The sequence below is a fragment of the Aeromonas sp. 62-46 genome, assembly GCF_001898585.1.
Classification (GTDB): domain Bacteria; phylum Pseudomonadota; class Gammaproteobacteria; order Enterobacterales; family Aeromonadaceae; genus Aeromonas; species Aeromonas caviae.
This window is the reverse complement of the sequence record NZ_MKUI01000022.1, coordinates 56,375-141,263: the sequence shown is the minus strand read 5'-3', so window position 1 is coordinate 141,263 and position 84,889 is coordinate 56,375. Positions and strand designations below refer to the sequence as shown.

General features: G+C 62.5%; 79 protein-coding genes and 1 tRNA gene. 39 read left to right on the top strand and 41 right to left on the bottom strand.

What is annotated here, in order from left to right; translation table 11 throughout:
• The first annotated feature begins 78 nt into the window (after nt 1–78).
• Nucleotides 79–162: transfer RNA gene (locus BGO64_RS08235), tRNA-Leu, on the top strand.
• Nucleotides 163–406: 244 nt separating this feature from the next.
• Here the strand turns inward: BGO64_RS08235 and BGO64_RS08230 are convergent.
• On the bottom strand, nt 407–2,239 hold the full coding sequence (locus tag BGO64_RS08230) for an SLC13 family permease (protein WP_286700444.1): 1,833 nt from the start codon (nt 2,237–2,239) through the stop codon (nt 407–409).
• Nucleotides 2,240–2,509: 270 nt separating this feature from the next.
• On the opposite strand from BGO64_RS08230, the gene yqfB reads away from it, so the two are divergent.
• The 3 genes from yqfB to BGO64_RS08215 all read left to right on the top strand — a co-directional run bounded on the left by yqfB (nt 2,510) and on the right by BGO64_RS08215 (nt 4,298).
• Complete coding sequence (gene yqfB, locus BGO64_RS08225) at nt 2,510–2,842, top strand: N(4)-acetylcytidine aminohydrolase (RefSeq protein ID WP_041215617.1); 333 nt, start codon at nt 2,510–2,512, stop codon at nt 2,840–2,842.
• 87 nt (nt 2,843–2,929) lie between these two features.
• Nucleotides 2,930–3,850 carry an alpha/beta hydrolase gene (locus BGO64_RS08220; RefSeq protein WP_286700443.1) on the top strand — a complete coding sequence of 307 codons (921 nt, stop codon included), beginning with the start codon at nt 2,930–2,932 and terminating at the stop codon, nt 3,848–3,850.
• Nucleotides 3,851–3,911: 61 nt separating this feature from the next.
• Nucleotides 3,912–4,298, top strand: a complete 387-nt coding sequence (locus tag BGO64_RS08215) for a DUF1622 domain-containing protein (RefSeq protein ID WP_010673839.1) — start codon at nt 3,912–3,914, stop codon at nt 4,296–4,298.
• A 104-nt stretch (nt 4,299–4,402) separates the two neighbouring features.
• Here the strand turns inward: BGO64_RS08215 and BGO64_RS08210 are convergent, their stop codons facing one another.
• Nucleotides 4,403–5,767 (bottom strand): MDR family MFS transporter, encoded by a 1,365-nt coding sequence (locus tag BGO64_RS08210; RefSeq protein ID WP_286700442.1) that lies wholly within the window; start codon nt 5,765–5,767, stop codon nt 4,403–4,405.
• Between the two features lie 163 nt (nt 5,768–5,930).
• On the opposite strand from BGO64_RS08210, the gene BGO64_RS08205 reads away from it, so the two are divergent.
• Complete coding sequence (locus BGO64_RS08205) at nt 5,931–6,557, top strand: HAD family hydrolase (protein ID WP_201932359.1); 627 nt, start codon at nt 5,931–5,933, stop codon at nt 6,555–6,557.
• A gap of 39 nt (nt 6,558–6,596) precedes the next feature.
• Here BGO64_RS08205 and BGO64_RS08200 read toward each other — a convergent pair whose 3' ends face one another.
• The 19 genes from BGO64_RS08200 to tapM all read right to left on the bottom strand — a co-directional run bounded on the left by BGO64_RS08200 (nt 6,597) and on the right by tapM (nt 25,104).
• The gene (locus BGO64_RS08200) at nt 6,597–6,848 is read right to left on the bottom strand and encodes a hypothetical protein (RefSeq protein WP_048207156.1); all 252 of its coding nucleotides are present in this window, start codon (nt 6,846–6,848) and stop codon (nt 6,597–6,599) included.
• Between the two features lie 180 nt (nt 6,849–7,028).
• Nucleotides 7,029–7,826: a DUF1338 domain-containing protein gene (locus BGO64_RS08195; RefSeq protein WP_039039589.1), complete on the bottom strand. Its 798-nt coding sequence runs from the start codon at nt 7,824–7,826 to the stop codon at nt 7,029–7,031.
• A 69-nt stretch (nt 7,827–7,895) separates the two neighbouring features.
• Complete coding sequence (astD, locus tag BGO64_RS08190) at nt 7,896–9,365, bottom strand: succinylglutamate-semialdehyde dehydrogenase (RefSeq protein WP_286700441.1); 1,470 nt, start codon at nt 9,363–9,365, stop codon at nt 7,896–7,898.
• 67 nt (nt 9,366–9,432) lie between these two features.
• The gene (gene astA, locus BGO64_RS08185; protein ID WP_128344357.1) at nt 9,433–10,452 is read right to left on the bottom strand and encodes an arginine N-succinyltransferase; all 1,020 of its coding nucleotides are present in this window, start codon (nt 10,450–10,452) and stop codon (nt 9,433–9,435) included.
• A gap of 75 nt (nt 10,453–10,527) precedes the next feature.
• A complete protein-coding gene (locus tag BGO64_RS08180) occupies nt 10,528–11,745 on the bottom strand; it encodes an aspartate aminotransferase family protein (RefSeq protein WP_039039586.1) in 1,218 nt (405 codons plus the stop codon).
• Nucleotides 11,746–12,023: 278 nt separating this feature from the next.
• Nucleotides 12,024–12,605, bottom strand: a complete 582-nt coding sequence (locus BGO64_RS08175; RefSeq protein WP_041215622.1) for an aminodeoxychorismate synthase component II — start codon at nt 12,603–12,605, stop codon at nt 12,024–12,026.
• Nucleotides 12,606–12,928: 323 nt separating this feature from the next.
• The gene (locus BGO64_RS08170) at nt 12,929–13,144 is read right to left on the bottom strand and encodes a hypothetical protein (protein WP_010673831.1); all 216 of its coding nucleotides are present in this window, start codon (nt 13,142–13,144) and stop codon (nt 12,929–12,931) included.
• A gap of 119 nt (nt 13,145–13,263) precedes the next feature.
• Entirely contained in the window at nt 13,264–14,268 is a 1,005-nt protein-coding gene (gene trpS, locus BGO64_RS08165; RefSeq protein ID WP_010673830.1) for a tryptophan--tRNA ligase, read from the bottom strand.
• Nucleotides 14,269–14,307: 39 nt separating this feature from the next.
• Nucleotides 14,308–14,973 (bottom strand): phosphoglycolate phosphatase, encoded by a 666-nt coding sequence (locus BGO64_RS08160; RefSeq protein ID WP_049636543.1) that lies wholly within the window; start codon nt 14,971–14,973, stop codon nt 14,308–14,310.
• The gene (rpe, locus tag BGO64_RS08155) at nt 14,960–15,634 is read right to left on the bottom strand and encodes a ribulose-phosphate 3-epimerase (RefSeq protein ID WP_041212569.1); all 675 of its coding nucleotides are present in this window, start codon (nt 15,632–15,634) and stop codon (nt 14,960–14,962) included. Before rpe ends, BGO64_RS08160 begins: the two co-directional genes overlap by 14 nt.
• 190 nt (nt 15,635–15,824) lie before the next feature.
• Complete coding sequence (locus BGO64_RS08150; RefSeq protein ID WP_029314124.1) at nt 15,825–16,697, bottom strand: Dam family site-specific DNA-(adenine-N6)-methyltransferase; 873 nt, start codon at nt 16,695–16,697, stop codon at nt 15,825–15,827.
• A gap of 70 nt (nt 16,698–16,767) precedes the next feature.
• Nucleotides 16,768–18,321: an SPOR domain-containing protein gene (locus BGO64_RS08145; RefSeq protein ID WP_286700440.1), complete on the bottom strand. Its 1,554-nt coding sequence runs from the start codon at nt 18,319–18,321 to the stop codon at nt 16,768–16,770.
• On the bottom strand, nt 18,311–19,393 hold the full coding sequence (gene aroB / locus BGO64_RS08140; protein WP_286700439.1) for a 3-dehydroquinate synthase: 1,083 nt from the start codon (nt 19,391–19,393) through the stop codon (nt 18,311–18,313). Before aroB ends, BGO64_RS08145 begins: the two co-directional genes overlap by 11 nt.
• Before the next feature lie 17 nt (nt 19,394–19,410).
• Nucleotides 19,411–19,929: a shikimate kinase AroK gene (aroK, locus tag BGO64_RS08135; RefSeq protein WP_010673824.1), complete on the bottom strand. Its 519-nt coding sequence runs from the start codon at nt 19,927–19,929 to the stop codon at nt 19,411–19,413.
• 191 nt (nt 19,930–20,120) lie between these two features.
• A complete protein-coding gene (locus BGO64_RS08130) occupies nt 20,121–22,346 on the bottom strand; it encodes a type IV pilus secretin PilQ (protein WP_286700438.1) in 2,226 nt (741 codons plus the stop codon).
• 16 nt (nt 22,347–22,362) lie between these two features.
• The gene (locus BGO64_RS08125) at nt 22,363–22,890 is read right to left on the bottom strand and encodes a pilus assembly protein PilP (RefSeq protein ID WP_039039609.1); all 528 of its coding nucleotides are present in this window, start codon (nt 22,888–22,890) and stop codon (nt 22,363–22,365) included.
• 2 nt (nt 22,891–22,892) lie between these two features.
• Nucleotides 22,893–23,489 (bottom strand): PilO family type IV pilus biogenesis protein TapO, encoded by a 597-nt coding sequence (gene tapO, locus BGO64_RS08120; RefSeq protein WP_183148804.1) that lies wholly within the window; start codon nt 23,487–23,489, stop codon nt 22,893–22,895.
• The gene (tapN, locus tag BGO64_RS08115) at nt 23,486–24,055 is read right to left on the bottom strand and encodes a PilN family type IV pilus biogenesis protein TapN (protein ID WP_039039579.1); all 570 of its coding nucleotides are present in this window, start codon (nt 24,053–24,055) and stop codon (nt 23,486–23,488) included. The genes tapO and tapN overlap by 4 nt, the downstream gene beginning before the upstream one ends.
• Nucleotides 24,043–25,104: a PilM family type IVa pilus assembly protein TapM gene (gene tapM, locus BGO64_RS08110; protein WP_041212565.1), complete on the bottom strand. Its 1,062-nt coding sequence runs from the start codon at nt 25,102–25,104 to the stop codon at nt 24,043–24,045. The genes tapN and tapM overlap by 13 nt, the downstream gene beginning before the upstream one ends.
• A 298-nt stretch (nt 25,105–25,402) precedes the next feature.
• Between tapM and BGO64_RS08105 the strand changes: the two genes are divergently transcribed.
• Nucleotides 25,403–27,892 (top strand): penicillin-binding protein 1A, encoded by a 2,490-nt coding sequence (locus tag BGO64_RS08105; RefSeq protein ID WP_286700437.1) that lies wholly within the window; start codon nt 25,403–25,405, stop codon nt 27,890–27,892.
• 70 nt (nt 27,893–27,962) lie between these two features.
• Here the strand turns inward: BGO64_RS08105 and oxyR are convergent, their stop codons facing one another.
• From oxyR to BGO64_RS08090, 3 genes are all read right to left on the bottom strand, one after another.
• Nucleotides 27,963–28,859, bottom strand: coding sequence for a DNA-binding transcriptional regulator OxyR (gene oxyR, locus BGO64_RS08100; RefSeq protein ID WP_286700436.1), 897 nt, complete (start codon nt 28,857–28,859; stop codon nt 27,963–27,965).
• A 129-nt stretch (nt 28,860–28,988) separates the two neighbouring features.
• The gene (locus BGO64_RS08095) at nt 28,989–29,633 is read right to left on the bottom strand and encodes a DsbA family protein (RefSeq protein ID WP_286700435.1); all 645 of its coding nucleotides are present in this window, start codon (nt 29,631–29,633) and stop codon (nt 28,989–28,991) included.
• A gap of 75 nt (nt 29,634–29,708) precedes the next feature.
• Entirely contained in the window at nt 29,709–30,566 is an 858-nt protein-coding gene (locus BGO64_RS08090; RefSeq protein ID WP_124244328.1) for a Vmh family MBL fold metallo-hydrolase, read from the bottom strand.
• Nucleotides 30,567–30,686: 120 nt separating this feature from the next.
• Between BGO64_RS08090 and BGO64_RS08085 the strand changes: the two genes are divergently transcribed.
• The gene (locus tag BGO64_RS08085) at nt 30,687–31,601 is read left to right on the top strand and encodes a LysR family transcriptional regulator (protein WP_041215629.1); all 915 of its coding nucleotides are present in this window, start codon (nt 30,687–30,689) and stop codon (nt 31,599–31,601) included.
• Nucleotides 31,602–31,661: 60 nt separating this feature from the next.
• Here BGO64_RS08085 and BGO64_RS08080 read toward each other — a convergent pair whose 3' ends face one another.
• Nucleotides 31,662–32,444, bottom strand: a complete 783-nt coding sequence (locus BGO64_RS08080; RefSeq protein WP_183148807.1) for a BPSS1780 family membrane protein — start codon at nt 32,442–32,444, stop codon at nt 31,662–31,664.
• A 484-nt stretch (nt 32,445–32,928) separates the two neighbouring features.
• Between BGO64_RS08080 and BGO64_RS08075 the strand changes: the two genes are divergently transcribed.
• Nucleotides 32,929–33,756, top strand: coding sequence for a M23 family metallopeptidase (locus tag BGO64_RS08075; protein ID WP_010673811.1), 828 nt, complete (start codon nt 32,929–32,931; stop codon nt 33,754–33,756).
• 87 nt (nt 33,757–33,843) lie between these two features.
• Here BGO64_RS08075 and BGO64_RS08070 read toward each other — a convergent pair whose 3' ends face one another.
• Nucleotides 33,844–35,178 carry an MATE family efflux transporter gene (locus BGO64_RS08070; RefSeq protein ID WP_104452468.1) on the bottom strand — a complete coding sequence of 445 codons (1,335 nt, stop codon included), beginning with the start codon at nt 35,176–35,178 and terminating at the stop codon, nt 33,844–33,846.
• A gap of 153 nt (nt 35,179–35,331) precedes the next feature.
• Here BGO64_RS08070 and mscM point away from each other — a divergent pair, with 153 nt between their 5' ends.
• The 7 genes from mscM to frdD all read left to right on the top strand — a co-directional run bounded on the left by mscM (nt 35,332) and on the right by frdD (nt 45,259).
• Entirely contained in the window at nt 35,332–38,607 is a 3,276-nt protein-coding gene (gene mscM / locus BGO64_RS08065) for a miniconductance mechanosensitive channel MscM (RefSeq protein WP_043156368.1), read from the top strand.
• A 29-nt stretch (nt 38,608–38,636) separates the two neighbouring features.
• Nucleotides 38,637–39,314 carry a glycerophosphodiester phosphodiesterase gene (locus BGO64_RS08060; protein WP_043156366.1) on the top strand — a complete coding sequence of 226 codons (678 nt, stop codon included), beginning with the start codon at nt 38,637–38,639 and terminating at the stop codon, nt 39,312–39,314.
• A 156-nt stretch (nt 39,315–39,470) separates the two neighbouring features.
• Nucleotides 39,471–41,348: a methyl-accepting chemotaxis protein gene (locus BGO64_RS08055; RefSeq protein WP_010673807.1), complete on the top strand. Its 1,878-nt coding sequence runs from the start codon at nt 39,471–39,473 to the stop codon at nt 41,346–41,348.
• A 515-nt stretch (nt 41,349–41,863) separates the two neighbouring features.
• The gene (gene frdA / locus BGO64_RS08050) at nt 41,864–43,648 is read left to right on the top strand and encodes a fumarate reductase (quinol) flavoprotein subunit (RefSeq protein ID WP_010673806.1); all 1,785 of its coding nucleotides are present in this window, start codon (nt 41,864–41,866) and stop codon (nt 43,646–43,648) included.
• Nucleotides 43,641–44,375, top strand: coding sequence for a succinate dehydrogenase/fumarate reductase iron-sulfur subunit (locus BGO64_RS08045; RefSeq protein WP_042065016.1), 735 nt, complete (start codon nt 43,641–43,643; stop codon nt 44,373–44,375). The genes frdA and BGO64_RS08045 overlap by 8 nt, the downstream gene beginning before the upstream one ends.
• Nucleotides 44,376–44,391: 16 nt before the next feature.
• Complete coding sequence (locus BGO64_RS08040; RefSeq protein ID WP_010673804.1) at nt 44,392–44,790, top strand: fumarate reductase subunit C; 399 nt, start codon at nt 44,392–44,394, stop codon at nt 44,788–44,790.
• 112 nt (nt 44,791–44,902) lie between these two features.
• Complete coding sequence (gene frdD / locus BGO64_RS08035; protein WP_010673803.1) at nt 44,903–45,259, top strand: fumarate reductase subunit FrdD; 357 nt, start codon at nt 44,903–44,905, stop codon at nt 45,257–45,259.
• Nucleotides 45,260–45,328: 69 nt separating this feature from the next.
• On the opposite strand, the gene BGO64_RS08030 is transcribed toward frdD, so the two are convergent.
• From BGO64_RS08030 to BGO64_RS08020, 3 genes are all read right to left on the bottom strand, one after another.
• Nucleotides 45,329–46,291, bottom strand: a complete 963-nt coding sequence (locus BGO64_RS08030; RefSeq protein WP_201955593.1) for a hypothetical protein — start codon at nt 46,289–46,291, stop codon at nt 45,329–45,331.
• A 94-nt stretch (nt 46,292–46,385) separates the two neighbouring features.
• Nucleotides 46,386–47,612 carry a winged helix-turn-helix domain-containing protein gene (locus tag BGO64_RS08025; RefSeq protein WP_286700434.1) on the bottom strand — a complete coding sequence of 409 codons (1,227 nt, stop codon included), beginning with the start codon at nt 47,610–47,612 and terminating at the stop codon, nt 46,386–46,388.
• 74 nt (nt 47,613–47,686) lie between these two features.
• Nucleotides 47,687–48,328, bottom strand: a complete 642-nt coding sequence (locus tag BGO64_RS08020; protein WP_103243584.1) for a class I SAM-dependent methyltransferase — start codon at nt 48,326–48,328, stop codon at nt 47,687–47,689.
• 187 nt (nt 48,329–48,515) lie between these two features.
• On the opposite strand from BGO64_RS08020, the gene BGO64_RS08015 reads away from it, so the two are divergent.
• The 7 genes from BGO64_RS08015 to BGO64_RS07985 all read left to right on the top strand — a co-directional run bounded on the left by BGO64_RS08015 (nt 48,516) and on the right by BGO64_RS07985 (nt 55,016).
• The gene (locus BGO64_RS08015; RefSeq protein WP_042014526.1) at nt 48,516–49,181 is read left to right on the top strand and encodes a thermostable hemolysin; all 666 of its coding nucleotides are present in this window, start codon (nt 48,516–48,518) and stop codon (nt 49,179–49,181) included.
• The gene (locus BGO64_RS08010) at nt 49,178–50,659 is read left to right on the top strand and encodes an AMP-binding protein (RefSeq protein WP_286700433.1); all 1,482 of its coding nucleotides are present in this window, start codon (nt 49,178–49,180) and stop codon (nt 50,657–50,659) included. The genes BGO64_RS08015 and BGO64_RS08010 overlap by 4 nt, the downstream gene beginning before the upstream one ends.
• Entirely contained in the window at nt 50,656–51,312 is a 657-nt protein-coding gene (locus BGO64_RS08005) for an iron-containing redox enzyme family protein (protein WP_039039563.1), read from the top strand. The genes BGO64_RS08010 and BGO64_RS08005 overlap by 4 nt, the downstream gene beginning before the upstream one ends.
• Nucleotides 51,309–52,157, top strand: coding sequence for an SDR family oxidoreductase (locus BGO64_RS08000; RefSeq protein WP_039039562.1), 849 nt, complete (start codon nt 51,309–51,311; stop codon nt 52,155–52,157). Before BGO64_RS08005 ends, BGO64_RS08000 begins: the two co-directional genes overlap by 4 nt.
• A 1-nt stretch (nt 52,158) precedes the next feature.
• The gene (locus BGO64_RS07995) at nt 52,159–52,806 is read left to right on the top strand and encodes a tetratricopeptide repeat protein (RefSeq protein WP_286700432.1); all 648 of its coding nucleotides are present in this window, start codon (nt 52,159–52,161) and stop codon (nt 52,804–52,806) included.
• An 81-nt stretch (nt 52,807–52,887) separates the two neighbouring features.
• Nucleotides 52,888–53,580, top strand: a complete 693-nt coding sequence (locus BGO64_RS07990) for a response regulator (protein WP_041215642.1) — start codon at nt 52,888–52,890, stop codon at nt 53,578–53,580.
• A complete protein-coding gene (locus tag BGO64_RS07985; protein ID WP_286700431.1) occupies nt 53,577–55,016 on the top strand; it encodes an ATP-binding protein in 1,440 nt (479 codons plus the stop codon). Before BGO64_RS07990 ends, BGO64_RS07985 begins: the two co-directional genes overlap by 4 nt.
• A gap of 67 nt (nt 55,017–55,083) precedes the next feature.
• Here the strand turns inward: BGO64_RS07985 and rloA3 are convergent, their stop codons facing one another.
• Nucleotides 55,084–55,563: a retropepsin-like aspartic peptidase RloA3 gene (gene rloA3, locus BGO64_RS07980; protein WP_041201491.1), complete on the bottom strand. Its 480-nt coding sequence runs from the start codon at nt 55,561–55,563 to the stop codon at nt 55,084–55,086.
• 391 nt (nt 55,564–55,954) lie between these two features.
• Here rloA3 and BGO64_RS07975 point away from each other — a divergent pair, with 391 nt between their 5' ends.
• The 3 genes from BGO64_RS07975 to efp all read left to right on the top strand — a co-directional run bounded on the left by BGO64_RS07975 (nt 55,955) and on the right by efp (nt 58,902).
• Nucleotides 55,955–56,998 carry a GMP reductase gene (locus BGO64_RS07975; RefSeq protein ID WP_202042865.1) on the top strand — a complete coding sequence of 348 codons (1,044 nt, stop codon included), beginning with the start codon at nt 55,955–55,957 and terminating at the stop codon, nt 56,996–56,998.
• A gap of 95 nt (nt 56,999–57,093) precedes the next feature.
• A complete protein-coding gene (gene earP / locus BGO64_RS07970) occupies nt 57,094–58,290 on the top strand; it encodes an elongation factor P maturation arginine rhamnosyltransferase EarP (RefSeq protein ID WP_286700430.1) in 1,197 nt (398 codons plus the stop codon).
• Between the two features lie 45 nt (nt 58,291–58,335).
• Nucleotides 58,336–58,902, top strand: coding sequence for an elongation factor P (efp, locus tag BGO64_RS07965; RefSeq protein WP_010673788.1), 567 nt, complete (start codon nt 58,336–58,338; stop codon nt 58,900–58,902).
• 94 nt (nt 58,903–58,996) lie between these two features.
• Here efp and BGO64_RS07960 read toward each other — a convergent pair whose 3' ends face one another.
• The 4 genes from BGO64_RS07960 to BGO64_RS07945 are packed head-to-tail and all read right to left on the bottom strand — an operon-like array spanning nt 58,997 to nt 62,318.
• Nucleotides 58,997–59,668, bottom strand: a complete 672-nt coding sequence (locus tag BGO64_RS07960) for a methionine ABC transporter permease (protein WP_353743872.1) — start codon at nt 59,666–59,668, stop codon at nt 58,997–58,999.
• Complete coding sequence (locus BGO64_RS07955; protein ID WP_010673786.1) at nt 59,653–60,447, bottom strand: methionine ABC transporter ATP-binding protein; 795 nt, start codon at nt 60,445–60,447, stop codon at nt 59,653–59,655. Before BGO64_RS07955 ends, BGO64_RS07960 begins: the two co-directional genes overlap by 16 nt.
• Nucleotides 60,444–61,256: a MetQ/NlpA family ABC transporter substrate-binding protein gene (locus tag BGO64_RS07950; protein WP_286700429.1), complete on the bottom strand. Its 813-nt coding sequence runs from the start codon at nt 61,254–61,256 to the stop codon at nt 60,444–60,446. Before BGO64_RS07950 ends, BGO64_RS07955 begins: the two co-directional genes overlap by 4 nt.
• 21 nt (nt 61,257–61,277) lie before the next feature.
• Nucleotides 61,278–62,318 (bottom strand): isopenicillin N synthase family dioxygenase, encoded by a 1,041-nt coding sequence (locus BGO64_RS07945; protein WP_039041093.1) that lies wholly within the window; start codon nt 62,316–62,318, stop codon nt 61,278–61,280.
• A 310-nt stretch (nt 62,319–62,628) separates the two neighbouring features.
• On the opposite strand from BGO64_RS07945, the gene BGO64_RS07940 reads away from it, so the two are divergent.
• Both BGO64_RS07940 and BGO64_RS07935 read left to right on the top strand, forming a co-directional pair.
• Nucleotides 62,629–63,399, top strand: a complete 771-nt coding sequence (locus BGO64_RS07940) for a DUF3530 family protein (protein WP_039041094.1) — start codon at nt 62,629–62,631, stop codon at nt 63,397–63,399.
• A 121-nt stretch (nt 63,400–63,520) separates the two neighbouring features.
• A complete protein-coding gene (locus tag BGO64_RS07935) occupies nt 63,521–64,477 on the top strand; it encodes a D-2-hydroxyacid dehydrogenase (protein ID WP_139737755.1) in 957 nt (318 codons plus the stop codon).
• 85 nt (nt 64,478–64,562) lie between these two features.
• Here the strand turns inward: BGO64_RS07935 and BGO64_RS07930 are convergent, their stop codons facing one another.
• Both BGO64_RS07930 and BGO64_RS07925 read right to left on the bottom strand, forming a co-directional pair.
• On the bottom strand, nt 64,563–65,036 hold the full coding sequence (locus tag BGO64_RS07930; protein ID WP_039041096.1) for a YMGG-like glycine zipper-containing protein: 474 nt from the start codon (nt 65,034–65,036) through the stop codon (nt 64,563–64,565).
• A gap of 241 nt (nt 65,037–65,277) precedes the next feature.
• Nucleotides 65,278–66,822 carry a sensor domain-containing diguanylate cyclase gene (locus BGO64_RS07925; protein WP_286700428.1) on the bottom strand — a complete coding sequence of 515 codons (1,545 nt, stop codon included), beginning with the start codon at nt 66,820–66,822 and terminating at the stop codon, nt 65,278–65,280.
• Nucleotides 66,823–67,112: 290 nt separating this feature from the next.
• Between BGO64_RS07925 and BGO64_RS07920 the strand changes: the two genes are divergently transcribed.
• Nucleotides 67,113–67,715 (top strand): nitroreductase family protein, encoded by a 603-nt coding sequence (locus tag BGO64_RS07920; protein WP_010673779.1) that lies wholly within the window; start codon nt 67,113–67,115, stop codon nt 67,713–67,715.
• A 107-nt stretch (nt 67,716–67,822) separates the two neighbouring features.
• The gene (locus tag BGO64_RS07915) at nt 67,823–69,283 is read left to right on the top strand and encodes a sensor domain-containing diguanylate cyclase (protein WP_286700427.1); all 1,461 of its coding nucleotides are present in this window, start codon (nt 67,823–67,825) and stop codon (nt 69,281–69,283) included.
• A 21-nt stretch (nt 69,284–69,304) separates the two neighbouring features.
• On the opposite strand, the gene BGO64_RS07910 is transcribed toward BGO64_RS07915, so the two are convergent.
• Nucleotides 69,305–69,976, bottom strand: a complete 672-nt coding sequence (locus tag BGO64_RS07910; RefSeq protein ID WP_042014508.1) for an HAD-IA family hydrolase — start codon at nt 69,974–69,976, stop codon at nt 69,305–69,307.
• The gene (locus BGO64_RS07905) at nt 69,973–70,197 is read right to left on the bottom strand and encodes a hypothetical protein (protein WP_010673776.1); all 225 of its coding nucleotides are present in this window, start codon (nt 70,195–70,197) and stop codon (nt 69,973–69,975) included. The genes BGO64_RS07910 and BGO64_RS07905 overlap by 4 nt, the downstream gene beginning before the upstream one ends.
• A 114-nt stretch (nt 70,198–70,311) precedes the next feature.
• Between BGO64_RS07905 and BGO64_RS07900 the strand changes: the two genes are divergently transcribed.
• Nucleotides 70,312–71,193 carry a LysR family transcriptional regulator gene (locus BGO64_RS07900; protein ID WP_286700426.1) on the top strand — a complete coding sequence of 294 codons (882 nt, stop codon included), beginning with the start codon at nt 70,312–70,314 and terminating at the stop codon, nt 71,191–71,193.
• A gap of 36 nt (nt 71,194–71,229) precedes the next feature.
• Here BGO64_RS07900 and BGO64_RS07895 read toward each other — a convergent pair whose 3' ends face one another.
• Nucleotides 71,230–71,805 carry a cysteine hydrolase family protein gene (locus BGO64_RS07895; protein ID WP_286700425.1) on the bottom strand — a complete coding sequence of 192 codons (576 nt, stop codon included), beginning with the start codon at nt 71,803–71,805 and terminating at the stop codon, nt 71,230–71,232.
• A 140-nt stretch (nt 71,806–71,945) separates the two neighbouring features.
• A complete protein-coding gene (locus BGO64_RS07890; RefSeq protein WP_286700424.1) occupies nt 71,946–73,109 on the bottom strand; it encodes an FAD-dependent monooxygenase in 1,164 nt (387 codons plus the stop codon).
• A gap of 224 nt (nt 73,110–73,333) precedes the next feature.
• Here BGO64_RS07890 and miaB point away from each other — a divergent pair, with 224 nt between their 5' ends.
• From miaB to lnt, 5 genes are all read left to right on the top strand, one after another.
• A complete protein-coding gene (miaB, locus tag BGO64_RS07885; RefSeq protein WP_010673772.1) occupies nt 73,334–74,767 on the top strand; it encodes a tRNA (N6-isopentenyl adenosine(37)-C2)-methylthiotransferase MiaB in 1,434 nt (477 codons plus the stop codon).
• Between the two features lie 50 nt (nt 74,768–74,817).
• Nucleotides 74,818–75,876, top strand: coding sequence for a PhoH family protein (locus BGO64_RS07880; RefSeq protein WP_010673771.1), 1,059 nt, complete (start codon nt 74,818–74,820; stop codon nt 75,874–75,876).
• Nucleotides 75,873–76,337 (top strand): rRNA maturation RNase YbeY, encoded by a 465-nt coding sequence (gene ybeY / locus BGO64_RS07875; RefSeq protein WP_039041101.1) that lies wholly within the window; start codon nt 75,873–75,875, stop codon nt 76,335–76,337. Before BGO64_RS07880 ends, ybeY begins: the two co-directional genes overlap by 4 nt.
• Before the next feature lie 95 nt (nt 76,338–76,432).
• Complete coding sequence (corC, locus tag BGO64_RS07870; protein ID WP_010673769.1) at nt 76,433–77,314, top strand: CNNM family magnesium/cobalt transport protein CorC; 882 nt, start codon at nt 76,433–76,435, stop codon at nt 77,312–77,314.
• Nucleotides 77,315–77,494: 180 nt separating this feature from the next.
• The gene (gene lnt, locus BGO64_RS07865; protein WP_160837071.1) at nt 77,495–79,024 is read left to right on the top strand and encodes an apolipoprotein N-acyltransferase; all 1,530 of its coding nucleotides are present in this window, start codon (nt 77,495–77,497) and stop codon (nt 79,022–79,024) included.
• An 85-nt stretch (nt 79,025–79,109) separates the two neighbouring features.
• On the opposite strand, the gene BGO64_RS07860 is transcribed toward lnt, so the two are convergent.
• On the bottom strand, nt 79,110–79,598 hold the full coding sequence (locus BGO64_RS07860; protein ID WP_286700423.1) for a zinc ribbon-containing protein: 489 nt from the start codon (nt 79,596–79,598) through the stop codon (nt 79,110–79,112).
• 251 nt (nt 79,599–79,849) lie between these two features.
• On the opposite strand from BGO64_RS07860, the gene leuS reads away from it, so the two are divergent.
• The 4 genes from leuS to nadD all read left to right on the top strand — a co-directional run bounded on the left by leuS (nt 79,850) and on the right by nadD (nt 84,732).
• On the top strand, nt 79,850–82,426 hold the full coding sequence (leuS, locus tag BGO64_RS07855) for a leucine--tRNA ligase (RefSeq protein ID WP_286700422.1): 2,577 nt from the start codon (nt 79,850–79,852) through the stop codon (nt 82,424–82,426).
• Between the two features lie 114 nt (nt 82,427–82,540).
• Nucleotides 82,541–83,023 (top strand): LPS-assembly lipoprotein LptE, encoded by a 483-nt coding sequence (locus BGO64_RS07850; protein ID WP_286700421.1) that lies wholly within the window; start codon nt 82,541–82,543, stop codon nt 83,021–83,023.
• A 27-nt stretch (nt 83,024–83,050) separates the two neighbouring features.
• Nucleotides 83,051–84,085 carry a DNA polymerase III subunit delta gene (holA, locus tag BGO64_RS07845; RefSeq protein ID WP_286700420.1) on the top strand — a complete coding sequence of 345 codons (1,035 nt, stop codon included), beginning with the start codon at nt 83,051–83,053 and terminating at the stop codon, nt 84,083–84,085.
• Nucleotides 84,079–84,732 (top strand): nicotinate-nucleotide adenylyltransferase, encoded by a 654-nt coding sequence (gene nadD, locus BGO64_RS07840; protein ID WP_286700419.1) that lies wholly within the window; start codon nt 84,079–84,081, stop codon nt 84,730–84,732. The genes holA and nadD overlap by 7 nt, the downstream gene beginning before the upstream one ends.
• Nucleotides 84,733–84,889 lie beyond the last annotated feature (157 nt).

Here is an 84,889-nt window from a genome sequence, read left to right as displayed (position 1 = left end):
TAGCTCAGTTGGTTAGAGCATCGCACTCATAATGCGGGGGTCACAGGTTCGAATCCCGTCATAGCCACCATTATTCTTGCGGAAGTGGCGAAATTGGTAGACGCACCAGATTTAGGTTCTGGCGCCCTAGGCGTGAGAGTTCGAGTCTCTCCTTCCGCACCATCGAAAGCAGTACCAAACAGACCAGCTCAGGCTGGTTTTTTTGTATCCGGCGTTTGCCGCTCTTCTTCCCCTCTCCACGCCATCGCACGCCTGCAACGCCACCTCATGTATCAACGGCTGAGCCTTGTGCTCTCCTCTGCGACGGCGCTATGTCCTGCTCCGGCGTGATGCCGCCCTTTTCATCTCGCAGAGCGCTGCGGGCAATAAAAAGGCGGCCCGCAGGCCGCCATATCGTTTGCTGTCGTCAGAACGGGAAGAACCAGGGGATGGCGATGACGCTGACCACCATCACCAGCAAGGTGAAGGGCACGCCGATGCGCACGAAATCCATGAACTTGTAGTTGCCCGGGCCCAGCACCAGGGTGTTGACCGGCGACGAGACCGGCGTCATGAAGGCTGCCGAGGCGGCGATGGCGATGGTCATGGCAAAGGGATAAGGCGAGACCCCCATCTGATGGGCCGTCCCCAGCGCGATGGGCGCCATCAGCACCGCCGTCGCCGTGTTGGAGATGAAGAGCCCGATGACGGCACAGAGCGCGAAGAGGCTGGCCAGCATCACCCTGGGGCCCATCTCCCCCACTGCCGAGATGAGCGCGCCGACGATGAGATCCACCCCGCCGGTCTGCTGCAATGCAAGGGCAAAGGGCAACATGCCCACGATGAGGATCAGGGTCGGCCAGTGGATGGACTTGTAGGCACTCTCCAGATCGATGCAGCGGAACTTGCCCATCAGCAGGCAGGCGATGAGCGCCGCGATGACGTTGGGCACGGGATCCGTCACCATCAGCACTATCATGACCCCGAGGGCAATCAGGGCGTGGATGGCCTGGCTGCGGGCCGGCGCCATCTCGTCCACTTCCGCAGGCAGGCCCAGCAGCAGAAAATCGCGATGATGGGTCTGCAACTGACGAATGAGGCTCCAGTTCCCCACCACCAGCAGGGTATCCCCCATCTGCAGCGCCTCGTCCACCAGCTTGCCGGTCAGCGCCTCTCCATCCCGGCGGATCCCCACCACGCTCAGACCGTAACGGGAACGGAAGGTCACCTCGCGGATGCTCTTGCCGAGCAGCCGGGAGCCAGGGATGAGGGAGACCTCCGCCATGCCCACCTCCCGCGCCTGGTCGGAGAAATACTCTCCGCGCAATATCATGGGCTCGAGCCGCGCCTCGCTGCAAAACTCCCGCACATCCACCTCGGGATCCGACATGTCGATGAGCAGCACGTCCTTGGCCTGGAACTCGGTCACCCCGGTGACACTGACCATCACCCGCCTGAACTTGCGCCAGCGCTCCATCCCGATGACGTTGGCCCCGAAGCGGGCACGCAATTGCAGCTCGTCGAGGGTCTGGCCGATCAGGGGGGAATCGGGCCGGATCGCCAGTCGGCGTGCCCGCCCGGCCAGCCGGTAGTCACGGATGAGATCCCGCATGGTGCTGCGTCCCATCTGCTTGCTCTTGCCCTCTTCCCCTTCACGCACCAGACGGTTGCGCATCAGCAGCATGTAGAGGATCCCCATCCCCAGAATGATGACCCCCATGGGAGTGAAGCCGAAGAAGCCGAACCCCTGGATGTCGTGCCGCATCAGCTCACTGTTCACCACCATGTTGGGAGGGGTTGCCACCAGCGTCATCATGCCGCTGATAAGGCCGGCAAAGCCGAGCGGCATCATCAGTCTGCCCGCCGGGATCCCCATCCGGTTCGCCACGCTCAGCACCACGGGGATGAAGATGGCCACCACCCCGGTCGAACTCATCACGGCCCCCAGGGTCGCCACCGCCACCATCAGCAGCACCAGCATGCGGGTTTCGCTGCTGCCGGCCACCTTCACCAGGGTATCTCCCACCTGATAGGCGATGCCGGTACGCACCAGCCCCTCCCCCACCACGAACAGGGCGGCAATCAGAATGACGTTGGGATCGCTGAATCCTGCCAGCGCCTGCGGCAGGGTCAGGGTGCCGCTCAACACGAACAGGATGATGATCAACAAGGCGACCACGTCCATGCGCACCTTGTTGGTAATAAACAGGAGAATGGCACCCACCAGCATGCTGAGCACCCAGATCAACTCGGAATTCACACTTGCTCCTTTTGTTCAACGTCAACCACGGCCGGCCTCGGACGCCATCAGACCACAGAGCCCGTCCCCCTGATTTGTTACATATCAAGAAAGAGGAGGCCGCATCATCTCACATTCAGGTTCAGTTGCGGCCATTTTACCGGTCCGTGAACGCAGTCGGTCGCCCTTCACATGTCGGGGTAAAAAGTGCTGCACGCTCCTCCCGCCCCTCCTAAAATGGGCCCGCCGCGGCCTGAGCCGCCCTCTCACCCCTTGCCCTTCGGAGACGACATGACCCAGCACACCCCGGCCTACCCGGCATTCACCTTCTTCAGCCGCTTTGTCGCCGACATCCAGGCTGGCCGAAAGACCATCACCATCCGCGACGAGAGCGAGGCAAACTGGCAGCCCGGCCAGCGCCTGGCCCTGTTCACCAACCCGGAACACCAGCCTTTTGGCACCATTGAGGTCATCTCGGTCAAGGCGGTCGCCTTCGAGGCGCTGAGCGACGAGCACGCCCGTCAGGAGAACATGACCCTCCCCGAGCTTAAAGATGTGATCCGCGATATCTACCCCGCACTGCCGCCCCTCTATGTGATTGAATTCGTGCTGATTGAAGCCTGATTTTGTGAGCTGCCTCAGCTAACGCCGGTTGCGCTCACGGGCCAAAAGCGCACAATGACTGTTTTTATATACAGTCATTGGTGTCTTATGGAAAAACAACTCGAACCGGCCATCGCAGCCATGGTGGCAGACTTCATCGCCGCAGGTCGTCCCAAGGCGAGCCAGCTGAGCTGGCAGGCGCGCCGTGACGGCTACCTAGCCTCTGCCCTGTTGGGCGGTGAGCGGGAAGAGGTGGGCGCCATCGAGGAGTGGCAGGCCGATCACCACGCCATCCGCTGCTATCGGCCCGCAGACAAACCGGACCCCGCGTATCCGGTGTTGATCTATTTTCACGGCGGCTGTTTTGTCAGCGGGGATTTCGAGACCCACGATCGCCAGATGCGGATGCTGTGCAACCGGGCCAGCGCCCTGATCTTCGCCGTACACACCCGCCTCGCCCCGGAACACACCTATCCTGCGGCTCACGACGATGCGCTGGCCGCCACACGGGCCATCATGGCCGAGGTGGAGAAATGGCATGGGGCTCCGGTACGTCTCGCCATTGCCGGCGACAGCGCAGGGGGTCATCTCGCCCTGATCACCACCTTGCGGCTCAAGGCTGCCAACGCCCCCTTGCCCAAGGCCCTGCTGCTTCTCTATCCCATGCTGGATGCCCTCTGCGAGAGCCAAAGCTACCGCGATCTCGGTGACGACTACCTCATTACCCGGGACATGCTCGCAAGCGGTTTTCACGCCTACCTGGGCAGCCTGCCCCCCAGCCATCCCGAAGCCAGCCCGCTCCACCATCCCGCCCTGTCAGGATTGCCGCCGACCCATATCGTCACGGCGGAATATGATCCGCTGCGCGACGAAGGGGAAGCCCTGTATGGCAAGCTGGTGCAGGCTGGCGTCGATGCCACTTGCCAGCGGCAGCATGGCGTCATCCACGGCTACTTCCAACTGGCGGCCATCAGCCCTGCCGCTCGTCAGCTCATCGACCAGATAGCCATGATGCTCAGAAGACTCTGAGTTGGAACCGGCCCCCAAGCCGTGTTAAAAGTGTCTCTTTTGAATCAGGGAGGTAACCCGAGTGTTCGAGATAGCGAGCCTGAAAGAGGGCATGATGCACGGGGTGGAGCTGTTCCAGCTGCTGCTGGAGATCATCTCCATCGCCTGCGTGGTCATCGGCCTTGGCAAGACCCTCTGGCTGGCGGCCAGAGTGCGGGATCACGAGCCCGGCTTTCCCCGTATCCGCCTCTGCTTCGGCAGCTGGCTCATCCTGGCGCTGGAGTTCCAGCTCGCCGCCGACATCCTTGCCACCACGGTGGCCCCGAGCAAGGAGGAGCTGGTGCGCCTCGCCATCATCGCGGTCATCCGCACCTTCCTGAACTACTTCCTCGGCAAGGAACTCGATGCCCAGGCCGAGCGCCAGCAACCCGAGCCTGTCAGGTCACCTTCCCGCCCCGACGCCCGATGAGCGGGCTGAGTGGCACAAGGCCACGACACGGAAGGAAAGGCACCAGCCTGATCCCATGAAGAGGGCTCCCCGCGGGGAGCCCTCTTTGTATCCGATAGCAACCATCAGACGTGCTTGCTGGCCAGCTCGTGGCGCTTCAATGCCAGCAAGGTGACCAGCAGGGCGGCGGTGGCGATCAGCGCCATGCCGATATAGGTGGCGCTGAAACCGGGTGCCAGTTCGGCCGGGCTCAGGCTGGCCAGATTGGGGCTGCTGCCTGCCGGCAGGGCGGCATGGAACAACACGGCGCAGATGGCGACACCGACCGCCCCACCCAGCTCCCGGCCGAAGTTGAACAGGGACATGCCGATGCCGCGATCTTCCCGCGGCAGGGCATTTTGCACCACCACCGACAGCGCCGGCAGCACCAGACCCAGCCCCAATCCGGCAAACCCCAGTCCTACTCTGGCCCAGACGTCGAAGTGGATCTGCCACAGGGCCAGCGCCGACAGGGCGAACCCCACCACCACGAAGCGCCGGTAGTAACCGGTGCGGCCGATCAGCTTGCCGCCGACGAAGGCCCCCGCCGTGATGCAGACCATGAAGATCACCATGATCCCGCCACTGTCACTGGCACTCATCCCCTTTTGCCACTGCATCTGCAACGGCAGGTAGACCAGCACGGCAAACATCAGCAGCTGCGAGGCCAGCGCCAGCAGTACGCTCACCAGATAACCCGGCAGGCGCACCAGGTGGGCCGGCAGTATGGGGTCGTGGGCCCGCCGCTCCACCAGGATCAGCAGCAACAAGGCCGCCCCCAGCGCAGCCGCGAGCCAGACGGCGGGCAAGGCCGCCTCCGGCGAGAGCAGCAACAGGGTGAGGGGGGTGACCGTGATGAGCAGTGCCGCTCCCTTCCAGTCGAAGCGGCTGTAGCGGCGCACATTGAGGTGACCCAGATTGCGGTTCACCAGCCAGAGGGCGATAGCGCCGAGCGGCAGATTGATCCAGAAGATCCAGCGCCAGCTGAGCTGCTCGGTAAAATAGCCACCGAGCAGCGGGCCTGCGATGCTGGAGACCGCATAGACCACCGAGATATACCCCTGATACTTGCCCACCTCCCGTGGCGGAATACAGTCGGCGATCACGGTAAAGGCGAGTGCGATCAGCCCCCCGCCCCCCAACCCTTGCAGCACGCGGGCGGCCAGCAGGGTTGGCAGATCCTGGGCCAGGGCGCAGGCCACGGATCCCGCCAGAAACAGGCCGATACCGATGTTGAGCATGCGTACCCGGCCGAACATGTCGCTCAACTTGCCATAGATGGGCAGGGCCGCAGTGGCCGCCAGTAGATAGGCGGTCACGACCCAGGTGAGGGCGGCACCGGCGTTCAGCTCAACCCCTATGATGGGCAAGGGCGTGGTGACGATGCTCTTTTCCAGTGAGCCCAGGGCGATCACCAGGGCCACGCTCGAGAAGACGGTTTTGGGGGACATAGGCAGGCTCGCTCATGTGAGATATCGGCACAGGGGTGCAAGGCACATTATTGTCTCATAAATCATTAGCCGATGGTCAAAACCACTGCCAACCATGATGAAGGTCGCGACATCTGCGAGCCGGATCTGCTAGGGTGAATCTTTGCCGAAGAGGACGCCCCCCATGCCCCAGTCATCCCCCTGCGATCATCACCAGAGTGAACAGCCCCGATTCGACGAGTACGACGCCCTGATCTTCGACATGGATGGCACCCTGGTGGACTCCATGCCTCTGCACCTGGATGCCTGGGAAATCACCAGTGCCGAGTTCGGCCTGCCGTTTGATCGGGCACAGCTCAACGAGTACGGCGGCATCCCCACCCGCAAGATAGTGACCATGCTGGCAGAGCAGCACGGGATGACCATCGACGTGGAAGCCTTTGCCCGGCGCAAGGTGGCCCTCTACCTGGCACGGATCGACGACGTCCGGGTGTTTCCCGCCATGTGGGAGCTGGTCAGGCAGTACCACGGCAAGGTGCCCATGGGCATAGGCACCGGCTCAACCCGGGAACATGCGGCGCACATCCTGCGTCAGACCGGGCTCGATGCCTTCATCTCCGTGCTGGTGAGTGCCGATGATGTGGTCAATCACAAGCCCCACCCGGACACCTTCCTGAAAGTGGCCGAGCAGCTCGGCGCCAACCCGGCCAACTGCCTGGTGTTTGAAGACACCCGGATAGGCATTCAGGCGGGCAAGGCCGCCGGCATGACCACCTTGCTGGCCACCGAAGGGGCACTGCAACGGGTGTGAGCGGTGCGGGCCCATCCTAACCGACTGGCCCGCACCAGTTTACTCGGCCTCATTCTCCCCCTGCTTCCCACCTGCCGGTGCCGGGCCGTCCGGCCGCTCAAATCCCAGATCTGACATGCAGTTGTCAAATTCCGACTCCCCCGGTTTGCCATGCTCCTTGCAGCTCTCAAACGCCGCTTTCATCTCGGCCGACAGCTCGCGCGGAGGCTTGGGCGGGGTACGGCTGCCCTGATCGCCCGCTGCGGCGGTCAGAGTAGTGAGGGAAAACAGCAAAGGCAGAACAATCTTCATGGCATGACTCCAAAACGGGTGGCATACACCGGCATGGTGCGGCGATGGCCCACGGCAGCGGGCGGCATCATGCTAGCGAATCGCCGCGAACTGATGGGTCAAGGGGAGGTAAAGAGGGTGTCAGGTCGGCGTAAATCCATAAAAAACGCCCCAGGCGGGGCGTTGTTTTCATGGCGGCCATTACATGGCGTTGGTGGATTCGAAGATCTTGTCGGCCGACGCTTCGACGAAGCCAGGGTAGAGCACGCCGTCGGCCTGCGGGTAGCGCAGGGCAAACTCGTAAAAGCAGCTCGGGATGGTGCGCACGCCGTCGCTGAAGGGCACCTCGGCCTTGTCTGCCATGGTGGAGGATTGCTCCAGCATCACCTCGGGATCGCCCTTCACCTCGCCGCCAACGGTGTTGAGCACGAAGCCTGCCGCCTTGAGCGCCGCATTCACCTGCTGGATGGTGTCGAAGTCCTTCAGGCGGTTGATGTTGACGGTGAAGTGGTTGGCACGATAACCCCAGGCGGCCATCCAGGCGGCGTACTCGCTCTCTGCCAGCAGGGTCTGGTAGTCGGTGTGGGAGACCTGCCAGGGCGCGCCGGCGTAGAGGAAAGCCGGGGTGTCGGTGAGGTGATCGGGTACCTGATCCACCAGCTTGTGGATGATGGCCTGGGCACCTTCGGAGAGCTCTTCCACCTTCAGCTCGCTGATGAACACCTTGGGCGCATCAGGATCTTTATGCTCGAAGTGTTTGGCATAGAGCTTCTTGGCCTTGAACACATACTCGCCCTTCTCTTCGTACCCCAGGGCACGGAAGTGGGCCGCCAGTTTCTCGAGACCGAGCTTGGGCAGGTTGTAGGTCCGAAACGCCACGTGATCGTTGATGATGGGGGCACCGCCGCCCAGCAGTTGATGAACCTTGTGAGCACTGGGGGTGACCTGAATGTAGTTGTCCCACAGATGGCCAAACAGGGTGTCGATATCCTTTTGCATCTCTCTTTCCTTTGATTGCGGGTACAGACAGGGGCACCTGTTCAGTGCCCCTCTTTTATTTTCTTGTTATCAGAAGGTCAGACCGGGAGACAGCTGATCCGGCATAGCAGCCTTGCTGTCTTCGACGGAGGCGACCGGGTAAGCACAGTAGTCGGCGGCGTAGTAGGCGCTCGCTCTGTGGTTGCCGGAGGCACCGATGCCGCCGAAGGGGGCGGCACTGGAAGCACCGGTAATGGGCTTGTTCCAGTTGACGATACCGGCACGGATGCGCTTGAAGAAGTGGTTCCAGTCCGCTTCGTTGTCACCGAGCAGGCCGGCCGAGAGACCGAAACTGGTGGCGTTCGCCTTCTCGATGGCCGCATCGAAGTCGTCGTAGCGAATGAGCTGCAGCAGCGGGCCGAAGTACTCTTCATCCGGCAGCGCACTGACCGCGGTCACGTCGATGATGCCCGGGGAGACAAAGCCGGTGCCCGCTTCCAGGTGCTTGAGGGCAAGCAGGCTTTCACCACCGAGGCGCTGCAGGTTTGCTTGCGCCTCGACCATACCCAGTGCGGCCTTCTCGCTGATCATGGCGCCCATGAACGGCTGCTCGGCGGCGTCATAGAGGCCGACCTTGATCTTGCCGACCACCTCCACCAGGCGCTTGACCAGGGCATCGCCCCGCTCGCCGCGCTCGACAAACAGACGGCGCGAGCAGGTGCAGCGCTGGCCGGAGGTAATGAAGGCGGACTGCACGATGGCATGGACGGCGCCGTCGACGTCGCTCACATCTTTCACTATCAGCGGGTTGTTGCCCCCCATCTCCAGTGCCAGGATCTTGCCCGGCTGGCCGGCAAACTGCTGATGCAGGAAGTGGCCGGTACGGGAGGAGCCGGTGAAGAAGAGGCCGTCGATGTCCGGGTTGCCGGCCAGCGCCTTGCCGGTGTCGACCTCCCCCTGCACCAGGTTGAGCACCCCCTTGGGCAGCCCCGCCTCCTGCCACACCTTGACCATGGCTTCAGCCACCATGGGAGTCAGCTCGGAAGGCTTGAACACGACCGCATTGCCGGCGATGAGCGCCGGCACAATGTGGCCGTTGGGCAGGTGGCCCGGGAAGTTGTAGGGGCCGAACACGGCCACGACGCCATGGGGCTTGTGGCGCACGAACGCCTTGGCGCCCGGCATGGGGTTTTCCACCGTGCCGGTACGCTCGTCATGGGCACGGATGGAGATGGCAATCTTGCCCTGCATGGCCGCCACTTCAGTGCGGGTCTCCCACAGGGGCTTGCCGGTTTCACGGGCGATGGTCAGGGCCAGCGCCTCCTTGTGCTCGCCGAGCAGGTCGGCATAGCGGCGCACGATGGCAAGGCGCTCTTCAAGGGCCAGATCGGACCAATGGTAGAAGGCCGTGCGGGCCGCCTTGACGGCCGCATCCACCTGGGACTGGCTTGCCGCCTCACCACGCCAGATCACCTCGTTTTTGGCCGGGTCGATGGATTCGAACGGCTTGCCTTCACCGGCCAGCCACTGGCCATCGATACACTGGACTAAAGACATCATCAATTCACTCCCTGTGGGTACGCAGGCCACCTCGGCAGCCTGTCTCAATGCTGTGCTGCGGGGCGGGTCAATCCAGATCGACGACGCGCACCATGTCGCCATTTTCCACCTTGAGGGCGGCCGCCATCTTGGGCGGAATGATGGCTTCGTGCTTGTCCAGATCGACCCGGATGTTGCCGTAGCAGGCGCGGTATTGCTCGAACCTGGTGTTGCAGATGAGGTAGGTATGGCCGCCGATGGGCTCACCCACCAGCACCGCCAGCTTCTGGCTGCGGCGCACGCTGCGAATGTTCTTCACCTCGCATTCGACGGTGGGGCCGGCGTCGAAGATGTCGACATAACCGCGATTCACGAACCCCTCATCCTGCAGCATCTTGAGGGCAGGCCGGGTCTTTTCGTGGGTCTTGCCGATGACGGCGCGCGCCTCGTTGCTCAGCAGATTGACGTAGATGGGGTACTTGGGCATCAGCTCGGCGATGAAGCGCTTCTTGCCGATGCCGGTGAGATAGTCGACGGTGGGAAAATCCATCGAGAAGAAATGTTTTTGCAGCCACTCGTAGAAGGGGCTGTGGCCGTTGCCATCGGAGACACCACGCATCTCGGCAAAGACGGTACTGTCAAACAGCTCGGGGTGTTCGGCCATGAACAGGAAACGGTGCTTGGAGAGCAGACGGCCGTTGAGCCCATCGCGGGCGCATTCACGCAGAAACAGGGTGCAGAGCTCGGAATTGCCGGTGTAGTCGTTGGAGAGGGTGAGGGTTTCCACGACATTGTAGATGCCGAGCTTGGGGGAGGAGTGCACCACCTTGCCGATGTGATAGTTGTAGAACGCCTGGGACAGGCCGACCGCCGCGTCGATGGCGCAGGTACCGACCATCTCCCCGGTCTCCAGATCCTCGGCCACGAAGAAATAGAGGCACTCGCCCTTGCCGGCGGGCTTGTCCAGGAAGGTCTGGGTCGAGGCATCGATCTTGCGTTGCAGCAGCTCGTCGTTGACCGGCAAGGATGTCATGCCGGTGCCGGATTCGATGGCACAGGTCTTGAGGCCGGCGAAGTCGCGCTGCTCGATAGGACGGATAACCAACATAAATGACAACTCCCTTTCATTGACGACAGGTGGGGTCCCGGCTCCTGCCGGGAGGGCTCCCCACCTCAATTTGGATCAGGCGTTGACCACCTGAGCGACCGCTTTCTCGAACCGTGCCAGCCCTTCCTTGATGTCTGCTTCCGGGATCACCAGGGAGGGGGCAAAACGCACCACGTTGGTACCGGCAACCAGCGCCATCAGGCCCTGATCGATGGAGGCGAGCAGGAAGTCGCGAGAGCGGCCCTTGAAGTCATCGTTGAGCACGGCGCCCAGCAGCAGGCCCTTGCCGCGCACTTCGCTGAAGCAGTGGTACTTGGCGTTGATGGCTTCCAGCCCTTCGCGGAACAGCTGCTCGCGCTGCTTGATGCCGCTCAGCACTGCCGGGGTGTTGACCACGTCGATCACCGCCTCGGCCACGGCACACGCCAGCGGGTTGCCGCCGTAGGTGGAGCCGTGAGTGCCCACTTTCAGGTGGGAGGCGATCTCGGTGGTGGTCAGCATGGCCCCGATGGGGAAGCCGCCGCCCAGCGCCTTGGCGCTGGTGAGGATGTCCGGGGTGATGCCCAGACCCATGTAGGCAAACAGCTCGCCGGTACGACCGACACCGGATTGCACCTCGTCATAAACCAGCAGGGCGTTGTGCTTGTCGCACAGCTCGCGCACCCCCTTGGCAAACTCGTCGGTGGGGCTGATGATGCCACCCTCGCCCTGCAGCGGCTCCATCACCACGGCGCAGGTGTTGTCGGAGATGACGGCAGCCAGCTCCTCCAGGTTGTTGTAGGCGACGTGGGTGATGTCGGCAGGCTTGGGACCGAAGCCATCGGAGTAGGCAGCCTGGCCGCCGACGCTGACGGTAAAGAAGGTACGGCCGTGGAAGCCCTGGTGGAAGGCGATGATCTGGGTCTTGTGGGCCCCGAACTTCTCGATGGCGTAGCGGCGGGCCAGCTTGAGGGCCGCTTCGTTCGCTTCGGCGCCGGAGTTGCAGAAATAGACCTTCTCGGCGAAGGTGGCGGCGACCAGTTTCTTGGCCAGGCGCAGGGCTGGCTCGTTGGTCATCACGTTGGAGAGGTGCCACAGCTTCTCACCCTGGGATTTCAGGGCCTCGACCAGTTTGGGATGGCAATGGCCCAGGCCATTGACCGCGATCCCGCCCGCGAAATCCACATACTCGCGACCTTCCTGATCCCAGACACGTGACCCCTCGCCGCGCACCGGGATGATTTTGGCCGGCGCATAGTTGGGAACCATCACTTCATCAAACACTTCACGTGTCACTGCCAACAACTCTGACATATTGCTCTCCTGCTATCTCGCGGCAGAATAATCCACCGCCCAAAAGTTAAATCCGTGTAAACGTGGCGGAATTATCACAGAAAAAAAGTAAAAAGTCTGTAACTTAACCGCCTATAAGGAACAATGTTCGATTGCCTTTGAGATTTTAGGCAACCGCATTGCATAACGGCTCAGGGGGTGTTGGCAAGAGATAATTTGGACAGGGAGGAGGGTGAATAAAGTCTCAGGGAAATTTTTTTTTGCCTCATGACGGTTTTGAGACAGACATCGCAATTTTTTCAGGAAACGGCCAAAAAGTTGGCCAGCAACTGGTGCCCCTGTTCGCTCAGAATACTCTCCGGATGGAACTGCACTCCCTCCAGCGCCAGCGTTTTATGCCGCAGCCCCATGATCTCGTCCTGGCTGCCGTCGGCATGTTCGCTCCAGGCGGTGACCTCGAAACAGTCGGGCAGCGACGCCGCCTCCACCACCAGTGAATGATAGCGGGTCACCCGTAGCGGGTTGTTGAGCCCCTTGAACACCCCCTCCCCTTTGTGACGGATGAGAGATGTCTTGCCGTGCATCACCTGACGGGCACGCACCACCCGGGCACCAAAGGCCTGTGCCAGCGACTGATGGCCGAGACAGACGCCGAGGATGGGGATCTCGCCGGCAAAACGGGAGATGGCGGCCAAAGAGATGCCCGCCTCGTTTGGCGTGCAGGGGCCGGGAGAGATCACCAGATGGCGGGGGGCAAGCCGGGCTATCTCCTCCAGGCTCAGCTCATCGTTGCGCCTGACCACCACCTCTTGCCCCAGAGCGCCGAAGTATTGCACCAGGTTCCAGGTAAAGGAGTCGTAGTTGTCGATGAGTAGCAGCATGCAAAAAAACCCTGGGAATAAGACAGAGACGGTGATCGGACAGCCCGTTGCGAGCGCGGGCAGACAAACGCCGCGCATTCTGGCATGTCTCATTGCGTTAATAAACCGGCGATCACCTCACCTGCTGTGCAGTCTGTCCGCTCTTCAATGGCGATCCAGGCCTGTCGACCCCACCCGGCGGTGGGCCTGTCCCCGACCGGGCAGCATCAGCCGCTCCATGTCAGGATGGCAAGGTAAAAGAGACGGGAGGCGACCGGGAAAAGGGCACAGGTCGTGACAGGCAGATGGGAAGGAGTCACCTTGGCAAGGGCAGGCAACGGACCTCAGCGGTCCAGATAGCGGCCCTGTTCCAGTTCCCGTTCCCGCTGGCACTCGGCCAGATAGATGGCAGCCGCGATGGCCGGGGTCTTGTGGTGCTTGTCGATGGCGTTGGAGACCATCAACTGCAAGGTATTGAGGCTCTTGGCCTTGCGAAACTTGCGCAGCCAGTGACCCTTGTCACCCAACTCTTCACTCAGGGTTTGTGATTCGACAGACATGCTTTCTCTTGGGGCAAAGCCCGTGTTTGACATTGGGGAGGTTGCGACAAACCGGAAGGTGTAAAACAAAGAAAGCCAGGCATCCACCCAGCTCTCTTCTACTACACCTTCCCAGTATGTCAGGCTCGAGGAACGAAGCCGACGACATCATATACGCTGATCAGGGTTTTTTCAGCCCTTTCACGCGCCTTTTGTGCGCCAGCCGCCAAAATGGCCTGCAGATGGGCCTCATCCTGACGCAGCTCGCGGAAGCGCGCCTGGATGGGTTCCAGCAAGGCGACCACGGCATCGGCCGTTTCACTCTTGAGGTGGCCGTACATCTTGCCTTCGAAGTGCTGCTCCAGCTCCGGGATGGAGCGGCCGGTCACACCGGACATCAGGGTCAGCAGATTGGAGACCCCCGGCTTGTTTTCGGGATCAAAACGCACCACGGCCGGCTCGTCGGAGTCGGTCATCGCCCGCTTGATCTTCTTGACGATCTGCTTGGGATCTTCCAGCAAGCCGATGAAGTTGGCCTCGTTGTCGTCGGACTTGGACATCTTCTTGGTCGGGTCCTGCAGGCTCATCACCCGGGCCCCTTCGGTCGGAATGAAGGGTTCCGGCAGGGTGAAGACTTCGCCATAGAGGTTGTTGAAGCGGGTGCAGATGTCGCGGGTCAGCTCCAGATGCTGCTTCTGGTCATTGCCAACCGGCACCTGATTGGCCTGATAAAGCAGAATGTCGGCCGCCATCAGCACCGGATAACCGAACAGGCCGACGTTGACGTTGTTCTCGAAACGAGCGGACTTGTCCTTGAACTGGGTCATGCGCGACAGCTCGCCCATCTGGGTGTAGCAGTTCAGGATCCAGCCGAGCTCGGCGTGCTGGGGCACGTGGGACTGGATGAAGACGGTGCTCTTGGCCGGGTCGATGCCCACCGCCAGATAGAGGGCGGCTGCGTCGAGGCACGCCTTGCGCAAGGCGGCCGGATCCTGGCGGGTGGTGATGGCGTGCAGATCGACGATGCAATAGAGGCAGTCGAAGTCATCCTGCATGCTGACCCACTGACGCAGGGCTCCCATGTAGTTGCCGATGGTCAGCTGGCCCGAGGGTTGGGCACCGCTCAATACGATTGGTTTAGTCATCAGAGTAGTAATCCTTGTTATCCGCCAGCCCGGTCTGGATCAGACCAGCAGGGCGTCGAGTTCGGCAAACTGCTCGCAAACCCAGTCGGGGCGGGAGTCTGCGATAGGGCGGCCATAGTTGTAGCCATAGGTGAGCCCCACCACCTTCATGCCGGCGGCCTGGGCGGCCAGCACGTCATTTTCGGAATCCCCCACCATCAGGGTGCGGGACGGGCTGACACCCAGCTCGTGGCAGGCGTGCAACAGCGGCTCCGGGCTCGGTTTCTTGACGGGTACGCAGTTGCCCCCGAGCCAGAGTGCGAAACAGTCGCTGATGCCGAGGGCCTCCAGAATGGGTTGCACGAAGTGACTCGGTTTGTTGGTCACCACGGCCTGCTGGTAACCCAGCCCCTGCAGACGGCGCAGGCTACGGGCCACTCCGTCATACATGGCCAGGCCTTCCAGCAGACAGGCCTGATAGTGACGGTCGAACAGGGGGCGGGCCTTGGCAAACTGCTCCGGGGCGTCGCGGTAATCGAGAGCCCGCTGGATCAGCTTGTCGGCGCCGTTGCCGACCCAGGTACGCACCACGGCCTCATCGGCCTCGGCCAACCCCAGCTCCGCCAGGGTACGGTTGACCGCCAGCGCCAGTTGCGGGGCGCTGTCAATCAGCGTGCCATCCAGATCGAACAGCACCAGGTCAAAGGGGCGATCAGCGACGGACATGGGCAAGCTCCGCGCGCATCTGGTCGATCACCGCCTTGTAATCCGGCTTGCCGAAGATGGCAGAGCCCGCCACGAACATGTCGGCACCCGCCTCGGCAATCTCGCGAATGTTGTCGACCTTGACCCCGCCATCGATTTCCAGGCGAATGTCGCGGCCGCTCTCGTCGATCAGGCGGCGCACCTGGCGCAGCTTGTCGAGGGTGCCGGGGATGAAGCTCTGACCGCCAAAGCCCGGGTTGACCGACATCAGCAGGATCACGTCCAGCTTGTCCATCACGTACTCCAGGCAGCTGAGCGGGGTCGCGGGGTTCAGCACCAGACCAGCCTGGCAACCCTGCTCCTTGATGAGGCCCAGGGTGCGATCCACGTGATCGGAGGCTTCCGGGTGGAAGGTGATCAGGCTGGCACCGGCCTTGGCAAAATCAGGCACGATGCGATCCACCGGCTTGACCATCAGGTGCACGTCGATGAGCGCTTCGATGCCGTAATCGCGCAGCGCCTGACAGACCATGGGGCCTATGGTCAGGTTGGGGACATAATGGTTGTCCATCACATCGAAATGGACCACGTCGGCCCCGGCGGCCAGCACCTTGGCCACATCCTCACCCAGACGGGCAAAGTCGGCGGAGAGGATAGAGGGGGCAATCAGAAAGTCTTTCATCAGCGTCATCCATTGGCAGCGTGGCAGAAAAAACGGCGCAATTTTATCGCAAAAGGGCGATGAAAACGACCCGCATCTACAGAACACGCCGCTCCGGCACCATGGCTGGCAAACGATGCCAGGCGCGGCTCACGGAATACCAGCGGCAGCATCAGAAATGACAACGGCCCCCTCAGGGACCGTTGTTCACTCAGCCGACGGCAACCAGCTCCGCCTCACCGGGATAATAGCCCTGTTCGGGCTCGATGCCGGGCGGATAGAGCGCCAGCAGCTCGGCCACCTTGTTGCGACCACCGCCGTTGCGGCTGATGGTGCGCTTGACCAGGATCTCGTCGAGCCGGGCGCCACGATAGAGCTCGCGGGTCAACTCGATGTCATGGTTGCTGATGAGCACGGGCACCCCTTTATGGGCGGCGGTGTGGCGAGCCAGCCTGGCCAGCAGCGCCTGATCGTCCAGGGTGAAACCGCCTGCCGAATAGGTGGTGAAACTCGCCGTGGTGGAGAGGGGGGCATAGGGCGGATCGCAGTAGATCACCCAGTCTTCCTCTGCACGGGCCATGGCGTCGGCATAGCTTTCGCAGATGAACGTCGCCTTCTGCGCCTTCTCGGCAAACGCCCACAGCTCTTTCTCCGGGAAGTAGGGTTTCTTGTAGGAACCGAAGGGAACGTTGAACCCCCCCTTCTTGTTGTAACGGCACAAGCCGTTGAAACCATGGCGATTCAAAAACAGGAACAACTGAGCCCGTTCAAACCCGGCAGCGGTCTGGTTGAACTGGGTACGCAGCCGATAATAGGCGGTCTTGTGGTTGTGCTCGGCCACGAACAGCTTGCGGGCCTCGCTGATGAAGCTGTCCGGCTGCTGCTTGAGGTGGTTGTAGAGGCCAATGAGATCCGGATTGATGTCGTTGAGCACATAAGCGTCGTAATCCGTGTTGAGAAACACGGATCCCGCCCCGACGAAGGGCTCCAGCAACACACGCCCAGCCGGCAAACGCTCGGCGATCTCTTCGACCAGGGAGTATTTTCCCCCGGCCCATTTTAAAAACGCGCGTGTTTTTTTCATGGAAGTCCGGTGTTGACAAGGCTATGCCCAAAAAAGGGGGGTGATTCTACCCCCTTCTTCGGGTGGCTGGCTATTGCTTCAATTCTTTTTGTATCTGGGCGAATGACTTGGGCCAGGGTTGTCCCTTGAGCAAGGCAGGCGACAGCTTGCGAATGGCCGCCTTGGCCTGGGCACTGCTGGCGTAGTCCCCCTGCACCACCACATACCAGGGGCTGCCACGGAAGCGGGTCTTGTAAACCCACACCTTGCCCGCCAAGCCATGCTCGGCCACAAAGCTGTCTACCGCCTTGGTGTTGCTCGCCCCCATCAACTGGATGCTGTAGTGATTCTTCGGCTTCTTGTTGAGAGTCGCCACCGGCGTCAACGCCACCTTGGCCGCCGGGGCCGCGACCGGCGCTGTCTGCGCGCCACTGGCCGGTTGAGCCTCTGTTCGCGGGGCACTGTTCGGAGCCGGATTCTTGACCTGGGCCGTCGTTCCGGTCGGGACCGCACGGGAACTGCCCCCTACCAGCTCATCCACCACGGCCGTGGGCAAGGCGCCGCTGACGTTCGGCTGGTTCATCAATTTCTCGACCACTTCGTCGGAGATGACGACCCGGCGCCCCTCATAGTTGGTTGACTCCGTGGTGACCGTCTCGCTCTCGACCTTCTTGGGCAAGGGCTTGGCATCGGACTGCCAATCGCGGGCAACCTGATTCCCTGACGGGATGGCAGTGGCGCCACTGCTCGTCTGAGTACTCAAGGCCCCGCTCGCCGCACCGACGTTCACAGGATCGCTTGAGACGGGATCGGGCAACGCCGTCCCCTGGGACGGTGCCTGGGCGGGGTCCTGGCCTGCATTGTCGAACAGGGGCAGATAGCTCAGGGCCAGCAACCCGCCCGCCACCAGGGCAAGCACGATCGCTATCTTCTTGACGGGCAACTCGGCCTGACGTTTCTTGGGCCTTCTGTCGGTCATGGTATCCTCCAGTAACTGCATGATGGCTGACGGATGTCCGCCCGCCCCATTCAGGATCTCTTCCACTTTCGGCTTGGGCAAGAGGGCAGTCGGGATCTTGAGCTCTTTGGCCTTCTCATACAAGAAGATACGTTGCTCAGGAGCACTCAGTGGCGCGACCTCCAGCTCGAGGGCTGGCATGGCTCGTCCCTTGAGGAGCGCCTTCTGGTTGCGACACCAGGCGTCATCACCCGAGAGCAGGATGGCCAGTTTATGAGGAGATGCCAGGGTATCGTTGTGACGACAGAGCGCCCACAACTCCCCCACCAGCTCGGCAGGCAAGGTATCGGCACGTTCGATGATGAGCAGCAGTCTGGCAGGCTTGTCACCTACCATGCGAAAGAAGCTGTCCGCCAGGGCATCCTGCGCGTTGAACAGGGGACGTGCCACCACCTGCTGCAACAGCAACTGGCGCACATCCGCCATCTTCATGGACGGGCTGCCGATGAGGCTGGCCACCCGCACCGCATCGGGCAGTTGGGCAAGCAGCGACTCGCACAGTGTGCCACGGCCACTGCCTGGCTTGCCGGAGAGAAAAACAAAGGGGTGGTTGAACTCGATCAGGTGCAGCAGCCGGTCAACCAACTGCCGCTGAGAAGGCAGTTTGAGCAATTTATTAGTGGTCACGACCAGACTCGATCACCGCCATCAATTGCGCATCCGTCACATCGGCCACGACCTGGGCCTGTCCGATCCCGATCGGCAGCACCAGCCTCAGTTTGCCTTCCAGCACCTTCTTGTCACGGCGCATATGGCGAATGAAGGCGGCAAAATCCATATCGGACGGTGCCTTGACCGGCAAATCGGCGGCCAACAGCAGATCGCGAACTCGTGCCACCTCTTGCGCCGTCATGTCGCCACGGGCCAGGGCCGTCTCGGCCGCCAGCATGGTTCCCGCCGCCACGGCTTCACCGTGCAGCCAGTTGCCATAACCCTTCTCCGCCTCGATGGCATGGCCGAAGGTATGTCCCAGGTTCAGCAAGGCGCGCACGCCGTGCTCGGTCTCGTCCTGACCGACCACATCGGCCTTGATCTCGCAGCAGCGGCGAATGGCATAGGAGAGTGCATCACCGTCGAGGCGCTGCAGGCGAGTCATGTTGGTTTCGAGCCAGGAGAAGAAGGCGGCATCCCAGATGATGCCGTATTTGATCACCTCGGCCATGCCGGCGGCAAATTCCCGGGCAGGCAGGGTCTTGAGGCAGTCGGTATCGATGATCACATGCTTGGGCTGATAGAAGGCACCCACCATGTTCTTGCCGAGGGGATGGTTGACGGCGGTCTTGCCGCCGACGGAAGAGTCAACCTGGGAGAGCAGCGTGGTAGGCACCTGAATAAACGGAATGCCTCGTTGGTAGCTTGCCGCAGCAAAGCCGACAACATCACCTATCACACCGCCCCCCAGAGCGATCAGAGTGGTATCACGACCATGACTGGTTTCCAGCAGAGCAGACATGATCCGCTCGAAGGTCGCCAGGGTTTTGTAGGCCTCGCCATCGGGCAGGATCAGGTGTTCCACCTGAAAACCGGACAGCAACTGAATGATCTGTTCAAGATACAGGGGCGCGACCACGGTATTGGTCACTATCATGACCCGCTTGCCCTTGATCGTCTGCGCCAGTACCTCGGGGCGTTGCAGCAGACCGGCAGCTATCTCTATCGGGTAGCTGCGTTCACCCAGTTCGACCTTCAACCTTTCCATGGACGTCCTCTAATGAATTACATACCAATCAACTTGACGATTTGATTAGCGACAACTTTGGCACTCTGGTCATCCGTCTGGATGACAAAATCGGCAACCTCTTCGTACAGGGCGTTGCGCTCTTGCGCAAGACGCTCAAGCACTTCACGGGGCGGCTCTTCGGTTTGCAGCAAGGGACGACGCTTGTCTCTCTGGGTTCGCGCCAATTGCTTTTCAATGGTGGTTTCGAGGTAGACCACGATGCCGCGTGCGGAGAGTTTGTTGCGGGTTTCACGGCTCTTGATGGCACCGCCACCCGTTGCCAGCACGATACCCTGCTGTTCGGCGAGCTCACCGATCACCTTCTCTTCGCGGATCCGGAAGCCTTCTTCGCCTTCAACATCGAACACCCAGCCGATATCGGCACCACTGCGGCGCTCAATCTCATGATCTGAGTCGAAAAACTCCATGTGCAGTTGTTCTGCCAGATGTCTACCTATGGTGCTCTTGCCCGCACCCATGGGACCTATCAGGAAAATATTGCGTTTCTCAGCCATGTCTTTTCGTTAGTAATTACAAACTGTATGGCCCCGGTAAACACTCGACCGGGGTACCTATGAACCTTATCTTGCGTTGGATCAGGAGGGGGATTATCTCAGTAGAAACCAGGACTGGCAACCGCAGCCCTTACGCCCCAGCCTCATCGGGGCGTAAGGTTATATGTGTTTTACTCTCACAAGTAAAGTTTTCAGAGGGCGTCGGTCACTATCCTCGGGGTCACGAAGATCAGCAGTTCACGCTTCTTGTTTTCACTGGTGGTTTTCTTGAACAGATAGCCCAACCCGGGGATATCCCCCAGCAGCGGCACCTTACTGACATCGCTCTTGATGGTCTGTTGATAGATGCCGCCAAGCACCAGAGTTTCACCGTTGTTGACCAACACCTGGGTGGTGATGGACTGAGCGTTGATGGACACCGCATCCCCGGTTCCGGTCGGCACGGTTTCCCCCTTGGTATCCTGAGTCACGGTCAAGTCCAGAATCACCCTGTTGTCCGGGGTGATCTGCGGTGTGACCTTGAGGCTCAGCACCGCCTTCTTGAAGGTGACCGAGGTCGCCCCGCTCGAAGAGGACTCCACATAGGGGATCTCGGTCCCCTGCTCGATCAGGGCCGGCTTCTGGTTGGCCGTGGTGACACGCGGACTGGCGATGATCTCGGCCTTGCTCTCCTTTTCCAGAGCTGAGAGCTCAAGATCCAGAAGAGTACCATTGGCAAGACGGGCGACCTGGAACGCCAGCGTGCCGGCCGCGTTGGTCACCGGCAGGTTAACGTTGAGTCTGTCTTCTACGTTGGGGCGAGTGATGGTGGAACTGCCATCATTGTTTCCGGCGCCATCATTACCCTCTATGGTGCCTGAGGTGCCGTTGCCATGACCGTCTGTCTTGGTCACCCCCCAGCGCACCCCCAGAGCCTCATCGAAGCCATCATCAATGGTCACCATGCGCGCCTCGATCACCACCTGCTTGACCGGGATATCGAGGATATCCAGCATCCGCTTGACGTTGCTGATGACATCCGCCGTGTCCTTGACCACCAGCACGTTGGTACGTTCATCCACGCTGACCGCCCCTCTGGGGGAGAGCAGCTTGGTACTCTCGGAGGAGAGCAGGGCCGCCACTTCCGATGCCTTGGCATAGTTGATCTGCAGATACTCGGTGTAGAGGGGAGCGAGATCCGCCACCTGGTTGCGGCTCTCCATCTGCTGTTTCTCGCGAGCGGCAATCTCGTCCGCCGGCGCCACCAGCAGGATGTTGTTGTCCAGCCGTTTGTCCAGCCCTCTGACCTTGAGGATGATGTCCAGCGCCTGCTCCCAGGGCACGCCATCGAGACGCAGCGTGATGTTGCCGGAGACCGAGTCCGTGGTCACCAGGTTCAGATTGTTGAAATCGGCGATGATCTGCAACACGGTACGAACAGGAATATCCTGGAAGTTCAATGAGATGGGCTTGCCTTGGTACTGCTTCGCCGCCGTGGTGGCCACCCGTTTTTTCACCTCGATGATGAACATCTTGTTGGCCTGATCGTAACGGTAGTCAAACTGGCCGTTCACCGAGAGCTCGAACAGGGTGTCATTGCCCTGGCGGAACACCTCCACCTGGGAGACCGGGGTAGCAAAGTCCTGCACATTGATGAGGTTGAGCTGATCATCAGGTACCCGGGTACCGTGGAACTTGGCCAGCACTTTCTGACCACGGCTGCTGACATCCACCGCCGCCGAACTGTTGTCCAGCGTCACGAGGAACTCCCCCTGCCCTTCCTTGCCACGGCGAAAATCCACGCCCTTGACCGAGTTGAAGTAGGCCCCCCCCATGTTTGCCTGAGACACGGACAACACCGGCTTGCCGGGGGCAACGGGCGAAGGAGCCACAGTAGGTGTGGAAGCCATGGCCGGCTGAGCCTGATATTGGGACTGGTTCTGGGCAACTCGCTGGGTGTCAATCAGCGCAGATTGGGTCACCGGCTGGCTTCTGACGAGCGCAGACTGGCTGGCTGCAACAGGCGCCGCCGAGGAAGCGACCGGCTGCCCTGCCTTGTCTCCCAGCGCCACCAGCAATTTATTGCCCTGCTGATGGACCTGATAGGGGGTGAGCTGATCGAGGGCGATCTTGATGTCGAGCCCCTGCCCCTTCCCCTCCACCAGGAGGTTGTTCACCCCTTGCTGCTTGATGGGCAGGGGATTGACCGTCAGGGCACCGATGGCCCCGGGTACGTGCAGCAGAAGCTGATTGGGTTCATAGGTCAACCTGTCCGTAAAACCGCTGACCGGTTCGCTGAAGCTGAGCTCCAGCAGGAGTTGATCGGCCAGCAGGGGATTCACCTTGACCTCCTGCAACGCGGGTACTGCCCACACCTGAGTGCATCCGCCCAGCCACAGCAGCGCCACACCGGTCATCCTTCTTATTGTTGTTCTCATCTCTGCTCATCCCTGATCATAGTTTTGCGTCGAGATTGGCCATGGCCAGCTGGGTTTCTCGGGTGACCCAGCATCCTTTGCCATCCGGTACCGTCTCCATCAAGTCAACATGCGTGTTCGTTATCTTGATGACCCTGCCCTGATCCAGCCCCATGTGCTGGTTGAGCCCGACGCGCACGGCTTGCCCGTCCGGGGTTTTGATCAATGCCCACAACTGCCCCTGCTTGCCGATGGAGCCTTTCATGCTCAGGCTGGCAAGCGAGTAGCGTTCCAGCACCTCCTTTTCCCGATTGGCCACTATCTGGGCACAGTCCGGCTTGGCCTTGGCGTCCAGCCTGGAACTGGTTTCCGGCTGGGGTGCAATGAACGGGCTGCGCTGATCGCTGCGTTGATAGACCATGGGAGAGAAGGGCTTTATCTCCGGCAAAGGTTCGATCGGTACCGGCTTTCTGGCCTTGGTCTGTTTGACATATTCATCCATGTCCTCCTGTCCCCCACAGGCCGTCAACAGCAGCGCCGACAAGAGAAGTACGCCCGCTCTCATGCTCATGGCTTTTTCTCCACGGTTTTGCCGTTGTACTTGTAGGTCTTGGCCTGCATGGACATACCGATCAGCTCCCCCCCCTTCCCCTGGCTGAGCTGGAAAGAATCCAGGATCACGATGCGCGGCAAAGCAGCCATGTCCGCCGTGAACTTGCCAAGTTCGTGATAGGTGCCCACGACCTCGATGCGCATGGGCAGCTCGGTGGAGAACTCGTGTTTCACCTCTGGCTCCCAGTTGATCCTGTTCAATGTCAAACCGTTGTCGGTGGCAATGAAGCTGATGTCATCCAGCAAACCGGCGACTTCGTGGGTGTTGGGCAGCTGTTTGAGCTGGGTGTCGACCAGATGTTCCAGCTGGACCATCTGCTTTCTGTATGCTTCCAGGTTCGCGGCCAGCATGGCCTTGCTCTCGAATTGTCCCTTGAGCTCGGTCTCTTTTGCGGCTTCACGACCCAGAGCCGCCAGGGAATTGGCAATCACGTAGTAATAGAGTGCCCCGCCAAGCAGAGCACTGCAGAAGAAGACAAAGATGCCCTTGGCGATCGGCGGCCAGCGGGCAATGTCATTGAGATCCAGGTCGTTGAGTTGTTGCAGGTTCATTTTTGCCCCTTAGCCACGTTGGGTAGCGCCGTGGCAATCTGGAACATCATGGAGAACTGGCTCAGGGCGATGGGGGCCACCTCGGCCGTGAAAATGGTGCTGAGCTGGGATTGTGTCAGCCAGCCGGAACCGTCGATTCGGCGCATCATGCTGGCTACCCTGCCATAGGCTTCAGTCTTTCCCTTCACGTCTATCTTGTTGTTTTGCAGAGCAAGGCTATCAAGATACACCCCGTTGGGGACCAGCACCGGCAGCTGATTGAACAGACGCACAGGGATGTTGCGGCGCATCTGCAACTGCTCGATGAGTTGCATGCGGTCAATCAACTCCTTGCGCCGTTCCTTGAGAAGCCTGATCTCCCCAAGCTGGGTGTCCAGGGTTGCCATCTCCTGCTGCAACCGCTGATTGCGCTGCTGCTGGTAACCGATCTGCTGCTGCACCAGCCAGTCTGCGGCAAAGGCGATGGCTGCCGTCCCCGCCAGGAACAGACCGAACAGGATGCCGAATTGTTTCTTCTGACGCTGCGCCCGAGCCTGCCGCCAGGGCAGAAGGTTTATATTTGACATGGTGTGAAGCTCCTCAGTGCCAGCCCGAGCGCCGTCATGTACTTGGCCCCATGAGTCAGCCCCCCCTCTCCCTGCGGCTTGCCAAAGAGTGCAAAGGGATCGGGATGCAGCACCTCGCAGTTGAGCTCGCTGCCGATTTGTCCGGCCAGCCCCGGCAGCAGGCTACCCCCTCCGGTCAGCACCAGCCTGGAGAGCTCCTTGTTCCCCGAAGAGCTGCAAAACAGCTGCACGTTGCGCCGTATCTGCAACACCAGGGTGCTGAGGTGAGGCAACAGGACATCCACCTCATGATCCGCAGGCAAGGAGCCCTGGAGCTTGGCCAGTTCCGCCTCTTCCATACTCATGCTGTAAAAAGAGGCTAATGCCTGGCTGTATTGATCACCACCAAAATTCTGCAACCGGGAATAGATGACCTGGCCCCGTAGCAGGGCGGCGAAAGTCAGGGCGCTGGCACCGATGTCGACGATGCCAACCGGTTTCTCCGAGGTTTGCAGGTCGGGCAGGCAGGCCAGCACGGCGCGTCCGAGCGCATGGGCCCCCACATCCACCACCATGGTCGTCATGCCTGCCTCCGTCAGGGCACTGACCCGGCCACTGACGCTCTCGGTCCGCGCGGCACTGAGCAGGACCTCCTGACGCCCGTTGTCGCCCGCCATGCCGAGGATTTCAAAATCCAGGCTCACTTCATCGAGGGGAAAGGGGATGAGCTGCTCAGCCTCCAGGTGAACCTGGTTCTCCAGCTCGCTCTCGTTGATGTTGGTATCGACCTGAATGATCTTGGTGATGACGTTGGAACCGGTCACGGCCGTGGCCACGTTCTGGCAATCCCCTTGCACGAGCCGCTTGAGCGACTTGAGAGACTGACTGACCCGTTCAATGTCCTGAAGTTGATAGTCGACCAGCGTTCCTCTTGGCATGGGGATCTCGGCAACCGAGCCGAGGTGCACCTTGCCGGGACGTCCGCTGATGGTGACGGCCTTGATGGTTTGACTGCCAAAATCAATGCCCGCCATGGAGACGAGGGATCCCTTACTTAATAGCCCAAACATATACACATCCATGCGTTATTGGGTTTTCGGACTTATTGTAGGACAGCGCGTCATGATGTGACGGCTTAACTCAATATAATGCTCTATCTATCAATGTCATAAAGTTTGTGTCAAAAGTTGACGCTCCTCTCCTTTCGGCCTTGATTGCGGCCCCCTTGGTAATTGTGCCCTGGAGTGCTACCCTCCCGCCTCTTCTCGGGGTCGCCTGTTTGCGGACAGGAAAACCTCGAATCCGCGAGGGTAAAAAGGCTATACTCTGCGCCCGTTGGCTAATTTTAAGACGATTGGTAGTTCTTCCATGCTGAAATGGCTCGTTCGCCTGTTTATTGTCATGATGCTGGGTGCTGTGCTGGGCGTTGCCAGCCTCATCGGCATCTACTTCTACATCAAGCCCCAGTTGCCGGACGTCAGCGCCTTGCGCGATGTCAAACTGGCTACCCCCATGAAGGTCTACAGCCGGGATGGGGAATTGATCTCCCAGTTTGGCGAAATTCGTCGCATCCCCCTGCGGCTGGACGAAATTCCCCATTCCATGATCGATGCCGTACTCGCCACCGAAGATGCCCGCTTCTATGAGCACCCGGGCATTGACCCCATCGGCATCATCCGTGCCGCCACCGTCTGGGCCGTCTCCGGCCAGGCGCGTCAGGGCGCCAGTACCATTACCCAGCAGGTGGCCCGCAACTTCTTCCTGAGCAACGAGAAGACTCTTGTACGCAAGATCAAGGAAGTATTCCTCGCCTGGCGTATCGAGCAGAACCTCTCCAAGGACGAGATCCTCACCCTCTATCTCAACAAGATCCCCCTCGGCTACCGGGCATTCGGGGTCGGCGCGGCCGCCCAGGTCTACTTCGGCAAGGAGGTCAAGGATCTGACCCTGGACGAGATCGCCATCATCGCGGGTCTCCCCAAGGCCCCCTCCATGCTGAACCCGATCCGCTCCCCGGAGCGCGCCTTCGCTCGCCGCAACGTGGTACTGGGTCGCATGCTGGAAACCGGCAAGATCACCCAGGCCCAGTATGACGAAGCCTCCAAGATGCCGGTCAAGGCCCGTTTTCACGGTGCCGAAACTACGCTGAACGCCCCCTATCTGAGCGAGATGGTACGCCAGAAGATGGTGGAGCAGTTTGGTGAAGATGCCTACACCATGGGGCTGCACGTCTACACCACCGTCACCGCCAAGCGTCAGCGCGCCGCCCATCAGGCGCTGCTGGATGGTGTCTTCGACTACGACACCCGCCACGGCTACCGTGGCCCGACCGCCTTGCTGTGGAAAGCCGGTGAAACGGCCTGGGACTACGAGCAGATCATGGCCCATCTGGCCAAGCAGCCGACCTATCAGCCCCTGATGGCCGCCGTGGTCACCCAGCTCGGCGACAAGAGCGCCACCCTGGTGCTCAAGAATGGCAAACAGGCCGAACTGGGCTGGAATGGCATCAAGTGGGCGCGCGCCTTCATCACCGACGATCGCCAGGGTTTTGCCCCGAAATCGGCGCGGGATGTACTCAAAGTCGGCGCCCAGATCTGGGTCAGGGAGAAAGGGGAAGAGTTGCTGCTCTCCCAGATCCCCGACGTCAACGCCGCCCTGGTGGCCATGAACCCTCAAGACGGCGCCATCGAGGCCCTGGTCGGCGGCTTCAGCTTCGAGCTCTCCAAGTTCAACCGGGTCGATCAGGCCCGTCGTCAGGTCGGCTCCAACATCAAGCCTTTCCTCTATGCCACCGCGCTGGAGCAGGGCTATACCCTGGCGTCCCTCATCAACGATGCACCGATCAACCAGTGGGATCCTGCCAAGGGCCCCATGTGGCAGCCCAAGAACTCGCCCGCCATCTATGAAGGGCCGACTACCTTGCGCCTCGGCCTTGCCAAGTCCAAGAACGTGATGTCGGTCCGCCTGATGCGCGCCATCGGGCTGGATACCTATATCGACGGCCTGACCCGCTTCGGCTTCGCCCGTGATCACATTTCCGCCAATGAATCCCTGGCGCTGGGTGCGGCGGAGTTTACCCCGCTGGAAGTGGTGCGCGGCTACTCGGTGCTGGCCAATGGCGGCTTCCAGGTCACCCCCTACTTCATCACCGAAGTGACCGACAGCTTCGGCACTCCCCTGTTCGAGGCCAACCCGGCCGCTGCCTGCCGCGACTGCGGCGTGCTGGCCGCCGCCGGTCTCGACAGCGCGGATGCCTATGCCAATACCACGGCAGACTGGAAGGCCCAGTGCCCCATCGATCCTGTCGTGCCCAACAACATGGCACCGCAGACCATCAGTGCCCAGAGCGCCTTCCTCATCACCGACACCCTGACCACCGCCATCTGGGGTGGCAATGGCTGGCGTGGTACCGGCTGGCGGGCAGCCCGTGACCTCAAGCGTCACGACATCTCGGGCAAGACGGGGACCACCAACGAATCCCGGGATGCCTGGTTCTCCGGCTATACCCCGAATCTGGTGGCCACCTCCTGGATCGGTTTTGACAATCACCAGCGCGGTCTGGGCCGGGCCGAGTTTGGCGGCGGCGCCGCCCAGCCCATCTGGATTGACTTCATGAAGACGGCTCTGCACCAGGTGCCCGAACGCAAGATGCCGGTCCCCGAAGGGATCATGCAGGTCCGCATCGATCGTGAAACCGGTCTGCTGACCAATCGCGCCGATGGCAGTACCACGGAGGAGTTCTTCAAAGAGGGCACAGAGCCCACCCGCTACGCGAGCCAGATCTCCGATGGCAACCAGGTGTATGGCGGTGACGATGCGACCACAGACGGTCCCGTCTCCACCGACGACATCTTCTAGGTCCCCCTGGAAACAACAAAAACCGGCGCCCAGGCGTCGGTTTTTGTTTCGGGATGACGAGCGGGCTGCGTCAGCCCAGCAGGGCTTTCATCAGACTCGAAATGCGGGCCGCCAGCTCATTGAAGCAGGGACGGCGCACCGAGTAGTGACGATAGAGCAGGGAGATGGTGCGCCCTGGCACGGGGTTGATCACCGGGCGATAGCTGACGCCCCCCTCCTCCGGGTTGGCGGGCACGGCGAGCCTGGGCACCAGCGTCATGCCGCTGCCAGCAGCGACCATGTTGCGCAGGGTCTCCAGGCTGGTGCCCTTGAAGCGCTGATCCTCACCGATGCCCGCGGCAAAACAGAAACCCATCGCCTGATCCCGCAGGCAGTGACCGTCGGCCAGCATCAGCAATTTCTTTCCCTTGAGATTGTGCAGGGGCACCGCCTTGGCGCTCGCCTCCGGGTGATGCTGGGGCACGGCCAGCCACATGGGCTCCTGATAGAGGGGGATGGCGCCAAACCCCTCCATCCCTTCCAGCTCCGCCAGCACAAGGCAATCCAGCTCCCCCTCCTCCAGCCGCTTGAGCAGCACCTGGGTCTGATCTTCGTAGAGGTAGAACTCCAGCTTGGGGAAGTGTTCACGCAGATCCTGGATGATGTGGGGCAGCAGGTAGGGGCCCACGGTGGGAATGAAACCGATGTGGATCTCGCCGGACATGGGCTCGGCGAAGTGCTGGCCTATGTTCTTGAGCTCTCGCGCCTCTTTGAGCACCTTGCGCGCCTGACGGGCCATGGCATCGCCGGCGGGCGTGAACAGCACCTTGCGGGAAGTGCGCTCGATGAGGATCACCCCCAGTTCATCTTCCAGCTTGCGCAGCTGCCCACTCAGGGTCGGCTGGCTGACAAAGCAGCGCTCCGCTGCCTTGCGAAAGTGTTTCTCCTCTTCCAGCGCTACCAGATATTCGAGATCGCGAAGGTTCATAGGTACTGCATCCTGCCGTTCAATGAGGCCGATAGCATGCACAAGAACGGTGCGGGGGACAAGGGAGGCGCGCAGACGGGCCTGCCCTCTCCCTCTCCTTTGACAAGCCGCAGGCGATGGGCGAGAGACTCACCCCATCAGGGAGGCGATGTGATCCGCGAATGCCGATGGCTCTCCCAGATAGGAGGAGACAGGCAGCGCAACGACGCGCTCCCCTTGTATCAATCCCAGGGTCGGGAACCCCTGCCCGCCGAGCCGACGCAGCCACGCCTGGCTTGTGGCCAGATGGCCCACAAGATCGACCCGACCAAAGGCCAGGGCGAATGCCTCCGGTGTCAGCCCCTGCTCCAGCGCGAGCGCCGCCAACCGTGTCGGGGAACCGACCCATTCCCCATCCCGGTAGTGGGTCTCCTGAATGCGGTGCAACAAGGCAAGGCCGTCGCCGCCAAGCTCGCTCACCGCCAGAACGGCGCGAATGGGCGGCTCGGAGTCAAGGAGCAGCGACTCGTTGAGCAGGAGCTCGTTGAAGTAGCGCTCACCAAAGCGCTGTCCGGTGAGGGCGTGGATGCGCTCGTCATGGGGGCGCACATAGTCCCGCAGGGGCTGGCCCATGGCCTGGCGCCTGGCGCCCATCCAGAGGCCCCCCCCATGCAGTTCGATGCGAAGACCCGGGATCTCGGCAGCGGCTTTCAGCAGGGGGGCGGCGCCATAGCACCAGCCACAGAGGGGGTCATAGACATAATGGAGGGTTGTTTGCGCTTCGTTCATCATCATTCTCGCTTCAATGCTGGATAAAAAACCGGGCCCTCGGGCCCGGTAAAAAAACACAGGGAAGTAGGCGTCAGGGAGTTACCACTTCATCTCGCCGGTATTGACCTTGGCACCGATGGCCAGGCCATCGTCGACCGGCAGGGAGGGGTAAGCCTTCTTCAGCGCTTCAATCAGCTGGCCGGAGTGCTTGGCTTTGGCCAGCTCCTGCTCAAAGCGCTGCACGTAGTCACGGGTGAAGGTCACGGCTTCGGTACCCTTGGGCGCAGTCCCCAGGAAGTGACCCGGCACCACACGCTCGGGTTTCAGGGCCAGCAGGTTGTTCAGCGCTTTGACCCAGTTGCTGCGAGCAGCCTTGGACTGGCTGTCCGCCATCCAGACGTGCACGCCGCTGTAGACCGGCACACCGCCAAAGGCCGTCTTGATGGAAGGGGCCCAGAGGTAGGCATTCGGGGTGTTCATCTCTTTGATTTCAATCTTCTCGCCATCCAGGGTCAGGTGGCTGGCCGTCATCACTTGCGGCACGGTCAGGCTCTTGGGTGCATCCTTGCCCAGGATCGGACCCCAGTAGCTCAGCTTGGCATCCTTGGTCTGCTTGATATGGTCGACCACATGCTGGTCGGCCAACACCTTGACATCCGGGAACGCAGCCATGACGGGTTCCAGACCGAAGTAGAAGTCGGGGTCACCGGCACTGATATAGACAGTGGTCAGCTTCTTGCCGCTCTTCTTGATCATGTCCACCAGCGCCTGGCCATGTTGCACGTCGAACTGGGCATCGATCAGGATGGCCTCTTTGTCACCGGTTACCAGTGAGGAGGAGACGGGGAAGATCGCCTTCTCGCCGGGGTTGTAGACGGTCACGGTCAGGGGGGCCGCCAGGGCGGATCCCGTCATCAGGAGGCTGGTCAGGGTCAGGGTACGCAGTGTGTTGTTCATCAGATAACGCTCATCGGTGTGGATTAATGGAATGAGCGCAGTTTATTGCATCACCATCGATACAAATACCGCATAATAAGCGCATCACTGTTGCACAAATCGAGCATATAGGGGCACAAGATGGATAGGCTGACCGCATTGCGGGTCTTCGTCTGCGTCGTGGAACAGGGCAGCCTGAGCGGCGCCGGGGAGAAACTGGAGATGTCCCGCGCTATGGTGTCGCGCTACCTGGCCGAGCTGGAACGCTGGATGGGGGCCAGATTGCTGCACCGCACCACCCGCCGGCTGAGCCTGACCGGGCCGGGAGAAGAGGCGCTGAACCGGGCCAGAGCCATGCTGGCCCTGGGGGAAGAGATGGAACACCTGGCCATCCGCCATGACGAGGCCCCCAAGGGGCAACTGCGCATCACCAGCAGCTACTCTCTCTCCGAAGCCCTGCTGGTCGGGGCGGCGAACGACTACCTGGCCCGTTACCCCGGCACGGCGATCGACATCCTGCTGCTGGACCGGACGGTCAATCTGGTGGAGGAGCGAATCGATCTCGCCCTGCGCATCACCAACGACCTCGATCCCAACCTGGTGGCCCGCAGGCTCGGCACCTGCCACTCGGTGGTGTGCGCCAGCCCCGCCTACCTGGCCCGCCATGCTCCGCCACAGCAGGTGCAGGATCTGGCACTGCACAACTGCCTCACCTACACCTATTTCGGCAAGAGCCTGTGGGAGTTTCTGGGGCCCGATGGTCCCGAATCCGTCCCGGTGAGCGGCAACCTCAGCGCCAACATATCCAACCTGCTGCTGGCCGCCACCCTGGACGGGGCGGGGATCAGCCTGCAACCCGCCTACTCTGTTCACCCCCATCTGGCAAGCGGCGCCCTGGTCCCCCTGCTCACCCCGTGGCAGCCCAAGCGCCTCGGCGTCTATGCCGTTTATGGCACCCGCAAACAGATGTCCCCCCTGCTGCGCAGCTTCCTCGACTTTCTCGTGGAGCGGATGGCGGACGATCCCCTGTGGCAGGAAGCCCCTCCCTCTCTCTGATCCCTGCGAGCCGCACAAAAGAGGGGCCTCGCGGCCCCTCTTTGCTCCATCCTGTGCCGGTCAGGCTTCGAAACCGAATGCCTTGACCGGGGTCTCTCCCTCCTCGGCCTCCTGATCCTCCAGATAGATGTCGTGATAGGCGGCATAAATGGAGTAGTTGATGGCAGGCAGCACCACCAGCAGGCCCACCAGCATCAGGAGTGCGCCAAAGAAGATCAGCACGGCCCCGAGCAGCCCCCACCAGAGGAAGGGCCACATGTTGCGCAGACATCCCTTGAAGCTGAGCCTGGCTGCCTGCCAGACCCCGACCTGATGGAAGAGGATAAGGGCGGGGGCGAAGGTGATGGCCATCAGCACGGGAACGAACAGTGCCAATCCCACCAGGGCGCAGACGAGGAAGCCCTGTGCCTGCTCCTGGGTCAGCGCCAGGGAGCCCGGATCCGCGGACAACAGGCCGGTGAGTCCCCACTGGTGCAGCAGGAACACGCAGATCATCAGGATCCCCATGATGAGGCCGAGCACCATCAGGCCCCCCAGCATCAAGGGGGTCAACCGATGGCGGAAACCGGCAAAGAAGTCGCCAAACTGCAGCGCCTCCCCATGGTGCCCCCGCCGCGCCACCGCCACCCAGCCAGCCCCCCACACCATGTAGAGCAACTGGGAGATCAAGCCCCCCGCCGGCAGCTGATCCAGCACGATGCCTACCACAAACCAGAGCACTATCATGGCCACGCTGGCACCCATCCCCTTGTTGAAGATGTCGAATCCGGTGCGGATCCAGATCCAGCCCTGTCCTATGCCATGGCGTTTGGGTTCGTGGCGCAGGGCCCTGTCACTGTTCATCATTGACCTCGTCGAAAAATAGGGGCGAAGCGGCGTCTCCCCAGGGCACGCTCACCGTGACCATGATGGGGCCGGTGCGTACTACCTGGCCAGGCCGCCGGGTCGGGGAGAGCCTCACCTTGTAGTCGGTGGCCTGGGTCGCCGCCGAGTAGGGTACCGCGATGGCGGTATCGAATGGAATAGGGGTCAGGGCCCCTGTCCGGCCATGCCCACCGCGACCCGGCCTGGCTGGTGGTGATGAAGCGGTTGTCGCTCGCGAGCGCCCCCAAGATGCGGTAGCGCAGCGGCCCCCTGCTCAGGCTGGCAAGGTCGAAGGGAAGGCTGGCACCCGCAACCAGAGCATTCACCTCGCTGCAATGGCGTGTCCGTTGCGTCCTTCTGGGCCGCAGCCGATGAGTTTATCGGCCACGGTTGACGGACAGCACCGCCAGAATGTGGCATCATCTCCCCCCTCTTGCTTTCCCCCTGATCCGATGGAGCCATCATGCGCCGCCTCTTCTTTCTTCTCCTGCTGCTCGGCAGCCCTGCGCTTCACGCCGAACCGGGGTTTATCAGCCGCCTGCTCAACCACCCGGTGCCGGGGGGCGTGGCCGTGGTACCACTGGGAAGCGGGGCCAAGGCGCCCGCAGTGCGCTATCAGGACAAGCCTGTGCTGGTGGTACAGGAAGACGGGAAGACGTGGATCGCCATCGTCGGCATCCCGCTCAAGAGCGCGCCCGGCCCCCATCAGGTGACCACCAGCGATGGCCGCACCTTGAGTTTCAAGGTCGGCACCAAGCACTACCGTGAGCAGCACATCAAGCTCAAGAACAGCCGCCAGGTCAATCCGCTGGCCGAAGACATGACCCGCATCAACCGGGAGCTTGCCGAACAGACCCGCGCCTACCAGACCTTCAGCCCGGCTCAGCCGAGCAACCTGCTGTTTGACAAGCCGGTCCAGGGCCCGCTCTCCAGCCCCTTCGGGCTGCGCCGCTTCTTCAACGGCGAGGAGCGCAACCCCCACTCCGGCCTCGACTTCGCGGTCGGAGCCGGCACTCCCATCAAGGCACCAGCCGCTGGCAAGGTCATCCTCATCGGCAACTACTTCTTCAACGGCAATACGGTGTTCGTCGACCACGGCCAGGGCCTCATCAGCATGTTCTGTCACATGTCGAAGGTGGACGTGAAGCTGGGCCAGAGCCTGCCCCGCGGCGGCATCGTCGGCCGGGTCGGCGCCACCGGCCGCGCCACCGGTCCCCACATGCACTGGAACGTCAGCCTCAACGACGCCCGCGTCGACCCCGCCATCTTTATCGGCGCCTTCAAGCCCTGAGGCCGGCGACCTGCCGCCCACAGGCAGGGGCACTCAAAATGAAAAAGGCAGCCAAGGCTGCCTTTTTCATGGACGCATGACCACATCTCAGGCAGCGCTGTGCTGGCGCCCCTCCCTGTTCATCGCCCGCCACATCACCAGGACCAGCAGAGTGCTGCAAGTGGGCAGCGCCAGCCAGACACCGGCCACTCCCCACAGGGAGGAGAAGCCCCACAGGAAACCGCCGATCAGCACCAGCTTGCCGCCGGTGAGCAGGGAAGCGATGCGGGCCCGGTTGATGGCCTGGAAATAGGTGGCCCCCACCAGCAGCAAGCCTTCCATGGGCAGTCCCCAGAAGTAGAGCCAGATACCGAGGCTGGCCACCGGCAACAGGGCAGCATTGTCCCCCGCAAACAGATAAACCACTGCCTCCGGCCACAGATACAGCGGGATCATCCCGCACAGTGCCACCGCCATGGTCACTCCCAATGCCAGGTTACGCACCCGCAGCACCCGTGCCCAGTTGCCCGCCCCGGCATTGAAGCTGGCGATGGGTTGGATGCCCATGGCGATCCCCTCGAAGATGAGATAGAAGAAGGCCTCGCTGTAGCTGATGACCCCATAGGCGGCCACGTGCAGCGAAGTGCCCACCGAGAGCAGCGCCTTGTTGTGCAGCGCCAGCACCACCGAGAGGTAGAGGTACATCAGAAAACTCGACACCCCGAGTCGCAATGTCTCCCCCATCAGCCGCCAGTCGGGCACCAGGGTATCCCAGCGAATGCGCAACTGGCTGCGGGGGGTGAAGAAGTGCCACAGGCACAGGCCCCCGGTGACCGCCTGGGAGAGCATGGTCGCGATGGCGGCCCCCGCCAGCCCCCAGGGGATCACCGCCATCAGCAGGTAGTCGAGCAGCACGTTGAGCACGCCGCCCCCCACCAGGATCCAGGTGGTGAGGCCGGGTCGCCCGTCGTTGCGCAGCAGGGCGGTAAAGGCCATGGAGAGCACCGCGAACACCCCGAGCCAGGCGTACCACTGCAGATAGGCGAAGCCTGCGTCGAAGATGACCCCCTGCGCCCCCATCCAGACAAGCATGGCCTTGCCGTAACGAATGCCAATGAAGGCGAGCAGCGCGGAAGCGATGAGCACCATCACCAGGGCATTGCCGACGATGTGGCGCGCCCTGGCCTGCTCCCCCTTGCCCAGATAGAAGGAGGCCAGCGACGAAGATCCCATGCCGATCAGGGCACCCACCGCGTAGAGCACTGCGCAGATGGGGTACGCCAGCATCATGCCGGCCAGCCCGTCCTGGCCCAGGATATGGCCGACGAAGATGCCGTCTATGGTGACATAGATGCCGGTGACCAGCATGGCGGCCACCGTGGGGGTGACGTAACGCAAGAAGAGGCGGGAAAGGGGGGCCGTGCCCAGATCGACGGAGGACATAAATTGCTCAATGAAGGGGAACGGCCAGAATAATAGCCAAACAAGACCCGGATCACCCGTTATTTGTGCCGTGGATCATTCATCTTGAGGGCTTTACCCGCCCCGGCCCCTGCTTTAGGCTAGGGCGACTTCTCCTGAACGGAAACGTGCGCCATGTTGCAACGCCTGCTCTGTCTGATGCTCTGTCTCAGCCTGTTCCCCTTCTCCGCTGTCCAGGCCGATGATGCCATCACTCAGGTAGAGGAGCTGCTGCAAAGCGTCCCCAAGACGGATACCCCGGAAAACCAGCAACTGCGGGAGAGCTACCAGCAGGCGCTGCAATATGCTCGGGATGCCCAGCGCTACCGGGAACAGGGCAAGGCCTACCAACAGATCCTCATCGACTACCCCAAGGAGTCCGCCCGTCTCAAGGAGGGGCTGCACAACTATCAGCCCCAGTCCCGCCCGTCCCTCTCCTCCCTCAAGGAGGATGCCCTGCGCCAGGCCATCAGCCTGAGCAGCAACCGCCAGCTCAACCTGCGCAAGGAGCGTCAGGCGGTGACCGACAGCCTCAACCAGCTGGAGAGCACGGGCCAGGAGTATCACCTGCGGGTCGACGAGTTGCGCAAGCAGTTGCTCCAGACCCGCTCCCTGCTCGATCGCCTGAGCTTCAGCAACGAGTCGGACAGGTTGCAGGAGGCCCAGCAACTGGCCACCCGACTCAAAGAGCAGAGCCTCTCCGACCGGATCCAGATGCTGGAGCTGGAGCAGCTCTCCGCCCAGCAGCGCAACGATCTGGGCAAGCTCAAGCTGCAGGAGCTCAACCTCGCCATCACCGACGAGGATGAGTGGCAGACCAGTCTGCTTGCCCAGCAGAACCAGCTGCGCCGGGACAAGACCGAGCAGGCCCTGGCCGAGAGTGAACGCCTGCGCCGCCAGCTCACCTCTGACCTCCCCCTCTTGCAGGAGCAACAGCAGCAAAACCAGGCCCTCTCCCTCCAACTGGGGGCCCTCGAGGACCAGATTGAACGGGTGCAGGACGAGCAGCGGGGGGTGGACACCTCCCTCTCCGGGCTCAACGAGCTGGTCAATTCGGTGCGCGAACAGCTGGAGTGGTTGCAGATAAGCAACGCCTACGGCGAGAACCTGCGCAGCAAGCTGGCCGATCTGCCCGCCTACTTCCCGCTGGAGCGGCTGGAGTCCGCCATCGTCAAGGCGCGTATGGCCAAATACCAGTACGAGACCGAGCAGGATGCCCTGAAGGATCCGGTCCAGCTGCGCAACAGCCTGCTCAGTGGAGACGGCATCACCCTGGACAGGGCCCAGCGCGCCGTGCTGGACAACCTGCTCAAGGCGAGGCGGCAACTGCTGACCCGGCTCAACGATGCCTCCGACACCCTCATTCAGGAGCAGACCCGCCTCAAGCTGCTCTACAGCCGTCAGAACAGCAAGATCGACGAGATCCGCGAACTCAGCGCCAGCCATCTGTTCTGGATGCCGGACGTGCGCCCCCTGAGCCCGGCGGTGCTGCTCGGCGTCCCGGCCGCCCTCGGCCTTGCCTTCAACCCGGCCAACTGGCTGCAACTGCCCAGGGCCATCGCCGAGAACAACCCCCTGAGCCTGACCCTGGCTGGCCTCGGGCTGCTGGGGCTGGCCTGGTGCTGGCTGAAACTGGCCCGCCACCTCATTCAATACAGCCAGTACATTGCCCCGCGCATCGGCAAGGTAACCCAGGACAAGTTCAGCCTCACCAGCCGGTTGCTGGTGCGCTCCGTGCTCGCCGCCCTGCCGCTGCCCGCCATGGTGCTCATGGTGCACGGCCTGCTGGACGGCGCCTGGCAATATCCCTTCGCGGTGGCGGTGGCCCGGGGCCTGGGTGAAATCTGGTTCCTGCTGCTGGCCCTGCTGGTGGCGCGCCACCTCACTCTGGAGAAGGGGATCCTCATCCTCCACTTCCGCTGGCAGAAGGAGCGGGTGCAGCGAGTATGGGGACAATTTCGTACCTTGCTGCTGGTGCTGATCCCGAGCTTCTTCGTGCAGGGCATGGCGAGCAGCTATCAGGAGCACGCCTTCTACGACTCCCTGGGACGCCTCGCCTTCATCATCGGGGCCCTCTGGCTGCTGCTCTTCTTTGCCCGCCTCAACCGGGAAAAACTGCCCCTCACCTGGGGTCAGGCAGACATGACCAAGCCCCATCTGCTGCACCACTTCATCTGGAACAGCCTGATGCTGGCCCCGCTGCTGGCGGTGCTGGGCGCCCTGTTCGGCTACTTCTACACCTCCCGCACCCTGCTGCGCCAGCTGGAGCTGAGCCTGCTGGCGGGGCTCGGCTGCCTGCTCGTCTACTATCTGGCCCACCGCTGGATGCTGATCCAGCGCCGCCGACTCGCCTTCGATCGCGCCAAGCAGAAGCGGGCCGAGATCCTGGCGCAGCGGGAGCGGGAAGAGGACGATCTCAGCTCCGAGATCCCCGATGTGGTGGAGGAGCCCGAGCTGGATCTGGATACCATCAGCGCTCAGTCCCTCGGCCTGGTGCGCACCCTGCTGATGCTGGGCTTCACCATGCTGGTGGTGGTGCAATGGTCGGATCTCAACTCGGCATTCAGCTTCCTCAGCAGCATCGAGGTGTGGCAGGTGAGCAGCAAGGTGGCCGGCATCGAGCAGCTCTCCGCCATCACCCTGCAGGATCTGATGCTAACCGTCTTCGCCTTCATCCTGACGGTGGTCACCGCCCGCAACCTGCCAGGGTTGATGGAGCTCACCCTGCTCCAGCACCTGAGCCTCTCCCCAGGCACCGGCTTCGCCCTCACCACGGTGAGCAAGTACCTGGTACTGCTGATTGGCGCCCTCACCGGCTTCTCCATGCTCGGCATCGACTGGTCCAAAACCCAGTGGCTGGTGGCAGCACTCTCCGTGGGGCTGGGCTTCGGGTTGCAGGAGATCTTCGCCAACTTCGTCTCCGGCCTCATCATCCTGTTCGAAAAACCAATCCGCCTGGGTGACACCGTCACCATCCGGGATCTCACCGGCACCGTCACCAAGATCAAGACCCGCGCCACCACCATAGTGGACTGGGACAGGAAGGAGATCATCGTCCCCAACAAGGCCTTCATCACCGAGCAGTTCATCAACTGGTCCCTGTCCGATGCCATCACCCGGGTCCGCTTGCGCATTCGCATTGGCCTGACCCAGAATCCCAAGCAGGTACAGCAACTGCTGGAGCAGAGCGTGCGCGAGTCCACCCTGGTGCTGGATACGCCCGCCCCGGAGGTGTTCCTCATCGAGTTCACCGACTCGGCCCTCATCTACGAGATCCGGCTCTACGTCAACAACATGGATCACCGGATGCCCATTACACACGAGGTACATTCCCTGATCCTGGAGAAACTCGGCCAGGTCGGCATGCATCTGCCACATCAGCAGATCGACATCCGGATGAGCCGGGGATGAAGCCGCCAAAGACGACAACAGGAGCCATCATGCAGATCATTGCCCATCGCGGTGCCAGCGGCCTGGCCCCGGAGAATACCCTCAAGGCGATGAGCCTGGCGCTGGATCTGGGTGCCAAAGCCATCGAACTGGACGTGCAGTGGGCCGACGGAGAGCTCTGGGTCTTCCACGACCGGCGGCTGGAGCGCTGCACCAACGGCCAGGGTGTGCTGACCGGGCAATCCCGGGAGTACCTGGCGAGCCTGGATGCGGGGGACGGGGAGCGGATCCCGACCCTGTGGCAGGTGATGGCACTGGTGGCGGGGCGCTGCGAACTGCACATCGAGCTCAAGGGCGCCCACACCGCCGAGCCGGTGGCCGCCCTGACCAGGCGGGCCGAGGCCGAGCTTGGCTTTACCCAGGCGCACTGGATCGTTTCCTCCTTTCATCATCCCGAGCTGTTACGCTTCAAGGGACTGCGACCGGAAATCAGGATCGGCGCCCTCACGGCCAGCCTGCCTCTCGACGGCGCCGCCTTCGCCGAGACGCTGGGGGCCTGGTCACTGAACTGCGACGTGGATTTCGTCGACGAGACCCTGGTGGCGGATGCCCATCGCCGGGGGCTCAAGATCCTGGTCTATACAGTCGACGAAGTGAGTGATGGGAGCGCCCTCGCCAGCATGGGTGTCGATGGCATCTTCACCAACCGACCAGATCGATTCAGCTGAGTATCGGCGCGGCCTGGCAGGCCACAAGGAGGTGAAAAGAATTGAAAAAATGCGGTGCACCGGGATACATAAAGTCCATAGCCAGCCGATACAGAGTTGGCTCATAACAATAACAAACACCATGGATCTCTGACTGACGCTCACAAGGATGTAAACATGAACCTATCCATCAAGAACAAGCTGGTCCTCTCCATCGGGGCCATCATTCTGGTCATCACCGGCCTGCAGGTCTGGTACAACACCTCCCAGTTGCGCAGTGAAACCCAGCGGCTGATCTGGAGCTTCATCGACGACAGCTCGGTCGCCAACGTCAAGGGGATCTCCCGCTGGCTCGACGCCCGCATCAATCTCGTCACCGCCACCAAGGAAGCCTTCGCCAAGGAAGACGAGCCCCTCAGCCACCTGGCCCAGTCCATGAATGCGGGCAACTTCGATCTCGTCTACGTGGGCACCAAGGATGGCCGGATGATCCAGAGCAAGCCGACCGATCTGCCGGCTGGCTATGATCCGCGCCAGCGCCCCTGGTACAAGGACGCCATGGCCGCCGGCAAGCTCGCCATCACTGCCCCCTATGCCGACATCACCACCGGCCAGCTCATCATCACCATCGCCGAGCCCTTCAGTCGCGGCAACACCGACGGCGTCATCGCCGGTGACGTCTCCATCGACGGCCTGGTGAAAGACGTGCTCGCCATGAACTCGGAAGGCACCTATGCCATTCTGGTGGACAGCAACGGCACCATCATCGCCCACCCGGACAAGGATCTGACCCTCAAACCCGCCACCGCCATCTCCCCGGAACTGACGGCAGCCAAGGTCAACGAGCTGGCCCATGACAACACCATCTCCGAGATGGATATCAGCGGCAAGGCGAGCGTATTCGACCTCACCGAGATCCCCAACACCAACTGGTATTTCGGCATCGTGGTGGACGAAGCGGTCGCCTACCAGTCCGTCTCCCGCATGGTCACCTCCGCCCTCATTCAGGGATTGCTGACCATCCTCATCGTGGCGGGCTTCTCCTATGTCGCCATCAACGGCTCCCTGGCGCCGCTGAAAACCCTGGGCGAGGCAATTGCCGATCTCTCCCGCGGCAACGGCGATCTCACCCGTCGCATCAAGATCGAGCGTGAAGACGAGGTCGGTACCGTCGCCAAGCACGTCAACACCTTCATCGAGCGCATCCACGTCATGGTGCAGGACATCTCCAACTCCTCCACCCAGCTCAACCAGCAGGCCAGGTCTTCCCACGACATGGCGGAGAAATCCAACCAGGGGCTAGCCCGCCAGCAAAACGAGATCTCCCAGATTGCGACCGCAGTGCACGAGATGTCCGCCACCGCCGTCGAAGTGGCCAGCAATGCCGAGCAGACCGCGGAAGCGGCCCGCAGCTCCTCCAGCAGTTGCGAGCACGGCAAGCAGGTGATTGCCCGCAACCAGCGCTCCATCACGGATCTCGCCACCCAGGTCAAGCAGGCCTCCGGCATCATTCAGGAACTGGAGAAGAACGCCCAGGAGATCAACACCATCCTCTCCACCATCCAGGGCATCGCCGAGCAGACCAACCTGCTGGCGCTCAACGCCGCCATCGAGGCCGCCCGGGCTGGCGAGCAGGGACGCGGCTTTGCCGTGGTGGCCGACGAGGTGCGGGTGCTTTCCCAGCGCACCCACAGCTCCACCGTCGAGATCCGCAGCATGATCGAGACCCTGCAGCGCAACACCCAGGGCGCCGTCAGTACCATGCACGAGGGTCAGTTGCTGGCCCAGAACAGCGTGGAAGATGCCAACGATGCGACCCAGGCGCTGGAGCAGATCACCACCTCCATCAACCAGATCTCCGACATGGCGACCCAGATCTCCAGCGCCGCCGAGGAACAGCGTGCCGTCACCGACGAAGTGAGCCGCAACATCCAGGCGGTCAAGGATGTCTCGGACGAGCTGGCAGTGGATGCAGACAGCTCCCGCAATCTGTCGGCCCAGCTTAAAAATATTTCAGGTGAATTGAATAATCAGGTCGGCATGTTCCGCATCTGATCGACCATGGGAAGAAAGGGGCCGTTCAGGCCCCTTTTTTTATAAACCCTTTTTGTTTCAACGGTTATAATCCCCTTTCGAGACCCTCAACCCTGTGATCGACATCTCCTTTTGCCCATGTGTGGGAGACGGGCCCAGTCTGTCATGGCTATATTCGCATTACTTTTTTGATGCCTAACCTCGATATGTCATCGTGATAATAGTTATCATTAAACTGTTTTGATAAAAAACTTAAAAACTTTATGGGTAATACCCAAAAAGAGAGGCATTTCTCATTTTTTTGAAAGAAAACTACGTATAATCTTGGAGTTAAAATCACCAGAGTAGCGAGTACGGCTGATCCAGATCACTGATGGATGGCGATAATGACGGCATTTTCATCCAAGGAATGGGGTGGTTGTAATAAAAATCACCGTTGCCAAGCACTAAAACAAAGCAGTTTGACTTGCATCAAGCCTGAATTTTTTTCATAGAGCAAAATCGTGCCCAGCAAATCTATCCCTAAGGAGGCAGATGTGGATATTATCAAGACCGATGTTGCCATCATCGGTGCCGGTGGCGGTGGCCTGCGTGCCGCAATCGCCATTGCAGAAGCCCACCCGGAGCTGGAGATCGCCCTGATTTCCAAGGTCTATCCGATGCGCAGCCATACCGTGGCCGCCGAAGGTGGCGCCGCAGGCGTCGTCCGTGATGACGACTCCCTGGAAAACCACTTCAACGACACCGTCTCCGGTGGTGACTGGTTGTGTGAGCAGGACGTAGTCGAGTACTTCGTCAACAACGCCACCAACGAGATGATCCAGCTGGAGCACTGGGGTTGCCCCTGGAGCCGCAAACCGGACGGCAAGGCCAACGTGCGCCGTTTCGGCGGGATGAAGATCCCCCGCACCTGGTTCGCCGCCGACAAGTCCGGCTTCCACATCCTGCACACCCTGTTCCAGACCTCCATCAAGTACCCGACCATCAAGCGCTTCGACGAGCACTTCTGTCTGGATCTCATCGTGGAAGATGGCCGCGTCCAGGGTGTCGTCACCTTTGACATCCAGAACGGCATCACCCGCTTCATCCAGGCCAAGTCCGTGGTGCTGGCCACCGGCGGCGCAGGTCGTGTCTATCGCTACAACACCAACGGCGGCATCGTCACCGGTGACGGCATGGCCCTGGCCTACCGCCACGGCGTACCGCTGCGGGACATGGAGTTCGTCCAGTATCACCCGACCGGTCTGCCGGGCACCGGCATCCTGATGACCGAAGGTTGTCGTGGTGAGGGTGGCATCCTGCTCAACAAGGATGGCTATCGCTACCTGCAAGATTACGGTCTGGGCCCGGAAACCCCGGTCGGCCAGCCGAAGAACAAGCACATGGAGCTGGGTCCGCGCGACCGTCTCTCCCAGGCCTTCTGGCAGGAGCAGCAAAAAGGCCGCGTGATCCAGGGCCCCATGGGCGATGTGGTTCACCTTGACCTGCGCCACCTTGGCGAGAAGTACCTGAAAGAGCGTCTGCCCTTTATCTGCGAACTGGCCAAGGCCTACGTGGGTGTGGATCCGGTCAAAGAGCCGATCCCGGTCCGTCCGACTGCCCACTACACCATGGGTGGCATCGAAACCGACGGCAAGTGCGCCACTCGTCTGGCCGGTCTCTATGCCGCTGGCGAATGTGCCTCCGTCGGTCTGCACGGCGCCAACCGTCTGGGTTCCAACTCCCTGTCCGAGATCGTGGTCTTCGGCAAGGTGGCCGGTGAGCAGGCAGCCGAGTTTGCCGCCACCCAGCAACATGGCAACACCCAGGCGCTGGTCGCCAAGGCCGAGGCGCTCATCAAGCAGCACCTCTCCCTGCTGGACATCGACGGCACCGAAAACCCGGCGGATATCCGCAACGAACTGGGCATGTCCATGGAAGCCGGTGTCGGTATCTACCGTACCGAAGAGCTGATGCAGGGCACCATCGACAAGATCAACGAGCTGAAAGCCCGTTACAAGAAGATCAAGATCAACGACAAGTCCTCGGTCTTCAACACCGACCTGCTGTACGCCATCGAGCTGGGCTACATGCTGGACGTGGCGGAAGCCATGGCGCACTCCGCCATCAACCGCAAAGAGTCCCGCGGTTCCCACCAGCGTCTGGACGGTTACGAGGAGCGCGATGACGTCAACTTCCTCAAGCACACTCTCTCCTTCTACAACGGCGAAGGGGCCCCGACCATCGACTATTCCGATGTGAAGATCACTAAATCCCAACCGGCCAAGCGCGTGTACGGTTCCGAGGGTGAGAAACAAGACGAGGCTAAGAAGAATGGCTGAGATGATCGAAATTGAAATCCTGCGCTACCGTCCCGAGCAGGATAACGAGCCCTGGATGCAGACCTTCCAGGTGCCCTACCTCAAAGAGATGTCCCTGCTGGATGCGCTGCAATACATCAAGGATCATCTGGACTCTACCTTGAGCTTCCGCTGGTCCTGCCGGATGGCGATCTGCGGCTCCTGCGGCATGATGGTCAACGGCATTCCGAAACTCGGTTGCAAGACCTTCCTGCGGGATTACCTGCCGGGCAAGATGACTATCGAGCCGCTCAACAACTTCCCCATCGAGCGCGATCTGGTGGTCGACATGTCCGACTTCATCGAGAAGCTGGAGAGCATCAAGCCCTACATCATCCCGTCCGAGCCGCGCAGCCTGTGCGACGGCGAGTACACCCAGACGCCGGCTGACATGGCGAAGTATCACCAGTTCTCCATGTGCATCAACTGCGGTCTGTGCTACGCGGCCTGCCCGCAATATGGCATCAACAAGAAGTTCACCGGTCCGGCGGCCCTGGCACTGGCCTACCGCTACAACGCCGACAACCGCGACAGCGCGTCCAGGGAGCGGATGAAGATCATCAGCCAGGACGAGGGCGTCTGGGGCTGTACCTTCGTGGGCTACTGCTCCGAAGTGTGCCCGAAAGGCGTGGATCCGGCCGCCGCCATCCAGCTTGGCAAGGTCGAGAGCGCCAAGGACTACATGATCGCCATGTTCAAGCCGGACTGAGACCAGGAGTGAGACCATGAACAACACTGAGAGCAAACGTAAGCCTTACGTGCGCGAGATGAAAAAAGACTGGTGGCTGAAGAATGCCTTCTACACCGGTTACATGATCCGCGAAGGCACCAGCATCTTCGTCTCCATCTACGCCGTCGTGCTGATGTGGGGTCTGCTGCGGCTGGTACAGGGTCAGGAGGCATTCAACGGCTGGCTGGAATCCCTGCAGAGCCCCATTGCCATCCTGTTCCACGTCATCGCCCTGGCAGCCTGCCTGTTCCACGCCAAGACCTGGTTCGCCCTGGCACCGAAAGCCATGCGCATCTTCCGTGGCGAAGACCTGGTGCCGGAGAAGCCGATCGTCATCGCCCAGTATGTGGCGCTGGCGGCGGTATCCCTGCTTGTCCTGATCATCGTGGCCTGAGGAGAAAACCATAAGACGTTCTGACGAACCCGGTTATTGGTGTCTGTTTGGTACCGGGCTCTCACTCAGAAACGTTGGCCACGATCACTCAATCATGATTTGAGGAAAAAATATGAGACGTTCTGACGAGCCAATTTACTGGGGTCTGTTTGGTGCGGGTGGCATGGTGGTTGCCATGCTGCTGCCGGTCATTGTCCTCATCACAGGTCTGCTGGTGCCCATGGGCATCATGGACGTGGAGACCATGAGCTACGAGCGCGTGCTGGCATTCGCCAGCTCCTGGTGGGGTGCCTGCATCCTGCTGGTGATCATCGCCCTGCCCGTCTGGCACGGCATGCACCGCATCTACCACGGCCTGCATGATCTGGGGATCCACACCACCAAGCTGCACCACTATGTGTTCTATGGCTTCGCCTTCCTGGTGTCCGCCATCACCGTCGGCCTGCTGATGGTGCTGGTGCTCCAGTAAGCACATCCTGACTGCATAACAAACCGGGCCCAGTGCCCGGTTTTTTTATTTGCGGTTTAATTCTGGCCTTCATCCACGTAGTTCCAGTGCGTGAATCTCTATGGTATTGACGGAGGTCTTAACATAGCCGACGCCAGGCTTACCAAGAATGGCCACCAGTAACCGACAAACCAATGCTTCCATTTGCAGTAGGGTGTTTTCCTGTTCTGCTGAGCGCAGGTTACCGTCGTAACTAGCAAATCCCAACGGCCCATCAAAGAATATGGCTTCGTGGAAAGTGTCATTACGGGCGACCGATAGCGATGAGGGCTCTGTTTTGCTGTTCTTAGCCCAATCAGGTACTGGCATACCAAATTTTTCACACATCCATTGAACACGTCCAGCATGAGAAATCTGGAGTTTTTTCGCTTCTTTGACTTCAACTAGCCTGAAACAAGCATCCAGTGCCATGTACAGGTACTGAAATCGCTCAAAAGAGAGATTCTGTGGATACTGCGCCAAAAACAAGGCATGGATGACAGCAGTCACCCGCTTAGGCGCACGAGCATCACCACGCTCCGATTCCAGATAGTCCAGCGCCAATTCGATGACATCGGCGATAGTGCTGCGACTCAGGATAAAATCAACGAGCTTTCCCGGCTGGATGGGGGTTGCATCGAGAAAGCCAGCCTCTGTTGTAGTTAGTCTCATACCGGTGAAAAAGGATAAGCACCACACCACAAAATCGAGTTCCTCTCTGTTTCTGCGCTCTGGAAGCGTCAGAACATGGGTTTTGGGAAGCCCAAAAACACGAACGTTATAAGGCATTGAACGAACATGTCCGCTCATGAATTCTCTATATTGCTGCGCCCCCGGATAGATCCAACCTTTGAGGACATTCGGGTCCCCTGATACGAGCGCCACAATGCGTTCATGTTCGGGAAGTGTTCTGATTGAGAATCTATCGGTCTCAATATCACAAAACTCTGGGTAGTAACCGAACTCTGCTGAAAGCCCGCAAAGTGCGGTATTAAGTCGTTGTCCTGTCACCATCCTAATATCTCTCACGATTTGAGCTTGTCGTTGTACGCTAACCAATTAGCGTACCAACACTTGAACAAGTACTTATTAATCCCCGTAAGTTTGACTACAGAGGCGACGATATCTCCTGCCACAGGGCCAGCAAGGGCGCAGGAATGGCGCCGTAGCGCAGGGTCGGTGTCTGGTGCCACTCCGCCAGCTTCTGGATGGCCTTGCCCAGATCCTGGGCCAGGGTCCGGGTCACCCTGACCCCGTCTTCCAGATAGAGGCTCTTGACCTCGAACACCCCCTCCTTGCGATGGGCCTTGGCGTCCATCCTGCCCACCAGCTTGCCGCGATGCAGCAACGGCAGCACGAAATAACCGTACTGGCGCTTGGGGGCCGGGGTATAGCACTCGATGCGATAGTCAAAGCCAAACAACTCGCTGGCCCGCTTGCGATCCCACACCAGCGGGTCAAAGGGCGAGAGCACGGCGGTGTGGCTCGCCTTGAGGGTGCCCGCCTGGGCCCGGACCAGCTCATCGGCCAGGGAGGCGTGAACGAAGGCTCCGTGCTGCCACCCCTCCACTCGTACCGGCAACAGCTCCCCCTCGTCCGCCAGCTGGTGGAGCAGGGCGTCGTATTTCCCCCGTTTAAGGCGATAGTAATCCGCCACCCAGCCGGTCTTGACCAACCCCAGCGCCCGGCAACTGGCTCGCACCATGTCCCGCCGGGCGAGATCAGGACTCGGCAGATCCCGCTCGTCATTCCACTCCGGCATGACCCGCTCGGCGAGATCGTAGACACGCTGGAAATTGCGCCGTTCGCGCACCATCAGCTGGCCTGCGGTAAACAGCACCTCCAGGTGGCGCTTTTCGGGCTTCCAGTCCCACCAGCCGTTGCCCTTGTCCCCCTTGCGCTCGAAGTCTGCCGCCCGCACCGGGCCATCCTGGCGAATGCGCTCGACTATCTGCGCTATCTCGCCGCCGTGGGTCTTGAGCCACTGGGCGGAGAACTTCCAGCCCATGGCGGCGGGATCCAGCATGCGATGGCGCAGCAGCCGGTAATCTTCCCGGGGGACGAAACAGGCCTCGTGGGCCCAGTATTCGAAGAGATCACCATCGGCCAGCAGTTGTTCCAGCCAGCGCGGATCGTAGTGGCCAAGGCGGCTGAACAGCACCAGATAGGGGCTGCGGGCCACCACGGAGATGGTGTCTATCTGCAGCAACGCCATGCGGCGAATGCAGGCGAGCAGGTCGGCGGGGGTTACTCTGGCGCGGCGCGGGGTCAGCAGCCCCTGGGCCGCCAGTTGCAGGTGGCGGGCGTCTTGCAATGAGAGGTGGGGGATCGACATGGAGATAGGGGCATCCGTTCCTGGGTATCAGGCCACCAGCATGCCCAACTCATGGCCAAATGAAAACGCCCGGCTCAGGGTTTGGTGAACACCGCCACATCCGCATGAGGAAACTCGACCTCTGCCTGCCAGCGGACCGCCAGGGCACGGAACGAGGCCTCGGCGAAGAAGACGATATGGGTGGGATCGTGGCGATAGCGCCAGGTCTTGAAGCGCTCGTCCCCCAGCACCCGCTGGGTCTGCAACACCAGCACCCCGCCGGGCTTGAGACAGCCCCAGAGCGTGTCCAGCACGGCGCGGGGGGTGGCGATGTGCTCTATCACCTCGGTGCTGGTGATGAAGTCGTATTGCCTTGTCAGGCACTCGGGGTCGTCGGCATAGAACTTGTCGTAGCCCGCCATCTCGAAGCCCGCCTCCCGCCCCATGGCGATGAGGGCAGGCCCGGGGCCGCAGCCAAAATCGAGGCCGCTGGCAGGAGGCAACACCCGGGCCAGCACCTCGCCAAAGGCGCGCATCAGAAAGGCCCGGTAGCGGGGATCGTCCACCCGGTTGTCGTGCCCGTCATAGACCGCTTTCTCGGCCCCCTCGTCCAGGTGGTCCGCCTCGTCCATCCAGACCAGCTCGCACGCCAGGCAGCGGTAATAGCCCTTGCCCGCCACCGGCAGGGCATGGTGCCGAGGGGAGAGACACAGGGGACAGTGAACAGGGGATGACATGGCAGCTCCTCGGGTGGCGACAGCGGGGCAGATTGCCTGCCACGCCCGCTGCTGGCAACTGTTTTGTCTGGTGCCCCCATCGCCCCCCATTCACCCCCCGCCAGTTTTTTTCGTCTTTTTTTGCGCCTTAAGGGTTTCTTAAGTTTGCCCTTTTACTCTCATCCCATCGCAAGAGAAGGAGCCAACCATGACCATCGAGATCCAAGCCCCCTACCGGTTGATCCTGGCCGAATCCCCGCAGCAGGTCATGGCGCTGCAAACCTATATCCAGGCCGCCTACACCCTCGAGTTCAACGCCCGCATTCCCCATTTCCTGCCCTGCCTGCTCGGGCTCTACCGGGCTGATGGCGTGCTGGTCGGTGCCTGCGGCCTCAATCAGGCCTGCCATGGCGAGCACGAGCAACCGCTCTATCTGGAGCAATATCTGGAGCAGCCTGTCGAGGCCGCCATCGAGACCCGTCTCGGGGTCCGTCCGGCCCGCCACCGCATCATCGAAGTGGGCAATCTTGCTTGCAGCGAACCGGGTCACGCCCGCCTGATGTTTGCCGCGCTGTGTCGTCTGCTGTGTGATAACGCCCTGGACTACGTGGTGTTCACCGGCACCGCCAAGCTGCGCAACAGCTTTACCCGCCTGCGTCTCAACCCGGTTGAGCTGGCCCCCGCCCAGGCCCATCAGGTGGGAGAGGATGCCAGTGCCTGGGGCGAATACTACCGCTGCCAGCCCAAGGTGATGGCAGGCGACATCAACCAGGGGCGCGAGGTGCTCGCACAAAGCAGCCTGCTGCTCAACCTGCTGGGGCCCATGCCCCGCCTTTTTAACCATGCCGACATCGACAGGAGGTGCGCGCAATGACGCTGTTCGACACCATCGCCCACCATGCCAGCCAGACCCCGCACCAGCCTGCGCTGCTAGGCAGCCAGGGTGAGCTGGATTACCAGAGCCTGTGGCAGCAGATCCAGCAACTGGCAGGAGTGCTGCAAGGGGCCGGCATCCGCCGCCTGGCCCTGCAACTCGACAACGGCCTGCCCTGGGCACTGATCGATCTCGCCTGCACCTGGGCCGGCATCGTGGTCATCCCGGTTCCCCACTTCTTCAGTCCGGCGCAGCAGACGTGGCTGCTGGAAAGCAGCGGAGCCGACGCCCTGGTCGGCCCGGAGCACCAGGGGTGGCAGGCCGCCTCGCCCCTCGTGCTCATGGCAGGCAGGCCCGATGAACAGGCCGTGCCCCTGTGGCGCCGCCTCCCGGCCCGCCTCCCCGAGCTGCCGGCGGGCACCGCCAAGATCACCTATACCTCTGGCACCACGGGGCAACCCAAGGGCGTCTGCCTGTCGCTGGAACAGATGACGGCGGTCTGCGGATCCCTTGCCCTGCGGGTGGCCCCTGCCCGGGTTGAGAAGCACCTGACCCTGCTGCCCCTCACCACCTTGCTGGAGAACCTGACCGGCTTGTATGTACCGCTGCTGACCGGCGCCTGCAGCCGCATCCCTTCCCTGGGGGAACTCGGCTTCTCGGGCTCCAGCAAGCTGGATCCTGCAGCCCTGGCCCAGGCACTGCTGCGCTGGCCCAGCCACAGCCTGGTGCTGGTACCCGAGTTGCTGCGCCTGCTGCTGGCCCTGTGCCTCAATACCCCTGCCCTGGCGACACAGCTCGGCACCCTGCGCTTCGTCGCCGTGGGCGGCGGCAAGGTCGCCCCCGAACTCATCGCTCACGCCCGTGCGGCGGGGCTGCCGGTCTACGAGGGATACGGTCTCTCCGAATGCGGCTCCGTGGTCGCCCTGAACGGCCCACACGGGGATCGTCCCGGCAGCGTCGGCCTGCCCCTGCCTCACTGCCAGGTGACGATCGCCGCAGACGGCGAAGTCATGGTCAGCGGCAGCGCCATGCTGGGCTACCTGGGGGAAGAGGGCGAGACGGGCAGCCAGATCGCCACAGGGGATCTGGGTCGGATCGACGAGGAGGGCTACCTGCACATCACGGGGCGCAAGAAGAACGTGCAGATCACCGCCTTTGGCCGCAACTTCTCCCCGGAGTGGGTGGAAGCCCAGGCCCAGATCTGCCCGGCCATCGCCCGCATCGTCATCTTCGGTGACGGTCAGCCCGCCAACGTGGCCCTTATCCAGCCGCTGCCGGGCAGCCAGTCCCAATTGCCAGAGCAGATTGCCCGGCTCAACCAGCAGTTGCCCGATTACGCCCGCATCCATCACTGGTTGCCGGTCGCCCTGGATCAGCTCCCCGGCCTGCTGACGGCCAACGGGCGCCCCCGTCGCAACGAGATTTATCACCATTTTTCCCGGCAGATCAGCCAATGCCTCACAGGAGAGACCTCATGAGCTTCTACCAGACCCTGCAACAAGCCACCGCCTGCGAGCGCGAACGCCTGTTCAACGCCCCCATCATCGAGGCCTGCCGCCGCGGCGACATCAGCCGTGACACCTACCTCGCCTTCCTGGCACAGGCCTACTACCACGTGCGCCACACGGTGCCGCTCCTGATGGCCACCGGCGGCAAGCTGGGGCAGGAGTACGAATGGGTGCGTGGCGCCATCAGGGAGTACATCGACGAGGAGTACGGCCATCAGGAGTGGATCCTGAACGACATCCGTGCCTGCGGCGGTGATGCCGAGGCGGTGCGCCACGGCCAGCCGGGCCTGCCCATCGAGTTAATGGTGGCCTTCCTCTACGACCAGATCCAGCGCGGCAACCCCATGGGCTTCTTCGGCATGGTGCAGGTGCTGGAAGGCACCAGCGTCGCCATCGCCCTGACCGTCGCCGACCAGCTCAAGAGCGGTCTGGGTCTGCCGCCCCAGGCCATGAGCTACCTGAGCTCCCACGGGGCCCTGGACCAGGAGCACCTCAAGTTCTTCGAATCCCTGATGAACCGGGTGGAAGATGCTGCCGATCAGGCCGCCATCATTCACGCCGCCAAGGTGGTCTACCGCCTCTATGGCGACATGCTCTATCAGCTCACGGGATCCTGCCAATGAAGCTTGAAGGCAAACGCATACTGCTGACTGGCGCCAGTGGCGGCATTGGTGAAGCCCTGGCCCATGAACTGGCGGCCCAGGGTGCCCATCTGCTGCTGCACGGTCGTCGGGCCAGCGCCCTGGAGCGCCTGCGCCGGGAGCTGCCTCATCCGGATCGCCACCAGACGGTGACGGCCGATCTCGGCTCTCCCCATGAGCGGGCGCAGCTACTGCAACATCCGGCCCTGGACGAGGGGCTGGACGTGCTCATCAACAGTGCGGGCTGCAACCAGTTCGCCTGGCTGGAAGATCAGAGCAGCGAGCAGGTGACACGCCAGTTGCTGCTCAACGTCGAGGCGCCCATCCAGCTCACCCGGGCCCTGCTGCCCCGGCTGCGCAAGCCCGCCATCATCATGAACATCGGCTCCAGCCTCGGGGCCATCGGTTTTGCCGGCTACAGCGTCTATTGCGCCAGCAAGTTCGCCATGCGCGGCTTCAGCGAGTCCCTGGGGCGGGAGCTGGAGGGAACCGGCATCAAGGTGCTGCACTTTGCCCCCCGTGCCACCCGCACCCACCTCAACTCCGAGGCGGCCTATGCCATGAATGCCGAGCTCGGCACCCGGACCGACAGCCCACAGGACGTGGCCGAGGAGGCCGTCATCGCCCTGTGCAACGAGACACGCCGCCGCTGGCTCGGCTGGCCGGAAAAGCTTTTTGTGCGGCTCAACGGCCTGCTGCCCGCCTTGGTGGACATGGCCCTGGCCAAGCAGCGCCCGATCATCGAGCGCCACGCCCGCCGCACCGCCTCCCCAGCCCCCGATCACAGGAGCGATCCCGCCTGTGCGACAAACGAGAAGGAACATTGAGATGAAGCACGCCACTTTCCGTCCCCGATTTGGTCACGGCCCCCTGTTGCTCGCCCTGGGAGGCCTGCTGGCAAGCGGTCTGGCCCAGGCCGCCGATGCCCTGCCCACCATTCAGCAGGAGTGGGCCCACTGCCAGTACCAGCAGACCGGAAAAGCCAAGGAGAGCTGCCTGGAGAACCTGAGTGCCAAGGCCGATGAGGCGAGCGCCAAGGAGGCATTTCGCACCGATCTGCTGATCTGGTCCGCCATCGTCAAGAGCACCTGGGCGGGGGCCAAGGGCGGCCTCGGCGCCCTGAGCCTGGTGAAGGAGGCCAAGGCCAAGCTCGAGATCGCCATCAAGCAGGATCCCAAGGCGCTGGAAGGCTCGGCCTACACCAGCCTGGGCTCCCTCTACTACCAGGTGCCGGGCTGGCCGGTGGGCTTTGGAGACGACGAGAAGGCGGAGAAGCTGCTCAAGCAGGCGCTGGCCATCAATCCCACCGGCATCGACCCCAACTTCTTCTACGGCGACTTCCTGCTGGATCAGGGTGACAAGGCACAGGCGAAGGTCTATCTGGACAAGGCCCTGGCCGCCCCGGCGCGCCCTGGCCGCGAGGTGGCGGACGAGGGCCGCAGAATGGAAATTCGCGAGCGTCTCGCCAAGCTGTAAACACAAGCAGCACAGTGCGCTATTTCAACTCTGCCCACCAGCTTGCATACTGGTGGGCAGTGTCGTTTGAGGGAGAGAACAATGCGGATCCTGTTGGTGGAAGATGATGTGATGCTGGGAGACGGCATGGTGGATGCCCTGCGCAGCAGCGGCTACACGGTGGACTGGCTCCAGCAGGGGATGCCGGCCCTCTCGGCGCTCAAGAGCGAGGAATTTGCCGCCCTTGTCCTGGATCTCAACCTGCCGGACATCGACGGCATCAGCCTGCTGCGCAAGTTGCGCCGGGAGGGGCAGACCCTGCCCGTGCTCATCCTGACCGCCCGTGATGCCCTGGACGACCGGGTGCTGGGGCTGGATGCAGGCTCCGACGACTACATGGTCAAACCCTTCGCCCTGCAGGAGCTCAACGCCCGGCTGCGCGCCCTGGTGCGGCGCAGCAAGGGGCAGGCCCAGGCGGTGCTGGAGTACGGGGAGCTGCAGCTCTTCCCCGCGTCACAACAGGTCACCTATCGGGGCGAGCCGGTCAAGCTCACCCCCCACGAGTACAAGCTGTTGCAGGAGCTCATCACCCAGAGCGGCCGGGTATTGAGCCGGGATCAACTGCAACAGAGCCTCTACGGCTGGGACGAGGGGGCAGAGAGCAACGCGGTGGAGGTGCACATTCACCATCTGCGCAAGAAATTCTTCCCCGAGCTCATCCGCAACATTCGCGGCGTCGGTTACATCGTGCCCCAGCTCGACGTCCAGGGCGCAAGAGGAGCCTCCGCCCCATGAGCCGTGTCCGTTCCATCCGCCGTTTCCTGCTCTCCGGCATCCTGGCCCTGGTCAGCCTCAGCCTCGCCATCAGCGGCCTTATCGGCTACCTGCAGGCCAACCACGAAATGGAAGAGCTGTTTGATGCCCGTCTCGCCCAGTCCGCCCGCATCACCAACCAGTTGCTCAGCCGCTATCTCAAGCAGAGCGGCGAGCTGCCGCGCAACGGCACCGTATACCAGGAGTGGGTGCAGGCCGTCCCCGAGACGCCCCACATCGAGAAGGGCGGCTTCTTCCAGTTCGGCCAGGACAACGAGTTCACCCCCTATGGCCATGAATTCGAACACAACCTCTACTTCCAGTTGCTGAGCGAGCAGGGCGCCGTGCTGCTGCGCTCGCCCAATGCCCCGGCCCAACCGTTGACCACCCTGGAGCGGGGCTTCAACAGCGAGACCAAGGATCACCACGAGTGGCGCACCTTTACCCTCTACAACGAAGGTGAACAGACCTGGCTCATCGTGGCGGAGCGGGATGACGAACGCAGCGAACTGGCCAGCAAGATGGCCACCCTCACCATGCTGCCCCTCTTCATCACCCTGCCCTTCCTGCTCGGTCTGCTGTGGTGGCTGATCACCCGGGGACTGTCACCGCTGCACCAGCTGGCGCAAGCCATTGGCGAGCGTCATCCCGCCAACCTGAGCCCCCTCAATCTCGCCATCAAGGCCGAGGAGCTGACGCCGCTGGTGGGGGAGATCAACCGGCTGATGCACGCCCTCGCTGACACCCTGGATCGGGAGAAACAGTTCACCAACGAGGCCGCCCACGAGCTGCGCACCCCCCTCGCGGTACTGCGCATCCACAGCGAGAACGCCATGACGGCCGAGGATGATCAGAGCCGGGAGCAGGCCCTGCGCAAGATGCTCTTGGCCCTCGATCGCAGCGATCGGCTGATCCGCCAGTTGCTGACCCAGGCCCGCATCGACAACCAGCAGAGCCCGGCCCTCACCGCCCTCCCCCTGCACCCCCTGTTGCAGAGCACCCTGGCGACCCTGGCCCCCATCGCCCTGAAAAAGGATCAACAGCTGTCCCTGGAGGGCGCCGAACAGGTGCAGGTAATGGGACAGGCGATGTTGCTGGAGCTGATGTTCGGCAACCTCATCGACAATGCGCTGCGCTACACCCAGGTGGGCGGCGAGGTCGCCGTGGTGGTGAGCCAGGTGGGCAACCGGATCCGGGTGGATGTGCGGGACAACGGCCCCGGCATCCCCACCGCCGCCCTCTCCCGGTTGTGCGAGCGCTTCTTCCGGGTCAATCCCCAGCAGGGGGATGGCGTGGGCCTTGGCATGGCCATCGTCTCGCGCATCGCCCAGCTTCACGGAGCGGATCTCGACATTCACAATCGGCCTGAAGGGGGGGTCGAAGTGAGCGTGCTGCTGCCCGCCTCGCGCCAGGCATGACGGGTCAGCCTTTGCGCACGCCATGAAAAACGGGGGCCAGGCCCCCGTTTTTCATGGCACCACCACCCTAGTCGCAGGTGGGCTGTACCGTGAAGGTCCGGCTCGAATCCACCGGTCCCAGCTCCGCCAGCAGACGGCGCCCCAGCAGCACCGGGTAGATCATCTTGCTGCGATCCCGCAGGGTGAACCACTCCTTGTAGACCTGGTCCCCGACGCAGACGGACATGGTCACCGTCGGGCGCTGCTCCATGCCGCCCGCCCCGCGCACCGTCACGCTGCGCTCCACCGGTCGCTCCACGCTCCGGCGCACAACCTTGTCGGTATTGGCATCGGTCAGCACCAGGTTGAAGCGCACCCAGGGCTTGCCATCCTTCTTGAAATGCTTCAGGTCGCGGGCATCCAGCGACGAAGTGAGGGCACCGGTATCGAGCTTCATCTTGACCGCCACCCCGTAGGGCATCAGCACCCCCTTCTCGATCCAGCCATAGCTGGTCTGGGCCGCCATCGCGCTGCCGCACAGCGCCCACATCATGGCCGCCGCCACCATTCTCTTGCCCATCTTGCTCTCTCGCCTTGTCAGTCTTGCGCCCAGATGTATCACAGCCAACTGCCGGGTCAACCGGATTCTGGCGTGCAGGGGAGCGGGCTCTGGACGCGGTGCCAACAGGCGACAATCCATGCCGGGCACGGTGCGTGAGTGGGGAATGCAGCAGGAAAACGAGGGGAGAACAGGGTGCTGGATGACGCTGGCGGCCATCCTCAGGTTGTGACGCCAAAGGCTACCACAGCGGTGCGTGAATTATCAGTCTTGTTCTGACGGGATTTTTGCCTACACTGCTGTAAACCGGAGGGCCTGAAAACCACCGGTTTTTTTGCGCCTGCCGAAAAGTTGCCACTGCAAAGTGACCTCTCACACAAGGCTCAATAAGGAATTCGCAATGCGTATCGAAGAAGACTTGAAGCTCGGTTTCAAGGATGTCCTGTTTCGCCCCAAGCGCTCTACTCTAAAGAGCCGTTCCCAAGTCAGCCTGACCCGCCAGTTCACCTTCAAGCACACCCAGACCCGATGGCAGGGCGTGCCCGTCATCGCCGCCAACATGGATACCGTCGGCAGCTTCGCCATGGCGCGTACCCTGGCCAGCTTCGAGATGATGACGGCGGTGCACAAGCACTACAGCCTTGCGCAGTGGCAAACCTTCGTCAATGAGACCGACCCGGCCCTGCTGGGCCACGTAATGGTCTCCACCGGCACCTCGGAGGAGGACTTCACCAAGACCCGCCAGATCCTCGCGATGTCCAGCGCCCTGCGCTTCATCTGCGTGGACGTGGCCAACGGCTACTCCCAGCACTTCGTCGAGTTTTTGCGCAAAATTCGTGACGCCTGCCCCAACCACGTCATCCTGGCGGGCAACGTGGTGACCGGCGAGATGGTGGAGGAGCTGATCCTCTCCGGCGCCGACATCGTCAAAGTGGGCATAGGCCCGGGCTCGGTCTGCACCACCCGGGTCAAGACCGGGGTCGGCTACCCGCAGCTCTCCGCCATCATCGAGTGTGCCGATGCGGCCCACGGTCTGGGCGGCCAGATCGTCGGTGACGGCGGCTGCACCTGCCCGGGGGATGTGGCCAAGGCGTTTGGCGGCGGCGCCGACTTCGTGATGCTGGGGGGCATGCTGGCCGCTCACGAAGAGTGCGGCGGCGAAGTCGTCGAGGTCGATGGCGAGCCCTTCATGAAGTTCTACGGCATGAGCTCGGCCAGCGCCATGGACAAGCACGCCGGCGGTGTCGCCGAGTATCGCGCCTCCGAAGGCAAAACCGTGCTGCTGCCCTACCGCGGCCCGGTGGAGAACACGGTGCGCGACATCCTGGGCGGGGTGCGATCCACCTGCACCTATGTGGGGGCCAGCCAGCTGAAAGAGCTCACCAAACGCACCACCTTCATCCGGGTGCGCGAGCAGGAGAACAACGTCTACGGCAAGGAGTAACCTGCCACAGACCCCGTCACGCGCTGACGGTTAGAAGCCGACCAACCGGTGTGCTACCCTGCGCACCGGTTTTTTTGCATCTGGGATCCCGCGCCATGACAAGCCCTCTCCCCCCCTTCGACTGGGACATCTTCTGCTGCGTCGTCGACAACTTCGGTGACATCGGCGTCACCTGGCGGCTCGCCCGCCAGCTCAAACAGGAAGGCGCGCTCCCGGCGCAGAAGAGTGAGGTGCAGGTGCGGCTCTGGGTGGACGATCTGGCTAGCTTCGCCCGCATCTGCCCGGCGCTCGACCCCGCACAGGACGGTCAGTGGGTCGATGGCATCTATGTCCAGCACTGGCACGAGCGCCTCCCCGCCGACATGACCCCGGCCAGGGTGGTCATCGAGGCGTTTGCCTGCGAGCTGCCTGCCCTCTTTATCGAACGCATGGCCGAGCAGACCACGCCCCCCTTCTGGATCAACCTCGAATACCTCTCGGCCGAGAGCTGGGTCGAGGATTGCCATGGCCTCGCCTCGCCCCAGCAGGTCGGCAGCCAGCGCCTCGACAAGTACTTCTTCTTCCCGGGTTTCACGCAGAAAACGGGCGGCCTCTTGTGCGAGCACGGCCTCATCGTCGAGCGCGAGCGCTGGCAACAGGATGAAGCGGGACTGACCGCCTACTGGGCCAGCCTCGGCCTGCCACCCCAACGAGAAGACGAGCTGCGGGTCAGCCTCTTTACCTACGAGAGCGAGGCGCTCAGGAGCCTGGTCGAGGGCTGGCGCCAGAGCGTCACCCCCGTCACCCTGCTGCTGCCGCTGGGGCGCTCCCTCGACGACGTGCTCATCGGCGCAGGGCTGGCAGAGGCCATTCCCGGTGCCCGGGCCGGAGATCTGCTCCAGGCGGGCAACCTCACCGTCAAGCTGCTGCCGATGACCGATCAGAGGGGCTACGATCGCCTGCTGTGGAGCTGCGATCTCAACCTGGTGCGCGGGGAGGACTCCTTCGTGCGGGCCCAGTGGGCGGGGCGCCCCTTCCTCTGGCATATCTACCAGCAGGAAGAGGATGCCCACATGGTCAAGCTGGACGGTTTTCTCGACCACTACCTCTCCCCCTTGCCAGCGCCGGCCGGTCAGTGGCTGCGCCGCTTCAACCATGCCCTCAACCGGGGGGAGCATACGGGTGAACTCTGGGCACAATGGCCTCAATACGCGGCCATATGGCAGCAACATGGGCGCACCTGGCCACAGAGGCTGCTGGCGGACGGGGATCTCGTCACGAGGTTGGTGAAATTTTTAGAAAGCCGTATATAATCTGGCAGTTTTTATCCGTCCGTTTCACGAACAGGAATTTTTTACATGAAAACCGCACAGGAAATCCGCGCTGGTAACGTAGTCATGATCGGCACCGAGCCGATGGTGGTCCAGAAGGCTGAATTCAACAAATCCGGCCGTAACTCCGCCGTGGTCAAGATGAAGCTGAAGGGTCTGCTGAACGGCAGCGCCACCGAGACCGTCTTCAAGGCCGACGACAAGCTGGAAGTCGTTCAGCTGGAGCGTAAAGAGTGCACCTACTCCTACTACTCCGACCCGCTGTATGTCTTCATGGACACCGAGTACAACCAGTACGACGTCGAGAAAGACAACCTGGGTGATGCCCTGAACTACCTGGTAGACGGCATGGAAGACCTCTGCGAAGTGACTTTCTACAACGAGAAAGCCATCTCCGTAGAACTGCCGACCACCATCGTGCGTGAAGTCGAGTACACCGAGCCGGCCGCCCGTGGCGACACCTCCGGTAAAGTGACCAAGCCTGCCCGCCTGAAGGGCACCTCCTACGAGCTGGCCGTTGCCGCCTTCGTGGAGATCGGTGACAAGATCGAAATCGACACCCGTACCGGTGAATTCAAGCGTCGCGTCAACTAAGTTGACCCCTTGATGTGATTGCAAAAAAAGCGAGCCAAGGCTCGCTTTTTTATTGGCTGGCACCTCACGGCCGGCCTGATGAGAAGCCGTGCCCCTAGCGGCGATGGGCCAGTGCCCGCACCAGCCTGTCCCCCACCCCCTGTACCAGTTGCACCAGCAGCAGCAACATGACCACGGTCCCTGCCATCACCTTGTCGTCAAAGCGCTGGTAGCCGTAGCGGATCGCCAGATCCCCGAGCCCGCCACCACCGACCACCCCTGCCATGGAGGAGAAGCCAATGAGCATCACCACCGTCAGGGTGAGTCCGGCCAGCAGCGCCGGCAAGGCCTCGGGCAGCAGCGCCTTGACGACCACGTGCCAGCCGCTGCCCCCCATGGCGAGCACGGCTTCGACGCGCCCCTTGTCCACCTCATCGAGGGCGCTCTCCACCACCCGGGCAAAGAAGGGGAAGGCCCCCAGGGTGATGGGGACGATGGCGGCGGTGCTGCCCAGTGAGGTGCCGACCACCAGCCGGGTCAGGAGGATCAGGGCGATCAGGAGCACCACGAAGGGGAGCGACCGCCCGATGTTGATACCGATCCCCAGCACCATGTTGAGACGGGGCAAGGGCAGCACGCCCCCGGGACGGGTCACCACCAGCAGCACCCCGGTCGGCAGCCCCAGCAGCAGGGTGAACACGGCCGCCACTCCCACCATGTAGAGCGTTTCGAGCGACCCCTGATACATCAGTTCGAGCAAGGCATCGGCACTCAGGCGACTCTGCATAAACGCACCTCCTCTGTGACTCCGTGACGCGCCATGAAACGCCGCAGGATCTCGGGATCCGGCAACAGGGCCTGCCGCACGCGGGAGTCTGGGTTGGCCAGCAGGGTGCCCAGAGCGCCGCTTTCCACCAGCTGACCCCGTTCAAGCAATGCCGCGTGATCGCAGATGGCCCTGACCACCTCCAGCTCGTGGGTGATGAGCACTATGGTGATCCCGAGGCGGCGGTTGATGTCGGCAAGCAGCGCCAGCACCGACTCCGTGGTCTCCGGATCCAGGGCACTGGTCGCCTCGTCACAGAGCAAGTGGCGCGGATTGGCGGCCAGGGCGCGGGCGATGCCCACTCGTTGCTTCTGTCCCCCCGACAACTGGGAGGGAAAGGCGCGACGGTGCTCGCCAAGCCCCACCAGTTCCAACAGCTCGCTGACCCGGGCCGCCCGCTCCCGGCGCGCCACTCCGGCGATTTCCAGCGGGACCGCCACGTTCTCCTCCACGCTGCGGGCGTGCAGCAGATTGAAGTGCTGGAAAATCATGCCGGTCCCCTGACGGTGGCGGCGCAAGGCCGCCCCCTCCAGTGCCGTGATGTCGCGGCCATCGAACAGGATGCGGCCCCGGCTTGGCCGCTCCAGCAGATTGAGGCAACGAATGAGCGTGCTCTTGCCCGCGCCGCTGCGCCCGAGAATGCCGTAGATGGCCCCATCCGGAATCTCGAGCGACACTCCCTCCAGAGCGGGTTGCCCGTGCCCCGGGTACTGCTTGCCGAGCCCCTCCAGCACTATCATGACTGCCGCCCGGCCACCGGGATCACCGACCCCTTGTAGCTCTTGCGAATGAAGTCGGCGATCGCCCTGGACTCCAGGTCCCGCGCCAACTGGCGGATCCGCGGATCATCCTTGAGCGCCGGGGTGGTCACCAGGATGTTGGCGTAGGGATTGTTCTGGGCGCTCTCCAGCCCCAGGGCATCGCGAGCAGGCTCCAGCCCCGCCTCCAGGGCATAGTTGCCATTGATCACCGCCAGATCCACGTCGTCGAGGGAGCGCGGCAGCTGCGGCGCCTCGATCTCCAGGATCTTGATCGCCTTGGGGTTGGTGGCGATGTCGTGCACCGTCGCCAGATCCCGCGCCGGATCTTCATGGCCGGCCTTGAGGGTGATGAGCCCCTCGTGCTGCAACAGATAGAGGGCCCGGCTCAGGTTGGTGACATTGTTGGGCAGGGCTATCACCGCATTTTCCGGTACCTCCCTCAGGTGCTTGAACTTCTTCGAATAGATGCCAAGAGGCTCCACGTGTACGGTCGCGGCCACCACCAGCTCGGTGCCGAGCGCCTTCTCCTGATCCCGCAGGTAAGGGACGTGCTGGAAATAGTTGGCATCCACATCACCCGCCACCAACAGGGCATTGGCATTGATGCCGCCGCTGAGCTCGATCACCTGCAGATCCAGCGAAGGGTCCTGGCGTTTCACCTCGCCGAGGATATCCGCATGGGGCAGTGGATCCGCGGCAACCCGCAGCGCCTGGGCTGCCTGGGCGGAGAGAGAGAGTCCGAGGGCCAATACCAGGCCGCTCAGGGAAAACAGTCCGTGCTTGTTCATCTTGTGCTCCTTGCCATGCAATCAATGGGTGGTTTCGCCGACCGCCAGCGCCCGGGGCGCCGGCAACAGATCGGCATGGTGGCGCAATGCCACATCAGGGTGGGAACGCAGCCGCCCCTTGAGGTAGTTCCAGCCCACCTCCCGCAGCAGCGGATTGTGCGGGTCGGTGGCAGGCCCCCTGGCTTCACGGGCCAGTGCCTCGGGCAGCGGATAGACGGGCACCACGGCGTCGAGCTGGGCCCCCAGGAAGAAGGCGATGGAGAGACGCTCCTGCCCCGGCGCCGACGGCACCACCCGGTGCACGGTCGCCCGCAGGTAGCCGTTGCTGGCGAGCTCCAGCAGCTCACCGATGTTGACCACGAAGGTGCCGGGGAGCGGGAGCGCGTCGATCCAGTGATCCGGCGCCACCTCCACCTGCAGGCCGGGCTGGTCATCCTGCAGCAGGAAGCTCAGGAAGCCCGAATCCTTGTGGGGACCGACCCCCTGGGTGGCGCCCCGCTCACCGGGATAGCGGATCAGCTTGATATGTTCGTTGGGACGCTCTCCGTGCAGGGCATCGAAGGCATCTGGCGACAGTGCGAGCGCCTCGGCAAAAGCCCCGAGCAGGGTACGGGACATGCGGGTCATCTGCCCACGCCAGCGCGTCAGCACGGGTTGCAGTGTCGGCAGCGCCTCCGGCCACTGATTCGGCCCCTGCAACCGCCACCAGGGCGGGTCGCCCGCCGCGCGCGGCAAGGCTGGGCGATCGGCACCGATATCAAACTGCTCTCGCCAGTCGGGTTGACCCCGGGTCAGCTCCGCCCCCGGTCGGTTGTAGCCACGAAAATGGGGAGAGTGGATCATGGCGACCTGCTGCTTGGCCGCCAGAGGCAGCGCAAAGAAGGCCCGCGACAGCTGCTGTACCTCCTGTTGCAGCTCGGGATCGATGCCGTGGCCGGTCAGGTAGAAAAATCCCGTCTCTCTCGCGGCATCGCGCAACGATGCCAGAAAATCGGCCCGGGCGTCGGGCGAGGCATCCAGCTGCCTCAGGTCGAGGATGGGCAAGTGAACCAAGGTGCTCATGGCGATAACGCTCCCTGTCGATGGAAAGTGAGGGTGAATCTCTCGTTCTGACGAGATAGGGGGAAGAATTCTCCGCCTGCGGCCAGTGACAACATGCCCCGGCCCCCCTGTCTGCCTGCCCTTACTGAACCATGTATGGGTCACGGGATGGAACAATCAAAACCGGGAATGCTTTGCCATTTGGAACAATCCCGGGCCCGTGTCCGGCCCGCCGGTCAGACCCTCTTCGCCACCGCCGATGCCGATGTGCCCCCTTGCCCTAAAGAAACCCCCGGCGAGGCCGCTATGAGGGAGTGCTGGAGGATCCCCCATGACATTTCGCCCCTATCTGCTGCTGACCCTGCTTGCTTTTGCCGCCCACGGCGCCGGGCAGGCACCGTCAGGCGCCGCCCCGGATCCAGCCCCCCTGGTTCCCCCCGACTACTGGCAGAGCAGCGACTGGCAGGGAATACCCGACAGCACCAGGGTGGACAAGCAACAGGTACTGTTTGCCAAGCACGACAGCGACAACTACGTGGGTCTGGTCATCCTGCTGCCCGACTGGCAGCGCAGCGGCCAGCTGTGGCAACTGACCCGGGAGCTGGGGCGCCTCGGTTTCGACACCCTGCTGCTGCTCCCCTCGCCGCAGCAGACCGAGCTCGACCCCGCCGCCGAGAAGAAACAGCAGGTCATCGACGATTTTCGCAAGCAGTTTGCCTCCCGCATCAGCAAGCTGGGGGATGCCAAGCTGCAGGAGGGGGGCTTCAAGCTGCTGCTGGCCCAGGGTACCAGCGCCGCCTGGGCCGCCAACCTCATCGCCAGCGAGCAGTTGCCCGCCCCCGATGCCCTGGTGCTGCTCGACGGCTTCTTCCCCAACCAGCTGAGCAACCAGACCCTCGCCAAGCAGATAGCCCAGGGCAGCATCCCTACCCTGGATCTCTATCAGGAGGAGGGAGGACGCTGGCCCCTGCTGGCGGCCGAAGCCCGCAGAAGCGAGAGCCGCCGCAGCCACAAGCTCAACTACCGCCCCTATGCCCTGATGGATCTGGAGGAGACGCCGGGCCGCATCCAGGGCTGGCTGACGCACCTGGGCTGGATCTGAGTCCCTCCGAGGCACAGCCACCCGCCTTTTGCCTTCCCCATCGGACTTGACCCGATGCCACCGCGCTGGTCAGCCGCCCTCCATGTTTGGCATCATGTCCGAACCAATGGCAGGAGGCTTCATGCAGCAAATCGTGTTTCTCGACAGCGACACCCTGGACACCGGCATCAATCTGCGCCGCCCCGATTTTCCCCATCACTGGCAAAGCTACCCGACCACGGCGCCGGATCAGGTGGTGGAGCGGCTCAAGTGCGCCAGCATCGCCATCATCAACAAGGTGCGCATCGGGGCCGATGAACTGGCCCAGCTGCCCGAACTGCGCCTGATCGCTCTGGCCGCCACCGGCAGCGACAACCTGGACCTGGAGGCGTGCCGCGCCGCCAATGTCGCCGTGTGCAATATCCGCAACTACTCGGGCCCTTCCGTCCCCGAGCACGCCATGGCCCTGATGCTCGCCCTGTCGCGCAACCTGTTCGCCTGGCGCCAGTCCCTGCTGGAGGGGCGCTGGCAGCAAAGCGGCCAGTTCTGCTTCTTCGACCACCCCATCACGGATCTGCATGGCAAGCGCCTCGGGATCATCGGCAAGGGAACCCTGGGACAGGCACTGGGACAGCGGGCCAGCGCCATCGGGATGGAGGTTTACTATGCCCAGAGCCAGGTCGGCTCCCCGGGGGATGACGACAGACTGCCCCTGGATGCCCTGTTGCAAAGTTCGGATGTGATCAGCCTGCACTGCCCGCTCACCCCCTACACCCGCCATCTCATCGGGGAGCGGGAGCTGACCCTGATGAAACCGGGCGCCCTGCTCATCAACGTGGGCCGTGGCGGCCTGGTGGACGAGCAGGCGCTGCTCGAAGCCCTCGGCAACGGCCGTCTGGGCGGCGCCGGTTTCGATGTGGCAAGTGTCGAGCCGCCGCCTCCGGATCACCCCCTGATGCAGGCCCTGCGTTACCCCAATTTCATCCTGACTCCCCACGTGGCCTGGGCCAGCGAAGAGTCGATGCAGCGCCTCGCGGATCAGCTCATCGACAACATCAACGCCTTCTCCCTTGGCAGGCGCCAGCACCGGCTGGTGTAAGAGGCCGCTCGCGCCCCTCACGGGCCGGCAGCGGGATCAAAAAAGGGGCCAAGGGCCCCTTTTTGTCGGTCAGCTTGCCGCGGCATCAGTCGTCATGCCATCTGTGCTTGCGGTGCTTTTTGTGTTTCTTGTGGTGCTTGTGATAGCGCCTGTCATCGTAATAGCGATCGCCGCGGCTCTCGTGACCATCCCCGGTCCTGGCTCCGATGGCGGAGCCACCGGCACCACCGATACCGGCGCCGATCAGCTGGCCCGTGCTGCCACCGACGCTCTTGCCGATGGCAGCCCCGCCCAGGGCACCGACGGCGCCGCCGAGCGCAGCTTCGTTCTTGTTGCCCCTATTGGCCGTGGCCGCACCACCGGCCGCGCCCCCCAGGGCGGCCCCCACCAGGGCGCCGGTGTCGCCACCCAGCTCCTTGCCGATCATGGTGCCCGCCACCCCGCCGGCTCCGCCGCCGAGAATGGTATTGAGGGTCTCGGATGCCTGCACCTGTCCTGTGCCCAACAGCAACGCCCCCAGCAGCGCCAGTGCGCTCATGCCAAACGGTTTCATTTTCATGGGGTACTCCTGTCAAACCTGATGATTGATTATTTTTCCCTGCACTATACAAAGCCCCCTGACCTGCGCCACTGCCGCAAGGGGCACCTCACGGCCAGCCCTCCCTGTCTCCGGTTCGCGACACGATGCAAGAAAGCAGGCTAACCACCTGAAACCACATCAAAAAAAAAGGTCACACGAGAAATCATCCCCGTCATGACCCTTTTCCCGGCCCAAAGGCCCTTTTTTGCAGCGATCACCGTCAGACAGATACTGTCACAACCTCCCCGTCAACGGGCGACGACGCCGCCAGATGCCAGCAATCCCGCCCCTGGTGCTTGCTCTCGTACAGGCAGGCATCCGCCCGCTCGAGCAGCGTCAGGGCATCATCCGGATAGCGCGCTCCGCCGGCGCTCAGGGTGATGGCGTCGGCGAACTCCCGCCATTTCAGGGCTTTCACCCGACCGAGCAGGTGGGTCAGGCGGCATTCCACCTCCGCCTGCTCCCAGGGCAGCAAGGCCGCAAATTCATCGCCCCCGATGCGGTAGACCTGCTCATCCCCCAGGGTTCTCGCCATGATGGTGGCCACCCGAAACAGCACCGCATCCCCCACACCGTGTCCCCAGCTGTCGTTGACGCGCTTGAAGTTGTCCACATCGAACAGCACCAGCCAGTAGGGCCTCCCCGCCTGCTCCAGCCCGGCCCGCTGCTGATCGAAGGCTCGCCGGTTCAGGATGCCGGTGAGAGGGTCGTGGAGCAGGGCATCCTGCCCTTGCAGCAGGCTGTTTCGCACCTGTTCTATCTCTCCCAGGCTGCCGTGCACGAACCAGGTTCGCTGACGCCGCTGGATCTCCTTTCTCGCCTCATCCCGGATGAGGCCGCTGAGCGAGCCCTGCACCAGCGCCTGCTCCTGGCGAAAGATCCGCACCAGAAACCACAGGCTGCACAGCCAGATGCAGAGCAATGCCAGGGCGGGCAGCACCACCATCAACAGGGTGTCTTGCAGGTTTTCATGAAAATGGGAGGGGGGGAGATAGACGTTGAGATCCCACTCCATCCCCTCCAGAGCGTGTTGCAGGTGGCGACCTGCCCAGAACCCGTCCAGCCCTGCCGCCTGCGTCTCCCGCTCGAGATGGGGCGGCAACAGCGACAAATTGTGCCCCACCACCAGCTTGCCGCCCTTGCGCTCGGTGATGTAGAGAGCCACCGGATCCTCACCCACCGCCCGGTGCAACGCCCCCTGCAAGGCGCTGAACGACATGTCCACCATCAGCAGTCCAAGCAGTTGCCCCTCATCATCCTTGACCCGCTTGATGAGGGTCAGTACCTGCCGGACCGAATCGAACTCCGGGTAGGGACCGAACCAGACGAGATCATCGCCCTCGCCGGACAGGGTCTGGTACCAGGGCCGCGCCTGTGCCCGGTAGCCCTCTGGTTGCTGCCAGTCGGGATAGCTGTCGAGCCGATGGGTGCGCGCGTTGTAGAAATAGAGGAAGTGGGCATCGAACTTGAACTGATGGGCAATGGCCCAGATGGGATTGATGGCCGATGCCCCGGCAGCGATGGCCTGCTTGTCCAGGGACGCCTCCAGCACGCCAAGCTGGCGGCGGTTGTCCTGCGCCATGTCCTGGAGCAGGGTGGCGTCGAGGGCGGCCAGCATGTGACCGTAACCCGCCACCGTCTTGTCGATGCTGCTCAGGTAGCTGGCTGCCGCCAGCAACAGGGTGGCGATCAGCACCAGCCCTCCCAGGAGAAACGACAGCGGAGTCAGTATGTAATAGCGTTCCTTGATCAGCGCCGCCGTCATGTCACTCTCTATAAAATGTCATATTGGATGAATTTTATAGATTAAAAATCTGCAAAAGATATTGATTGAAGTCATTAACATCCACTGCTAATGATAAAAAAGATATCAAGGTGTCTCACGGCCATATTCACATCCGTCATGTGAATATCCATAAAAAGTAGAAACAGTCATTACTCGTCGTTGACGGTTTATTGCCCGCAAGGTGCTATAGTCGATGACTCGAGAAATCGGAGCCAGATGACCTTTGTCGGCAACGCTGGCGGTGATGATTCATCAACCAAGGAGATGTTATGAGCAGTCCGTTTATCGAACAGATCAAAGCACGTCGTACCATCTATGCCCTGGGCAACCGGGTGACCCACTCCGAGGCCCAGCTGACCGCCCTCATCAAGGATGCCGTCAAGCATAGCCCCTCTTCATTCAACTCCCAGAGTTCCCGCGCCGTCATCCTGTTCGGCGAGCAGCACCACAAGCTGTGGGACATCGTCAAGGCGGAGCTCAAGAAGATAGTGCCGCCGGAGGCCTATCCCCAGAGTGAAGCCAAGATCAACGGCAGCTTCCGCGCCGGGGCTGGCACCGTGCTCTTCTTCGAAGACACCGCCGTCATCGAGGATCTTCAGCAGAAATTCGCTCTCTATGCCGACAACTTCCCCATCTGGTCCGAACATGCCACCGGGATCGCCCAGTTCGCGGTCTGGACCACCCTGGCCCAGGAGGGCATCGGCGCCTCCCTGCAACACTACAACCCGCTCATCGACGATGCGGTGCGCAAGGAGTGGGACCTGCCCGCCAGCTGGCTGCTTCGTGCCCAGATGCCTTTTGGCAGCATAGAGCAACCTGCCGGCGACAAGACCTTCATCGACGACGACGTGCGTTTCCGGGTCTTCAAGTAAGCCTTCACGCCCCCTCCACCAGGGGGCGTTTTCTTCTCTCCCCCTCGTTCACCCTTGTCACGTGCCAGCCATACTCTGAGCAAACCCTCTCTTGTCAGGAGGTCCCCATGGGGGACATCGCACGCCAACGTACCTCATGCACATTGACGCCCTTGTCCGCTCTGTTGTGTGTCGCCGCCCTGGTACTGCTGTTCTCGCTGATCGGCATCTTCACCCGCCCCCCCAACCTGCTGGCGGCCTTCTGGCCTGCCAATGCGGTCCTGCTCGGCTGCATGGTGCGCTATCCACGCCTGGCCACCCCGGCGGGCTGGGCCGGCGGCATACTGGGCTTTTTTCTCGCCGCCCTCTTCACCGGCGAGCCCCTGTTCAAAACCATCCTGCTGACCTGCGGCAACCTGGCCGGCATCGGCGTCGGGTATCTGCTGATGCATCGGCTCGCGCCTGCCGACAAGCTCCTCAGGCGCCCCACGTCCCTCGTGCTCCTGCTGCGAAACACCCTGGCCGCCTCCCTCGCCGCCGGCGTGGTCGGCGCCATCATCAATCCCATCCTGTCTCTGGGCCCCCCGCTCTACGGGCTGGGCTTCTGGTTTGCCAGCGAGCTGGTGAACTACATGACCATACTGCCGGTGCTCCTGACACTGCCTCCCCATGACAGCGTGCCCCCCTGGCGCACCCTCCTCTACCGCACCGAGTTCTCCTGGACCAGATTGATGCCGCTGCTGAGCCTGGTGGCCTCCCTGCTGCTCACCCTGCTCGTCGAGGGGCCGGGATCCATCGCCTTCCCGGTACCGACGCTGCTCTGGTGCGCCGTCACCTACTCCGTCTTCGCCACCAGCCTGCTGACCCTGAGTTACAGCACCCTGATCCTGATCGCCCTCTCAAACGGCCACCTCGTCATCAATCACGATGTCCAGACCCAGTACTGGATGTTCTCCGTCCGGATAGGGGTCATGTTGATCGCTCTCACCCCCCTGACCGCCGCCAGCATCATGGCGGCCCGCAACAGCCTGCTGCGGGAGATGAGACACCTGGCCCACCACGATCACCTGACCGGTGCGCTGAACCGGGCCGGCTTCTGGTCGGCCGCCAACGAACTGCTCCAGTACCTCACGGTGCAGCGCTACCCTGTGGCGATCTGCATGCTGGACATCGATCATTTCAAACGCATCAATGATCGTCACGGTCACGAAGAGGGTGACAACCAGTTGAGCAGCTTCGCGGCCCGTGTGCGCGACCAGCTTCGACCGGGGGATCTCTTCTGTCGCCTGGGGGGAGAGGAGTTCGTGGCCATCTGGCCCGGCCTCAGCGAGGAGCAGGCCATGGCAGTTGCCGAGCGGCTGCGAAAAATCGTCGCGCAGCCAGGGGAAGAAAAGGGAGCCGAGCCCGCCGTCTGCATCACAGTCAGCATCGGTATCGCCTCCCAGAAAGAGGGCCCCTTCAATCTGGACGAGCTGCTCTCTCGCGCCGATCAGGCGCTCTATCTGGCCAAGCACAATGGCCGCAACCGGGTGGAACGCTATTCGGCCGAGCAGGCTTCCCCCAGCATCGGGCAATCTTGCGGCGCCTGAATGGCGTGCCCCTTGTCGTCATCATCCGGCCTCTGCCGGCAGCGGGGCGGGCAGATGAAGATGGAGCCCGTCTGGTGCCACCTCGATCTCGATCCCGCGCCAGTCCCGCAGCCAGCCCTTGAGCCTGTCGTCATACCGCCTTGTTCCCCCCATCTGCACCACCTGGCAACCCGCCTGCAGGGCGCTGGCGATGCCCGCTGGTGCATCCTCGAACACCAGGCAATCGGCCGGAGCCAGTCCCAACCGGCTGGAAGCCAGCAAATAAGGCTCGGGATCCGGCTTGCCCCGTACCACATCACCGGCACACACCAGGAGTCGGGGCAGCGGCAATCCGGCGTGCAGCAGCCGGTGCTCTGCCACCCTCCGGCTTGCGGAAGTCACCAGCGCCCAGCGCGTCGACGGCAGCTGTTCGAGCCGTCGCCGGGCACCGTCCAGAGGTATCGGCGCCGCAGCGTATGCCATTTCCAGATCGTCGAGCAGGGCCACCTCCACCGCCATGTCCAGCTGGGGAGCCAGGGCCCCTATCACCTCCCGTGAGCGCACGCCGTGACACATGGCGAGCACGGGAGCGGGATCCAGCCCATGGTGCTGACACCAGCGCCGCCACACGACTTCCACGTCGCCGGTGGAGTGGACCAGGGTCCCGTCCATGTCCAGCAGCAGGGCCGCGGCCTTCACGCGCACCGCGCTCACAGGGCTCTCCCCGCCAGCGCATCGGCGAAGACCTGCCGCTGGGCAGCGGCCTCGTAACAGGCGAGCGCCTGCTCCGCATTGCTGGCCCACACCGGCAAGGGGGCGACGACGAACCCCTGCTGCAACAGACTGGTCAGCAGCTCCCCGGTCTCCGGTGCGGCCAGCGGCTGAGCCATCACCAGGCTCCCCTTGATCAAAAACAGATAGCGTTCGCTCGACATGACATGACTCCTTGTGGCTGAACAGCGGGCAAGCAGGCCCGTTTCGAGACCATTAGAACAAGGAGATTAGATAATTTATAATCAATAAATCGCCACATTGGATAACCAAATGGAATGAGATTCGACCTGAGACAATTGCAGGCCTTCGTCATGCTGGCCGAGAGTGCCAACTACCGGGAAGCGGCCAGCCGGCTTTTTGTGACGCAACCGGCCCTGACCAAGCAGATCCAGGGGCTGGAGCAGGCCCTCGGCAGCACCCTGTTCAACCGGGGCCGCCACGGGGCCGAGCTGACCGCCATCGGCCTCCAGTTGCTGCCCCAAGCCAGGGCTCTGGTGGATCACGGCAAGGGATTCGAGCAGCATGCCCTGGCGCTGGCAAGCGGTGCCGCCGGACGCCTCCACATCGGGTTCGGGCTCTCCAGCTTCGCACTGGCCCCCTCCCTGGTGGCCCGTTTCAAACAGCAGGCCCCCGACGTGCTGGTCCACCTGCGGGACACCACCTCCGCCATCCAGCAGGAACACTTGCTGGCGGGTCGGCTGCAACTGGGCTTCATGCGACGGCCTGATGCGCCGCAGCTGAGGGAACACAGGTTGCTGACGGACAGACTGGTGCTGGCCGTCCCCACCCAGGTGGCAGGGCCGGACTTCGACCTGGAGCGGGCGCTGATCCGCGATCCCTTACTGCAGATGGTGGGCCATCGCTGTCCGGGTCTCAGCCAGCAGATCGCCCGCTTTCTCGGCGCCAACCGGCTGACCAGTCTCATCCAGGAGGCGGAAGACATCCAGACCCTGGTCGCCCTGGTGGCCGCCGGTATCGGCAACGCCATCCTGCCGCGCAGCGTAGGGTTCATCGCGGGCAAGGAGGTGACCCTCTACCCTCTCTCCGGCCCCTGGTCGGAATGGGAAATCAGCCTGGTGTGGAACCCGGAATTTGCCGATCCCATTCGGGATCGCTTCCTCGCCATGGTGAGAGAGACGCACCCCGAGCCCGCATGAGGTGCATGAGATGCCTGCAGGAGAGGATGGCCGGGCTCAGTCCCGTTCCGCCAGCTCCGCGACCTTGATGATCTCGGCAATGCGACCGAGCATGCGCAGGGAAGCCTGGTGTTCTGCGGCATCCGCCGCCGCGCAGGCATCCTCCAGGATGGTGATGGCGTAGTCCCGATCGTGGCCATCTCGCACCGCCCCCTGAATGGCCCAGCTGGTGCTCACGCCGCACACATAGAGATGCTCGATGCGATTGGCCCGTAGCGCGGGCTCCAGCGCCGTGCAGTAGAAGGGGCTGACCCTGGGTTTGGTCAGCACCAGATCCCCGGGTTGTACATCGAGATCCGGGTGAAAGTCGGTGCCGCTGTCCGCCAGGGAGAGGGCCCCGAACTGCCGGGCACGGCCAAACATGGGGGAACCCCTGGGTTGCAGCAGATAGCCCTCGTCAAACCCCACCTTGATGAGCACCACCAGCCAGCCGTGAGCGCGAGCATGAGCCAGCGCCTGATTGGCGTGCACAATGGCGTTCTGCTCGATCACCTGGGCCGCCGAGGCGGCGATGCGCCCGTCCGGGTGGGCGATGTCGTTGATAAAATCGATCACCAGCAATGCCTTGTTCATGGTGTGCTCCCCCCTTGCCTGAGGCCGTTTTGCCCCTGCGCCGCCAGGATCACTCCTCGCGGCCATATAAAAAACCGGCTGGCACCATCACACGGATTGATATGCCACCCGATTGGCACCTGGCAGTGCCACGCACTGCCTCATACCAGCCCAAGCGCATAGCGTAGCGCCATCTCCTTGAGGGGCCCCGCCTTGTCCGCCAGATTCAGCGCCAGGTTGCGGGCAAGCCTGAGGGGGCCTATCTCGTTGCTGAAGACCCCGTAGAAGAGATCCATCCCCGACTGCATCAGCAGGTTGTCAGGGCGGCGTCGCCCCTCGTAACGCCCAGCCAGCGCCAGCTCGTGCCACTGTGCCCCCGCCTTGCCGAGCAACCCGGCCCAGCAGGCCACGTCCTTGAAACCGAGGTTGACCCCCTGCCCCGCCAGCGGATTGATGGTGTGGGCCGCATCCCCGAGCAGCACCACTCGCCCGGCGTGATAGTCGTTGGCGTGGCGGCGCACCAGGGGGAAGCTCCCCTTGGCCGTCACGGTGAAACCGCCAAGGCGGCTCGGGAAGTGGCGGCGCACCTCGACGGCCAGGGCCTCGTTGCTCATGGCGGCCAGCGCCCGGATGCGGGCCGGGCTGTCATACCAGACCAGGGAGCCATGGCGGCCCGGCAGCGGCAGGAAGGCGCGCGGGCCGCTCGGGGTGAACTGCTGCCAGGTGATGTCTTCCTGGGCAAAATCGGTGTCGATGTTGATCAGCATGCAGTGCTGGCGGTACTCGAAACGCGACACCCCGATGCCGGCCAGTCGCCGGGTGTGGGATTCGGCACCATCGCAGGCCAGCACCCAGCGCGCCTGCAGCTCGGTGCCGTCATCCAGGGTCAGCACGGCGTCATCCGCACTCTGGCGCAGACTCGTCACCGCCGCCGGGGTATGGGCCTGGATGGTCGGGAAATCCTCCATCCTTTTCAGCAGGGCGAGCTGGATCAGCCGGTTCTCGATGATGTAGCCGAGCTGGGGCAGCCCGAGATCCACCGCGTCGAAGCGGGTAGCGAAGCCGTCCAGCTCCCAGGTCTCCAGCCGGCGATAGGGGCACAGCCGCATCTGCTGCAGATATTGCCAGGCACCGGCCCGGGTCAGCAGCGCCACCGAGGCCTGACTGATGGCGGAAACCCGCAGATCCAGCGGCTGCTCGGGGGCATAGGGCTCGGGCAACCGGGTCTCGATGACCCGCACCGAGAGCCCCTCTGCCGCCAGCAGGCAGGCGGTGGCGGCACCCACCATGCCGGCGCCGACGATGGCAATATCACACTGTTCCATAACTTGATTCCTGCAAGGAGTCCCCGCGATAAGGGGCAAGGGCCGAACCGAATGGGGCATGATAACGCAAGGAGGCGGCAGAAACAGTGAGGGGGATGCGCAATTGCCGACGACAAGCCGGCCCTGATGGCGGCGGGCGGCCCCAGACTGGTCAGCACCGGGATTGCGGAGTAAAATGGCCGGTCCTTTGACCCTGCCGATTTCAAAACCAGTCACGAGAAGCAATGAGCAAGAAACTTCATATCAAGACCTGGGGCTGCCAGATGAACGAGTACGACTCGTCCAAGATGGCGGACCTGCTGGATGCCAGCAATGGCTACACGCTTACCGAGGAGCCGGAAGAGGCAGATGTGCTGCTGCTCAACACCTGTTCCATCCGCGAGAAGGCCCAGGAGAAGGTGTTCCACCAGCTCGGTCGCTGGAAGAAGCTCAAGGCGAAAAAACCGGGGCTGGTGATCGGGGTGGGCGGCTGCGTCGCCTCCCAGGAAGGGGAGAACCTGCGCAGCCGGGCGCCCTATGTGGACATCGTCTTCGGACCCCAGACCCTGCACCGCCTGCCGACCATGATCAAGCAGGTGCAGGAGGGGCGCGGTGCCCAGGTGGACATCGCCTTCCCCGAAATCGAGAAGTTCGACAACCTGCCCGAACCCCGTGCCGAGGGGGCGACCGCCTTCGTTTCCATCATGGAAGGCTGCTCCAAGTACTGCTCCTTCTGCGTGGTGCCCTACACCCGTGGCGAGGAGGTGAGCCGACCGCTGGATGACGTGCTCTATGAAATCGCCCAGCTCGCCCAGCAAGGGGTGCGCGAAGTGAACCTGCTCGGCCAGAACGTCAACGCCTACCGGGGACCGACCTTCGACGGGGAGGTCTGCACCTTCGCCGAGCTGCTGCGCCTGGTGGCTGCCATCGACGGCATCGACCGCATTCGCTACACCACCAGCCACCCGGTCGAGTTCACCGACGACATCATCGAGGTCTATCGTGATACCCCCGAGGTGGTCAGCTTCCTGCACTTGCCCATCCAGAGCGGCTCGGATCGCATCCTGACCATGATGAAGCGCCCGCACACCGTGCTGGAGTACAAGTCCAAGATCCGCCGCCTGCGCGCCGTGCGTCCCGACATCACCATGAGCTCCGACTTCATCGTCGGCTTCCCGAACGAGACGGACGAAGACTTCGAGGCCACCATGAAACTCATCGAGGAGATCAACTTCGACATGAGCTTCAGCTTCATCTACAGCCCGCGCCCCGGCACCCCGGCCGCGGACCTGCCGGACGACGTCGACATGGAAGTGAAGAAGGCCCGCCTGACCCGACTGCAAAACCGCATCAATCACCAGTCCATGCTCATAGGCCGCGCCATGTTGGGCTCGGTGCAGCGCATCCTGGTGGAGGGGCCCTCCAAGATGGATCCCATGCAGCTCAGTGGCCGCACCGAGAACAACCGGGTGGTCAACTTCGAAGGGCCGCACCGCCTCATCGGCGGCTTCGCCGACGTGGAGATCACCGACGTACGCCCCTACTCCCTGCGCGGCCGCTTCATCCGCGGCGAGGACGAAATGAACCTGCGCATCGCCACGGCCCCGAGCGAGATCCTCGCCCGTCGTCCTGACAACGTGCCCGATGATCTGGGCGTTGCGGCCTTCAGACCCCATTGATGACTCTCTCCCCCGCCCCGTGGCGGGGGAACAACCGATAAGAGGACACCTTGAGCCGACACATCTCCACCCTGAATCTGCATCTGGAACCCGCCGACAACCAGCGCCTCGCCAGCCTGTGCGGACCCTTTGACGACAACCTCAAGCAGCTGGAGCGACGTCTCGGCATCGAGATAAGCTACCGGGACAACCACTTCCAAGTGATCGGCAAGCAGGCCCAGGTGGAGGCGGCTGCCGTCATCCTCAAGCACCTCTATGTGGAAACCCAGCCCCTCAAGGGGAGCAAGGTGAGCGACATCACCCCCGAGATGGTGCACCTGGCGGTGCAGGAGTCCCGCGTACTGGAGCAGGACGACGAACCCGCCCCTTCCCTGCCGTATGGCAAGGAGGTCACGGTCAAGACCAAGCGCGGTCTCATCAAGCCCCGCAGCCCGAACCAGGCCCAGTACATCGCCAATATCGTGCGCCACGACATCAGCTTCGGCATCGGGCCCGCCGGGACCGGCAAGACCTATCTCGCCGTGGCCGCCGCCGTGGATGCCCTGGAGCGCCAGGAGATCCGCCGCATCCTGCTGACCCGCCCGGCGGTGGAAGCCGGTGAGAAGCTCGGCTTCTTGCCCGGCGATCTTTCCCAGAAGGTGGACCCCTACCTGCGCCCCCTCTACGACGCCCTGTTCGAGATGCTGGGCTTCGAGCGGGTGGAGAAGCTGATGGAGCGCAACGTCATCGAGGTGGCGCCGCTCGCCTACATGCGCGGCCGCACCCTCAACGACGCCTTCATCATCCTGGACGAGGCCCAGAACACCACCACGGAACAGATGAAGATGTTCCTGACCCGCATCGGCTTCAACTCCAAGGCGGTGGTGACCGGCGACATCACCCAGGTGGACTTGCCTCGCAGCACCAAATCCGGTCTGCGCCACGCCCTGGAGGTGTTGCAGGGGGTCGATGGCCTCTCCTTCAACTTCTTCGAGTCCAAGGACGTGGTGCGCCATCCCGTGGTGGCCCGCATCGTGCAGGCCTACGAGGCATTCGATGCCCAGCAGGCGGCCGAGAAGAGCGCAGCCACTCCCCGCAACGAGAACACCAGCAAAGAGAGTGCCCAATGAGCGTGACCCTGGATCTGCAACTGGCCTGCGCCAGCCCGGACGGCCTGCCGACCGAGGCCCAGCTGCAAGGCTGGCTCGACGGCACCATTCTGGGCTTCCAGCCCGAGGCCGAGGTGACGGTGCGTCTGGTGGACGAGGCGGAGAGCCGCGAGCTCAACCACACCTATCGCGGCAAGGACAAGCCCACCAACGTGCTCTCCTTCCCCTTCGAAGCGCCACCGGGTCTCGAGCTGCCCCTGCTCGGGGATCTGGTGATCTGCCGCCAGGTGGTCGAGGCCGAAGCCGTCGAACAGGGCAAGCCCCTGATGGCCCACTGGGCTCACATGGTTGTGCATGGCAGTCTGCATCTGCTAGGTTATGACCATATCGAGGACGAGGAAGCCGAGGAGATGGAGCAGCTCGAGCGCGACATCATGCAGGAACTGGGCTTCGCCGATCCTTATCTGAACGACGAAGAGTAACGAACCGGATGGTCATCGTCTTGAAACAGCCGATGCCCATCCTCATATAGCCACAACGATTTCAAGTGTGTTCATACGAGTAACCAAGAGAGAAAATGACCGACGATCACCCTAGTACCGGCTCGCCGAAGAAAACCTGGCTCGACAAACTCAGCCAACTCTTCCAGGGCGAGCCAAAAGACCGCAACGATCTGGTAGAGGTCATCGCCGATGCCGAAGAGCGGGACCTCATCGATCAGGACACCAAGGACATGATCGAGGGCGTGCTCGAAATTGCCGAGCTGCGCGTGCGTGACATCATGATCCCCCGCTCCCAGATGGTGACCATCGAGAAGTCCCAGCCGGTGGACGAGTTCCTGCCGGTCATCATCGAATCCGGCCACTCCCGCTTCCCGGTGATCAACGAAGACAAGGATCACGTGGAGGGCATCTTGCTCGCCAAGGATCTGCTGCCGTTCGGTTTTGGCGGCCAGCATGCCAGCGAACCGCTCCAGCTGGAGAAGATCCTGCGTCCCACGGTGATCGTGCCGGAAAGCAAACGGGTCGATCGTCTGCTCAAGGAGTTCCGGGAAGAGCGCTACCACATGGCCATCGTGGTGGACGAATTTGGCGGTGTCTCTGGCCTCGTGACCATCGAGGACATTCTGGAGCTCATCGTCGGCGAGATAGACGACGAGTTCGACGACATCGAGGACGAGCCGGAAGAGATCCGCCGCATCAGCAAGCGGGTCTTCTCGGTGAGCGCGCTGACCGAGATCGAGGACTTCAACGACTTCTTCGGCACCCAGTTCAGCGATGAAGAGGTGGACACCGTCGGCGGTCTGGTGATGCACGCCTTCAGCCACCTGCCCAAGAAGGGTGAAGAGATCGAACTCGACGGCTACCTGTTCAAGGTGATGCACGCCGATCGCCGTCGCCTGCAACAGTTGCAGGTGAAGATCCCCGAGCATCATGCGGCGGCGCAGCCGGAGTCCTGATCCCGCCCAGCACCACGCACATCCCGCGCCCCTCTCGTCAGGGGCGCTTTTTTTGCCTCTCTCCCGCCGCGCGACCGCCCCTGGACCCACGCCGACCGCGAGGCTCGCCGTTGACCCGGTTTGCGGTTAAGATGTCGGCCATTGTGTTTCCATTCAGTCCAATTCGAGCCCCGATCCCCCGTGAAATCGAAACTCCTGACCAGCCTGTTTGCCATTGCCAGCGGCGCCATCGCCGTGTTGGCCTTCTCCCCTTTCGGCTACTGGCCCCTGGTGATCCCCTCCCTGCTCGGCCTTTACGCCCTGCTGGACAAGGCCACCCCCAAACAGGCAGCCTGGCGCGGCTTCGGCTACGCCATGGGTCTGTTCCTGCCCGGGCAGTGGTGGATCCACGTCAGCATGACGGAGTTTGGCGGCATTCCGCTGCCGGCCGCCTTCGTGCTGCTGGCCGGGCTCTGCGCCTATCTCTCCCTCTACCCGACCCTGGCTTGCTGGCTCTTCGCCCGCTTCTTTGTCGGCCGCCACTGGAGCCGCTGGCTGCTCGCCTTCCCGGCGCTCTGGCTGATGGCCGATTGGCTGCGGGGCTGGGTGATGACAGGCTACCCCTGGCTCTGGTTCGGCTACACCCAGATAGACGGCCCCCTCAAGGGCTTCGCTCCCCTTCTCGGGGTGCAGGGCATCACCCTCGCCCTGCTGCTCACCGCCTCCGCCCTCTGGCTGGTATGGCAGCACCGCAAGCCGGCATGGCTGCTGCTCCCCGTCGCCCTGGTGGGCGCCGCCCAGGGGCTGATGCAGCTCAACTGGGTGACCCGGGGTGAGCCGGTCAAGGTCGCGCTGGTGCAGGGCAACATCGAGCAGTCCCTCAAGTGGGATCCGGAGGCCCTGGTGCCGACCGTGCGCAAGTATCAGGATCTCAGCCGCGAGAACCAGGATGCCGACATCATCGTCTGGCCGGAGTCCGCCATCCCGGCCATCGAGAAGGAGATGGGTACCTATCTGGAGAGCCTGGACAAGGCGATGAAGGTGAACGACACCGGCCTGCTGGCGGGGATCATCCATTACGATCTGAAACAGCAGCGCTTCTTCAATACCGTGCTCGGCATGGGGGTACAGGATGCTGAGGGCAAGGAGTCCTACTACTACGAGCACAAGAACCGCTACTACAAGTACCACCTGCTGCCCATCGGCGAGTTCGTGCCCTTTGAAGATCTGCTGCGTCCCATCGCCCCCTTCTTCAACCTGCCCATGTCCTCCTTCAGCCGGGGTGACGAGGTGCAGCCGAACCTGATCGCCAAGGGGCTCAAGTTTGCCGCCGCCATCTGTTACGAGATCATCTTCCCGGACGAGGTGCGCCGCAACGTGCAGCCGGATACCGACTTTCTGCTGACCGTCTCCAACGACGCCTGGTTCGGCACCAGCATCGGCCCCTGGCAGCACATGGAGATCGCCCGCATGCGCGCCCTCGAGCTGGCCCGCCCGCTGCTGCGCGACACCAACACCGGCATCACCATCGTCACCGAGATAGACGGCAGCATCATCGCCCAGATCCCGCAATTCGAGGCTGGAGTATTGCGTGCCGAGGTACGCCCCGCCCACGGCCAGACCCCCTATCTGCGTTTTGGCAGCTGGCCCATGTATGGCCTGGCCGCCGCCCTGCTGGGGCTGGCCCTGTGGCTGCGCCCACGTGCCCACCCCTGGGCACGCAAGGGCTAAGACCACACAACGCCGATAAACAAAAGAGGCGCCCTTGGGCGCCTCTTTTTATGGTTTGGCTTATGGCTTGGCACAGTCTGGCGGCTCAAGGAGACAGCGGCTCACGGTGATACTCATCGGCCCCGCACTCGGGGCAGGTGCCAAGCTGCTCCGGGTGCAGCACGGTATGGCGCCACTCGCAGTGATCGCACACCAGCACCCCGAGTCCCACCCAGTCCCCCGCCCGGTAGACCCCCTTGTGTTCCAGCTCGTCCGCCAACTCCTGCCACTCCATCTGGGTGCGGTCGGTCACGTCCGCCAGCCAGGACCAGGCGGTGTCCTTGAGCGCCAGCATGAAGGCCGACTCCTCCACCTGCTCATCCTTGCGCCCTTCGTCATAGTTGCCCAGATCCCGCTTCACATACTCGGCGATCAGCGCCAGCTCGTCTTGGGTCAGATCCCCGGCCGCCTCCAGATAGGCCTGCACCTTGGCGATCATCCGGTTGAGGCGCTCTCCCTGAAACGCTTCCGTCTCTTCCCACTGCTTCTTGAGCTGGGCGATAAAGGCTTCATACCCTTGTCGACGTTTGTCCATGGCCATCACTCCTCTGCTGAATCCCGATCGAGCCAGACCCTGACCTCGGGCTCGGCGGATACGGGCGGCGGTTGCCATTCTCACTTCGTTGCGACTCTCGCGGCTCTTGCGGCTCTGCAAATCCTCGCGGGTACCGGACCTGGCCCGAGACCGGGCGGATGCTGGCGGTTGTTGCCGCCGCAGGATATGGGTATTCTATCGGGATTTCCCAGCCGTTTTATCTATTCATTTCACAGATCCGGATGTCACCAATGCAAGAGCAATACGTTCCCCAATCCATAGAACCAGCAGTGCAGAAGCACTGGGATGCCAAGAAAACCTTCAAGGCGGTGGAGAAAGTAGACAAGGAAAAGTTCTACTGCCTCTCCATGTTCCCCTATCCGTCTGGTCGTCTACACATGGGGCACGTTCGCAACTACACCATAGGTGATGTGATCTCCCGTTATCAACGCCTCAATGGCAAGAACGTGCTGCAACCTATCGGTTGGGACGCCTTCGGCCTGCCGGCGGAAAACGCCGCCATCAAGAACAACACGGCACCGGCGCCCTGGACCTACGAAAACATCGAATACATGAAGAACCAGCTGAAGATGCTGGGTCTGGGTTATGACTGGGATCGGGAGCTGGCCACCTGCAAGCCGGACTACTACCGCTGGGAACAGTGGTTCTTCACCAAGCTCTACGAGAAGGGTCTGGTCTACAAGAAGACCTCCTCCGTCAACTGGTGCCCGAACGACATGACCGTGCTGGCCAACGAGCAGGTTGTCGACAACTGCTGCTGGCGCTGTGACACCCCGGTGGAACAAAAAGAGATCCCTCAGTGGTTCATCAAGATCACCGACTACGCCGAAGAGCTGTTGAACGACATCGACAATCTGGAAGGCTGGCCGGAGATGGTCAAGACCATGCAGCGCAACTGGATTGGCCGCTCCGAAGGGGTCAACATCAGCTTCAATATCGACGGTCAGGCCGAGCACCTCGAGGTCTACACCACCCGTCCGGACACCTTCATGGGTGTGACCTATGTGGGCATCGCCGCCGGTCACCCGCTGGCGCTGCAAGCAGCCCAGAACAATCCGGAGCTGGCCGCCTTCATCGAAGAGTGCAAGAACACCAAGGTGGCCGAAGCTGAACTGGCCACCATGGAGAAGAAGGGCATGGCCACCGGCCTCTACGCCATTCACCCGCTGGATGGCCGCAAGGTGCCCGTCTGGGTCGCCAACTTCGTGCTGATGAACTACGGCACCGGCGCCGTGATGGCGGTTCCGGCCCACGATCAGCGTGACTTCGAATTCGCCACCAAGTACGGCCTCGAGATCAAGCCTGTCATCAAGCCGGTTGATGGCGACGTCGACGTGAGCGAAGCGGCTTATACCGAGAAGGGCGTGCTGTTCAACTCCGGCGAGTTCGACGGCCTCGACTTCCAGGGTGCCTTCGATGCCATCGCCAACAAGCTGGAAGGGCTCGGCAAGGGCAAGCGCACCGTCAACTACCGTCTGCGCGACTGGGGGGTTTCCCGTCAGCGCTACTGGGGCGCTCCCATCCCCATGCTGACCCTGGCGGACGGTACCGTGGTGCCGACCCCGGAAGATCAACTGCCGGTCCTGCTGCCGGAAGACGTGGTGATGGACGGTATCCAGAGCCCCATCAAGGCCGATGCCGAGTGGGCCAAGACCACTTACAACGGCCAGGAAGCGTTCCGCGAGACCGATACCTTCGACACCTTCATGGAGTCCTCCTGGTACTACGCCCGCTACTGCTCCCCAGACTACGACAAGGGCATGCTGGATCCGGCGGCTGCCAACCACTGGCTGCCGGTGGATCAATACATCGGCGGCATCGAGCACGCCTGTATGCACCTGCTCTATGCCCGGTTCTTCCACAAGCTGCTGCGTGATGCGGGCCTGGTGAACAGCGACGAGCCGTTCAAGCGCCTGCTCTGCCAGGGCATGGTGCTGGCTGACGCCTTCTACTACAAGGATGAGAAGGGCGGCAACGTCTGGGTCAGCCCCCTCGACGTCAAGGTGGAGCGTGACGACAAGGGTCGCATCACCAAGGCCATCGACAACGAAGGTCGTGAGGTGATGCACTCCGGTATGACCAAGATGTCCAAGTCCAAGAACAACGGCATCGACCCGCAGCTGATGGTGGAGCGTTACGGCGCCGATACCGTCCGTCTGTTCATGATGTTCGCCTCCCCGGCCGAGATGACCCTGGAATGGTCCGACTCCGGCGTGGAAGGTGCCCAGCGCTTCCTGCGTCGCCTGTGGCGCATCACCTTCGAGCACGTATCCGGTGGCGCCGTTGCCGCACTGGACGTCGCCGCCCTCACCAGCGACCAGAAAGCCGTGCGCCGCGAGCTGCACAAGACCATCGCCAAGGTGAGCGACGACGTGGGTCGCCGTCAGACTTTCAACACCGCCATCGCTGCCATCATGGAGCTGATGAACAACCTGGCCAAACTGGGCAGCGACGCTCAGGATCGCGCCCTGATGCAGGAAGCGCTGGAAGCGGTCGTGGTCATGCTCTACCCCATCACCCCGCACATCGGCTTCGAGCTGTGGAAGATGCTGGGCAAGGAAGGGGACATCGATGTCGCGGCCTGGCCGGTGGCTGACGAAGCGGCCATGGTCGAGACCGAGAAGCTGGTGGTGGTGCAGATCAACGGCAAGATGCGCGGCAAGCTGACCGTGCCGGCCGAGATAAGCCAGGCCGACGTCGAGAAGCTGGCCATGGCCGATGCGTCCGTACAGAAGTTCACCGACGGTCTGACCGTGCGCAAAGTCGTGTACGTGCCGGGCAAGCTGCTCAACATCGTGGCCAACTGATGACGCCTCCCCTGGCGGCGGCCGACAGTCTGGCCGCCAGGGGCTGACGACACACGGATGATGACGGCGGGCCCTGCGCCCGCCGCTCTTCCCTTCATGCAAAGAGGATTTTTTATGGGCACCATCTTCACGCGCTGGATGACCATCGTGCTGGCAGGACTGTTGCTGCAGGCCTGCGGTTTTCAGATGCGGGGCACCGCCATTCCCCCCGAACTGATGACCATGAAAGTGGTCGGTGACAACAAGAGCGACTTCTACCGGCTGGTCACCACCCGTCTCAAGGCCGCTGGCGTGCAGCTCGCCGACAAGGAGGGCATCCCGGTGCTGACCCTGGCCGGGGTACGTAGCCGCAGCCAGGTCGCCTCCGTCGACTCCATCGGCCAGGACCGCGAATACCTGCTGAGTTACAGCACCCAGTTCACCGTGGTCATGCCGGGCAAACCGACCCAGGTCTTCCCCATCACCTTCAACCGCAGCTTCCTGAACAAGCCGGATGCGGCACTCGCCTCCTCCCGCGAGCAGGAGCAGCTCGGCAAGGAGATGCAGGAGCAGGCCGCCAACCTGGTTATTCGCCAGCTCAGTCAGGTCAAGTTCTGATGCGCGTATCTTGATGAGAGGGTGTTGATGAGAGTCTATCCCGAGCAGTTTGCGGATCATCTCAAGGCAGGGCTCAAGCCCTGCTATCTCATTTTTGGGGACGAGCCCCTGCTCAAACTGGAAGCTGTCGACGCCGTGCGTCAGGTGGCACGCAAACAGGGCTTCGATGAGCGCCACAGCTTCGTGGTGGAACAGGGGCTGGACTGGAACCAGGTCTACGATGCCTGCCAGGCCATGAGCCTGTTCTCGGCTCGCCAGATCATCGAGCTGGAGCTGCCCGCCAAGATCGACAAGGATCTCGCCGCCCGCATCAGCGATATTGGCAAGCAACTCCACCCCGACCTGCTGCTGGTGCTCTCGGGCCCCCGCCTCAACCAGACCCAGATGAAGGCGGCCTGGTTCGACAAGCTGAGCCAGAGCGGCACCTATGTGCCGGTCAACCACCCCGAGCCCCGCTTCTTCCCGCGCTGGATGAGCGCCCGCTTTCAGCGCTTCGGCCTCAAGGCACTGCCGGATGCGGTCAACTTCATGTGCCACGCCTACGAGGGCAACCTGCTGGCCGCGAGCCAGGAGATCGAGAAGCTGACCCTGCTCTCCCCGCCCCAGCCCATCAGCGTCGCCTATCTGCAGGAGACCATCATCCGCCACGCCCACTTCACCCCCTTCCAGCTCGTCGATACCCTGCTGGAAGGAAAGGTGAACCGGGCCCAGCGCATCCTGCTGGCCCTGCGCGCCGAAGGTACCGAACCCGGCATGCTGGCCTGGACCCTGTGCCGCGAACTGGAGCAGCTCACCGAGCTGGCGCTGGCCGCCCGCGCCGGACAGCCCCTGGTGGAGCATTTCAGCCGCCTGCGCATCTGGCAGAGTCGCCAGCAGCTCATCCAGCAGGCGCTGACCCGGCTTCCCTTCCCCAAGATCCGACAGCTCTGGCAACTGATGGCCCGGCTGGACCATGCCCAGCGCCATTTCGACACCGAGCAGGCCTGGCTGATGCTGCAAACCATCGCCCTCGGCTTTCGTGACGGTATCCCGCTCCCCCTGCTGGAGACGGAATCATGCTGACACCGCCCATCGGGATCCTCGGCGGCACCTTCGATCCCATTCACATCGGCCACCTGAGGCCCGCCATCGAGGCACGGGACGCCCTGGGTCTGGCCGAGGTGCGCCTGCTCCCGAACCATATCCCGCCCCACCGGGCCAATCCGCTCTGCTCCAGCGAGCAGCGTCTGGCCATGGTCCGGCTGGCTGCGGCGGACAACCCGGGATTCGTGGTGGATGAGCGGGAGCTCAGGCGCAACACCCCCTCCTGGACCATCGACACCCTTGTCGAATTGAGGAGCGAGCTGCCGGACACCCCGCTCTGCTTTTTGATGGGGATGGATTCCCTGCTCGGCCTGCCGGGCTGGCACCGCTGGCAGGAGTTGCTCGATTACGCCCATCTGGTGGTGAGCTGCCGCCCAGGCTGGCAACCGGATTATCCCGTCCAGGTTGCCGCGCTGCTGGCCCGCCACCAGACCCGGGACATTCAGGATCTCCATCGCCAGCGCCACGGTCATGTCTGGCTTTGTGACAACCTGCCCGTCGAGCTGTCGGCCACACGCCTGCGTGCCCTGCTCGCGGCAGGCCAGGATCCCAAATACCTGCTGCCCAACCCGGTCGCCGACTATATTCGGCGCCACGGGCTCTACCGCTCATCGGCAACGCAGTAAACGGCGTCACGCAGGCGGGTCAGCCGACACGTCCGGGCGCACAGGGCCCGGCCCTGACTATTGCCAGGCCGGGTTGCACACTATAGTGATCGTCAAGGGGCCCCTCCCCCACGGGACGGCTCCCCGGGCGATGCTCCCTTTGCCAGGCTGGGAAACG

What these genes read in the sequence shown, in the direction of transcription:
- BGO64_RS08085 (WP_041215629.1), top strand. Translation starts at nt 30,687, where the DNA reads ATGGATAGGCTGACCGCATTGCGGGTCTTCGTCTGCGTCGTGGAACAG.
- tapO (WP_183148804.1), bottom strand. Translation starts at nt 23,489, where the DNA reads ATGAACCTGCAACAACTCAACGACCTGGATCTCAATGACATTGCCCGC.
- aroK (WP_010673824.1), bottom strand. Translation starts at nt 19,929, where the DNA reads ATGGCTGAGAAACGCAATATTTTCCTGATAGGTCCCATGGGTGCGGGC.
- BGO64_RS08075 (WP_010673811.1), top strand. Translation starts at nt 32,929, where the DNA reads ATGCGCCGCCTCTTCTTTCTTCTCCTGCTGCTCGGCAGCCCTGCGCTT.
- oxyR (WP_286700436.1), bottom strand. Translation starts at nt 28,859, where the DNA reads ATGAACCTTCGCGATCTCGAATATCTGGTAGCGCTGGAAGAGGAGAAA.
- BGO64_RS07900 (WP_286700426.1), top strand. Translation starts at nt 70,312, where the DNA reads ATGAGATTCGACCTGAGACAATTGCAGGCCTTCGTCATGCTGGCCGAG.
- ybeY (WP_039041101.1), top strand. Translation starts at nt 75,873, where the DNA reads ATGAGCGTGACCCTGGATCTGCAACTGGCCTGCGCCAGCCCGGACGGC.
- BGO64_RS08070 (WP_104452468.1), bottom strand. Translation starts at nt 35,178, where the DNA reads ATGTCCTCCGTCGATCTGGGCACGGCCCCCCTTTCCCGCCTCTTCTTG.
- BGO64_RS07905 (WP_010673776.1), bottom strand. Translation starts at nt 70,197, where the DNA reads ATGTCGAGCGAACGCTATCTGTTTTTGATCAAGGGGAGCCTGGTGATG.
- rloA3 (WP_041201491.1), bottom strand. Translation starts at nt 55,563, where the DNA reads ATGGTGGCGGCGGCCATGATGTGGGCGCTGTGCGGCAGCGCGATGGCG.
- BGO64_RS07935 (WP_139737755.1), top strand. Translation starts at nt 63,521, where the DNA reads ATGCAGCAAATCGTGTTTCTCGACAGCGACACCCTGGACACCGGCATC.
- BGO64_RS08000 (WP_039039562.1), top strand. Translation starts at nt 51,309, where the DNA reads ATGAAGCTTGAAGGCAAACGCATACTGCTGACTGGCGCCAGTGGCGGC.
- BGO64_RS07940 (WP_039041094.1), top strand. Translation starts at nt 62,629, where the DNA reads ATGACATTTCGCCCCTATCTGCTGCTGACCCTGCTTGCTTTTGCCGCC.
- BGO64_RS07895 (WP_286700425.1), bottom strand. Translation starts at nt 71,805, where the DNA reads ATGAACAAGGCATTGCTGGTGATCGATTTTATCAACGACATCGCCCAC.
- BGO64_RS07860 (WP_286700423.1), bottom strand. Translation starts at nt 79,598, where the DNA reads ATGGACAAACGTCGACAAGGGTATGAAGCCTTTATCGCCCAGCTCAAG.
- BGO64_RS08195 (WP_039039589.1), bottom strand. Translation starts at nt 7,826, where the DNA reads ATGCAAAAGGATATCGACACCCTGTTTGGCCATCTGTGGGACAACTAC.
- BGO64_RS07850 (WP_286700421.1), top strand. Translation starts at nt 82,541, where the DNA reads ATGGGCACCATCTTCACGCGCTGGATGACCATCGTGCTGGCAGGACTG.
- BGO64_RS07890 (WP_286700424.1), bottom strand. Translation starts at nt 73,109, where the DNA reads ATGGAACAGTGTGATATTGCCATCGTCGGCGCCGGCATGGTGGGTGCC.
- yqfB (WP_041215617.1), top strand. Translation starts at nt 2,510, where the DNA reads ATGACCCAGCACACCCCGGCCTACCCGGCATTCACCTTCTTCAGCCGC.
- BGO64_RS08040 (WP_010673804.1), top strand. Translation starts at nt 44,392, where the DNA reads ATGAACAACACTGAGAGCAAACGTAAGCCTTACGTGCGCGAGATGAAA.
- BGO64_RS08105 (WP_286700437.1), top strand. Translation starts at nt 25,403, where the DNA reads ATGCTGAAATGGCTCGTTCGCCTGTTTATTGTCATGATGCTGGGTGCT.
- rpe (WP_041212569.1), bottom strand. Translation starts at nt 15,634, where the DNA reads ATGAAAGACTTTCTGATTGCCCCCTCTATCCTCTCCGCCGACTTTGCC.
- BGO64_RS08200 (WP_048207156.1), bottom strand. Translation starts at nt 6,848, where the DNA reads ATGAAGATTGTTCTGCCTTTGCTGTTTTCCCTCACTACTCTGACCGCC.
- BGO64_RS07960 (WP_353743872.1), bottom strand. Translation starts at nt 59,668, where the DNA reads ATGCAGAGTCGCCTGAGTGCCGATGCCTTGCTCGAACTGATGTATCAG.
- BGO64_RS07920 (WP_010673779.1), top strand. Translation starts at nt 67,113, where the DNA reads ATGAGCAGTCCGTTTATCGAACAGATCAAAGCACGTCGTACCATCTAT.
- BGO64_RS08125 (WP_039039609.1), bottom strand. Translation starts at nt 22,890, where the DNA reads ATGAGAGCGGGCGTACTTCTCTTGTCGGCGCTGCTGTTGACGGCCTGT.
- BGO64_RS08205 (WP_201932359.1), top strand. Translation starts at nt 5,931, where the DNA reads ATGCCCCAGTCATCCCCCTGCGATCATCACCAGAGTGAACAGCCCCGA.
- BGO64_RS08130 (WP_286700438.1), bottom strand. Translation starts at nt 22,346, where the DNA reads ATGAGAACAACAATAAGAAGGATGACCGGTGTGGCGCTGCTGTGGCTG.
- BGO64_RS08045 (WP_042065016.1), top strand. Translation starts at nt 43,641, where the DNA reads ATGGCTGAGATGATCGAAATTGAAATCCTGCGCTACCGTCCCGAGCAG.
- earP (WP_286700430.1), top strand. Translation starts at nt 57,094, where the DNA reads ATGACAAGCCCTCTCCCCCCCTTCGACTGGGACATCTTCTGCTGCGTC.
- trpS (WP_010673830.1), bottom strand. Translation starts at nt 14,268, where the DNA reads ATGACTAAACCAATCGTATTGAGCGGTGCCCAACCCTCGGGCCAGCTG.
- BGO64_RS07955 (WP_010673786.1), bottom strand. Translation starts at nt 60,447, where the DNA reads ATGATAGTGCTGGAGGGGCTCGGCAAGCAGTACCCGGGGCACGGGCAA.
- BGO64_RS08060 (WP_043156366.1), top strand. Translation starts at nt 38,637, where the DNA reads ATGCAGATCATTGCCCATCGCGGTGCCAGCGGCCTGGCCCCGGAGAAT.
- BGO64_RS07925 (WP_286700428.1), bottom strand. Translation starts at nt 66,822, where the DNA reads ATGACGGCGGCGCTGATCAAGGAACGCTATTACATACTGACTCCGCTG.
- tapM (WP_041212565.1), bottom strand. Translation starts at nt 25,104, where the DNA reads ATGTTTGGGCTATTAAGTAAGGGATCCCTCGTCTCCATGGCGGGCATT.
- BGO64_RS08170 (WP_010673831.1), bottom strand. Translation starts at nt 13,144, where the DNA reads ATGTCTGTCGAATCACAAACCCTGAGTGAAGAGTTGGGTGACAAGGGT.
- BGO64_RS08020 (WP_103243584.1), bottom strand. Translation starts at nt 48,328, where the DNA reads ATGTCATCCCCTGTTCACTGTCCCCTGTGTCTCTCCCCTCGGCACCAT.
- BGO64_RS08175 (WP_041215622.1), bottom strand. Translation starts at nt 12,605, where the DNA reads ATGCTGCTACTCATCGACAACTACGACTCCTTTACCTGGAACCTGGTG.
- BGO64_RS08090 (WP_124244328.1), bottom strand. Translation starts at nt 30,566, where the DNA reads ATGAACAACACACTGCGTACCCTGACCCTGACCAGCCTCCTGATGACG.
- BGO64_RS08080 (WP_183148807.1), bottom strand. Translation starts at nt 32,444, where the DNA reads ATGAACAGTGACAGGGCCCTGCGCCACGAACCCAAACGCCATGGCATA.
- miaB (WP_010673772.1), top strand. Translation starts at nt 73,334, where the DNA reads ATGAGCAAGAAACTTCATATCAAGACCTGGGGCTGCCAGATGAACGAG.
- BGO64_RS07995 (WP_286700432.1), top strand. Translation starts at nt 52,159, where the DNA reads ATGAAGCACGCCACTTTCCGTCCCCGATTTGGTCACGGCCCCCTGTTG.
- BGO64_RS07950 (WP_286700429.1), bottom strand. Translation starts at nt 61,256, where the DNA reads ATGAACAAGCACGGACTGTTTTCCCTGAGCGGCCTGGTATTGGCCCTC.
- BGO64_RS08220 (WP_286700443.1), top strand. Translation starts at nt 2,930, where the DNA reads ATGGAAAAACAACTCGAACCGGCCATCGCAGCCATGGTGGCAGACTTC.
- BGO64_RS07945 (WP_039041093.1), bottom strand. Translation starts at nt 62,318, where the DNA reads ATGAGCACCTTGGTTCACTTGCCCATCCTCGACCTGAGGCAGCTGGAT.
- holA (WP_286700420.1), top strand. Translation starts at nt 83,051, where the DNA reads ATGAGAGTCTATCCCGAGCAGTTTGCGGATCATCTCAAGGCAGGGCTC.
- leuS (WP_286700422.1), top strand. Translation starts at nt 79,850, where the DNA reads ATGCAAGAGCAATACGTTCCCCAATCCATAGAACCAGCAGTGCAGAAG.
- BGO64_RS08095 (WP_286700435.1), bottom strand. Translation starts at nt 29,633, where the DNA reads ATGATGATGAACGAAGCGCAAACAACCCTCCATTATGTCTATGACCCC.
- astA (WP_128344357.1), bottom strand. Translation starts at nt 10,452, where the DNA reads ATGTTGGTTATCCGTCCTATCGAGCAGCGCGACTTCGCCGGCCTCAAG.
- BGO64_RS07990 (WP_041215642.1), top strand. Translation starts at nt 52,888, where the DNA reads ATGCGGATCCTGTTGGTGGAAGATGATGTGATGCTGGGAGACGGCATG.
- BGO64_RS08160 (WP_049636543.1), bottom strand. Translation starts at nt 14,973, where the DNA reads ATGTCCGTCGCTGATCGCCCCTTTGACCTGGTGCTGTTCGATCTGGAT.
- BGO64_RS08025 (WP_286700434.1), bottom strand. Translation starts at nt 47,612, where the DNA reads ATGTCGATCCCCCACCTCTCATTGCAAGACGCCCGCCACCTGCAACTG.
- BGO64_RS07930 (WP_039041096.1), bottom strand. Translation starts at nt 65,036, where the DNA reads ATGAAAATGAAACCGTTTGGCATGAGCGCACTGGCGCTGCTGGGGGCG.
- BGO64_RS08010 (WP_286700433.1), top strand. Translation starts at nt 49,178, where the DNA reads ATGACGCTGTTCGACACCATCGCCCACCATGCCAGCCAGACCCCGCAC.
- efp (WP_010673788.1), top strand. Translation starts at nt 58,336, where the DNA reads ATGAAAACCGCACAGGAAATCCGCGCTGGTAACGTAGTCATGATCGGC.
- tapN (WP_039039579.1), bottom strand. Translation starts at nt 24,055, where the DNA reads ATGTCAAATATAAACCTTCTGCCCTGGCGGCAGGCTCGGGCGCAGCGT.
- BGO64_RS08210 (WP_286700442.1), bottom strand. Translation starts at nt 5,767, where the DNA reads ATGTCCCCCAAAACCGTCTTCTCGAGCGTGGCCCTGGTGATCGCCCTG.
- mscM (WP_043156368.1), top strand. Translation starts at nt 35,332, where the DNA reads ATGTTGCAACGCCTGCTCTGTCTGATGCTCTGTCTCAGCCTGTTCCCC.
- astD (WP_286700441.1), bottom strand. Translation starts at nt 9,365, where the DNA reads ATGATGTCTTTAGTCCAGTGTATCGATGGCCAGTGGCTGGCCGGTGAA.
- frdD (WP_010673803.1), top strand. Translation starts at nt 44,903, where the DNA reads ATGAGACGTTCTGACGAGCCAATTTACTGGGGTCTGTTTGGTGCGGGT.
- BGO64_RS08055 (WP_010673807.1), top strand. Translation starts at nt 39,471, where the DNA reads ATGAACCTATCCATCAAGAACAAGCTGGTCCTCTCCATCGGGGCCATC.
- BGO64_RS07985 (WP_286700431.1), top strand. Translation starts at nt 53,577, where the DNA reads ATGAGCCGTGTCCGTTCCATCCGCCGTTTCCTGCTCTCCGGCATCCTG.
- BGO64_RS08030 (WP_201955593.1), bottom strand. Translation starts at nt 46,291, where the DNA reads ATGGTGACAGGACAACGACTTAATACCGCACTTTGCGGGCTTTCAGCA.
- nadD (WP_286700419.1), top strand. Translation starts at nt 84,079, where the DNA reads ATGCTGACACCGCCCATCGGGATCCTCGGCGGCACCTTCGATCCCATT.
- BGO64_RS08015 (WP_042014526.1), top strand. Translation starts at nt 48,516, where the DNA reads ATGACCATCGAGATCCAAGCCCCCTACCGGTTGATCCTGGCCGAATCC.
- BGO64_RS08150 (WP_029314124.1), bottom strand. Translation starts at nt 16,697, where the DNA reads ATGAAAAAAACACGCGCGTTTTTAAAATGGGCCGGGGGAAAATACTCC.
- BGO64_RS07915 (WP_286700427.1), top strand. Translation starts at nt 67,823, where the DNA reads ATGGGGGACATCGCACGCCAACGTACCTCATGCACATTGACGCCCTTG.
- corC (WP_010673769.1), top strand. Translation starts at nt 76,433, where the DNA reads ATGACCGACGATCACCCTAGTACCGGCTCGCCGAAGAAAACCTGGCTC.
- BGO64_RS08005 (WP_039039563.1), top strand. Translation starts at nt 50,656, where the DNA reads ATGAGCTTCTACCAGACCCTGCAACAAGCCACCGCCTGCGAGCGCGAA.
- BGO64_RS08180 (WP_039039586.1), bottom strand. Translation starts at nt 11,745, where the DNA reads ATGTCAGAGTTGTTGGCAGTGACACGTGAAGTGTTTGATGAAGTGATG.
- BGO64_RS07975 (WP_202042865.1), top strand. Translation starts at nt 55,955, where the DNA reads ATGCGTATCGAAGAAGACTTGAAGCTCGGTTTCAAGGATGTCCTGTTT.
- aroB (WP_286700439.1), bottom strand. Translation starts at nt 19,393, where the DNA reads ATGGAAAGGTTGAAGGTCGAACTGGGTGAACGCAGCTACCCGATAGAG.